The sequence below is a fragment of the Undibacterium sp. 5I1 genome, from assembly GCF_034314085.1.
Classification (GTDB): Bacteria; Pseudomonadota; Gammaproteobacteria; order Burkholderiales; family Burkholderiaceae_D; genus Undibacterium.
Genome location: NZ_JAVIWI010000001.1, coordinates 2,825,906 through 2,941,248 on the forward strand (window position 1 = coordinate 2,825,906; position 115,343 = coordinate 2,941,248).

The following is a 115,343-nucleotide window of genomic DNA, read 5'->3' on the forward strand; positions in this document are numbered from 1 at the left end:
ACATGGCGGCCATGTCGGCTTTGCAGTGGGCAAACCACCTGGCAGTTTGCATTGGCTGCCAGAAAAAATATTGCATTTCTTCGAACGGGGTCGTTAGAATTTTGAAGGTAGCTCATGGATGACATCGTCAAAGCCGCATTACAAAAATGGCCGAATGTACCGCATTGCTTCGGCTGGCTGGCATTGGATGCGCGTGGTCACTGGCGCATGCGGGATGAGCGCGCACAAGCGCAGCATTTGCCCGGCGATAAGATCGTTAACGTTGCCTTGCTCGGTTTTATCAATCGTAATTATCAGCATGATGAACAAGGTCGCTGGTATTTTCAAAACGGTCCGCAACGGGTCTATCTGGATTTGGAAGCAACGCCGTATATCGCCAGAGTAACGCCGCAAGGTTTGGTCTTGCACACCGGCGAGGCGCTGACTCATTTACAGCACGCCTATCTGAGTCAGCAAGGGACATTATTTTTACTAGCGGCAGATCAGCTGCTGGCGCAAGTTGATGACAGAGATATGGCAAGCTGTCTAGAATGGATCAGAGTGAACGGTCAACCAGTCAGTGATGAGTCGCTGATGACATGGCTGGATGAGGCTGGGAATGATATTGCGCCTGTACCAGCACTTGAATTACTAGTGCCAGGACAAGTTGCCATGCCGATCAAGCGAGGAAGTTTGTCCGGCTTGATGGCAGAATTCCACTATATCAGTTCGCCTATGGCTGACTGAGGACGATGGTTGGTTAGCATGCGCGAACATTTTTAATGTCTATTGAGACTTAGTTATAAAAATTCATCAGAGTAAGCAAATAGGAAACACGCAATGCCCACGGATACCGCTGCATTTGAACAGAATATCAACACTAATGAGCAAGGCAAGCACTTGGCTACAAAAGGCCAAACTACCCAGCTAAAAGACATACAGAAGACGAAGCCCTTGCGGGTTCTGAGTGAAGCCGACTGGCAGCATTGGGTGACCAAGGGTTACGTGATTATTCGTAAGGCGGTTCCACCGGAAAAGACTGCGGCAGTGGTCAATATGCTCTGGCAGTTTAGGGAAATGAACCCTGTTGATGATACGACCTGGTACCCGCCGCACCTGAGCGAACAGCAGGCAAGAGAACTGAGTAATTCAGGCATGGTGGAAGTGTATAACCACCAGTCTATGTGGGATACACGTCAGCATCCTCGTGTCTACGATGCGTTTGTTGATATTTGGGACAGAGAAGACTTATGGGTGACGATTGATCGCGCCAATGTGAATCTGCCTGACCGTGACACCAAAATATCGGGTCAAGTTGATGGATTTATCCATTTCGATGTGGATGTATCAAAGCGACCGTTGCCCATTTCTGTACAAGGCGTACTTTCGCTGCTAAAGCAGGATCTGGAGGTTGGCGGGTTCCAGTGCGTCCCCGGCATATTTGCACAAATCGATACCTGGTGGAACTTTCAACCAAAAGACAGCAATCCGTTCCAACCCGATACGACGAATTACGAAATCATTACCCCCGAGCTGGATGCAGGGGATCTGGTAATCTTTAACAGCTTGCTAGCTCATGGCGTTCGTCAGAATCGATCTGAGAACCGGGTTCGCATGGCGCAATATATAGCGATGTCGTCTGCAGATGTTGAGGATGCGCCTTTGCGGCAGGCTCGCATACATACTTGGTCTGAGCAAACCCATCCTACAGAAGATCCATTCCCCGGAGACCCCCGAGGATTTGAGAAAAAACACTTTGCGCGTGCTCAGTTAAATCCTTTGGGTCGCAAACTGCTTGGATTAGATGCCTGGTAAAAACCAGATGCTGTTTTGCATCAGGCATATCAACGATTAATCTAAGTAATCAATCTAAGCCTTTTTACCCAATGCTGCCAAAATCGCCTCTGCACGCATTGGTAAATGTCGCATTCTGACGCCAACTGCAGCAAAAATTGCATTGCCAATTGCAGGGCCAACGACAGTGGTTGGTGGCTCGCCCATGCCGGTTGCGGTCTCTGTGCTGCTGATAAATTCGAACTCCATCTCTGGCACATCCGCCATCCGCAAAGGTGTATAGGAATTTAAATTCGTGTCCCGGACTTCGCCATTTACAAACGTTGTACCCTCGTGCAATGCCATGCTCACGCCCCACAAAGCGCCGCCCTCGGCCTGTGCCAGCGCGCCATCTGGATGAATGATGGTGCCAGCGTCGATCACCATAACGAGTTTCTCCACCTTAACCACACCAGTTTTACGGTCTACTTTGACGCGTGCTACACACGCAGTCCAGGTCGGCATGTCGCGCTCTTGCCCAAAGGTGCTGGCAATGCCCATTCCAGTATCAGGCGGCATTGCCGATCCCCAGCCCGCCTTTTCGGCAGCACGTTTAAGTACATTGGCCAAGCGCGCTGCACCGCCAACGGCGTTCGGTGCGCTGCCCACGTTGATCCCTTTGGCGTCCAGCATCGATAATCTGAATGCTAGCGGATCGGCCTTGATCAGCTGCGCTGCCTCGTCCATAAAACTCTCTACCGCCCAGTTCGTCCAGCCAGGTCCCACTGATCGCAACCAGCCCGGACGAAACGTGCTGTTCGCCAGATCATTGGAAATCGCCCGTACCCGATGCGCGCCCACGGTGTACCAATGATCAGCACCAGAGATAGAAAATGGATCGTAAGGCTTGCCATCTTTTCCCTTGGCTAAAAATGCGGGAATCATCACCTGCGTCGGCCAACCAGCGCAGGCATGATGCTCCATCGCTGTCACGGCATTATTCTCGCCAAACGCCATTCGCACATGCTGAATCGATGCCGAGCGGGGCGAATCAAAACGTGCATCATCAGCGCGGGTACAAAGCATTTTGACGGGACGCCCCATCGCTTTGGCAGCCAGCGCAGCAGGAACGGCGTAGTCACCATTTAAGCGACGACCAAAACCGCCGCCTAACAAATAGGTATGCAATATGACCGAAGTTTCGGCCACACCGAGCGCCTTAGCTAGAGTTGGAAGTATCAGCGATTGCCACTGGTTGCCGGTATGAATATGCCAGACGCTATCTTTAAATAGAGCGACCGCGTTGACCGGTTCCAACTGAAAATGCAGCACGGTACTGGTGGTGTAATCTTGCTCCAGCGTTTGCTTGGCTTTAGAAAAAGCATCTTCAACACCGCCATCAGCAACGACCAGCGTACCAACTGCTTTATCGGCAATCAGCTTAGTGCCATGCGCGATAATGTCGTCTTCTGATACGGTGGCAGCGGCACCGGCGCTCCATTTAATATTGACTAATTCTGCCGCACGATTGGCAGCGCTAAAAGAATCAGCAAACACCATGACCCAGCCAGGCACGGTGTCTGACGGATCGTCTAATGCGATCGATTTGATATACCCTTTGATCGCTTTGGCGGCAGAATCATCTATCGATACGACCTTGGAGCCATTGCGCGTAGGCGGCAAACGTGGTCTGGCGTAGACCATGCCCTCGATCACAGCATCAATTCCGTACACTGCACTGCCATTGGTTTTGGCGGGGATATCGATTGCTTGCAATGTCAGATCAGCATGCCCAATCAAGCGCCGTTGCTCGGGCGTTTTGAGAACGATGGCTTTGAGTTGCTCTGGTGAATATTTGCGACTGAGATTGCCTTTGCGAATGATGTCGGCATACGATATCGTCTTGCTACCGGCACGCACAACACCGTCGCGTGCTTCACAGGCATCTACTGACGCGCCCATGAGTTTAGCGCCCTCTTCGATCAGCGCAATTCTACCAGCGGCACCGGCACGGCTGAGTGCCTCAAAACTTTGCCAGACCGACCAGCTACCACCGGTGACCATGGTGCCCCATTTAGGATCGCTGTCTACATAATGTAAGCGGATGGCATCCCAGCTGACTTCCAATTCATCGGCGACGATACGCGCTAATGCGGTACCGACATGCTGACCCATTTCTGCTTTGGCGATATTCACAGTGACCATACCATCACGATCCATCTCAAACCAGATGGTGGGATCAAACATCGGCAGAATAGATTTTTTACCGGTTGTAGCCGCCAAGTCAGTATCAGCAAATGACATGTCAGCCCGCAAAAACGCCAGCGTAAATCCAGCGCCTGCAGCGGTGATCATAAAGCTGCGACGCTGTAGAGATATTTTCTGATTGTCTGCTTGCGCTTTATTGGACAGAGCCTTGGGTAACTTATTAAGCATGGGTCTGCTCCTGTTTTGTTTCTTGCACGCCCGTACTTTGCGTACCTTCGGCAGCTAGCTTGATCGCTTTACGAATCCGCACATACGCCATGCAGCGACACAAATTACCGCTCATTACTGCATCAATATTGGCGTCGGTCGGGTGCGGATAATCTTTTAATAAAGTCGCCGCCTGCATAATTTGTCCTGACTGGCAATAACCGCACTGCGGTGCCTGAGTCGCTATCCATGCGATTTGCAGCGGATGCTGACCGTCTGCACCGGAGCCAGTGCTTCCACCTAAGCCCTTTCCACCCAAGCCTGCACCCAGCCCTTCTATCGTCGTGATCTGCGCATCCGCCACGGCGCTGACTGGTGTAATACAAGAGCGGACCGCACGGCCATCCAGATGCACCGTGCAGGCACCACACATGCCTATACCGCAACCAAACTTGGTACCTTTTAAACCGATTTCATCCCGGATTACCCAGAGCAAAGGCGTCGCTGGATCAACATCGACGGTGACGGATTTACCATTGACGGTCAATTTATTCATGCTGGTCTCGTTTCACGAAATAGGTTCGTTGTAAAAGCTGATTAACAATTTGCTGACTAAAGTTGATAGAAAACTCGCTAAGCAACATTTATTCGGATTTTGAAGATTTACGTAGCTTTGCTACCGTCACATCTACCGCAGGCCAAGGCGCAAGTTCGGTGCGGCTACGGCGTAAATAGCTTGCAATTTGCGCGATATCGTCATCGCTCATAGTTGCGGCAAAACCCGGCATGACCAGACTGGGTTGCGCCTCACGCTTAGCGATGCCATGCAAAATTACCTGTATCAGATTGGTCGGCTCCGCCGCAGTCAATGCACTATTCAGACCAAGCTCTGGCCGGATAGCGGATGGTTTGCCGTTGCTGTTAGAGTGACATGAGGCACAGGCGGCAAGATATAGATTAGCGCCATGGTCATTGTATTGACCGCCGACTTGCGAGGACTTTGACATGATTTTTGCCAGCGTAGCTTCCGATTTGATCGTATCAAGGCTCAGCAATTTAGACTGTTTGGCGTCGGGTGAACTGCCATTCATATCCGCAAAATAAATCGCCATCGCGCGGATGTCGCTGTCCGGCGCTTTGGCCAGACCGTCATAGATCACGCCCGCCATCGGACCTGATGCAGTGCCGTGCAAAGCAGTCATGCCGCTGCGCAAGTAGGTATAAATCTCATCCTCAGTCCAGGGTAAAGGCGCGGTATTGGCATCAGTTAAAGCAGGTGCAAACCATGCGTCAATATTGGCACCGAGGTAAGGTGAATTTTTTAGCTCCGCACCCAACTTGTTGCGTGGCGTATGGCAGGCAGCGCAATGAGCAACGCCCTCAGACAAGTAGCGGCCACGATTCCAATCGACGCTTTTACCGACCTCGGTTTCGTAACTGGCTTTTTTGAAATAAAGCAGCTTCCAGCCGGCTTGTAGCGGGCGCAAGCTGAGAGGGAATGGCACGGTATTGGCAATGGCCGGAGCGACAACCGGCGGGCGGGTCATCAAATACGCATACAGCGCAGTCACGTCTTCATCTGTGATCGTGGTGAAATGGGTATAGGGGAAAGCCGGGAACAAATGCGCGCCATCAGCACGCACGCCTTCGTGCATAGCACGCTTAAATGCCTCTTGCGACCAGGTACCGATGCCGGTCGCCGGGTCTGGCGTGATGTTGCTGGAATAAATTGTGCCGAATGGTGTTGCCAGGCCGTAACCACCCGCAAATGCTTTGCCGCCTTTGGCCGTATGGCAAGACGCACAATTACCCAGACCTGCCAGCACCGCACCTTTTTCTACTAACTGCGGAGAAAAGCTGTTGGCTGCGGGAACCGGAACAGCTGCCAATGAAGGCCGCCAGAATGCGCCATAAACACATAAAGCAGCGACAATCATGGTCGCTACCAGAGAAAGTAAAATTCGTCTTAGCAAGGCGGACTCCATTGATGTTGTGTTGAATTTGCGCTGAACATGAGCTGAACATGAGCTGAATATGAGCTGCACTACCATTACATCTGCACTAAGACTTGATTACCTGCGCAGAGGCAATATGTGATGTCGCTATAGCCATAAGAACTGATGATAAGAGTGGCGTAGCTACATGTATGTCTGCTACCGAACACAAAAGGGCTTAAGTTAGGACTTATCGGAACTTCTAAAAATCCAGTCGCGTTGCGCTCAGGTATCGTTTTTAAAAAAGCGCCCGGCAATAATGGTTGCGCCCATTGCTACGGGTTTTCACTTACTACTTTCTGACACACTGGGCAATAGTCGCTCAGCTATAATTGCCGCCTATCACTCTGGACAAGAATCTAGGGGATGCGAAGCGTAACTCTTCGCAGAGCGTTGATATAACAACTGAGTTAGTAGCCGGATTAATATCAAGCACGTTAGCTAATACAGTAACTTAGCCAGTCGCTCAAATAACAGTTGGCATACCGGTTTATCCTTTGCCAACAATAAAATAGTTTTACTCTTAAAGGGACAGCAAATGGAGACTGCAGCACCACGCCAATCGCAGCTCGGGATGGTTTTCCGCGTCACTAGCGGCAACTTTCTGGAGATGTTTGATTTCTTCCTGTTCGGCTTTTACGCCACCTATATTTCCAAGACGTTCTTCCCTGCGGCGGATGACTTCAGTTCGCTGATGTTTACCTTTATGACGTTTGGCGCGGGATTTTTAATGCGTCCGCTAGGCGCGATTATACTGGGCGCCTATGTCGACAGAATTGGTCGTCGCAAAGGTCTGATCACTACTCTCGCCATCATGGCGTCGGGTACGGTGTTAATTGCGTTTGTACCGGGCTACGCCACCATCGGCATACTCGCACCAATCCTGGTCTTGATCGGTCGCTTGCTGCAAGGCTTTTCCGCTGGTGTAGAACTGGGCGGCGTATCGGTCTACTTGTCAGAGATGGCTACCCCAGGACATAAGGGTTTTTATGTCAGCTGGCAATCCGCCAGCCAGCAAGTTGCCATTATCCTGGCAGCCGCGCTGGGCTATGGTTTAAACCATTGGCTGTCGCCAACGGAAGTGGCTGACTGGGGATGGCGTATTCCATTCGCGATTGGCTGCATGATCGTACCGTTTATCTTTTTGATCCGTCGCTCTTTGCAAGAGACGACAGAATTTCTGGCTCGCAAACATCGCCCGACGACAGCGCAGATTTTCCAATCCATGAAGAAAAACTGGGGCATCATCGTCGCAGGCATGATGCTGGTATCGATGACGACAGTATCGTTTTATCTGATCACGGTCTATACACCAACCTTTGGCAAAACTGTTCTGAAATTAACTACCAAAGATAGCTTGGTAGTGACCTTCTGTGTCGGCATTTCTAACTTCATCTGGCTGCCTATTATGGGCGCATTATCTGATCGGGTTGGTCGTCGTCCTCTACTGGTTTTTTTCACCGTATTAACTATCTTGACTGCCTATCCAACCATATATTGGCTGGTAGCTGCACCAAGTTTTGACCGCATGTTGATCGTTGAGTTATGGCTCTCCTTCTTATATGCCAGTTATAACGGCGCAATGGTAGTAGCCTTAACCGAAGTGATGCCAGTTGATGTGCGTACGGTCGGCTTCTCGTTTGCTTATAGTTTAGCGACCGCCATTTTTGGTGGATTTACACCCGCCATCGCCACTTGGGCGATTGAGGTCACTGGCGATAAAGCGGCACCTGGCTTGTGGATGACGTTTGCTGCCATTTGCGGTTTGGTTGCTACACTTGTGCTATACCGCCGTAAGAGTGCGGCGACTGCATAAAGCTTCAACCATCTGTCAGCAAGGCTGGCGAAATGCAATATCCTTAAAAGCCGTTCAGCACATCACTGAGCGGCTTTTTTTCGTAACAAATATTAAGTTTTTCAGATTTGGTAATGTGTCTGCAATATGATGAATCTTATTAATTTAAATAATTAAAAAAATTATGCAAAATGTCGTCGATCACATTCTTAACTTTAATGCCGGGCGGGATTCTGAACGTCTAACGATGAAGTATCGCAACATGCGGCAGGATGCTTTTGTTTTTTTGCGTGGCACCTGTCATCTGTTTTATGCCCGCTTGCCTAAACATAAGCTCTTGCAACAAGCGCCGCTGGCATGGTGTTGCGGCGATCTGCATCTGGAGAATTTTGGCAGTTATAAGGGCGACAATCGCCTCGCCTATTTTGATATCAATGACTTTGACGAAGCAGCACTGGCACCGCTAAGCTGGGATTTAATTCGCGTACTTGCAAGCATTTTAGTTGCTGCACCTACGCTCGGCCTGACGGGTACCAACGCCAATGCGCTATGCAAAATTTTTCTAGAATCCTATAGCTGCGCATTGGGCAATGGCAAGAGCTATTGGATAGAACGCGACAACACCACTGGCATGGTGCATCAGCTATTAGATAGTTTAAAACACAGGCAACGCGTAGACTTTTTAAACAAACGTAGTGTAGTCGTCGGAAAAAAGCGCCAACTGATTATTGATGGAGTGCATGCCTTAGCGCTCACACCAAAACAGCGCAAACGGATTACCGAATGGATGGCCGCTTTTGCAGAAAAACAGGCAGATAAAAAATTCTTTAAAGTGATTGATGTCGCCAAGCGCATCGCAGGTACAGGTAGCCTCGGCGTGGATCGTTACATCTTGCTGGTACAAGGCAAAGGCAACCCGGACAATAATTATTTACTCGACTTAAAACAATCATTACCATCTTCACTGGTTCCCTACCTTGGTAATTTCAGCAAACTACAACCCGCATGGAAAAGTGAAGCAGATCGTACCGTCACATTACAACGTCGCATGCAAGCAGTATCGATGGCGTTTTTACAGCCCGTCCATGTGGGCAAACAATCCTATATTCTGCGTGCCTTACTACCGACGGAAGACCGCGTCGCACTAGCTAAAGCTAAAACCTCAACGCAAGAATTACAAGATGTAATCAAAATTATGGCTGGCCTGCTAGCCTCAGCACACTTACGTAGTTCTAGCCGACAAGGTTCTGCCATCGCAGATGAATTGATCGCCTTTGGACAACAGAAAAAATGGGGAAAGCAAATGCTGACTCTAGCGCAAGGAGCTGCTGCACAAGTCAATCAAGATTGGCAGACTTATTGCAAAGCATATGATGCTGGTGATTTCGAGTGCTGATAATTAAGAATCGCAGCTGAGTTCCGAGACCCCAGCATTCGCAAAAAATATTACGACTTTTTTTCTGAGAAAAAAGCACCAACAAAACAAATAAGCATTCCGATTGGTACAGTGAAGAACGAGAATACAAACGCGGGCGTCGCGAACCCTATAAGCCAATCAAAACTAATGCCAAAAGCTGTACACCCACCTGCAGCCCCCCCGATCCACCAAGACTACAACCGGGCATCAACGACGAGAGACTGGCTGTAACAATAAAGGCTGCAGGGCATATAGCTGCGACGATTAGCCCAACTTTTAATGAGTTTCGTGACATTTTTTCGCTTAATTTGTTTTAATTTGTAGTAACCAAACGGTCAGCGTACTTTGAAAGCGTAGTGCATCTTTTGTTCAAGTGATTATAAACGGGTAAAGTTCAGCCAGCCATAACTGGTTGATAAAAGTAAATTGCCGCCGGTGGTCAATTTTAGGGAAATGAGGCTATCCTGCGAATGACTTTAAATGGCATATATCTAAATTGCGCGTTTGAATGTCAAAACGGGCGAAATAGCATGTCGCGCACTAAGCCCCTCCATAGCCACCAGTTCCCAGCCTTGCTGCCCCATGGAATTTAATTTATCTTCAACTACTTTCAAGTCAAACTGCCTCGTCCAAAAGTTACGTTTCGCATGTACCGAAACAATTTTGTATTCCCACTTGTTCATGATTCTCCTTAATAATTTTTTATTGTGAATGTGGTAAAAAATATCGCATTTCTGCTAAGGCGATATATGATTGCTTCTGCCTTTTTACCATCACAAAAAACTCCAACGAATCTGACAATCCTATTCATTTCAGGTCAGAGTCACTACAAATAACAAGCAGATTTAAATCGCATTGTAATTAACAACCTGCCCCTCAATAATGAACACTCATCATCGAGCTGGCGAATTTGATTTTAAATTTACTCTTCGTGACGAGTGATTGCAGCTTTTTCTTCTGCGCTTTTATCCAGCCATTTTTGATGCAACATTCTTTCTAATGGCCGGCCGATCAAAAACAGCATTAATACAATAATCATCGCTACACCGGCAATTTGCCATGATCCCATACCGCATACGATCCCCAGTGCGGCGGTTACCCAAATAGAGGCGGCGGTGGTCAGTCCGCGAACCTTGTCATTCCCTGCTTCATGAATGATCACGCCAGCGCCCAAAAAGCCAACGCCAGTAATTACACCCTGAATCACGCGGCTCACCGCGGATGGATCATATTTACCTTGCGACAGCGAAAAATCCATACTCGCCATGGTTAATAGCGAGGCGCCCAGCGCCACTAGACCTAGTGTTTTAATCCCGGTTGGCTTGCCATGTAAATTGCGATCTAGCCCGATGATGCAACCGACCAGCACAGCAGATAAGAGTCGAAATGTGATTTCACGATAATCAATCATAGAAATTTTTATTGTTAGAGTTAAGGGATATAAAGCTTAACAGTATGCGGCAGGATTGTGAGCCATACTGACGCTGTCGATAGATAAAATTTAGGCGCATCAAGCGGATGCGCCTAGCAACAATCTAAAAAAATAATCCTGTTTTTGGATTTCTTTGCAACTGACAAAACTAAGTACGCACCGCCAGACGACAATCTTCTATCCGCCTGAAGTTACCCTGAGATCAGTCTGAGATCAGCCGGGAATCAACTTTAGATTTGATCCGATCCGCTTCGTCGCCGCTGCCTGATTCGTATTTTTATGCGTCACAAACACACTGACCACGGCAGTTAAATGCTGCGCCTGCTCTTGCAAGGATTCGGTTGCTGCCGCTGCTTGTTCGACCAACGCTGCGTTCTGCTGGGTGACGTTATCCATCTGGCTAATTGCCTGACTGATTTGCTCTATCTCGGTATTTTGCTCATGATTGGTCGAGTTGATTGTGATCAAAACGTCGCTGACGCGTTTAACGCTCTCGACCACTTCTACCATCGTATTACCAGCCTGATTCACCAGCACAGCGCCCGCCTCTACCTTGCTGACAGAATCGTTAATCAAGGTTTTAATTTCTTTAGCAGCACTGGCAGAACGCTGCGCCAGATTGCGTACCTCGGAGGCGACCACCGCAAAGCCGCGTCCTTGCTCACCAGCTCTGGCGGCCTCTACTGCGGCATTTAAAGCGAGGATATTGGTTTGAAAAGCGATGCCATCAATGACCCCAATAATATCCACAATCTTTTTGGAAGACTCGTTAATCGACGCCATCATCTCGATCACCTGGCTGACTACGGATCCACCTTTGGAGGCGACTTCAGACGCGACAATTGCCATGCGACTAGCTTCACTCGCATTGCCGGCATTTTGTCGGACATTGGAAGTCAGTTCCTCCATAGAAGATGCTGTTTCTTCTATCGAGCCGGCCTGTGCCTCTGTTCGTGCAGATAAATCTAGATTACCGGTAGCGATTTCTGAGGATGCCTCATGAATAGCATCCGTACCGCCGCGCACCTCGTTGACGATATTCGACAGACTCTGGTTCATTTCTTTGAGGGACTTCATTAATAGACCAATTTCGTCCGTACCGTTGACGGTGATTTTTGATGTCAGATCACCCGATGCTGCGGTTTGCGCCATGTTGACTGCCTGAAGGAGTGGTCTGGTAATGCCACGGATCAGCCAATAAGTAATCGTGCCACCCAACACCAAGGCGAGCAAAATACCACTCCAGAGTAAGCGGGAAGAAAACTGATAACGTGCCTGAGCATCTTTTTCTGATTCTGCGACCAGGCTGTCCGCCTTCGCCAAAATAAAATCTACAATGCCATCAATTTTTTGGGTTGGCGGTCTGTCCATACCATTAACCAAGGTATCAACGATATGCGCACTATTTTGATCCGCCTGATCGTATTTTTTAAGTGCATCGAGGTATTTCCCCTGTAGTTCCTGGTGCGTAGTCAGCGCCTCATCCACCATCTTGGTATCTAAATCGAGTTGCGCGAATAGCTTCTTCAATTGCTGAAGATTGGTTTGTGTCACTTCACTTTGCTTTACAAAAGCTTCGGAATATTTGGTGAAGTTGGCGGGATCATTGCCGCGTAGTAGCAGATTTTTCCATTCTTGCACTTGCTTCTTAAATTCAACCTGAGCTTTTCTGGCGGTATTCACGGTTTGCGTCAGCACATTGTCTCTGTGCATGTTCGCAATATTGGTCGTACTGCTAAGGCTCAGTGCGCTTTGACCACCAATACCAATACTCACCACTGCCAAAAGAAGAATGCCAGACAAGGCACCCAACTTCACTCCGATTTTAATATTAGCGAGCTTCATTTGATTTCCTCTTTGCAAGAAAGAACATCGAACTACTTAAGTCAGGACTGATGCAAACTAGCATACAGCATGCCACGAAGCATCATATTTGAAGTCCGAATATATTTATCAAGCAGTTTGGTTTGTGCAATTGTTGTCGCACGGAAAATACAATTATGACTGAATTCAGAACCGAAACTTTAAGCGAAAGTTGGTCATGAAAAATAGCACTCTTTTGCAAAAAGTACATTGACGTAAGCCGCTACAGATTTGCATAAATGCACGGGGCGGCTATTCAGCAAGATATGTAAACAGGAGGTTGCAACGAGAAATCAGACTTTGCCATCAATATACTCGCCATGGGTATATTTAAATTATCCATACAATCATTGGACAATCAGGCATATTTAAGAAAAATAATGGGGAGTATATTTAACCGATATTTTCCATCAGGTGCGCCAACGGCGCACTAACGGTACTATCGGAGTGGCGGAACGATTGCCTCGGCAGACATAACGACAGGCTGTGCATCAGGATGTTTTGCTAAAAACCGGCGGATATTTAAGGCGTCTAAAAAGCGGGAAGAACTGGCTCTGGCGTTCAGCAACACTAAGGTCGCCTTTTTACCGGCAAGCTTAAAGCGCATGATCAGGCAATTGCCTGCCTCATTAGTAAAGCCGGTTTTAGACAAGAGAATATCCCAGCCTTTGCTGCCAACCAGACGATTGGTATTGTGGAAATTGACGTTACGTCCGTTGATCTTGATCAAATCAGATTGGTCTGTCGTAATATCGGCAATCTCAGGGTAACGGGAGGCGGCTACTGCCATTTTGATCAAATCTGCGGCAGTGGAAGTGTTGCCCGGCGAGAGTCCTGTAGGCTCATTAATCACCGTGTTGGTCATGCCTAAAACTTTAATTTTTGCTTTGACCGCCGCGGCAAATGCAGCAGTGCCGCCAGGATAAGTGCGGGCAAGCGATGCGGCGGCACGGTTATCGGACGACATCAGCGCTAGTTGTAAGACATCGCTTCTGGCAAGCTTGGCACCGACGGGCACATGAGAAGAACTGTGTTTAAGCATATCGACATCGGCCAGTTCTATGGAGATTTTCTCATCCATATTAGGCTTGCTGTCCAACACGACCATTGCCGTCATTAGCTTGGTTAAAGAGGCAATCGGGACGATATCTTTGGAATTTTTTTCCAGCAAAATCCGGCCAGTACCATCCTCCACCACGATCGCATGTTGCGAGCCAAATGGCAGGGTGCTGGCGTCTTTGCTATGAGAGTTTGCAGCGTTTGCAAAGCTAGCTAAGCTGGTGAACTGTACGGAGAAGAGAAGTACGAGAAAGGAAATGACGCGCAGCGAAATCAAATTATTCATTTAGGAGATTGTCATCTGAAGAATTACATCTGAAAAATTACTAAAGCTCTGGTCAGAGCCTAACCGGAAAACCTTTATACGATTTTCCGGTTAGTTTAATGCAGAAAGAGTTGTAAATTCAACTGTCGAACGTAGTGTTACAAATCACCAACTACTCACGACTTATTTTGCTGTGTAAACGATATCAGCACGGCGATTTTCTGCCCAGGATGCTTCATCATTACCAGTCGCTTTTGGCTTTTCTTTACCGTAGGATACTGCTTCCATTTGGGCTTCTGGCGTTCCCAGCAAAGCCATCGCTTTGCGAACTGCCTCTGCACGTTTTTGTCCCAGTGCGAGGTTGTATTCGCTGCCGCCGCGCTCATCGGTATTGCCCTGGATCAGAATTTTCCGGGTTTTACTGCTCGCAACATACTTGGAGTGTGCATCAACCACGCCGCTAAATTCTGGCTTGACTGTGTATTTATCAAAATCAAAATAGACGCTGCGTTTCGACAAAATATTGTTTGGATCGTTTAAAGGATCGACCGTCGGTGCGACGACCGTTGCTACTGTGCGCGTGTCTGGAGCGGTTGGTTTTGGTGTTGCGGCAACGGGTTCTGTAGGTTTGTCAGCGACTTTGACTGGTGAGCTGCACGCTGCTAAAAGAACAGCACCAGAGACGATAGTGGTGAAGGTGGCAATAGCGCGCATGTAAATTTCCTCTAAAAGTCAGTTTGAATTAATGGTGTTTGGATGAATTTAAAGTTTGAATACCTTGCTAAAGCGCCGATCTTTTGCGCCGTTGAACAACCGGTATCATCTTTAAAGACCGCCAATGATCCAATAAAAGACTTAGGCGAAACTTAAATGGACTCTGTTTTTTAAAAAAAATTATTGTTGATACGACGAGTAATCTCAGTCAGGCAATGCGGGAAAGTCGATCTGCACAGACAAACCACCAAGCTTAGAATCTGCCAAGCTGATCGTCGCTTTATGTCGGTCTGCAATCGTTTTAGCAATCGCTAATCCAAGTCCGCTACCGCTGGGTGAGGTACCCGGTACACGATAAAACCGATCGAAGATTCTCGTACGTTCTTCCGGTCGGATACCGTTGCCAGAGTCCTGGATAGTCAGTGTGATTTTATTCGCCGTGGCTAGGATATCAAGTTGTACTTGTCCAGATTCAGGAATATAGCGGATGGCATTGTCCAGCAGATTACAAATCATGATGCGCAAGCTATCGGCATTGCCCAAAATATCAATATCCGGTTCTGAGTTTGATCCCGAATCCATTAGCGTGCTGCTATCCAATTGGATATGGCGAGACAACGCGAAAGGGCCGAGGTCTGAGATCGCCTGCTCAACGCAAGAGGTCAATGCAATCCTGCTCAGCTCACCATTTTGAGAAGACGGATCTTGCCTTGCCAGCGCCAGCAATTGCTCTACCAATCGGGAGGCGCGATCAACGCCGCCCAGTAAGCGCCCCACTGCTTGCGAAATCGCAATATCATCTTTTGAACGTGACAGAGTTTGTACTTGTAAGCGCAGTGCCGTGATCGGCGAACGCAATTCATGCGCGGCATCTGCCACAAATCGCTGCTGCGATTGCAATGCCTGTAGCATGCGCGCCAGCAAAGAATTTAGTTCGGTTACTAGTAGGGATACTTCTTCTGGCACCCCGGTATCGGATACCGGCTCTATCGAATCGGCATTTCGGTTAGCCAACTCTAATCCGATCCGGTTCAGCGGCGCAAGTGCCGCTGTCACCAACCACCAAGCCGCGACAAACAATAACAGCGATACCGGAATAATCGGCCACAGCGAGCTGGTGACCAAGGACAAAGCACGGTTGCGACGCGCATCAATTTTTTGGGCGATTTGCACTACGTGATTATCGGCCTGTGCCGCGTAAATCCGCCATTCGCCATTTTCCAGATTGACCGTGGAATAGCCCAATGGCGCTTGCTTTGGCAGAAAACGATAGGTGTGCGATTGATAGACACGCACGCCTTTGTCGGACCAGACTTGTACGACAAAATCAAAACTATTACTTTCGATTCCAGGCATCGTATGCCACTGCGCCTCCTCAAAATCTCTGTCTTGTAAAGCCAGCGCCATTTGCTGCATGTGATAATCAAATAGTTTATTCGCCTGCCGCATCGCTGCCTGAAATGACGTCGCAAATTGCAGCGCCGCGGCTAGAAAAATCGCAACGCCAAATAACAAAATCAGACGGACCCTTAAGGACCGAAAGGTGCTAAATGACCGAAGCGAGCGGAATACGGACGACAAGCGCGTCACCTTGACAGGCTTACCAGGCTTGATCGGCGTCATTGGCTTTTCTCCAGCATATAGCCGACACCACGCACATTGACGATAAATTTTTGACCGAGTTTTTTGCGCAGGCCATGGATATACACTTCCACCGCATTGCTTTCTACCTCGCCCGACCAGCCAAATAAGCGTTCTTCCAACTGGCCGCGGGATAAAATCGCACCGGGTCTGGTGATCAGCGCATCGAGAATAGCCCACTCCCGCGAAGACAAAATCACTTGTCCCTGGCTATTGCTAACCTCTTTGGTAATCGCATTGATTAGCACATCGCCATGTTGGTAAAGAGGTTCAACCCGTCCGCGGGCACGGCGCACCAGCGCATGTAAGCGTGCGATCAGCTCATCCAGATCAAACGGCTTGACCAGATAATCATCGGCACCGTTATGCAAACCCAACACACGCTGCGGGACGGTATCTCGTGCTGTCATCACCAGCACAGGGATCGCGTCTCCGCGGGAACGTAGCTGGCGCAAAATGTCCATGCCGTCACGTGAGGGCAAGCTCAGATCGAGTAGCAAGGCATCGTAGGCGTGCTGATGTAAGGCATTTTCTGCGGCGGCACCATCGGTCAGCCAATCCACCAAAATCGCCTCACCTTCCAGCGCGATCTGGATATTTTCGCCAATCATAGGGTCGTCTTCGACTAACAGAACTTTCATATTTTCTTAAAATGTTTGCGGCAGATTAGGCAGCTAGTCAGATCGCTAGCAATGTGCGGATTGTAAGCGAATCGCAAAAACGAACGATGCATCGTCATTTTTTTCATGCCATTGTCGAGCAGCGTCTTTCGATTACCCCATCCCGTTGCTAGCTTGCGACTCATCGTTCGGCGGACACCGATGAGCATGCCAATCAATTACAAAAAAACAACAACATCCAAGTAATTGGCAAGAACCGCAAGCTAAGCCGAACGCCATCCGGCAAACAGTCTCATCGCCATCATTGATCCGATCAAAGTGCGCCATATTTCATATACTCCCCTTACTTTTTATAAAAATACCATCATTGTCCAATTAATATATGGACAATTTAAAATACTCCCATGCAGTATAAATTAATAGACTCTAGTAACGCGCTAGTTTGCTTGCATCTTTGTTCCTCAATTCTTCCCTGCCAGCATCAACTTCATTTGCGCCAGAGCATCCAAAGCTTGCTCCGAAGAACATCATTTTGTTCGATGAATCAATATATTAAAAGACGCTTGATAAACTCTTTTAGTTGCAATATATTTAACAAATTAAATGACTCAGTGAAGCATCGCTGGGATTTAAGGGTGGCAATTCTGGTTCCATGTGTTGTGGTTTGTGTCCTCCCGTTTTGGTTTCAACACACCTAAGCAGACTCATTTTTTCAATTGTTCTTTTCAATTTTTTGAGGAAAACGCATGAACACAGTGGACAACTCCCCCTCCCTTAAACGACGCACGCTGCTGAGCGCCGCGGTCAGTCTGTTATTTGTCTCGGGCAGAACATTCGCTGCCGATAGCAGTGCGGGCAAAGCCATGCTGGCGATGGCACCGATTGCAAAAAAAGAACCGGTTACCGATACCTATTGGGGCATGCAAATTGTTGATCCCTACCGCTGGATGGAGCAAAAGCCTGCAAGCGCTGAATGGACTACCTGGCTTAAGGAGCAGAATAATTACACCCGGGTCGCGCTAGAAGCCTTGCCAGCCAAAGCCTCATTCATGAAGTCGCTAGAGACCTATACCAAAGCAGTGGACACACTGGGCTTTATACAATCCGCCGGCGATAAATTATTTATCTCGAAGCGAGTCATTGGATCGCAAGTAATCGCGCTGTTTGTCAGAGATGGCGGAGGCAAAGAGCGTTTACTCTTTGATCCCTCAGCCGGTGTAGAAGCCGGAAAACCCACACGTACGATGGATTATGCGATGCCCTCGCCAAGCGGCGATTATGTGGCTTATGGCGTCTCCGAGGGCGGCTCAGAAATGACTGCTAGCTACATCCTCAACGTCAGTACGGGTGAAACAACAGAAGTGAGCCGTATCTTTTCACGCGGTACTGGCTGGACTGGTGACGGTAAAGGATTTTTTTATTACCGTCTGAGAGCTGATGCGGTTCCCGGTACCCTGGAATTTGGCAAAGGTGGCAGTTGCTGGCTGCATCGTATTGGTCAAGCCGGCAAGGATGTTGAGTTATTTCGCAGCGGCGAAGGGCCAGACTTTGAAGAAATTGAAGACGACCAGCCGCATCTGGCAAGTGCGCCACACAGCAAATGGGTTCTGGCTAGCCATGTTTGCAACGGCAATGAAATCGCCTCCCTCTATGTGTGCCGCTATGATGATTTGTTGAAGGGATCACCAGCATGGCGCAAAGTCGCCAACCGCAAAGATGGCGCACTACAAGCCAAACTTGTTGGCGACGATATCTATGTTCTCGCCAACGGACGGGCTGATCGCGGTGAGATTTACAAATTCACCGCCCAAAACGGTAAGATCGACGCTACGACTAAAGTGATCAGCCAAGGCAGCTTCGTCATCAACGAATTTGTCACTGCAAAAGATGGCGTCTATGTCCGCACCTTTGAACATGGTGTTAGTGGATTGATGCGGCTCTCAGCCAAGGGCAAACTCGATAAAATCAACATGCCGATGCAAGGTTCAGTATGGAGCATGGCAAGCAATCCTGATCATACCGGTCTCTGGTATCTGATCGACGATCTGACAACGCCTGCTACCTCCTATTATCTGGACGGAAAGATGCTCACATCTACCAGCGTGGAACTGGTCAAAGCGCCGCCCTACAGCACCAAGAATTTTCTCACCACCCGCACCTCGGTCAGCGTCAGAGATGGCACAAAAGTACCGGTGGAGATTTTATCGCGCAAAGATACGCAACGCGATGGTCACCGACCCGTGCTGTTGATCGCTTATGGTTCTTACGGCTCTATTCTGGATCCTGGCTATAACAGTTCGATGCTGTCTTTGTTAGATGCTGGCGGGCTCGTCGTATATGCCCATGTGCGCGGCGGTGGCGAGCTTGGTGATGATTGGCATCGCGCCGGACAAAAAGCGACCAAGCCTAATACCTGGCGGGATGCGATCGATGTCGCAGAATTTTTGATCAAAGAAAAATGGACCTCGAAACAACAGGTCGCTCTGTGGGGTACCTCGGCTGGTGGGATCATGGTGGGACGAGCAATGACGGAACGACCTGATCTCTTTGGCGCTGCCATCGGAGAAGTTGGCGCATTCAATACCTTACGGTTTGAACTGACCTCCAATGGTCCGGGCAATGACGCCGAGTTTGGCACTGTAAAAAAGGAAGACGAGTTCCACGCGCTACTCGCGATGGATTCGTATCATGCAGTACGCGATGGGGTCAAATATCCGGCCACTTTGTTACTCACGGGTGCAAATGATTTACGCGTAGAGCCATGGCAGATCGGTAAATTCGCAGCGCGTCTGCAAGAAGCCAACGCGGCCAGCACCCCTATTTTGCTCAGAGTAGACTATGACTCTGGCCATTTCGCCACGAGCCGTAAATATGCGATGGAAAAGTATGCAGATATTTTCAGTTTCGTTGTGAATTATTGCAATACTACCAGCGCCAGAAGCTAACCTCACCAACAACGATAGTAAGCAGAAATCAAAAGCCCAGGCATCTGTTGATAGACACCTGGGCTTTTTGTGTTTAATGCAAAAAGAACTTATAACTTAGCGATGGATACCTCAGTCGCCTTCACCAGCGCGACCACTTCCGTGCCGATGACCAAGCCCAAATCTTTGATTGAGCGTGTCGTGATGACAGAAGTCACGATCCCTGCCGGGGTTTCCACATCGACTTCAGAGACCACAGACCCCTCGATAATCGCTTTGATTTTGCCGCGAAATTGATTACGTACATTGATTGCCTGTATGCTCATCATAACTCCTGTGAAGATGAATAAGAGGATACTCCCCCATTAAATTACAAAAACCACCAGATTGTCCAGACAATACCTGGACAATTTAAAATACCCACTACCAGTATCTAAATCGCCCAACTCACCTGACTGACTGTGCGCAATAAAGAAACATCACCTAATGTATTGTCCCGCTCCCCATCTACTACAGGTGCCGGATGACGTAAAACCCGTTTTAAAATCCGTTCCTCCAATTCGGCAAACGCTGGATTACCGCGCGCCCGTGGCCTGGCAAAACTCACCCGTTCATCCAAGGTGATCTGACCGTCTTCAATCAAAATCACCCGATCAGCCAAGGCGATCGCCTCTTGCACATCATGTGTCACCAGCAAAGCGGTAAAGCCACGCTGCAACCATAATTCTTCAATCAGACTTTGCATCTCGATGCGGGTTAGTGCGTCCAGCGCGCCTAAGGGTTCGTCCAACAGCAACAACTCTAGCTCGTGTACCAAGGCGCGTGCCAAGGCAACGCGCTGACGCTGACCGCCAGACAACACGGATGGCCATTCTGTCGCACGTTCCGACAATGCGACTTTTTCCAGCGCGTTTTTTGCGGCTAGCGCACCCTTGTTTTTATCCAGACCCAGCGCGACGTTGTTAAGCACATTCTTCCAGGGGAGCAAGCGTGAATCCTGAAACATCACGCGGGTCTCCGGCTTTTTTTGACCCTGATTAAAACGGATCTCACCGCCATCAGCTTTTTCCAGACCAGCGACTAGCCTTAACAAGGTACTCTTACCGCAACCGCTCCGACCAATCACGGCAACAAATTCACCCGCTTTCACATCCAGACTCAGCGCTTTTAATACTTGTCTTTCGCCATAGACTTTTTGGATTGCGCGCAGCTGTATTGCAGCGCCTTTAGTTTTAGCTTCTTGCGGATTCGGTACGCCAGACGGCTCTGGCAAAGGCATTTCTTCAGGCCATTGAGCGGCAGCAGCGTCGGTCCAATCTGCATCAAGTTCTTTCTTCAGCGCCGTAATATTGTTGACACTATTCACAGTCAATCCATTGCTTGGCGGGCGATGTGCTAAGGCAGCATTTTCTATCACTCGTTTTGGTGTCAGTGCATGAGCAGTCATGAGGTTTTCCTTTGATAGCCGGGATGCCAGCGCAACCAGTAATGTTCTAATCCACGAGATAAGACATCTGCCAGCTTTCCCAGTAAGGCGTATAAGAGTATGCCGACCAATACCACATCCGTTTGTAAAAATTCACGCGCATTCATCGTCATATATCCAATCCCCGCCTGCGCTGAAATTGTCTCTGCCACGATTAATAAGACCCAGACCAGGCCAAGTGAAAACCGCACTCCGACCAAAATCGATGGCAACGCACCCGGCAAAATCACATCACGATACAGCGGCCAGCCTGACAGTCCATAGCTTTGCGCCATTTCAATCAAACCCTTGTCGACCGACCGAATGCCATGAAAAGTGTTCAGATAGACCGGGAAAAAGACCCCGATCGATACCAAAAATAACTTTGCACTCTCTTCAATTCCAAACCACAAAATAACCAATGGAATGAGTGCCAGAGCGGGAATATTGCGTATCATTTGCAAGCTCGTATCCAGCAAAGTCTCTGCAATTTTGAAGCTACCCGTGAGCAAACCGAGCAGCAAACCCAAGCCACCGCCGATGAAAAAGCCGGATGATGCGCGCCATAAACTGGTTTTCGTATGCAGCCATAAATCACCAGAAACCGCAAGCGTCCAGAAAGCCTTTGCGACCGCCCACGGCTCCGGCAAAATTCGACTGGACAACCAGCCAACCTGAGCCGCAAATTGCCATAGTCCGATTAACAGTACTGGGACTACCCACGGTAAAAATGAACGCAGTGAACTCCCCAGCAATGATTTGGCATGCCGGATCACTGTGTGGCTAAGCACACCAAATCCGTCTTCGGCTAGCGAACTAGAGGTCGGTGACTGCTGACGAAAACGGGACTGTACGCCGTTCGCAAAAACGACCTCATCGGACACTTCCGTGATGAAGGGCTCCATACATCCTCTCTAACTTTGTGAAACCTTGGGCTCAATACTATTGGCAATAATCTCGCCGAAAGGGCCTGTCATCGTACTGACTTGTCCCGCAGTTGCCTTACCAATCAGAGGGAATACCAGTTCAGCAAAACGGTAGGATTCTTCAAGATGCGGGTAGCCAGACATGATGAAGGTATCAATACCTAAATCAGCATATTCCTGCATGCGGGCGGCAACCGTCTCTGGGTCGCCCACCAATGCTGTGCCAGCACCGCCGCGCACCAGGCCAACGCCTGCCCACAAGTTCGGGGAAACTTCCAGCTTGTCGCGCTTACCGCCGTGCAAAGCCGTCATACGCTGCTGACCGACTGAATCCATTTTAGAAAATGCTGCCTGCGCGCGGGCAATGACTGCATCATCGACATGACTGATCAACTCTTCTGCGGCTTTCCATGCGGCATCGTTGGTCTCACGGACAATCACATGTAAGCGGATGCCAAATCGCAAGGTACGGCCATGTTTCGCAGCGCGGGCACGCATATCCCTAATTTTTTCTGCGACGGCAGCAGGAGGTTCGCCCCAGGTCAGATACACATCCACCTGCTCGGCTGCGAGTTCATGTGCAGCCTCAGATGAGCCACCGAAGTACAGTGGTGGATAAGGCTTTTGTACTGGCGGATACAAAGTCTTTGATCCCTTGACCTTGATATGTTTGCCTTCAAAATCAAAACCACCACTCGCACCATCAGCGCCCTCACCTGACAGAGAGGCACGCCAGACCCGCAAGAATTCGTCTGTGATTTCATAGCGTTCAGAATGGTCCGTCCATAAGCCATCGGCTTCCAGCTCCACTTGATCGCCGCCGGTCACGACGTTTATCAACAAACGACCGTTAGAGAGACGGTCAAAAGTCGACGCCATACGAACAGACAAACCAGGCGTGCTCAGACCTGGACGGATAGCGACCAAAAATTTAAGATTCTTTGTCGCGCCAATCAAGCTCGAGGCAACGACCCAGGCATCTTCGCAAGACCGTCCCGTCGGTAATAACACACCGTCATAACCTTGGGTATCGGCGGCCACTGCGACTTGGCGCAGATAGTCGTAGCTAATTTGGCGCGCACCCTTCATGGTACCTAAATAGCGGCTATCACCGTGGGTAGGGATAAACCAAAATACATTGAAACTCATGACAAATCCTCGAAAATAAGTACGACTTCAGTATGAAATATGAAATTTGGGATATTGAATTTTGTGATTTTATTGCGTCGGTGTATCTCACTTAGCCCCAGGCGGCAACCAGACAGCATCTCTAATATTGACGGACTTCGGTATCAACTTCTGCTGGTAAAAATTGTCGGCCACACGTTGCTGCTCATCGATAATATTCTGCGTTAAGTACACCACTGGAGAGCGCGGTCGGCGATCTAAATAGGTAGCGATGGTCGCTTTATCCAGGCCAGTACTGGCGGCAATTGCCGCAATTGCCTCCGGACGATTGCTATGTACAAAAGTGTCGCTCTTCGTCAACTCCTCAAACAATAGTTGAATGACTTTTGGATATTTTTCTGCAAAACTACGGCTAGATAAATAGTGCGATAAGTTATTCACCAATCCGTTACCCGTCACCAGCACACGCGGCTTGGCAGTTTGTTCAATCGCAGCCCAATAAGGATCCCAGATCGCCCAAGCATCAACGCTACCGCGCTCAAATGCGGCACGTGCATCAGCCGGCGCGAGATAAATTGGTGTGATATCGCTCCACTGCAAACCGCCTTGCTGAACCGCACGCAGCACGTGGTAATGCGCGCTGGAACCTTTTTGAAAAGCGATCTTTTTTCCTTTCAGATCACTCAGCGTTTTGATGGGAGAGTCTTGCTTTACCAAGATTGCACTGACTGACGGCTTTGCAGGTTCTGCGCCAACATACACCAGACTGCTACCTGCAGCCTGGGCAAAAATCGGCGGTGGTTCACCGGTCGTCGCAAAATCGATACTGCCGACGGATAGCGCCTCTAACATTTGAGGTCCGGCGGTAAATTCGAACCAGGTAATCTTGACGCCCCCTGGCTTTGCGCTCCCTAACAGCTGTTCTAACGATTGACGTTGCTTTAACAAAGTGAGGTTGACCGAACTCTTTTGAAATCCAATACGCAGTTCGGAAGGCAGGTCAGCTTTCGATAATGCCGCCATCGCAGAATGAGGCAGGATCATTATCGTAGTAGCTGCGACGACAAATTTCAGAAGCGATATCGCATGACGGAAGGGAGAACTCATCATCACTTCGCCACGTTAAATACAACATCTTTAATGCTGATTTTTTTAGGAATCAACTTAAGATCAAAAAAGACATCTGCAATACTCTGCTGCTCTTTAATGACTTGCTCTGAAATCGGCCTGACGCCAAAACTAAAACGCTTGGTCGCCAGATCAACGATGGAAGCGTCCAACCCTAATTGTGTCTGCAGTACGGTCGTGACTTCTTTCAGATTTTTACTGCCCCACTCATCAACCTTGGCAATTTCTTCTAGGACAGTGCGTAAAATATCCGGATGCTTTTGTGCATATGGACGGGCTGCCAGATAAAACTGGTGATTGCTGACGATCCCTCTACCGTCGATCAAAATACGCGCATCCAGTTGCTTTTGCGCTGCAGCTAAAAATGGATCCCAGATCACCCAGGCGTCGACGCTGCCGCGTTCAAAGGCAGCACGGGCATCGGCAGGTGCCAAATAAATCACTTCTATATCTTTGTAGGCAATGCCGGCTTTTTCCAGCACCTTGACCAGCAGATAATGCACATTCGAACCTTTATTCAGTACGATCTTTTTACCTTTCAGATCGGCTGCGGTTTTCAATGGGGAATTTTTCGGTACGATCACGGCCTCGCTAGACGGTGCTGGCGGTTCGTTACCGACATACAGCAAATCAGCGCCTGCAGCCTGAGCAAAAATCGGTGGCGCTTCGCCCACGGTACCAAAATCAATACTGCCGACATTCAAGCCTTCCAACAATTGCGGTCCTGCCGGAAATTCAGTCCATTTAACGTCGATGCCTTGTGCCGCCAAACGGGTATCCAATGCGCCAGTCCCTTTTAACAACGTTAGCGTGCCGTATTTTTGATAACCGATACGTAATATGGTTTTGGCTTGCGCCGAAGCTAATGTAGGAAATACGCTCAATGACCCGCCAACCATGACGCTAGCGATGGCAGCGGATAGTGTTGTCAAGGAACGGCGTTTTGCTCGCTGCTCCAAGGACAATTCTGATGCCGTTGAAAATAGCGAATGCGATTTTTTTTGGTTTTTGCTCATGATATGTTTCAGTCTGTCAGGTTTGAAATGGTGCTATCCCTACCGCGAGCTACAAGCGGTATAAGTCGGAACAAATAATCCAAGTGGAACGCTAAGAAAAATTCTTAGCCATCAACAAGCTAAGCCGTACAGGGCACTTTCTCAGCAGCTTGACTAAGACTCACGGACGTTACATCGACTGGCAAAGTAACTGAAACTGACGGTACTGAAGCAGACTTCAGGCGATTGAATTCGCTCAACGCCAATCCTTCATTCAGGTGATGTATCCCATTATGCAAACGCTTTTCGATCGCAGGATCAATTCGTAATCCATCTTGTTCGGACCACTCAATTTGAGCGTCTGTCGCATAAACGCTGGGCAGAATATGTCGGGCGTCTAAGGCCGCTAATACTGGACGTAAAGCATAATCCAGAGCGAGCATATGTGACTGGCTGCCCCCCGTTGCAATTGGCAGAACTAATTTGTCTTTCAATCCATCCTGGGGCAACATATCTAAAAATAATTTTAGTAAACCGCTGTAGGCAGCTTTATAGACTGGTGTCGCAACAACAACCGCATCGGCCTCGGCGATCTGCTGACGAATCGCTGCCAGCTCAGTATTTTTAAAGTCTGCATGCAATAAAGCCTGAGCCGGCAGATCACGCAATGAAATATGACTTACATCATGACCAAGCTCACTTAATTTATTGCCGACAAAGTGCAACAGACGACTCGACCGCGAAGGTGTTGAAGGGCTGCCAGATAATAATAGGATGGTCATGATGGAATACTCTTTTTTAGTTTGCCGATGCGAATTAAGAATCATCGCAAAACGATTTGGTAAAAGAAAAATTTAACCCTCTTCCCTCATTTTCATTTTGCGAAAATTCAATATCATTATTTCTTGCTTGGCTGATAGATCTGATCAAATACGCCGCCGTCAGCAAAGTGTGTTTTTTGTGCTTTGGTCCATCCACCAAAAGTGTCATCAATATTGAACAATTTGATCTTGGCAAAATTGCCCGCGTATTTTTGGGCAGCTTTTTCAGAGGTTGGACGATAGTAGTTTTTAGCAATAATTTCTTGTGCTTCTTCCGTGTACAAATAGTTCAGATAAGCTTCAGCGACTTTACGCGTACCGCGTTTATCGACAACCTTGTCAACAACGGCAACCGGTGGCTCTGCCAGGACACTGATGGAAGGAGTGATAATTTCAAATTTATCTGCGCCAAATTCTTTGAGCGCCAGATAAGCTTCGTTTTCCCAAGCCAGCAACACATCGCCAATACCGCGTTCTGCAAATGTGACGGTTGATCCACGCGCACCGGAATCCAGAACAGGAACATTTTTAAAGACTTTAGATACATAGTCTTTTGCTGTGGCTTCACTACCGCCCGGCTGTTTCAATGCATAGCCCCAAGCAGCTAAATAGCTCCAGCGAGCGCCGCCAGAGGTTTTAGGATTGGGTGTAATGACAGAGACACCAGGCTTGATGATGTCAGCCCAGTCTTTGATTCCTTTTGGATTGCCTTTGCGCACTAAAAAGACAATCGTTGAGGTGTACGGAGAACTATTATGTTGAAGGCGTTTCTGCCATGCTTTATCCAACAAACCTGTCGCAGCAATTGCATCGGTGTCATAGGCCAATGCTAGTGTCACGACATCGGCATCAAGACCATCAATTACCGCGCGAGCTTGCTTGCCAGAACCACCATGCGACTGCTTGATACTGACGTTGTCACCCGTTTTGGCTTTCCATTGCTTTGCAAATGCCTGATTTACCTCCTGATACAGCTCGCGAGTAGGATCGTAAGAGACATTGAGCAAGGTAACATCAGCGGCATGGGCAATACCGGAATGACCGCCAGCAGCGGCAACGATTGACAATGAACTTACTAAAATGAGCTTTTTAAGGGAATTGATGCGTGGCAGTTTCATCTACAGTCCTTGAACTAAATTATTTTTCGAGAAGTGAAGAGTAAAACGGCCAGAATGAAAGGAGAACGAATAGTTTCGCGTTTTAATATGACTTTTACGTATATGGAAAAAGTCGATTTGTTCTTGGGTCAATTACTTATCTGGTATGAAAAGATGACGCCAGAGATCATCGCCAACCAGCAACGCGTAACAGATACCTTCGCTCAATTGAAGCTGATTCCCAAAACCATCAAGGTCAATGATAAGGTATGGAACTGGAAGCCAGCGAAGTAAGACTCAAGACAAGCTTAAATATATGATTAAATAAAAGCTTAAATACAAACCTAAAAAGTCAGCCACTCGGTTAAGTATTAAAATTAGATATACTCCCCTATAAATTCAAAAAATATTACCTATTGACCAGACTTTATTTGGACAACTTAAATATACTTAATGGGAGTATATTAATTTAACCCCCTAAGAATAAGTCGTCTTTCTCATGAATTCAGTTTTTTTACGAAAGAAAATGTATGTCCATTCATCCAGCTAACAAACTCCCTTTTTCGCTATTTCACGCAACGGCGTTGAAACATACGATGCGTCCTTTGTTGGCGAGTGCCATGTTATTGGGATCGATCTTCATGGCAGCGCCTGCTGCCCACGCAGATACCGCATTGCTTAACGTCTCTTACGACGTCACACGCGAGCTGTTTAAGGATATCAACCCGGCATTTATCGCCGAGTGGAAAAAAACCACAGGCGAAACCATTACCGTCAACCAATCACACGGCGGCTCTAGCAAACAGGCGCGTTCGGTAGCCGATGGTCTGGAGGCGTCTGTCGTTACCATGAATCAGGCTAATGACATTGATTTCCTGGCCGACCAAGGTGTAGTTGCCGCTGATTGGGCAAAACGTTTTCCGAATAACGCAGCGCCGTTTTATTCCACCATGGTATATCTGGTGCGCAAAGGCAATCCTAAAAAAATTGCTGGTTGGGATGATTTGATCAAACCAGGTTTGAAAGTCATTATTCCTAATCCTAAAACCTCAGGCAATGGTCGTTATTCTTATCTGGCGGCTTGGGGTTCTGTGATTAAAAAAGGCGGTACCGAGGCGCAGGCGCGTGATTTTGTCTCCAAACTATTTAAAAACGTACCGGTACTCGATGGTGGCGGACGCGGCGCCACTACTACGTTCACCCAACGTGAAATCGGCGATGTGCTGGTGACATTTGAGAATGAAGTACAGCTAGTACGCAATGAGTTTGGCGATAATTTTGAAGTAGTCTATCCAAGCTCATCTATTCTGGCGGAATCGCCCGTTGCGGTTGTTGATAAAGTCGTGGACAAGAAAAATATCCGCAAGCAAGCAACGGCTTACCTGCAATTCTTATACTCGGAAGCAGGTCAAGATATTATCGCCAAGCATTTCTTGCGCCCTCGCTCGGCGATCGCCGCAAAAAAATATGCGACGTCGTTTAAACCAATTACCTTGTTTACCGTCGATGAAGTTTTCGGTGGCTGGAAAAATGCGCAGAAAAAGCATTTTGATGATGGTGGCGAATTCGACAAGATTTTTCAATCGCATCGGTAAACAGCTCATCTCAGGAAAGAATACCAATCGGACTTACGTCAAATTGTCGCATTTTGGTATCGAGAAGAGACCGCAACCATTCATTTAGAGCTTGTCACAGCAGACCACTCATCTTGCTGTGACAAAGTCCGCTAAACGCAATAAACTAAGCTGAGAGACAAACACTATAAGAAAATACCCCATGCGCATATTGCTCGCCGAAGATGACAGCGTACTTGCCGACGGACTGACCCGTTCGCTCAGACAGTCTGGCTATGCCACCGATTGTGTCGCCAATGGCGAAGAAGCGGATACGGCTTTAACGACCCAAGATTTTGATTTGCTGATACTGGATTTAGGTCTGCCACGACTCAGCGGGCTAGAAGTATTGCGACGTTTGCGTGCGCGTAATTCCCATTTGCCGGTGCTAATCTTAACGGCCGCGGACTCCATTGAACAACGCGTCAAAGGCTTGGATCTGGGTGCAGATGATTACATGGCGAAGCCCTTTGCCTTATCAGAACTGGAAGCCCGAGTAAGAGCATTAACCAGACGCGGCGCTGGTGGCGGCCCTACCGTGATCAAACACGGACCGTTGACTTATGATCAGGTCGGTAGAATTGCTTACATTCATGAGCAAATGCTGGATTTGTCTGCACGTGAGCTGGGTTTATTAGAAGTCTTATTGCAAAGAACAGGCAGATTAGTCTCTAAAGAACAGTTGGTGGATCACCTGTGCGAATGGGGCGAAGAAGTCAGTAATAATGCGATTGAAGTTTACGTCCACCGCTTAAGAAAAAAAATTGAAATCGATGGTGTGCGCATCGCCACAGTACGCGGCTTGGGATATTGTCTGGAGAAGTTTTTTGTCGCTGCCTCGACGAACACCACCACCACCACACCAAAAACGATCAAGCATGATGGATGACGAAGGCGCAAAAGTAGCGATGGCATCGCAAGCGCCGGAGCATCTTGCTCGCAAAGATAACAACACCAATAGTCACAGCCAACCGCCAGAAAAAATCCAGCGCTCGCTTTTTGGTGAAATTCTCGATTGGATGCTGGCACCGCTGTTATTGCTCTGGCCTATGAGCATCGCCATCACGTATCTGGTCGCCAAATCGATTGCCAATCAACCGTTTGACCGGGCGCTGGAAGACAATGTGCTGGTACTGTCACAGCAAGTCAAAGAAGTCGATGGTAAAGTCGTCACGCAATTATCGAACCCTGCCCGCGATATTTTGCGTGCAGATGATTTGGATAGTATTTACTTCCAGATCAAAAATAGCAAAGGCGATCTGATCGATGGTGATAAAGATTTGCCCATGCCAGCCGAAGATGACCGCCCTACCCCCGGCACTGTACAAATCAGAAATGAATACTTGCACGGTATCGACATTCGGGTCGCGTATAGCTACATCAATCTGAACAAAGTTAACAAAGAAATCAGTGCGAAAGTAGCCGCGAAACTAACTGGAAATTCAGTAGATCATTCGGCTGACAAATCTAGGCAAGCAGTGCTGTCTTCGAGCCAAGTACAAGAATCCCAACTAGTCTTAGTACAAGTTGCGGAGACCTTAGAAAAACGCGCCGTACTTGCAAATGAAATTATCAAAGGCGTAATCCTGCCACAATTTATTATTTTGCCGATAGCACTTGCCTTAGTCTGGTTTGCTTTGAGTCGCGGACTATCGCCGCTAGCCGAATTACAACACAGAATACGCGCCAGGCGGCCCGACGATCTTAGTCCGATAGACTCGCGCCACGTACCGGAAGAAATCACGCCTCTGGTGCGCTCACTCAATGAGATGTTAGAACGTTTAGCACAAACTATCGTCATCCAAAAACGCTTTATCGCTGATGCAGCACATCAGATGAAAACTCCACTGGCTGGTATGCGCATGCAATCTGAATTAGCCTTGCGCCAGACCGATCAGACAGAAATCCATCGTTCACTTTTGCAGCTAGCTAAAAGTTCGGAGGCGGCTACCCGCCTGATCAACCAACTGCTGACTTTAGCAAGGGCAGAAAATCAAACGCCAGCCACCAAACCCTTAGAGTCGATTGAGCTCTGTGAGCTGGTACGCAGCACCGTACATGACTGGATACAGACCTCGTTCTCTTATGAAATTGATCTGGGATTAGAGCAGCCAGATTTTCCTGTTTTTATATTTGGCAGTCCGCTGATGCTGCGCGAGTTATTAAGTAATCTGATTGATAACGCGATTCGCTATACACCAAAAGGGTTAAGCGTCACCGTCAGAATCCGGGTGAGTGAAGAGCAGGCGCTGGCAATATTGGAAGTGGAAGACAATGGACCCGGGATTCCAGTATCAGAACATGAGCATGTGTTTGAACGCTTCTATCGTATTCTGGATAACAATGTACAAGGCAGCGGATTAGGGCTTTCTATCGTGCGCGAAATTGCTCAGCAACATAATGCGCCTATCGACATTATGGCGAATCCACGCAATCAAAATCCGCATTATCCAGGCTGTATATTCCGGGTGTCATTTCAGATGAATCCCCATGCCAGTTTACGTGGGGATATTAGCTAGCTTAATGCTAAATAGCTTAATAGCTTAATAGCAGCTCAATTTTAGAATCCCTCAACAAATGTTATTTAGAGACCTAAAAACCTTGATATGGAAGCAGATAAAAGTATCAGTGCGCTGGATAAATCAAAAGCTACTGCAGCCACTCACTGGCGGCGCAGCAGATACCTGACTGCATTTTTACTGACGAGCTGGTTTTTTTTGACATTTGGCATTCTGTTTTTTGCCAGAGAATTATCTGCCTATACTTTTTTTGGATGGCCGTTTTCTTTTTATATGGCAGCGCAAGGATTGACCTTATTTTACGTGGCGCTGCTGGCTATTTTCTCACTGTGGATGCGTAAAATTGAAGACGCTTACCATACTGAAATTTCAGAAAAAAATCCTGATCTATCTCAAATAAAGGATAGTAACTTAAAGGATATCCGCTAATGGCACAGGCTGGATTCTCTAAACGACTAACGCGCTATTACGCCTGGTACACGCTGCTGTTCATCCTTTTTTTGATCAGCCTTGCGGTACTGGAAAAAGAAGGCGTACCCCGTGCCTGGATAGGTTATCTGTTCATGTTCTCTACCATCGTGATTTACGCTGGTATTGGCGTCATGAGCCGCACCTCGGATATTTCTGAATACTATGTCGCTGGCCGGCGTGTACCGGCTGTTTTTAATGGGATGGCAACGGCGGCAGACTGGATGTCGGCAGCCAGTTTTTTAAGTCTTGCGGGCGGCTTATATTTACAGGGCTTTGATGGTCTTGCCTACATCATTGGCTGGACCGGTGGTTTTTGTCTGGTTGCGTTGTTAATCGCACCGTATATACGCAAATTTGGGCAGTACAGTATTGCGGATTTTTTAGGCACCCGTTATGCCGGCGCGAATGGTAGCAATATCGTGCGCGTCCTAGCCGTGATTGCGACGATCTTTATTTCATTCACCTACGTCGTCGCCCAGATTTATGGTGTTGGTTTAATCACCTCGCGCTTTACCGGTGTGGATTTTTCTATCGGCATTTTTTTAGGCCTGGCAAGTATTCTGGTCTGCTCTTTTTTGGGTGGTATGCGGGCAGTGACATGGACCCAGGTTGCGCAATACATCATCATCATTATTGCGTACATGATCCCGGTCACATGGTTATCAGCAAAGCATGCCCAAACACAGACCCAGATGCCGATCCCGCAAATTGCCTACGGTTCCAAACTATCGCAATTAAGCGCTAAAGAAAAACTGTTTGCGAATGATCCGAAAGAACAAGAAGTCCGGGCTATTTTTAAACAACGCGCTGAGGTATTCCAGCAAAAAATCCAGCATCTGCCTGCCTCATGGGAAGAGGGGCGATTGGAATTACAGCACCAGCTAGATGAGCTTAAATCTGGTAATGCCTCACTGATAGAAATCAAAGCAGCAGCGCGGGTATTAAGCAATTATCCTAAAACACCGCAAGAGGCGCAGCTGCGATGGACTGACGCCAAGAGTGCCAATCTGGCACGCGCAGAACCCAGCGTCACTACTTACATGCCGTATGCCGCAAAAGATAAAAACGAATCTGACATCAAGCGTAATAATTTTTTGGCCTTAGTATTTTGTCTGATGATGGGTACTGCGGCCTTGCCCCATGTACTAATCCGTTACTACACTACGCCATCAGTGCGAGAGAGCCGTGAGTCGGTCTTCTGGTCACTATTTTTTATCATGCTGTTGTACATCACGATCCCCGCTCTGGCGATTTTAGTAAAGTACGATATTTATACCTCACTGGTCGGTACCGAATTTTCTAAATTGCCATCATGGGTCACCTATTGGGCCAGCATCGACAAACTTAATCCGCTGGTGAATATTACTGATATCAACCACGATGGCATTGTCCAGCTGGCAGAGATTGCGATTGATGGTGACATCGTCGTGCTCGCGACACCTGAGATTGCAGGTTTGCCTTATGTCATTTCCGGTCTGGTTGCCGCAGGTGGTCTGGCGGCAGCTTTATCGACTGCGGATGGTTTGCTGCTGACGATTTCCAATTCGCTGTCGCACGACATTTATTACAAAATTGTTGATCCCAGTGCTTCGACACAAAAACGGGTGACAATTTCTAAGCTACTGTTGTTAGTAGTAGCACTAGTTGCTGCCTATGTGGCATCGCTTAAACCTGCGGATATTTTATCGCTAGTCGGTGCGGCATTTTCACTGGCAGCATCTACCCTGTTCCCTGCACTGGTATTGGGCATCTTTTGGAAACGTGCGAACCAACAGGGTGCCATTGTGGGTATCATCATCGGTTTTATTGTGTGTGTTTATTACATGCTCAACACACATCCACTATTCGGTGGTAGTGTATTAAATCAATGGTGGCATATCGCTCCGATTTCCGCCGGGGTATTTGGTGTGCCGGCAGGGATCATCAGCATGCTACTGGTCAGCCTGATGACACCTGCACCAGATCCTCGCACAGTGGATTTGATCGACTATATTCGAGCCCCTGATGTTTGATCTAGGTTTGATATGGCTTTGATCCAAAGATGACGTAACGTGAAGTATGTTTTGCAATGCCAAAAATACACTGGCATAGTTCTTGATAGTAGAAACTGAAACTATAGTAAAAACTCAAATAACAGCGAAACCACATCATGGCAAAATTTTTTAATGAAATGGCTGCTGATGGCATAGAGTCAGCAAGCTCAGCAGCTGGCTCGGCAGCAAATATAGAAAATCACATCCGTGATCATTACCGCGAATTTAATACCTGGTTAAAGCAACAATCTCCAGAGACTATACAACGTAAGCGTGCAGAAGCTGATCTGACATTCCGTCGCGTCGGTATTACCTTTGCAGTGTATGGCGACGATGCCGGTACCGAACGCCTGATCCCCTTTGACATTATTCCCCGCATTATTCCTGCTAGCGAATGGTCACATTTACAGACTGGTCTAGTACAGCGCGTCAAAGCCTTGAATATGTTTATTCATGATATTTATCACGATCAAAACATCATCAAGGCGGGCATTATTCCCGCTGAACAAATTTATAAAAATGCGCAATACCGGCCAGAGATGCAAGGTATTTCGGTCGCCTCGGATATCTATGCCCATATCGCCGGTGTCGATATTGTGCGCGCCGGTGCCGGTGAGTTTTATGTGCTGGAAGATAATCTGCGGGTACCGTCTGGCGTGTCCTACATGCTGGAAGATCGCAAGATGATGATGCGACTTTTCCCGGAATTATTTGCCCGTAACAAAATTGCGCCGGTAGATCATTACCCTGATATGTTGCTGGACAATTTACGCTCGGTTGCACCGGTCGGCGTGAATGACCCGACGATCGTCGTGATGACACCAGGGATGTATAACTCCGCCTATTTTGAACATGCATTTTTAGCGCAGCAGATGGGCGTGGAACTGGTAGAAGGTAAAGATTTATTCGTCAACGATAACGCAGTATTTATGCGCACCACACGCGGACCTAAACGCGTCGATGTGATTTATCGCCGGGTGGATGATGACTTCCTCGATCCGCTGGCCTTCCGTCCGGATTCGTCGCTTGGTGTGCCTGGTTTGTTGTCGGTGTATCGCGCTGGTCGCGTGACCCTAGCAAACGCAATCGGCACCGGTGTGGCAGATGATAAATCGATTTATCCGTTTGTACCGGACATGATTAAGTTCTATCTGACTGAGCAACCGATCCTGAATAATGTCCCGACTTACCAATGCCGCAAACCCGAAGATTTAGCCTATACCTTAGCGCATTTACCTGAGCTGGTTGTTAAAGAAGTACATGGCGCGGGTGGCTACGGTATGTTGGTAGGACCTGCATCGACCAAAGCGCAAATTGAAGATTTCCGCCAGCGTCTGCTCGCCAAACCTGACGGCTATATCGCACAACCGACGCTGGCATTATCGGCTTGTCCGACTTATGTTGAGAGTGGCATCGCGCCGCGCCATATTGATTTACGTCCATTTGTGTTGTCCGGCAAAACCATCTCGATGGTACCTGGTGGTTTGACCCGTGTGGCCTTACAAGAAGGTTCGCTGGTGGTTAATTCATCGCAGGGTGGCGGGACAAAAGATACCTGGATACTAGAAAAATAGTTTCCTCATTCGTTTGCTGATATCAGACCGGATCAAGTCCGATCGAATGCCCAAATAACTTGCCGCGCTGGAGAAAATTTATGCTGAGCCGCACCGCTGATCACTTATTCTGGATGGCACGCTATACAGAACGCGCCGAAAATACTGCCCGTATGCTGGATGTAAATATTCAAACATCGATGCTCCCGCAATCAATTGAGAGTGCAGAGCAAGGCTGGCGTGCGATGCTGGGTATTTCGGAATTGCAGTCCGCATTTGATAAAAAATACGGTGTACTCAATGCGAAAGACGTACTCGATTTTATGTTGCGTGACCCGGACAATCCATCGTCCATCGCAGCCTGCCTGACCGAAGCGCGCGAAAACGCCCGCGCCGTTCGTGGCACGCTAACCACCGAGGTATGGGAGACCCAAAACGCAACCTGGCTGGATATGCAGCAACATCTGAACAGCGGCGTACTGGAAAACGATCCTAGCCAGTTTTTTGAATGGGTCAAATACCGCTCACATTTGTCCCGTGGTGTGACGCTGGGTACGATGCTGAAAGATGAAGCTATCCACTTCATCCGTCTGGGTACTTTTTTAGAACGTGCCGATAACACTGCGCGTATTTTAGATGTGAAGTTCCATGGCGCCAAAGAAGCAGGCATTAGTGAAAAAGCTACTCAAAGAGATTTCTATTATTGGGCAGCTTTATTACGCTCAGTCTCCGGTTTTGAAATTTATCGTAAGGTATATCGCGACGTTATAACACCAGAGCGCGTGGCAGAGCTGCTGATATTGCGCGGCGACATGCCACGTTCTTTACTGGCCTGCATGGACGAGGTGGTACAAAACCTGAAGCAAGTCAGCAATGATGTCTCGGCCGATACTGAACGCTTTGCCGGCAAGCTACATGCAGAACTGCAATTTGCCTGCATTGAAGATATTCTGGAAGCTGGCTTGCATGAAACACTGACGGAATTTTTGCAAAGAATCTTTGAACTGGGCAATCGTGTCAGCCGTAACTTCCTGGTGCCGCTTGCGGCATAAATCACAAAACAATAAAGAAATAAAAAATATACTCCCCTCCAGTAATTTTAGATCGCCCATAGAATATTTGGACAATTGACCGATTATTTGAAAAATAAATGGGAGTATATTAAATGGGAGTATATTAATTCGTATGAAACTCTCAATCAGACACGAGACCATCTACCGGTATACCGCGCCTTTGGCTTACACCATACAGCAACTTCGTCTGACACCAAGGGAAGAGTTACAACAGCACGCATTGTCCTGGCACATCACTACTTCGGGTCAGCGTCACGCCTACACCGATGCGTATGGCAACCTGTCGCATATGCTAACTATCACTGGTCAGCATGATGCTTTGTCCATCGTCGCACAGGGTTTGGTCGAAACAATCTACCCATACCAAGGTCGTTTGAACGCAATCGAAACCTTGTCGCCGCTAATTTTTTCTGTCGCCACACGCTTGACCGAACCGACACCACAAATTATGGATTTCGCCGCCAGTAGTTTTGCGAGAAATTTTGCAGGGAAAACATTCAACACGCACGGGAAAACTAAAACCCCGGAAGCACTCAAATTAGCTGAGCTTATTTTTGGTGCAATCGAGTATCAAAGCGGTGCAACACAAGTGACGACCAGCGCAGACGATGCGCTAAGTCTGGGTCGCGGCGTTTGTCAGGATCATGCACATCTGTTTTTAGCCTGCTGCCATGCTCACAGTATTCCGGCGCGCTACGTTTCTGGCTATATTGATCCCGGTACCACTAGCCATGCAGAAAGTCATGCCTGGGTAGATGTTTGGGTGGAAGACAGTGATTTCTCGGGTTGGGTCAGTATTGATGTAACACATGCACGTTTGATGACCGATGCTTATTGCCGTCTGGCAGTCGGACGCGATTATGATTCCGCTGCGCCTATCCGTGGCGTGCGACGCGGCGGTGGAGAAGAAATGTTGGACGTCAATGTACAAGTCATGCCAGTTCAACAATAAGTACCATTTATAGTACTTGCATCTTCGAGGCGGTTTTGCGTAAGTCCTAAGAAACCGTTGGCAATTCACAAACGGATTACACACTATCTGACAATCAAGCGACATTCCACAGGCACTTAAGAGCCCTAAATCAGCTAAACCATTTTGCCTTAAGGTAAAATATGGCTTTAGTTTATTGGCTTGTAACAATGACATATTGTGTTGGCATGCGCCTGGACGCTGGGCTAGTTTTTCTCTCTGACTCTCGTACTAATGCGGGTGTGGATCAAGTTGGTACGTTCCGTAAAATGAGCGTATTTGAAAATCCGGGCGACCGTATGATGGTCTTGATGACCGCAGGCAATCTCTCTATTTCCCAATCGATACGCCAATTAGTCGCAGAACACGTGTGCTTTGATGGCAGCACGATCTGGAATGCGCCCAACATGTACGAAGCTGCCCGTATCGTCGGTGAAGCGGTGCGTACAGTACATAAACGCGACGCACAATCTCTGTCAGAATTCGGTATCGATTTTAATGTGAGCCTGATCTTTGGTGGACAAATTAAAGGCGAACGTTGCCGCTTGTTTCAGATTTATTCAGCCGGTAATTTTATTGAATCGCATAATGAAAATACCTATTTCCAGATCGGTGAAGCCAAGTACGGCAAGCCGATTATTGATCGGGTAGTCAATCCATTGACACCGCTGGACGAAGCCGCAAAATGTGCGCTGATCTCGATGGATTCTACCTTGCGTTCCAATGTATCCGTCGGCTTGCCATTAGATATGCTGGTGTACGAAACCGATCGTCTGGCCGTCACCCGTTTCGTCACGATTGATGAGAAAAATCAATACTTCCAGATGATACGCAGTACTTGGGGCGAGCAACTCAAACACGTATTTGAAGGCATCGACGATCCGATCTGGGACGCAGCACCGGACGCCACCATGAACGTGCTGTCCTCTACCAATATGAATAGCAAACCAGTGCGTATCGCCCTGCCGCCGACAATTGCTCCCGTTGTTTTGGATGTCGCGCCTTTACAATCGCTGGCGCAAGAGTTCAACCAGACTCAGCATTGATCTACTTATTTATACAAGCTAAGGCGCACTCAAGCGCAACATACGATCAAAAGATCGATCAACAGATCGACTAACAGATAGCCTAACAAAAAGGCCAGCAAAAGCTGGCCTTTTTATTGGCTTATTATTTTGTGCGCCAATCGCAATCAGAAGCGTGATCTTGCACCATACCAATGGCTTGCATGTAGGCATAAATAATCGTCGAGCCAACAAATTTAAAACCACGCTTAATTAAATCTTTTGATATCTGGTCAGACAGTTCGGTTTTAATAATGCGTTCACCGCTATTACGAATCGGCTTGCCATTCACATGCGCCCACAAATAGCCATCTAAACTGCCGAACTCATCGCACAAACTCAGATAGGCATTAGCATTGGTAATCGCCGCAGCCACCTTCAGGCGATTACGTACTATCCCCGCATTTGCCAGCAAACTCGCTACTTTATCCGCATCATATACAGCGATTTTTTTTGCATCCCAATCATCAAAGGCAAGCCGGTAATTCTCACGCTTGTTGAGGATAGTTTCCCAACTCAGCCCCGCCTGCGCCCCTTCCAGATTCAACATTTCAAATAAACGCCGCTCATCATGACAAGGCACGCCCCACTCCTGATCGTGGTACGCCAGATAAAGAGGATTAGCTGGATTAGCCCAAGAGCAGCGTTGATGAGTTACAGAATTCATGGCGATCATTTTTTACTTTAAGTAGAGTCACTATTTTTGCATGATGTCCCGGATTATTTTAGAAATTGTTGTAAGATTTATTGCCCAGAACCGACACAATCACTAAGCAGATATTAGACCGTGACTAAACGCCTTACCTGGACAGGTACCTGTGTATTCCAAAAAAACTGAAAGAAAAGCTTAATGATGAACAGAAGAAAATTTATTCACACAGCCACACTGAGCAGTGTCGCCATCAGCAGCTCTTCGCTGTTTGCCCAAGAGAAAAAGGAAGCTGTGACTTTTACGATGCAAAGCACGGACATCAATGGCAAACCCTTAAAATTAACCGATTTTATAGGACTAACAGTGCTGGTAAGCTTTTTTACCAGCGGCTGCAATCTCTGCACTCGCGACCTTAAATTGATGCGTGAATTTTATGTAGGTAATGCGAACCGGAAATTTGTTCTGCTGGCGATTAATATAGACCAGGATAAAAGAGATTTTGATACCTATAATCAACTAGTTTCGCTCGCCATCCCAAAAGAGCAACGCTTCCCGACGGTGTGGCGTAATGCACCCGGCCACAAAGACAATTTTGGAACCATCGTCAAACAACCTACCCACTTTGTTCTGAATGCCCAAAACCAGTTTATCTTTAAGCGGGAAGGTACTTTTTTGCCAGACGACTGGGACAATCTCTGGCTTTCATTAAGCTAAAGAGCTTGTGAGCAAACTAATTTAAATAGTTTGCGCAGCATCCGGTGCTACATCGACTGATGCCATAAGCTCACGCTCGGCTTTCGCCCGTAATACTGCAAACCGCCAGCGTAGCAAACCGATTGCATATCCAATGTAATAGCTGGCAAGCAGTCCGAATACTGCCAATGTCAGCGGACTTCCCGCAAAATTCCCCATATCATGCGAGTCCAAGGGATTTAGCACATACACATCAAGCATACGATACACAATACGGCAAAAAAACAGCAGCGACAAAGCAATACCCAAATGCGCGTTTGGCGTATAAAACAAACCTTGTGGCGTTGGCTCAAATACTGTTTTTTTGAGCCCATAGACAGCAAGACCCGATCCGATAATCAAACCTCCCGCCATATACATCAGCCTGTCAAGATGCGAAGAAGAGAGAAACGCCAGCAAGACTAACAAGCTAGGAAAAATAACCAAAGTAATCCACGGCCGTATTTTTGATAATCGTTGACGACCAACCAATTTACGCACACGCGAATACATGCGCCATGCGATTAGCGGCAATACGACAAGTAATGTAATCGTGGAGGAATTGGGAGCTTGCATAGTAAATCCTCGATAAAAATAAGCAAATCAACACAGCACAATCAACACACATTATCTCTGAACTCATGCATCTCACCTTAGATTTGCTTGTATCTAAATGTGTCTCTACTACGCATTGAAATTAAGGGCGTACAAACTCAAATTTATTGCGAAACGTGGTCGTACCGTCTGCACTCACCTCATCTTTAAACAACTTAAAAGCGCCGGCAGATAGCTCTAACCGGTAACGATCCAGCTTATCGCCGTCCTTACGTTCAAACAGAATTTGTCGGCCATTGCTGTCAACACTATTGGACGTAATTCGTCCAATGGATACCGCTTTTTCGGCAGAGCCTGAAGCCCAGGCGATTTCGTTTTTAAGCAAATCAAAGTTCATCCGCTCATACGAAAATACCGTCTTGGACGGACCATCATCAAACACATAATGCAGCACCAGCTCATTGGGCGCACCCAAAGCAATAAACAAGCGCGTCGGCAATGTCACCAACCGATCTGGCTTGCTGTAATCACGATAAGTCAGAGCACCTTTCCACTCACCCTGCACCGCTGACAAAGCAGCATCTGGCTTTGGATCATACAAAGCAAAAGCAGGTGCGGCAAATAGACAAACTAATAATGCAAGCGTTGTACGACGTTTCATAATGATGGCCCCGGAGAAATCTACAGCTTCAACACTTGCTGTATATCAGAAATTTATAGGTGAACAAAGTTCGATCAGCGATCCTTCTTTGGAGCGAACATATGCAACAATTTGCCCCCAAGGTTTTTGCGCCGGCTCTTTTATCGCCAGTGCGCCAGCGCTGACTGCCTTTGCATATGCAGCGGCCACATCCTCAGTTACGAATGCGAATTCCACACCGAAAGGTGGGACATTAGGATCGGCTCTTTGATAATGCCCATCCAAGTTAATCTCGCCCATCGCATGCGATGCGAATGCTAGAACAGTATCACCGGTTTCCAGTTCGCCATATTCACCAGACTCATGCAAATAGCGTGTCTCAAAACCAAATGCTTGGTGGTAAAAATTGAGCGTATCCGAAACAGACTCGACGTACACAATGGTGTAAGCAAATTTCATAAGATATTTTCCAAAAGTAATTTTTATATTTATCTGAGATGGCAAAAGAACATACAAAGTGCTTTACCATTGATTTTAATTAAGCTTAACGATACTGTATTTTTGATCAGTATTCAAGAAAGGATTAGCGTCCTTTTAACTGCGATCAGCAACAGAAGAAATCTTCATATCGGATCAATTAATGACCGTGAACAGAAGTCGAAAAGAACTTAAAAACAAGCCGGCATCCCAAAGTCAAATTTGCACAAAACCTCACTCTGTGTTCTAATTTGCAACCAAGTTGCACTAACTGCATACTTACTGCATACCATTGTCTGATTCGAGGCTTAAAATTCACTCCACGTTGTTATCCATTCTTTTTGCCACCACCATCGCTGGCGTACTAAGCATTACTGCTGCGGCAATTTTTTCTTTCTCGCTATTGTCCAAAGTCGTTGAGCGTATGGTTAGTTTGTCGGTTGGCATCATGCTCTCTACCTCCTTATTGCATGCCTTGCCAGAAGCGTTTGAATCTGGTGCAGATCCACGCACTTTGTTTGCGTGCTTACTCGGAGGTTTACTCGCATTTTTTTGCTCGAAAAATTGGCTATTCTGCGTCACTCGCATCATCACGAAGGCGATGGCCATCATCATGAGCATGGTCATGATGCGCACGAAGCAGGCAAAGCGGGCTGGATGATTCTGGTCGGTGATGGCTTGCATAATTTTACTGATGGGATATTGATCGCTGCCGCTTTTTTAGCAGATCCCAAACTGGGTTTGGTGACAGGTCTGGCGATCATTGCGCATGAGATACCGCAAGAGATCGGCGATTTTATCGTGTTGCTCAATGCCGGTTTTTCACGCGCACGCGCTTACATGTACAACTTAATTTGTAGCTTGATGGCAGTAATTGGCGGTGTACTCGGCTTTTACACCTTAGGTAGCGCCAGCAACTTGATTCCGTACGTGCTTGTGTTTGCTTCTTCTGGTTTTATCTACATTGCATTAAGTGATTTAATGCCGCAAATGCAGCGCCGTGCCAGCGTGCACGAAACAATTCCGCAAATTATTCTGATTGCGCTGGGCGTGGTGCTGGTGCTATTTGTGACGCAGCACCGGGCGTAAGTCCTCTTAATCCTTTTCGATATCATGAGTAGCGTTGTAGACTAATGCTTCAGACGATCATGGTAAAAAAAGGAATAACATGGCACAAAAAATTGCAGGCTATGGCTGGTTGCCCGACTTGCCAGATCATCGTGATCACTCATTTGATCTTCCCCCGAATTACCTACATCAACTCCCCACCAAAATTGATCTGCGTCCTCACTGTCCCAGTGTATTTAATCAAGGTGACAGAATAGGCAGTTGTACCGCCAATGCTGTCTGCAATGCCTTCCGTTTTAATCTGATGAAACAGGGTATGCAGCGCCCTTTTATGCCGTCACGTTTGTTTGTGCATTACAACGCACGTGTGATGATCGGCACCGAGCGGCAAAACCATGGCGCGCAAATCCGTGATGCCATTAAAAGTGTTGCCAAGCAGGGAATCTGTCGTGAAAGTAACTGGCCATATATCGCCAAAAAATATGCGCTGAAACCACCAAAAGCTGCGTATGACGAGGCGCTGCAACATCAGGCGATCTGTTATCAGCGCCTGCAACAAAAACTCGATCATTTAAAAGTTTGTCTGGCAACCGGGCATCCGTTTGTGTTCGGTATCACACTGTACGATGAGTTTGAATCTGAGAAAATGACGCAGCACGGGGTGTTAGCGATGCCCAAAAAAAATGAAGGTTTGGTAGGCGGTCATTCAGTACTGGCAGTCGGTTATGACGATAAAACCGAGCGCTTTATCGTGATGAACTCCTGGGGCGATGCATGGGGCAAAAAGGGATTTTTTACCGTGCCTTATGCGTATTTACTAGAACCCAACCTGGCGGCAGATTTTTGGACGATACGTGCAGTAGAGGGATAATTTTGGCTTAAATTAATATACTCCTTATGAGTATTTTTTAATAATCCAATTATTATCTGACTTTCAAGACAATTTAATTCAACATGAAAGGGAGTATATGGCGTTCCGTTTTACTCTCTTCAGCGGATCTTTGAGTAATTTATATGAAAACTTTTCACTGTGATAAATGTAGCCAGCAAGTTTTTTTCGAGAACACGTTGTGTGGTGCTTGCGGGAGCATGCTGGGTTATCAGCCCGAGATTCGGGCGGTAAGCAGCTTTGAGCCATCGGATAACGGTTATTGGCGCAGTTTAAATCCCGTCAATGCGGGACGTGTTTTTAAGCAATGCAGTAATTATGCGAATCAACATGTCTGTAACTGGATGCTGGATCTGGACGATGCCCATGATTTGTGTGCGTCGTGCCAATTAACGGTTGTGATACCGACATTGTCGAGCGAAAAAAATCACTTGTTTTGGCAGCGACTGGAGTCCGCCAAACGTCGACTTTTATACTCGCTCTGGTTTCTCGGTTTAAAACCGGTATCTAAAGAAGAAAATGAGGAAACCGGCCTGGCATTCCAATTTTTGGAAGACGAGAGTGGTAGCGAAAAAGTCCTGACCGGGCACGACGACGGCTTAATTACTTTAAATATTGCAGAAGCAGACCCCGCCAAACGTGAGGGAACGCGCGAGCAAATGCATGAGCGTTACCGCACTCTGCTTGGTCATTTTCGGCATGAGAGTGGGCATTATTATTTTGACCGGCTGATCGCTGACGGTCCTTGGGTTGAGGGATACCGCCAACTTTTTGGCGACGAGCGGCAGGATTATAGCGAATGCCTGAAATCGCATTACGCCAACGGCGCGCCCGTCAATTGGGAGCAATCTTTTATTAGTAGTTATGCCGCATCGCATCCCTGGGAAGATTGGGCAGAAACCTGGGCGCATTATCTGCACATGATCGATACGCTAGAGACCGCACATGCTTGTGGACTATCACTCAATCCACACAATGTCGCAGAGCCGGGCATGGTGATCAGCGCATCACCGATGAAGATCGATACTTTTGAGGAAATTATCAAGGACTGGTTTGCACTCACCTATGTGCTCAACAGCCTTAACCGCAGTGTCGGCATGCCAGATTCTTACCCCTTCACCTTACCAGCACCCGTCCAGGAAAAGCTGCATTTTATCCATCGTGTGGTGTTGGGTTATGCAGAACCAGAGCGCCAGGGAATGACGCAGCAGCAAACCCAATCGCAATCGCAATCGCAATCGCAATCGCAATCGCAAATGATAGGAGTTACGTAAAAACGGAACACTATTTGTGCCCATTCACATGCAATCAGATGGCTGGATGTAAAACATTAAGACCGCTCAACACAGAGACCGAGGAACAACAAATATAGAGGAAATCAAGAGCGCAACGAAATTCTGCCTTTCTCCCTCCTTGTTCTTTCTCTGTGCCTATCTGGAGTAGGGATCTTGGTTGTTTGCGCAAACCCCAAATAACATACTCCCAATATGTATATTTAATCTGTCCAAGTAATATCTGGACAGCAGGCCGATTTTAAATAAATTAAAGGGGAGTATATTTCGCAATACTGGTTTGCATACCGTTTTTGTGCAGCTTGTTTGCTTGGATCTACCCATCAGCCTGACTTATTCACCATCACCAATAACATATGGGCGCGCAGGCTCTGCACACCACTCGCTCCACGATCCCGGATATAAAGCAGCGCCCGGCAAACCCGCGATTTCCAAAGCTAACAAATTGTGGCAGGCCGTCACGCCTGATCCACATTGCATAATCGCCTTGCTGGCATCTGGCACAATTGCACTCCATTCTGCCTGTAATTCTTGCGGTGATTTGAAGCACCCATCCGCTTGCAGATTATCTTTAAAAAAACGATTTTTTGCGCCGGGAATATGGCCGCCAATCGGGTCCATAGTTTCGTTCTCACCGCGAAAACGGTCTGCCGCGCGGGCATCCACCAGCGTGCGCGAAGCCGTAGCAAGGTTAACCAGCACGTCACCGACGTTGACGCTGCTGACCAGACTAGCGCCTAAGCTAATGCTGCCACGCGCTGGCTCTGGCGCTTTGTCTGTGGTTGGCAAGCCTTGCGCCTGCCATGCAGGCAAGCCGCCATCCAATACCGCAACCGCTTTATGCCCAACCCAGCGCAACATCCACCAGAGACGGGCGGCAAACATGCCGCCGTGTGCATCATAGGCAATGACTTGCGTAGAATTAACAACTCCCCAGGCACGCAGGATTCGGATGAAATCTTCTTTTTCCGGCAATGGATGCCGCCCATGAAAAACGCCATTGGAAGATAATTTAGGGCCCGACAATTGGTTGTCCAGGCTGGCGAATTTAGCACGCGGGATATGCGCCGCATCATAGGCTTTTTTACCCGCGCTGACATCTAGCAAATCATGCCGGCAATCTAAAATGACCCAATGTGGATTGTCAATCTGAGCCGATAACTCCGTGGCAGAAATCAGTGTGGTATGCATGCGTACTCCTTTTATTCAGTCGCGATAGGGTCGATGGCGATTACTGGTTTGTTTCTGGCATTATAGAACGTCGCAATCAATCCACTACTTAAGATCACGGCAATGCCTAACCAGCTCATCGGGCTTAAGGCATCGTTCCACAATAACAGATCCCAAATGCTGGAAAATACGATGCCAACATATTGTAAATTGGCGGTGACCAAAGCATTGCCAAGGCGATAGGCGCGTGTCATCGCAAATTGGGCTGAAGCCGCAGTCAAGCCTATGGTCATCAGCAACAACAAGCCTTTGAACTGATGCGCATGCCAGCCAGCCGTAAGCGAATGTGCAGCTAAGTTGCTACTGCCAGCATCCTGACCAAGCCCGTAGTCCAGCCCGTAAGTCAGTCCATTAATCATTGTGCCGAACAAACCGGCAATGGCGCAGGTGAGTGAAAAATAAAATACCACACGATATTCTGGCTCGCCCATCAAACCCATCTGACGCACTTGCATGTAAGCCAGCGCAGCGAGCATGCCAGAGATGAGCGCCACGATCCCACCGACCATCTGATCTGCATGCATGCTGGGACGCAGCAACAATAAAACGCCGATAAATCCCAAAGCAATGGCTGCAAGCAAACCCCATTCAATCCGCTGTTTTCCTTTTAACCATGCCCCACCAAACAAGATCGCAGCGATCCAGATCGGTGACATGTAATTGAGCGTCACCGCCATCGCTAACGACAAACGGCTGATCGAATAAAACCATAACCACAAAGCGATCACGCCTACCGTGCCGCGCCACAAATGATGACCTGCCATGCGAGTGCGCAAACTATAGCCTTGCATCCTCACTAGCAAATAAATCATCACCATCCCGACCAGGCCACGATAAGCAACGATTTCAGAAGTTGAATATGTATCCGAGGCGAGCTTGACGCATACGCCCATGATGGAGAATAAAAAGCTGGCTACCAGCATCCACAAAGACTGCATTTATTTGACCCCGGTTCTTTTTCACTCTTTTAATCGGTCTGATAATTGATGTAGTAATCGACAGGCTAAAAAGGAGTAACAAAAAATTAAGGGGAAGCTGCGGCTTCCCCTTAATTTTTTTAAAACTGTATTTTGCGTCGATACCACTCATGAAAATGCTGCATGCCATCTTCCATCGGTGATTGATAAGGACCAACTTCGCTGACACCACGGTCTAGCAAAATTTTGCGCCCCGCATCCATGCGCAAAGCAATCTCATCGTCCTCAATACAGGTTTCCATATAAGCAGCGCGTTCAGCCTCGATAAATTCACGCTCAAACAGGACGATCTCTTCGGGATAATAGAATTCCACTACATTGCGTGTCTTGCCAGTCGCGGTCGGCCATAAAGTCGATACCACCAGCACATGCGGATACCATTCGACCATGATATTCGGGTATAGCGTTAACCAGATCGCACCGTATTTAGGTGTTTCACCGTTACGGAACTTGAGGATTTGCTCTTGCCACGCTTGGTATTTAGCAGAACCGGATTTGAGTAAGCCATTATTCACGCCGACCGTTTGTACGCTGTAATCCTCGCCAAACTCCCAGCTTAAATCATCGCAAGTGACAAAACTGCCCAAGCCCGGATGAAATGGTTCTACATGATAATCTTCCAGATAAACTTCAATAAAAGTCTTCCAGTTGTAATCACATTCATGCACTTCCACATGGTCTAGCATGTAGTCGCTGAAATTGAGGTCTTTGGTGACGCTGAGCTGTTCCATTTTTTCCATCACGTTATAGCCGTTTTGCTCGAACAATAAACCGTTCCAGTTTTGTAGCGGCGTGCGTGACAGATTAAGGCAAGGCGTGTCCTCAAAATGCGGTGCGCCAATCAGCTCACCTTTTAAGTCATAGGTCCAGCGGTGTAAAGGGCACACGATGTTGCTGCTATTACCGCGTCCATTAAACATCAGTGCTTGCCGATGGCGGCAGACATTGGACATCAGCTCAATTCCGTTAGCGCCGTCGGCATGACGCACCAGCATGCGGCCTTCATTCTCAGCGACGAGCGTAGCAAAATCGCCGACATTGGGCACCATCAATTCATGACCGACATAGCGTGGGCCAGACTGGAAGAGTTGTTTGATCTCGCGTTGCAACAGCGATTGATCAAAATACACATGAACAGGAAGTTGCGCGTCGGAGCGCGCGAGTTTGGAAAAAGAAGCCAGATCGGACATCCCTACCCCCCAAATTAATTTGCACCAACCTAAAGGAGAAAGAATCCACAAAAACCTGCTTTTAACTGCTGATCGTGAATAAGAAAACGACGATCTCCAGCGAAAAGCTCACACAAAAAGAATGAAGAGGAAATTTTGGACAAGACCGAGGATTATACCTGAATCGGCTTTATCGGGGTGCTCTGCGGCAAATTAGACTTTTTTTGATTTCAAAATAAACAAAAAGAAATCAAAAAGTCAGCGTTGTTTGTTGTGACAAACCGACGTTGCAAGCAACAAAACGACGGATAAATCAACTTTAGTGACAATCTTCTAATTTTTACTTATCGGCAAGATAGTCAGGTTTAAAACCTAGCTTAAGCAAATAGGCGTAAACAAAAACACCAGCCATCGCCCTACATTTTTAGTCGCAAAGTGCCTAAAACCGATCCAGCAAGCATCAATAAGCTTTCATTCGCCATCGATTAATTCATCTCATCAATGTCCAATCAAAAATGGGCTGACTTCATTAAATCTGTATTTCAGCACGATTTTTATGCTGCGCTGCGCCTTGCTTATTGATTAGGCAAAACCTAGTCTGAAAATCCCATTTTTTAAAAGGAGCGACAGTAAAGGACAAATGACATTGTCCGGTTTCATTTTGGCTATTTGAAAAAAATAATTTAAGAGACAAAAAAATGAACAAAAAAGGTATGAAAAAAATCGGGGCATTACTAGTTGGATTGGCTATGCTTCCTACAACATCATGGGCCTCTGGTTACACAGAAACAAAATATCCCATCGTGCTGGCACATGGTTTGTTTGGCTTCGATAACATCGGCCCTGTGGAATATTGGTATGGCATTCCATCCGCTTTACGCTCTGACGGCGCCAAAGTGTATGCAACCCAAGTCTCCGCTGCGAATAGTACCGAAGTACGGGGCGAGCAATTACTGACTCAGGTCAAACAAATCATTGCGGTCACTGGCACCGGCAAAGTCAACCTGATTGGACATAGCCACGGCGGCCCGACCGCACGTTATGTGGCATCCGTCCGACCTGATCTGGTGGCATCGGTGACCACCGTAGGCGGCGTCAATCGCGGCTCCAAAGTGGCTGATCTGCTGCTGGGAATCGCACCTGACGGCTCGCTATCAAACGCAGTGGTTGTGTCGATCACCAACGGCCTGGCAAGCATCATTAACTTCCTCTCTGGCGGCAAAGGATTAACTCAGGATTCATTGGCAGCAGCAAAATCATTGAGTACGGCAGGATCACTCAAGTTCAATGCCTCCCATCCAGAGGGCGTACCAACCAGCGCCTGCGGTGAAGGTGCCTACCAAGTCAACGGCGTGTCGTATTTCTCCTGGAGCGGTGCCAAGGCCTATACCAATGTACTCGATCCAATCGATCCGGCATTAGCCTTAACTTCGCTGGCCTTTACGGGCGCAAAAAATGACGGATTGGTCGCAAGCTGCTCCGCGCATTTAGGCAAAGTGATCCGTGACGATTACGCGATGAACCATCTGGATGAAGTGAACCAAACAGTCGGCCTGGTGAATATTTTTGAGACCAATCCGGTGACGCTGTATCGACAACACGCCAATCGCTTAAAAAATTTAGGGCTATAAAATTAACTAAATTCTATTGCGTCTACAATTTTAAACATCTAAGACGGATAGCGTGCATCAAATACGACCATGAGTTGTTATTTGATGTACGCAACTTGTTAGCCGCTAATTGACTTATCCATCTCCGTAATTTTTACGGAAGCAGGAATGACCACATCAGAATGTTGATCGAGATAATGAGAATACAAAAAAGCTACGCCACCATCACTATCGCATCCATCGTCATCGCTATATTCACGATGCTGCAACTACGTACCGACCCGACTACAAAAACGCACTCAGAGCAGGTATTGAGCGATAAAGATTCGTTCGCATTTGTGCGCTCTATGGATGGCACTCAGGTTGACGGTCAGTTACAACAAGCAAGCACCGATATCTTAATTGTCGATGCCGGATTGCGCCACATGTTCGACTATTACTTAGCGGCGACAGGCGAAAAAACTTTGCCGGAAATCCGTGCGGAAATAGAAAAAGAACTAAGTAAAAAGTTAGGCCCCAAAGCGGCAGCACAAGCTAAAGATCTGCTAAGTCGCTACCTGGATTACAAACTAGCACTGGCAGAAATAGAGAAAAATCCTCAACTAGTGAATCCTACAAATGCCGGCTATGACAGCAATAAAATGACATCTGCAATCAAAGCACGGCTAGCAGGCATGCAAACTTTAAGGCAGCGTTATTTCAATCAAAACGAAAATACTGCATTCTTTGGCTTTGACGATGCCTACGACACCGACGCGATTACGCGACTGGAAATCGCACAAGATAAAAATCTGAACAACGTACAAAAGCAACAAAAACTACAAGCGCTGGACGCGGCCATGCCAGCAGCACTGCGGGCAGAAAAAGAAGCGCCTTATCAAATCATACGTATGGAAGAAAACGTCGCAAAAATGCGCGCGCAAGGTGCAAGCGACGACGATATTTATCGTATGCGAGCAGCAGCAACCACACCAGAAGCCGCCGCACGATTGGCTGATCTGGATAGAGAAGATACAGATTGGAAAAACCGGATTGCTACTTATCAGGCGGAGCGAAATAAAATCATCAGCAATGGAAAAAACGACACGGAACAAATGACGGCATTACAGCAAATTCGTAATCAGTTATTTGATACGAATGAGCAGAAACGTTTGGGGGCTTATGAGTGAACGAGTAGGCGATTCATATCGCATATCGCCAATTTAATCCATGACTCAAAATGGTTGGCCCATAAACAAAATGCAGTACTCGCCTTTTACTTTCGCCTGATGCTTTTGATGATGCATGCAATAGAAGAGGACTCATTATTAAAGCCCCGCCTTTCTCAACGGGGCAAATAACTTCTCCCATGCGATCACGTGTCTCTATAGCGGCCTGGTTGGATAACCGACCATTTTTATGTGACATCGGAACAACGCGCAAGGGGCCGTCAGTTAGGTCGCATTCATCGATATGCAAACGTACGGCAACCAATTGACGCAACATTTCATTAGTAGGCTGTACAAAGACCAATCCTTCTTTTTCAGACCAAACCGTTAAATCGGGATGAGTTATTCTCTTCTTGACTGGGATACTAAGATCTTGATGTAAAGGGACTAGCCAATTTTGGTCTTTGGACTTTTCAAAGTAAGTACATTGCACTGCGATAGCGTCCAATGGCAAGAATGGTCTAACCAAAGAGTGTTGGCGAATACGCAGAGCTAAATCGGAGCACCAACGGAAATCGAGCAGATGGCGAGTTCCAACGCTATTCACGAGTAGTTCATTTAGTTCAAATTCGAGATGACTAAAGGTGTCGGAGTCGAACAAAGCTTGAGTGATCAAAAAACCTTGATCGGCAAACACTTCCTTATCTGCAATTAGAGAAATTTGTCGCAATTTTCACAGACCCAAAAACCTAGTTTGTCGACTCAATCTCTTGTTCAGCATGCTCTTCTAATGCCTCACTTAAAGCGCGATCAACCAATTTATCGAGCATCAGAATTTCCGCACGTTGCTCACGGAAAGTCTGCTCTAATTCTTTTACCGCTAAAGAGAAGGATTTTTCTTTTTGACTAGTAGTAAAAATATACAAGCTACGCATAGGACTGACCCAAGCAAGCCGAGCTTTGTGACTATCACCATTTTTCTTGGTAAATTGTAGCCAGATCCCTCGTTCCAGATTTGCTACAACGTCGGCTGTTTCATCCGCCGCAACATCCACGTAGTCATCTTCTGCATGCTGCTTCTCTAGCTCTTGCGCCTCAGCTTGAGCACGTTTTTCCAAACGACGCTCAGCGGCTATCTGGGCGGCTTCTACAGCAATTTCTAACTGCTTTTCTGGCGATAATTCAAGGGGGGAACGGACGATAGATGCATGACACTCAGCAAGATCAGCAAAAAACTGGATGCGGTCTGCATCTTCCCATTTAATCAGGCTCAGCCACTTATTCAGTCTTGCCAAAATCGCTGGCAGACGGTTCAATAATTCTTGCCGTTGTGGCAAAGTAATCTTAGGCTTAACACTCCAGATTAAGTCATCCATCGTTTTGATCGCGTCCGTCACAGCATGCGGTTTGTCTTCTTGCACGCTGTACGCCAGTGTTAGTACTTTAGTCCAACGGTTTTCTAAAAAGCTTTCAACAAAAGCGACTACCTCGCCAGTACCGACTCGCAATGCAACTTCATTATTGGCAACGATATTGGCCTGTTTGAACTTTTCTTTTTGCAAGGCGCGTTTAATCGGCTCCTGCAACGCTTGGGTATTCGATTCATCTTCTTTGGCGACAAAGTTTTCCAGATCAGAGACGACTTCATCGAACAGACTCATCTGTTGGTCGAACTCGTTTTGGACGCGACTAACATTGCGCTGCATCGCCTGGAACAACGGATCTGCATGTCCCTTACTTTGATCCCAGGCGACACTCTGCTGCGTAAGCAGATCTATCATGCGACGTGCCGGATGGGTATCTTGAAAGAAAAATTCTTTATCGATCAATGCTGCTTTGAGCACAGGGATTTGCAGTACTCCAATCAATTCTTTGATTTGACTAGGAATCGATGGATTATGGAAAACTGTATCAAATATCTTAGAGAGTAAATCGAGAGTAGTTTTTTCTACGCTATTACCACTTGCCAATTCTGGCATTTGCTCGCGCATTTGCGATAGCCGTATCACATCTTGCGCACCAGCCACTAACTGGTGTATCGCCATCGTTTTTTGCAGATTCTCCAGATAATGGAAAAGCCGAGTATCGGTTTCTTGCTGCTTAGATTGTCCGCTGGCAGAGAATTGCTGGTCATGTTGCTGCTGATCCCTCTGCCTGCCTGTCTGACAAATCTTTTGCTGATCATTGGCATCGTTACTCGATGTTTCTGATGGAGTTTTTTCTGAGAAAATTTGCTTCAGCTTTTGACTAAAATCTTTTTTACCGAATTGACTAGAGCCTGGATTTTCTGTCTTTTTTATCCGATAGGATTCATGTAAATCAGGCAAGATCCCTTGGTACACCAAAAATTCATTTAATGCCTGAAAAATAGGCGACAGATCAAACAAAATATCTCCGCGTAGCAAAGGCAGAATCAGCGGATGGGTATTCGTATCAGGATTAAATTTGCACCATGATGCATGCACCACACGTAAAAAAAATTCTGGCCTGAATGGATTTTGCGTAATGCTCAGACTATCAATGCCAATGATGCAAGCCAGACGCATACTTAAAGCGGCCAATTGCTCTGCACTGGACAACTCCAGGGAGCGACTCGCACGCCCAAAAGCCAGTTTTTTGTCCATCTCCTCATATGACACCAGCGTCAAGGCAATGTCTTGTTGCTCGACACGCTCTGATTGAGGCTTAGTTGGTAATGAATTTGCTGATGATATTGATGACAAAGCCTGGATTTCTTTACGAAATGCCGCCTGGATATCAGCAGAACATAAATAGTAGAAAGCGTAACCGTTGTTCTTTAGTAACTGACCAGAATTAAAATTTAAATTCGCTTCCCGTGCGTCACCAACTTGCTCCGATGCGGCAAAAAATGCATTCGCTAAGCGTGCTGCAAAGGCATCCAGTTGCGCCACCACCAAGTGCGTCGCATGTGGAATCAGAGCACGCAAAATATCTGCACGCGCTAAAGGTGCTTTCTGGGACTGCCGATGATCGGGCGATTGTGCTGACATGACAGTTGTGTTTAAGGAAAGTTATTAGCAAAGTTTGTCAAACGAATATAGTGTAATCCCTTGTCGGAAGTCTTCGCACTGACTTCCACGATCGCCCAAATCATACTTATCAAGCCTTGCGCAACAGAATTTGACTTTATCTGAATTGTTTTAACTTGGTTTAACTTGGTTTGACTTGGTTTGATTTGGTTTGATTTGACTATATACGAATAATTTCCACATGGAAATGTTTGAATCGCAATTTCAGCTGCTTTTTTAAGCAAATTCTCTTTTTTACGATATCAAAAAAATAAAATCCATAAGAACATAAAAGTGAATAATGCCGAGATAGAAAGGATAGCTCTAAAAAAGCTGCTAATTATGCCAACTAAGCTGATTATCAACTGGGTTTGCACTAAAATGCAGGGTTAGACTCAATTTGCTCTTCAAGACTACCTATGCCAAAAAAATTACCCTCCATCGGACAACTCGGTCAGAACGATCAGCCAACTTCTTTCGAAGCAGCGATGTCGGAATTATTAGAACTGGTCGCCCAGATGGAAGCTGGTGAGCTGCCTTTAGAAGCCTCTGTCACGGCTTATCAACGTGGGGCCGAATTGATTAAATACTGTGCAGGCCAACTCGACAAAGTAGAACAGCAGGTCAAAGTACTGGAAGCTGGCATGCTGAAACCTTTCGTTGCAGATAATTCTGGCGAGGCCGATGCATGAGCGCGCATTTTCAGGATTGGATGAAATCCACTCAGCAGCAATTTGAAGTCTTATTAGCTAGTTTCTTACCAGATAGCGATGTGGTACCAGCAAAACTACATCAGGCAATGCGTTACGCCGCTTTAGATGGCGGCAAACGCGTGCGTCCTTTGTTAGTGTATGCCGCCGGTTTTATGTTTGATGCGCCAGCGGATTTATTGGCGCGTGCCGCCGCCGCATTAGAAATGATTCACGCTTATTCATTAGTGCATGACGACATGCCCTGTATGGATGATGACGCTTTGCGTAGAGGCAAACCTACTGTGCATGTCAAATATGATGAGGCAACTGCCCTGTTGGTTGGTGATGCGCTGCAAGCACAAGCTTTTTTGGTCTTGGCAGAAGCAGAGAGTGAATCTTTACGGCAAGTTGCCATGCTGCGTTTGCTGGCACAAGCCGCTGGGTCAACCGGTATGTGCGGCGGTCAGGCGATTGATTTAGCCAGCGTCGGTGTCGCCTTAACAGTAGATCAGCTTGAACAAATGCACCGTTTAAAAACAGGTGCATTGCTGCGTGGCTCAGTCATCATGGGCGCGATGTGTGGCAAGACTTTATCCGCGGCGGAAGTCGCTGCGCTTGATGCATACGCCAGCGCAATTGGACTGGCATTTCAGGTAGTGGATGATGTCCTGGATGCCACCGCAGATTCTGTCACCCTAGGTAAAACTGCTGGCAAAGATGCAGCAGATAACAAGCCGACCTACGTATCCTTGCTGGGTCTGGAAGCGTCACAAGCGCTGGCAAAAAAACTATGCGACGACGCCCATGCTGCGTTGTTGCCCTTTGGAGAAAAAGCACACATCCTGCGCAACCTGGCAGATTTGATTGTGCAGAGGAAGGCGTAATTTATGACCACAACTAATAATACAAACACTCTGTTAGACAGCATTAATTCTCCAGCCGATTTACGCAAGCTAACACGTGCCCAATTAAAACCGCTGGCCGACGAGTTACGTCATTTTGTGATTGATTCTGTGTCTAAAACGGGCGGTCATTTATCGTCTAATTTAGGCACTGTTGAACTCACCATCGCGCTGCACTATGTATTTCAGACACCGGAAGATCGTCTGGTCTGGGATGTGGGTCATCAAACGTATCCGCATAAAATTCTGACGGGTCGTCGTGATCGCATGCATACCTTGCGTCAGTTGAATGGTATCTCCGGTTTCCCGCGCCGGGTTGAGAGCGAATACGACACGTTTGGTACGGCGCATTCATCGACATCGATTTCTGCTGCATTAGGGATGGCTTTGGCGGCAAAAACCAAAGGCGAGGATCGACATTCCGTTGCCATCATTGGCGATGGCTCAATGACAGCCGGCATGGCGTTTGAGGCCTTGAATAATGCGGGCGTCTACGACGATATTAACTTACTGGTGATTCTGAACGACAACGATATGTCGATCTCGCCACCGGTCGGTGCGCTCAACCGTTATCTGGCGCGTCTGATGTCTGGCAAATTTTATGCCGCAGCACGCAATGTCGGCAAATCCGTACTGCCAACGCCGGTATTAGAACTCGCCAAACGGTTTGAGGAACACGCAAAAGGCATGATCGTACCAGCGACGATGTTTGAAGAATTTGGTTTTAATTATATTGGCCCGATTGACGGTCATGATCTGGACTCTCTGGTACCAACCCTACAGAATTTAAAAAATCTGAAAGGTCCGCAATTCCTGCACGTGGTCACCAAAAAAGGCCAGGGCTATAAATTAGCAGAAGCCGATCCAATTCTTTATCACGGCCCTGGCAAATTCAATCCTGCTGAAGGCATTAAGCCCTCTACTACGCCTGCCAAACAAACTTACACGCAAGTCTTTGGTAATTGGTTATGCGATATGGCTGCCGCTGATCAACGCTTGATTGGCATTACGCCAGCGATGCGCGAAGGTTCTGGCATGGTGGAATTTGAGCAAAAATTCCCTGACCGTTATTACGATGTTGGCATTGCAGAACAGCATTCTGTTACGTTTGCCGGTGGCATGGCATGCGAGGGGCTCAAACCTGTCGTTGCGATTTACTCCACTTTTTTACAACGTGCTTATGATCAGTTAATTCACGATATCGCGTTGCAAAATCTGGATGTTACTTTCGCCCTGGACCGAGCGGGACTGGTCGGTGCTGATGGTGCAACCCATGCCGGCAATTATGATCTGGCTTATCTGCGCTGTATCCCTAATATGGTCGTGATGGCCGCCTCGGATGAGAATGAATGCCGTCAAATGTTGTCGACTGGCTTCCATTATCCAGGCCCGGCAGCTATCCGCTATCCACGCGGCGCCGGGATTGGTGCAGCGATCAATTTAGAACTCAGCACCCTGCCGATTGGCAAAGGCGAAATCAAACGTAAAGGCAAGAGCATCGCCATTTTGGCATTTGGCTCCATGGTGCAGCCGGGATTAAAAGCTGCGGAAAATCTGGATGCCACACTGGCGAATATGCGCTTTGTCAAACCGCTAGATACGGCATTACTGGCAGAACTGGCCAACACTCATGATTTGTTAGTCACGGTAGAAGAAGGCACTGTGATAGGTGGCGCAGGCTCCGCAGTCGCAGAAGCAATGGCAGCAGCAGGAATTACAAAACCATTGCTGATACTCGGCTTACCAGATCAATTTATCGATCATGGTGATCCGGCTTTACTACTTGCTAGTTGTGGTCTGGATGCAGCAGGAATTGAGGCCTCGATCAAAAAACGCTTTGGAACAGAAGCACTGAAGCTAGTAGCAAATAATCAGTAAGGAAATGAAAAAAGCGAAGCCAACAAGCTTCGCTTTTTTCATTTCTGATGGAAGAAACTCTGTCGCCTGACACTATTCGGTTTTAATTCAGTCCACATGAGTCAAACAAAAGCTCAACAATTTTTTGCGTATTAAATAACGGGGATTACTTTATGACGAAGAAAAATATGTATTCATTGAAGCTCAGTGCGGTAGCCGTTGCTGGCTTCAGTTTCTTGATCTCGAATGGTACTGCAATTGCTGCTGATAAAACGGCACCACCAACACGTATCGCTGAAGTGACTGATACCTATGGGGATATCACCGTCAAAGATCCCTACCGCTGGCTAGAAAAACAAAGTGATCCTGCTGTACATCAGTGGAGCGTGGCACAGGACAAACGCACACGACAATATTTCGATAGCCTGACATTCCGCAAACCCATATTTGATAATCTGATGGCGCAAATTTCTGCTTCATCCAGTTCTTACTATGATTTGCATACCGCTGGTGACAAAGTTTTTGCGATGTATAACCAGCCACCAAAACAGCAGCCAATGATTGCGGTGCTGACAAATGCAGCTGATCCTGCACTAGCCAAAATCGTTCTTGATCCAAATCTCATCAATTCAAAAGGTACGACGGCAATCGACTGGTTTGTTCCATCACATGACGGATCTAAAGTCGCTGTGTCAATGTCGGACAATGGAAGCGAAGATGGCTCAGTACACATCATTGACGTTAGCACAGGCAAACAAATCGACAAACTGATTCCATTGGTACAGTATCCAACTGGCGGTGGTAGCGTTGCATGGAAAGCGGACGGTACAGGTTTCTGGTACACCCGCTACCCAGGGAAAGATCAGCCAGCGAATCGTCAACATTTTTATCAACAGATTTACTTCCATAAAATTGGCACTGATCCATCAAAAGATGTTTATGTCCTAGGAAAAGACTTTCCTAAAGTTGCAGAAATCGCGCTTGATAGTCATCAAAATCCTAACTATGTGGTCGCCTCAGTTGCCAATGGTGATGGTGGCGAATTCGCACATTACGTGATCAGCCAGGACGGGAAAATCAAGCAAGTCAGCCGTTTTGAAGACAAGATTGTCGCGGCCACGATTGGCTCGGACAACGCCATGTATTTGGTCTCACGTAAAGATGCTCCGCGCGGAAAACTCTTAAAACTAGCGCTGAATGATTTAGAGCTTGCACATGCAAAAGTTGTCATACCTGAGTCTGATGCGGTGATACAACCTGGTGGAGAATTCGGTGGCTCGCCAGTCATCGTTACAAAAAATGCTTTATACGTGCGTGAAATTATCGGTGGGCCATCACGCGTAGCCATCTATGACCATGACGGTAAATCACTTGGCAACCTTCCACTGCCGGATGTCGCTACCGTGGATGAAATTGACACGCTGAGCGACGGCTCCTTGCTCTATGCAGTTAAAACTTTCCTGACACCGCCTTACTACTCTCGTTACGACGAAAAATCGGGCAAGTCAGAAACCACGAAACTGGCGCAAACCAGCGCAACCTCCTTTGACGACACGGAAGTTGTGAGGGAATTTGCAACCTCCAAAGATGGAACAAAAATCCCCTTAAATATTGTCCGCCGTAAAGGGACGAAATTGGATGGGACTAATCCCGTTTTACTGAACGGTTACGGTGGCTACAGCGTCAATCAGACACCTCGCTTTTTAAGCCCGGCAACGCGTTTATGGCTGAATGCGGGTGGTGTATTTGTGATTGCTAATCTGCGCGGCGGCGGTGAGTTTGGCGAGGAATGGCACAGCAAGGGCGCGCTGACGAATAAGCAAAATGTGTTTGACGATTTCACGGCAGCGGCACAATACCTGATCGCACAAAAGTATACTTCTAGCGAACATATGGCCAGCATCGGTGGCAGCAACGGAGGCTTACTAATGGGAGCTGTCTTTACCCAACATCCTGATTTATTTAAAGCAGTGGTATCACAAGTTGGCATCTACGATATGTTGCGGGTAGAGCTAGATCCGAACGGCGCCTTCAATACCACCGAATTTGGCAGTGTAAAAAATCCGGATCAACTAAAGGCTTTGTATGCCTATTCGCCTTATCACCATGTTCAGGATGGCACGACCTACCCGGCGATTTTCATGGCAACGGGCGAGACCGACGGCCGCGTCAATCCGATGCATTCCCGCAAAATGATCGCTCGTTTACAAGCAGCGACTGCTGGCAAGCCGGTCTATCTCAGCATCAACTCACATGCAGGTCATGGCATCGGCAGCTCTCTCTCGATCAAAGCCAACCAGACTGCCGACGTGTATGCATTTTTGTTTGACCAACTGGGTATGACTTTCCCGGCGAAATAAATTGTCTGACGTATGTAAGAAAAAAGCCACGTAAGCCGAAAGGCAACGTGGCTTTTTTCTCTTCAGCATCAAGTAAAACAATATACTCCCATTATGTATATATTCATTGTCCATATAAATAATGGAGAATAAGGTATATTTTATTATTTTATAGGGGAGTATATTGATTTAAAGCGGAAATAGAAAAATCAATCGCCGACTAAATCAACGTTCGCGTTCTTTTTCCCACAGCACATCGGTGCCGCCTGCATAACGATTTAATACCCGCGACAAAACGAACATCAGATCAGACAGGCGATTCATATATTGCCTTGGCTGGTCATTGATCGTTTCTGCCTTACCAACGCTAACAATGGCTCTCTCCGCGCGGCGACATACGGTACGGCAAACATGTGCGACTGCTGCGGCACGCGAACCACCGGGTAAAATAAAATCCTTTAACGGCTCCAGATCGGCATTGTAGTGCGCCAATAAGGTATCCAGGCGAGCCACTTGCGTATCAGTGATCATGGTGTAACCGGGAATACATAGCTCTCCTCCCATATCAAACAGATCGTGCTGAATCGACACCAATTCGCGCTGCATTTGTGGCGGAATATCTTCACATAACAAGACACCAATCTGCGAGTTAAGCTCGTCCACGTCGCCCATCGCATGCACGCGTAGAGCGTCCTTATCAACACGGCTACCATCGCCCAAACCTGTAGTGCCTGCGTCACCCGTGCGGGTGGCAATTTTTGAAAGTCGATTACCCATAGCAAGAAATTTATTAAGTGAATGATGTCAGGAGGATACGGCAAAAAATCAAAGAACGCATCATAATGAAGTAAAGCAAGCGCATCTCCTCGGGTATGAAAATTTCTGAACCAGTCAATGCATTCAACACGGAAAAACAATGGCAACAAGATTACCTCCAGTACATGCTCTATCTGCATTTGAGTCAGCTGCACGCCACGCCTCATTTGCAGTGGCCGCAGAAGAACTCTGCATTACTCCTTCGGCTTTATCACACCGCATTCGCTTGCTGGAAGAACATTTATGTGAACGTGTTTTTGTACGCGAGGGACGCAGTGTCACGTTGACCGAATTTGGCCGGCGTTATCTGGACGTCGTGCGGGTCGCTTTACGTACTTTGTCCGACTTCCCTTTGCCGAATAAGACGACGCAAAATCAGTTACGCGTCAAAATCACCTTACCTCCGACATTCGCGCGCTACATGTTTATGCCGCGCTTAGCCAGCTTCACTAAATTACATCCTGAAATTGAAATCGAGATTTTTTTATTTGTGCCTCTGTATGATTTGAGCTTGTCTGAGAGTGATGTTGAAATTCGGTTTGGTGCGGGGGAATACCCAAATCTCGTGACCAAAAAATTATTCGTCGAGCCCTCATTTGCGGTCGCTAGCCCCGCTTATCTACAAACGCTACCTCCGCTCTTACAACCCAGCGATTTAAGACATGCAACTTTATTACGCTCCGCATTAGAGCCTTGGCAACCATGGTTTGAAGTAGCCAAATTAGATTGGGCCGAACCTACCACGGGCTTACGTATTGACGATCTTGGCTTGCTATTGGAAGCGATTAAACACGGTCATGGCGTCGGCCTGACCCGGCAACATTTTGCCCAAGAATTAATCGACCAAGGAGAAGTGGTACGACTGTTCGATACCCAGCTAGCAACGCCACCACATGCGTATTACTTGGTGCATGAAGCGCAGGCGATTATGCGGCCAGAAGTGCAAGTATTTATCGACTGGATGCAAAAGACCTATTTGAGTACGATATAGCAACTGACGTCGAAACACGAAGACCGAAACCAGCTTACCGCTTAAGCGCTCTATCGCCCCATAATCGCCGATACCTTACAGGCACCTAGCGTAGATTCTGTACGCTCTGTGTAGACTGCGCTTTTTCGTCCTGCTGTTTGAGCCAAGTCTCAATCGGCAATGGTCGACAATAAAAAAATCCCTGCAAACTTGAACAACCGCTCGAAATTAAGAAATCTGCTTGCTCTTGAGTTTCTACGCCTTCAGCAACCACACGCAAACCCAAGTGGTTTGCCATCGATAAAATTGCCTGCACGATCGCGGTGTCATTCGGGTCGGCAGGCATATCTTGTACAAAGCTACGATCAATTTTCAATTCATACAAAGGCATTTTTTTAAGATAAGCGAGACTAGAATATCCGGTACCGAAGTCATCAATAGAAAAACGAATGCCCATCTTGGTCAGTGCATGCATACGCTCTATCGTTTCCTGCATGTTATTAATCAACAAGCCTTCAGTCACCTCCAAAATTAAGCGAGAAGCCGGCGCACCGGTTTGCATCAAAACTGCGGCAACCTTATCAACAAAATTAGCCTGACGAAATTGTTTTGGGCTGACGTTAACCGATAGTGAAAGCGGCCACCCAGCTTGCTCTAAGCGGATTAAGGCAAGGCAACCTTGGCGCAAGGCCCAATCACCTAATTGCACAATCATGCCGCACTCTTCTGCGACAGGAATAAACACCGCTGGCGAAATAGGGCCACGCTGTGGATGGGTCCAACGCATCAGCAATTCTGCACCTTCTGGCTGCCCCTCATGATTCACCTGTGCCTGCATCACCATCTGAAACTGTCCATCGTTCAACGCGAGCACCAGATCGTGCTCCAGAATTAAACGTTGTTCCACTTCTGCTTGCATCGTCGATTCAAAAAAAACGATCTGATTACGTCCAGCGGCTTTCGCACGATGCATCGCGGTATCTGCCTCTCTCAACAAATCATTAGTGTCCTGATCTGGCTTTGGAAGTAGTGTCACACCAATACTGCAACTAGAATTGTAAGCTTGTCCATCGATCTCAAACGGCAAAGCAACCGCACTACGAATTTTCTCGGCGACGGCCAAGGCAGATAATGCACCCACATTAATATCGTTAGAGATATTCGAAATGAGGACGACAAATTCATCACCACCGATACGGGCAACAGTATCTACCTCGCGTAATAATGTTTTAAGACGTTGTGTCACATGTAGCAACAACGAGTCCCCAATAGCATGTCCGCGTGCATCGTTAATATTTTTAAAATGGTCAAGATCAATAAATAGCACAGCACTGTTTAACCCGGTGCGACGCGCCGTTGCCAGCAAAATATCCAGACGGTCTATCAGTAAGCGACGATTTGGCAGACCAGTTAATACGTCAAAATACGCGAGGCGGTGAATGTGTTCGTCGGCATTTTTTCGATCCGTAATATCGCGCTCAACGACAACCCAGTGGCTTATTTTTCCGCTTTCATCAGCCATAGGAACAATATCGGTCTCGACCCAAAACTCCTCGCCCGATTTGGTGTAATTGATCAGTTCAGTATGCACAGCCTCGCCACGATCAAGCGCTTCGGCAATACGATTGATTTCATCCAATTGTGTCTTTGCACCATGCATCGACTGTCTAGTCTTTCCAACAATCTCGGCGAGCCGGTAGCCCGTTTTGCGCTCAAAGGCGTCATTCACAAAAACGATCTGATTCTCGCTACTAGAGTCAGTATCCGCTTTCAGTATCAACACCATGTCATTGAGTCGCGCCAGGGCAACGGTATTCAACCTTAACGCCGCATTCGCATCGCGCAAATTGGACTGTTCGTCTTTGAGGGAGGTCGCTACCGCCAATTGCTGTGCTAGCGATTGCTCTAACCGCTGCAAAAGTACGCCGCATGACACAGTGAGGATAGAGCTGATAAAAGTAAAATTGAGTGTAATGATCATCCATTGCACCAACGGCTGATCACTGAGATGATCGACATGAATGCTGGCTTGCGCCAGATAGCCAATTCCGAGCAAGGTCACAGCATTGACTATCAAAGCGACGACGGCGGGACGAAAGCCAATCAAGAGTGCCGTCATGACAGGGAATGCCATCAGATAAATCTGGCTGACTGGCCCGACTTTGATCAAAAACCATATACCTAAAAAATACAGCAGTACCACCAAATTCCATGCGCGGAATTTAAATGACAATTGTGGCAACCGCCACAAACAAGCAATCCATGCTAAGGCTATCACATCAATCGCTACCACCGACCATAGGCCTTGTTTAATTGCAAGAGCAATGCTGGGAATCGCAGTGATGAGGCCCAAACCAAATCCCACAAACACGATCGCAGACAGAACATCCGTCCGCCATTGCTGCAAATCGGCCTGCCCCCGCTTAGGCATTAGGATGATATGGCGCAACCATTGAAAGAAAGTCGTCAAACTGCCCATCCGTTAAAAAAGGGTAAGCTTTAGAAAACTTATTAAATATTTACTATTTATACACTTAAAAACTGAATACGACCATCTCCAAATAAGCTATTTCTTAATCAACGTTTTTACCCGCAGATGCACACCACACAGAAAACCATTGCTCGCGGCTTAAATTGATACTACAAGCAGCAACAGCTTCACGCACGGCGGTAATACGTCCCGTGCCAGTTAGTACAACAGGCTTAGACGGATGTCGCAAAATCCAGGCAATTGCGACAGTAGACATCGATACACCTAACTGATCTGCGATGACTTTCAATGCAGCGCTTACCCTCAAACCACGCTCGCTATCATCTTGCAATAAACGACCTCCCGCTAGTGCCGACCAGATCATCGGCGCAATCCCTAAGCGCTGACACTGGTCCAGCGTGCCATCGTGTAATGGCGGCAAATGCAGGGCCGACAACTCCACTTGGTTAGTCACCAGCGGAAAACGGGATGCCAGCAATTCAAATTGCGATGGCGTGAAGTTGGACACACCAAAATATTTGACCTTACCACTGTGCTGCAATTGCTGAAACGCTTCTGCTATTTCATCCGCATTCATCAAAGGATCGGGTCTGTGTATCAGCAGCAAATCCAGATAATCAATCCGCATGTTACGTAAGGAATTCTCGGCCGACGCAATGATGTGCTCACGGCTGGTGTCGTAATGCTGAAGTTGATGCGCAGGTCGCTGATCAGACACCAGCTTGATGCCGCACTTGCTGACGATCTCGATTTTGTGACGTAACTGCGGTGCCAAGGCCAGCGCCTCACCGAATAATTGCTCGCATTGGTAATTGCCATAAATATCGGCATGGTCAGTGGTGGTAATTCCTGATTCCAGAGCCTGCTCAATAAAACTGAGTCTTTGCTGCGGCGTCATCGCCCAATCTGCCAGACGCCATAAACCTAGTGCAATGCGAGAGAACTCTGGGCCTGAAGAGGCAAGACGAATACGTGGTGTGGACATAAAATCTTTAAAAAATAAAAGGGAAGGGAGAACTTTATTCAACCACAAAAACTAGGTCATTCATCGGCGCAAAGAATCTATTATTTCAGAAACGCAAAGAACGTAACAATGACGTTCTTTGCCAGCGTGAACTCGCTTTGATACTGCGCTTATGCTTCTACACCATCATCGCGAAACATCGTCTTCAGACCACGTAAAGCCTGGCGAATCCGCGCTTCGTTTTCGATCAAGGCAAAGCGTACATATTCGTCGCCATACTCGCCAAAACCGATACCGGGTGACACGCAAAGTTTGGCCTTTTCAAGAACCTGCTTAGCAAATTCAAGTGAGCCCAGTTGACGATAAGCCGGCGGAATATGTGCCCAGATATACATTGACGCTTTCGGAATATCGACCATCCAGCCCAGCTCGTGTAAGCCTTTTACCAAGACATCACGACGACGCTGATACTTGTCGCGAATCTCGCTGACGCAAGTTTGATCGCCTTCCAGCGCTGCAATCGCCGCTACTTGTACCGGCGTAAAACTACCGTAATCGTGGTAGCTTTTTATCCTTGCCAAAGCCGATACCAGCTCTTTATTGCCAACCATAAATCCGATCCGCCAGCCTGCCATGTTATAGCTTTTAGATAGCGTAAAAAATTCGACAGCGACATCACGCGCACCCGGCACCTGCATGATTGAGGGCGCTTTCCATCCATCAAAAACGATGTCGGCATACGCCAGATCATGGACCACCAAGATGTTATGTTTTTTCGCCAGTTTGACGACGCGCTCAAAAAATTCCAACTCTACGCATTGCGCTGTCGGGTTGGAAGGGAAGCCGAAGATCATCATTTTCGGTTTTGGATAACTCTCGCGGATAGCGCGTTCCAGTTCGGCAAAAAAATCCACGCCCGGACTCATGCGTATTGAACGGATATCGGCACCAGCAATCACCGCGCCATAAATGTGAATCGGGTAGCTGGGATTGGGTACTAGCACAGTGTCGCCCTTATCCAAAGTCGCCAGCATCAGATGGGCAAGACCTTCTTTAGAACCGATGGTGACGATCGCCTCGGTGTCAGGATTTAGGTCAACGTCATAGCGGGATTTATACCAATGTGCAATCGCGCGACGTAAGCGTGGAATACCTTTGGAAGCGGAATAGCCATGCGTATCAGGTCGTTGTGCGACCTCAACCAATTTGGCAACGATGTGGGGTGGAGTAGCGCCATCAGGATTGCCCATCGACATATCGATAATATCCTCGCCACGACGGCGCGCCGCCATTTTTAGCTCGGCAGTAATATTGAAGACATACGGTGGAAGGCGATTAATGCGGGAGAAAGTATAACTGCGGCTTGGTGTCGTATCACCCCGGCCCGGCGGAGTAGTGCTATCAATAATGGTCATGATGTATTTTCACGTAAGCGCCCGGATCCGTCCGAGCGACGTTGAAGCGTGTGCTTCATGGACGATCATAACCAGCGCCTCTGAATCGCGCAATGATTTTTATTCGATCAGAAAAAGTGGGGGGAATGGCTAGCGCAAAATGTCTCATTTCGAATTTATCCGCACGTAACAAATAAATATACTCCCCATATGTATATTTTATTGTCCATATAATACTTGGACAATAAGGCATTTTTTATAAAAAATAGGGGGAGTATATGCAATTTGGCAGTGCAAAAGTCTAAGCGATTACGCTAAGCGGGATATAAAGCGCCAAGAATCCGCAAACCTTTTGCGCCAGTTACTTCGGGCAAATTACCCGCCGAGCGATCAACAAATTGTTGTGCCAGCCAGGCAAAGGCCAGGGCTTCAACATGATGTGGCGAAACTCCCAGATCCTCAGTGCTTGCGACGGTTGACTGCGATCCCTTGCGACGCAATGTCGACTCAATATGTTGCATCAGACATTGGTTATAAGCCCCGCCACCGCAGATATAGATGCCAGCAACATCGGGTGCATAATTTAAGATAGCGTCAACCAGAGTCGTCGCAGTGAACGCACACAGCGTCGTCTGTACGTCTACTGCAGAGATATCCGCAAACGCTGACAACTGTAATTTTTGATTCAACCAATCGGGACGGAATAAATCACGCCCCGTACTTTTTGGTGGAGCCGTCTGTAAAAATGCCTCATCGCACAATGCAGCCAACAATCCGGTATGTACTTGCCCCTGCGCCGCCCAGGCACCATTTTCATCATAGGATTTAGCATGATGCTGCGCGATCCAGGCATCCATTAACACGTTACCAGGACCCGTATCGAAACCGGTAGTCGAGCCATCTGCCCGCAATATACTGATATTGCTGATACCGCCGATATTGGCGACGACCCTACATACGCCAACCTGACCAAAAATCGCGCGATGAAATGCTGGCACCAGCGGTGCGCCCTGCCCTCCCGCCGCGACATCACGGCTACGAAAATCAGCGATCACATCGATGCCAGACAATTCTGCCAGCAAAGCAGGATTATTGGTCTGGCGCGTATAGCCTAGCTCTGGACGATGTCGTATGGTCTGGCCATGCACACCAATAGCACGCACACTATGCTGATCAAATGACGCCACTTTTTCAAGCAAGGCATTAACGCAAGCGGCGTATTGTCTGACCAGCATATTAGCGGCCAAAGCCTCTCGATGAATCTCATCTGCACCTGATTGCTGCAATGCCATTACATCAGCCCGTAAGGTATCTGCAAACGGAATATAAGCACTCGCCAGCAATCGCATGGTGTTGGCTTGCGCAGGGTCTGAGTGATCTGGTAATGCAACCAGAACGCCATCTACGCCGTCCAGACTGGTGCCTGACATTAAACCGATATACAAGTTATTAGTGAGATTTTTCATGGCGGGGGGGGCAAAGTTAAATTCAGGCATCGTCACCGACGCCTTAAAGCAGATTATTTATCAGGCTAAAAAAAAGGCTGAACATGGAGTTCAGCCTTCTATTGTACTTGTAGATCTGCTCGCAACTTCCTGGAGAATTACTTCGATGCGAGTCTCATCGTTGCTGGTGATCCTTGTGGACGCAACAAGGCAAAGCGATGCGCCATATCGTCCGCCACAGATTTAAAACGCGGCAAGTCGTTTCCGGCGAGTGGCGGTGCGTTGGGCACACTGACCGACATAGGATCACGTGCTTCATTATTCACCCGGAATTCATAGTGCAAATGCGGACCAGTTGACCAGCCAGTGGTGCCAACATACCCAATCACTTCACCCTGGCTGACTTTACTACCTTTATGGATGCCCGCTGCAAAACGGCTCATGTGTGCATACGCCGTGCTGTAATTAGACCAGTGCTTAATGACGACCAGATTGCCGTAACCACCGCTCATGCCTGCGGTCTCCACTACGCCGTCACCGGATGCACGGACAGGTGTCCCGACCACAGCGGCAAAGTCCACGCCTTTATGCGCTTTCCATTGACCGGAAATAGGATGCAAGCGCATCGCAAAGCCAGAAGAAATACGAGTGAATTCCAACGGTGATTTTAAGAATGCTTTCTTGAGGGATTTACCATCAAAACTGTAGTAACCGCCTGCGCCACCCGCCTCATCAAACCAGACGGATTGGAATAACTTACCGGAGTTGCTGAATTCGCCAGCTAATACGCGACCAGTTCGGATGAACTCACCATTCTGCCAAAAGCTTTCATACACAACGTTAAAATGGTCGCCGCGTTGCAGATAACGGAAATCTACATTGGTCTCAAACATACTGACGATTTGGGTCGCAATATTGTCAGGGATTTGTGCATCATCGGTGGCGGCGAACAAGGTCGAGCGGATATCGCCAGAGCGCATCTCTACTCGTTTTTCTAACTTGGCAGTCGCATCGATAGAGATCAATTTACCCGCTGCATCGCGGGTGATGGTGATGTTGTGAACTGGCTTATCGTTGCTGTCGACCATGGTCGCTTGCAGCCACTCCAGCTCGCCTTCGTCATTGGTCTGAGCACGAATAGATTTACCAGTACGCAGCTGCATCACAGAACGGGCAACCGCGTCAGTTTTAATGAATTTAGTCGCCTCATCATCCTCAACGCCTAAGCGCAATAACAAAGAACCCAAACTATCACCACGTAAGACTTTTTCTTCGCGGATAAAATGCTGTTCGTTCTCTTCTAGGGCAGCAACTTGCTCATCTAATTTAGGCAAATCTAATTGCTGAGTGATTTTCTTGACTGGCAAATCGGAGGCATCCGGTGCCATCGGTGCAACACCGACTGCGCCAAAAGCACACACTGCAAAAAACAAACCGCAAAACGAAACAATTCGCGAAGTACGCGTAGTTCCGAATAACAACCTGCTGCCAGAAGTTAATTGATGGAATTTATCTGATAGACGCATGCAATAAGTTAAAATTAATATATTGAGTAATAAATTGATATAAAGAATTGAGTGCAGGAACGATAAAACGTTCAATGCAGAACGATATAAAAAGTAATTCCTAATACCAATTACTGACTATCGTTCCATCTCATTTTCATACCATTTTCGTATAGTGCCCGAGGCTGAATGCACGAAAAAATCTCGCTGGATTATAGCAAAGCTACCTTGCAAAAAAAACTGATTATGGGTGCAGACCACTCGATCGGCTAGCGGTGTTACAAAAAACTGATGTAGATAAAATCATAATGACCTCCATACAAACTCCCTCTCTTTCTTCAAAATCTGCAGCATCATCCACGGTCTTACCACTATCAGATGCCGTACAACATGCGCTGGCAGTTGCTAAACGCGGTGCGGATGAACTGTTAATCGAATCCGAATTTGCGCAAAAATTAGCTCGTAGTGAACAAACTGGCAAGCCTTTACGCATCAAACTTGGTCTTGACCCAACCGCACCAGATTTGCACCTGGGACATACTGTTGTATTGAACAAGATGCGGCAGTTGCAAGATTTAGGCCACACCGTCATATTTTTGATCGGCGATTTTACGTCGATGATCGGCGACCCTTCTGGACGCAATGCGACGCGCCCACCGCTGACCCGTGAACAGATAGCAGCAAACGCCCAGACTTACTTTAAGCAAGCCAGTCTCGTGCTGGATGCGAGCAAAACAGAGATCCGTTACAACTCTGAATGGTCAGATCCGCTAGGCGCACGTGGCATGATTGAATTGTCATCAAAATACACCGTAGCGCGGATGATGGAACGTGACGATTTCACAAAACGTTTTAAAGCAGGAACGCCCATTTCGGTGCATGAATTTTTATACCCGCTGATGCAGGGTTATGATTCTGTGGCGTTGCGCTCCGATTTGGAACTTGGTGGCACTGACCAAAAATTCAACTTATTAGTTGGTCGTGAATTGCAAAAAGATTATGGACAAGAGCAGCAATGTATTTTGACCATGCCTCTATTGGAGGGTTTGGATGGCATAGAAAAAATGTCGAAATCCAAAAATAATTACATCGCCATCACCGAACCTGCCAACACGATGTTCGCCAAAATCATGAGCATTTCGGACATCATGATGTGGCGCTATTACGAATTATTATCGTTCTGCTCAATGGAGCAAATTACAGCCCATAAAAAAGCAGTCGCCGAGGGACAAAATCCACGGGATATTAAAGTCGCCATTGCGCAAGAAATTGTCACGCGCTTCCATAATAAGCAGGCCGCAGACGACGCGCTGACGGACTTCGTCAACCGCTCCAAAGGTGGCATTCCCGACGATGTGCCAGAAATCGCACTCAGTGGCGCGCCGATTGCGATCGCACAACTATTGAAGCAAACCAATCTCTGCCCCTCCACCTCCGATGCGATGCGTATGATAGATCAAGGCGGCGTGCGTTTGGATGGCGCAGTTGTCAGCGACAAAGCCGTCAAAATTGAGGCGGGTACCTTTGTACTGCAAGTGGGTAAACGTAAATTTGCCAAAATCACTTTGTCGGCATGATCTGCGGTATGGATTACGTCCGGCATCTGCACCGCATCTATCAAAAAACGACAACATGATCGCACTACTACAACGCGTTAGTCATGCCAGTGTTGTCGTTGATAGCAACACCATAGGCTCGATTGGCACAGGTTTGCTGGTGTTGTTGTGCGCAGAACGCGGTGACAGCGAAGTACAAGCCGATGCCTTGCTTAAAAAATTACTGGCCTACCGTGTGTTTTCAGATAACGCTGGCAAGATGAATTTAAGCTTGACCGATACCGCAGGGGACTTGCTGCTGGTGCCACAATTTACATTAGCGGCCGATACCAATTCTGGTACGCGCCCCTCGTTTACTCCGGCCGCATCGCCAGAAGATGGTCGCAGATTATTTGACTACTTTGTCACTCAAGCCAGCACCAAACATAGCCAGATTGCCAAAGTCGCTACCGGACAGTTCGGCGCCGATATGAAGGTCTCGCTGACCAACGATGGGCCTGTCACTTTCTGGCTGCAAACCAAGAAGCCCGCTGTATAGTCAACATTCAGAAGCGTTATTTATGACCGATATTCTCTTGATCCGCCACGGCGAAACCGCTTGGAATGCGATCCGCAAACTACAAGGCCACTTAGACGTTCCGCTCAATGCAGAGGGCACGCGGCAGGCAAAAGCTCTTGCTGCGGCATTACAAAATGAAAAACTGGATGCCATTATTTCCAGCGATCTGCAACGTGCAGTACAAACCGCCGGAGAAATCGCTCGTCTGCAAGGTCTCAGTACGCGTATTGATGCTGGTCTGCGCGAACGCTGCTTTGGCGGCTTTGAAGGTTTGTTGTACAGCGATCTGCCACTGCGCTTTCCGGAGGCTTACGCAGTCTGGCAAGCACGTGATCCTGATGCACCGTTTCCACCCGGAGAAAATCAGGGCGAAACCATACGTCAGTTCCACACGCGGGTCATGACACATATCCTGCATTATGCGAAACAATTTGAAGGACAAAAAATCGCTTTGGTGGCGCATGGCGGCGTACTCGAATGCGCCTATCGCGCCGCTAACAATCTGGCACTAGATGCGCCGCGCGAAGTCACTTTATATAATGCCAGTATTAACCGCTTTCGGTACGACCCGACGCTGGCAAACGGTTTGCAATTGATCTCATGGGGCGAGATTGAACATCTGAATCATGATCTCACTGACGAAATTTAACGAGATTGCATCAGAGTCGCAGCTTGAATTGAGGCTTGAAAAATTCAGAATCGGCTTAAGATACTCAATGCAATTTATGTGCATTGCGAATGCTTAGTCACTAAGGAAGCTCCATGGGCCTAGATTTACTCAATTTAAAACAAGCGTCCAATGATTTTGAGAAATCGATGGAGCGTTTGATTGATCAAAATGTAGCTCCCTTAGTTGAGCGCTCGATACAGCAAGTGAGTACGGAATTATCCCAAGTTATTCAGCAAGCCGGCGCGCAGATTGATCGCAATATTGCTGTACTGTCAGAAGAAATTCACAACCAGCGCAGCATGACCAAGGACGATATTAAAGCCTTGATTGATTATTCAACCGAACAAATCGGTGCCGCATTAGATCAGCGCATTCTCGCTATCAAGCATGAGACTTCCACCTTGATCAATGAAAAAGTGGAGATGCTAAAAGCAGAGCTGGAAGATGCTGCAATCACCAGCCGTAAGACCATGTATGTGAACGTAGCGATCTCCATCGGTGCTGCGATTTGCATGGCAATCATCGGTTTAATCTATAAAAAAATCTCGCTGGGCGAACTCAATTTGCTAAACGTGTTCCGCGTCACTTTGCTGTCGTGTGCAACATTTACGTTAGTGCTGTCCGGCTTAAAAGGCTTGCAGCGCTGGCGCGGCATGAGGCGCGCAAAAAAAAGCGTGGCGACGGTGGCGATTTCTTATCTTGGTGTGCTGCGACCAAATGGCGCAATGGGATTATTTTTGCTCAGCGTGGCGTTGTTAGCCGGGTGGTGGCGCTATATCACTTTGCGAAGTGAACAGAACCTCCGAATTTGAACGTCCAATGATTATGTGGCCTCCGGACCAATATCGTGCCAGAAGCTGCAGAATGAATGGGCGTTGAAAATAAAATCAGTTAGCTCCTCTCCGTTAATATCCAATCTAACGGTACGTCATGCGAGCCAACTACAAATTCTGTGCTTGCTAGCGAGTAGGCAATTCCGATTGTTTTTGGCCTTGGTGTTAGCGCCAAAGTTCGGTCATAAAATCCACCGCCATAACCAAGCCGAAAATGCTGACTATTAAATCCGACACAAGGGATTACCAATACTTGCGGCTGCAAGAATTGCCAGGGTTTTTCTGGGATGGCGATACCGTAATCATCTTGCCCCATTGCATCTCCTGGCTGCCAGGCCGCAAATGATAGCGGCTTATATTTGGCAACTACAACGGGCAAAGCAAGCTGAATACCTAAATTGTGCAATTGGGCATAACAAGCGCGTAAATCTGGCTCTGCCTGAATCGGCCAGTAAACACCTAGGCTAGCGGGTTGATATGTACTGCACCATGCCAAAACTTGCTGAGACAAATGTAAATCCCATCGCTGCCTGTCATCCAGACTGGCAGAGCGGCGTTGATCTAGCAAGCGTTTGCGCAAACCACTGCGCGATTCGCCATGAAATTGATCAACCATGACCAGTCAATCCTGTTTTAGAGTTTTGTAATCGAAGGCTTGCGAGCTGAGTGGGCTGTGTCATACTGTCTTAAACGTCAAGATGGAAGCTGTAGAAAATGGATTTGCTCAATAAAATTTTATATAACAAAATAGCAGGTAGCAAAATTACTGCTAAAAATACTGGCATTAATATTCCTGCAATTAACTTCAAAATTGGCGCTAAAAATTGCCTGAAAATCTGTCTGTCGTTGGCAACAATGGTAGCAGTTTTATCTCCGTACACCAACGCAGAAGCGGCAAAACCGAGTAAAACCTTTGTCAATGATGATGATCGTTTTATGGCGCTGCGTGACGCTGCAATGCATGACGATGCCGCCCAGGCAGATGAGTATGCGGCCGCACTGGCGCAATACACTATTCCGTCGTACGTTGATTACTATCGTCTAAAAACTCGCTTGCGCACGGCCTCTGCGGACGAGTTTAAAAATTTCTTATCTAAATATGAAGGTAGTGCAATTGCCGACCGTCTGCGCAACGATTGGCTGCTACTCCTCGGCCAACGTGGTGAATGGGATACGTTTGATGTGCAATATCCGCAATTTGTCGTGGCTGATGATACTCAAGTTAAATGCTATGCCCTGCTCTCTAAAGCCACTAAACAGCAAAAAGTAGCGACCGAAGCACGTGCGCTGTTAACTGCGCCCCGCGACTACGGTGCCGGTTGCTACTCGCTAGTCACGTATTTATCGGCGAGTGGTCAATTCAGTGACAACGATCTTTGGGCCCAAATGCGTATAGCGGCGGAAAATGGCGCGCAGCCTTTGGCGCAACGCTTGGCACGGCTATTAGAGATTGGCGACAAACGGATTACCCAAGTATTTGAGAAGCCAGCTTTGATGCTAAAAAAAGCCCCTGAATCTGACAAAGTAGCGCATGAGCTGTACATCCTCGCATTAGGCAGGCAAGCAAAAGCCGACCCTCAGGATGCGGCCGATACTTTATCCCGTTTTAGCGCTAAGTTTTCTGAAAGCGAACGCGCCCAGGCTTGGGCGCAAATTGCCTTGCAAGCTGCGTTGAAGCTACAGCCAGAAGCACTAGGCTATTGGCAACGGACTGAAGGCGCAACGCTATCGTTGGAAGGCTATCAATGGCGCGTCCGCACCGCACTCAGAGAAGGTGATTGGAAGCTAGTAAAAAGCGCGATTGCCGCCATGCCAGCGAGTCTAAAATCTGATCCAGCATGGGTATATTGGCTAGCACGCGCACTCATGACCGAGGGAAAGACTGAAGAGGCACAAGTAATGTTTGCCAGTATTGGTGATCAATTACAATTTTACGGCCAGTTAGCGCTGGAAGAACGTGGTCAAAAAATTGGCGTGCCACTGACAATTAAACCAGTAACGGCAGAAGAACTCGCACCGATACAAGCGAACCCAGGCTTACAAAGAGCGCTGAAATTTTATGCCATGAATTTGCGTTTTGAAGGCACCCGTGAATGGAATTGGGAGCTGCGCAAAATGAGCGAGCGCCAACACATTGCCGCAGCAGAATTTGCACGTCAAAACGAGTTGTTAGACCGCATGGTAAATACCTCTGACCGTACTAAAGGCGAGCTGGACTTTAGCCAGCGTTATCCGACACCGTTTAATGACAGTATGTATAAGACGACGCAAGCTTTGGGCTTGGACATGGCATGGGTATATGGCTTAATACGACAAGAATCCCGTTTCGTAATGAAGGCAAAATCGAATGTAGGCGCATCAGGTTTAATGCAAATTATGCCGGCCACTGCCCGCTATGTTGCCAAAAAAATTGGCCTTGGTAATTTCTTGCCTGAGCAAGTTAATGATGTCGATACCAACATCGCACTTGGCACCAATTATTTGAATATGGTCTTGACAGATTTAGGCGGCTCGCAAGCGCTGGCATCAGCTGCCTATAACGCGGGGCCAGGTCGTCCGCGTGCTTGGCGTGCCAGTTTGACGCGCCCTGTAGAAGGCGCTATTTTTGCAGAGACAATTCCGTTTTCAGAGACGCGTGGCTACGTGAAAAATGTCTTATCTAATGCTACTTACTATGCTGCGCTGTTCGAAAAAAAACCACAATCACTTAAAGCTCGCTTAGGCGTAGTCGTTCCAAAGGGTATGTCTGCGACTGACTCTGATTTACCTTGATTTTTAAAAAAAATATTCGATATTCAACCTGCTTTATACCTCACTCTTTGACCAAACTATGCAAGATACTGAACTAGAGACAACACTCGCTGCCATCTTCTCTGGGGATAAAAAAATACCCGTGCAACTAGTCATTGGTAATAAAAATTATTCGTCCTGGTCGATGCGTCCTTGGGTGGCGATGAAAGCATTTGGCATTCCGTTTGAAGAGATTCGTATTTTGCTGGATATGCCGGACACGACTGCGCAAATCTCAGAATACTCACTAGCAGGTCGTGTCCCTGTGTTATTGGCGAAAGATATTACGGTATGGGACTCTCTGGCTATTTGTGAGTTTCTGGCCGAGCAGTTTCCACTTCTGAATTTGTGGCCTGAGGACGTCGCAGCACGAGCAATGGCACGCAGCGTTTGTGCAGAAATGCACTCTGGCTTTAGTGCTTTACGTAAAGAAATGCCGATGAATATTAAAGCGTTTGCGCCAGGCGCGGGACGCACTGCAGGGTCGCAGGCAGATATTGGTCGCATCTCTGAAATTTGGGAAGACTGCCTCGCAAAATACGGCGCGCATGCGTATCTGTTTGGAGATTTTTCGATAGCAGATGCCTACTTTGCGCCGGTAGTGATGCGTTTTAAAACTTACGTAGTATCGCTGGCACCGGCTTTGCAAGCTTATGCAGAACGGATAGAAGCACATCCCGCAGTAGCACAATGGATGCAAGAAGCGCTGACGGAAGCAGAAGAAATTCGTTCTGATGAACCCAAGCCCAACAAGCCTGAAGAGTAAGCAAGTTTAAATAAATTTGCTGAAGCCAGCCGGATAAGTATCAATTATCAAGTACCGGTTAATTTTTCTTAAATTGATTCTGCACTCCTTAAATCTGCAATCATTGTATGAAATCCTATATCGTCGGCGGCGCAGTTAGAGATCGCTTACTAGGCTTGCCAGTGCAAGATCGCGACTATGTTGTGGTAGGTGCTACGCCAGCCGATATGCTGGCGCAAGGCTACACGCCAGTTGGAAAAGATTTTCCTGTTTTTTTACACCCCAAAACCCACGACGAATACGCCCTCGCACGTACCGAGCGCAAGACTGCGCCTGGTTATAAAGGCTTTGTATTCCACACCGATGCCAACGTGACGCTGGACGAGGATTTAATCCGGCGCGACCTGACCATTAATGCCATGGCTCAGGACGAAGCAGGCAATATTATTGACCCCTTTAACGGACAAACCGATTTACAACAACGCATATTCCGGCATGTGTCCGCCGCATTTGCAGAGGACCCGGTACGCATCTTGCGCTTGGCGCGTTTTGCGGCGAGGTTCTCGGTTGATCCGAATGCCTTTAGCGTCGCGCCAGAGACCATGTTGTTGATGCAGCAGATGGTAGCTGCTGGCGAAGTGGATGCCTTAGTACAGGAACGGGTATGGCAAGAACTATCACGTGGTTTGATGGAGGAGCGTCCCTCACGCATGTTTGAAGTGCTGCGCGAATGCGGCGCCTTGGCGCGGATTCTGCCTGAATTAAATGCTCTCTGGGGCGTGCCACAGCTACCCAAACATCATCCAGAAATTGATACCGGTGTGCATGTAATGACGGTAGTTGATTATGCTGCTAGCGAGTCGTACTCCTTACCGGTTCGCTTTGCCGCGCTGATGCATGATTTGGGTAAAGGCACCACGCTACCAGATCAGTGGCCACGTCATTATGGACATGAACAACGCGGTGTTGATCTGGTAGAAGCCGTTTGTCAGAGATTGAAAATACCGACTGATTGTCGCGATCTGGCCATCATGGCAGCACGGGATCACGGTAATATTGGGCGTGCTTTTGAATTACGCCACGACGCTATCATCAGCTTATTAGAACGTAGCGACGCGTTCCGCAAGCCACAACGTTTTCTGGACTTATTAAGCGCGGCAAAATCTGACTGTTTTGGTCGGGCTGATTTGCCTGATATCCGCTTTCCGCAAGCAGAATATCTGGCACAGGCACTGGCGGCAGCACAGCAAGTGCAGTCCGGCGCGATTGCGCAACAAGTCACGGCAAAAAATCTGCCCGGACAATCTCAGCAAATTGCGCTGGCAATACGGCTAGCCAGGGTTGACGCTGTACGTCAGTTTAAAGAGCAATTTCAGGCCAAAAATCCTAACGATATCGCTCACTAATCCCTTTAATAACAATATATCATCTGCTAAGCATAACACCCATTGCGCGATAACAGGCTCTGGCTATGCTGCTTAGCACAGTATAAATACTCTACTGCCTGCGATTTTCTGGAATAAACTTTAATCCTCACCTACAATTAAGCAATTATTGTGCGCCGCACAAATTTGTTTGTAGAAGGACAACCATGAACGCCTCTGATATTTTCCCTGCAAACAAAGAAGGCAATCCTCCGTCGCCTAAACCAGTAGCTAAATCTAGCGTTTTTGTGAAAGAGTTATCCGAGAAAGACAGACGCCGCATATTGCGACACTTTCTTGCGTTAAAAGAGAGCGATCGCCTGCTGAGATTTGGTACCTATTTGCCAGACGAAATGATTACAAAATATGTTCAGGGCATCGATTTTTCACGAGACAAGGTATTTGGCGTTGTCAGCGCACATTTTCGCTTAGTCGGCGTGGGTCATTTGGCTTTTGCACCCCGCGAGAAAGAGGACGAAGTAAGCAACAAAGATAAAGTCGCAGAATTTGGCGTCTCTGTATCTGAAAATGCTCGCGGCAAAAGCGTTGGTGTCAAATTATTTGAACGTGGCGCGATTCATTGCCGCAATGCCGATGTCGACACCTTATACATGCATTGCCTGTCGTCCAACCAGACGATGATTCATATCGCAAAAAAAGCGGGTATGGAAATTCACAGAGAATACGGCGAAGCAGATGCCTATTTAAAACTACTGCCGGCGGATGCATCCAGTATGTTTAAAGAAGCGCTACAAGAACAGGTAGCGTCATTAGATTACACACTCAAGGCCAATACGAGAGCGGCGGTGAAATGGTTGGGGAGTTTACCGAGAAGGAAGAATGAGAGATAGGTACAGCGGCAGCGTAGCCAGTGCGGTGTCATGTGATAAGGAAGGGGTATTGTTTGAATCGTCTAAAAAGACGAAGGCGAAAGCAAAGACAAAAAAAGGCAAAATTCTAAAAAGGCAAAAGCCCTTAACTCGGATGGAGTTAAGGGCTTTGCGGAATAAAAGCCTGACGATGACCTACTTTCACACTGGTTGCAGCACTATCATTGGCGCGGAGTCGTTTCACGGTCCTGTTCGGGATGGGAAGGGGTGGTACCGACTTGCTATGGTCATCAGGCATAACTTGTTGATCTGTTAAGTCACGCTATTCTGTGAGGGTCAACAAATCCAATTGGGAAGAAGCGCAGTAGAGTGTACGGGTTGAATCGCACTAATCAATGTTTTTTTCACAGCACGCCAGACCATGGCATGCTGTGGTGGTTGTGACTGTTGTCGAACAACTTACTGACGTAAGGTTCAGGCAAACACTTCACAAATACTTGTAACAGATAACCTGCTAAGGTTATAGGGACAAGCCTTACGGGCAATTAGTACTGGTTAGCTTAATGCATTACTGCACTTCCACACCCAGCCTATCAACGTCCTGGTCTCGAACGACCCTTTAAAGAGATCTAGTCTCTGGGAAGTCTCATCTTAAGGCGAGTTTCCCGCTTAGATGCTTTCAGCGGTTATCTCTTCCGAACATAGCTACTCGGCAATGCCACTGGCGTGACAACCGATACACCAGAGGTTCGTCCACTCCGGTCCTCTCGTACTAGGAGCAGCCCCCTTCAAACTTCCAACGCCCACGGCAGATAGGGACCAAACTGTCTCACGACGTTTTAAACCCAGCTCACGTACCACTTTAAATGGCGAACAGCCATACCCTTGGGACCGGCTACAGCCCCAGGATGTGATGAGCCGACATCGAGGTGCCAAACTCCCCCGTCGATATGAACTCTTGGGAGGAATCAGCCTGTTATCCCCAGAGTACCTTTTATCCGTTGAGCGATGGCCCTTCCATACAGAACCACCGGATCACTATGTCCTACTTTCGTACCTGCTCGACTTGTCAGTCTCGCAGTTAAGCACGCTTATGCCATTGCACTATCGTCACGATGTCCGACCGTAACTAGCGTACCTTCGAACTCCTCCGTTACACTTTGGGAGGAGACCGCCCCAGTCAAACTGCCTACCATGCACTGTCCCCGACCCGGATAACGGGCCAAGGTTAGAACCTCAAACAAACCAGGGTGGTATTTCAAGGTTGGCTCCACGAGAACTGGCGTCCCCGCTTCAAAGCCTCCCACCTATCCTACACAGATTGGTTCAAAGTCCAATGCAAAGCTACAGTAAAGGTTCATGGGGTCTTTCCGTCTAGCCGCGGGTAGATTGCATCATCACAAACATTTCAACTTCGCTGAGTCTCGGGAGGAGACAGTGTGGCCATCGTTACGCCATTCGTGCAGGTCGGAACTTACCCGACAAGGAATTTCGCTACCTTAGGACCGTTATAGTTACGGCCGCCGTTTACTGGGACTTCAATCAAGAGCTTGCACCCCATCATTTAATCTTCCAGCACCGGGCAGGCGTCACACCCTATACGTCCACTTTCGTGTTTGCAGAGTGCTGTGTTTTTATTAAACAGTCGCAGCCACCAGTTTATTGCAACCCTTTCATCCTTCCCCCGCAGGGGGGTCAAACTACAAGGGCGTACCTTATCCCGAAGTTACGGTACCAATTTGCCGAGTTCCTTCTCCCGAGTTCTCTCAAGCGCCTTAGAATACTCATCTCGCCCACCTGTGTCGGTTTGCGGTACGGTCTCGTATGACTGAAGCTTAGAGGCTTTTCTTGGAACCACTTCCGATCGCTTCATGAATTAATTCACTCGTCTCAACCCCTTGAATTACGCACCCGGATTTGCCTAAGTGCCTTCTACAAGTCAAGAACAGGCTCTTCCAACCGCCTGACGACCTTCTGTGATCCGTCCCCCCATCGCATCATACGACGGTGCAGGAATATTAACCTGCTTCCCATCAGCTACGCATCTCTGCCTCGCCTTAGGGGCCGACTCACCCTGCTCCGATGAACGTTGAACAGGAAACCTTGGGCTTACGGCGTGGAGGCTTTTCACCCCCATTATCGCTACTCATGTCAGCATTCGCACTTCTGATACCTCCAGCATCCTTTACAAGACACCTTCGCAGGCTTACAGAACGCTCTCCTACCATATATCCTAAGATATATCCGCAGCTTCGGTGTATCGCTTAGCCCCGTTACATCTTCCGCGCAGGACGACTCGATCAGTGAGCTATTACGCTTTCTTTAAAGGGTGGCTGCTTCTAAGCCAACCTCCTGACTGTTTTAGCCTTCCCACTTCGTTTTCCACTTAGCGATACTTTGGGACCTTAGCTGGCGGTCTGGGTTGTTTCCCTCTTGACGCCGGACGTTAGCACCCGACGTCTGTCTCCCAAGCTCGCACTCATCGGTATTCGGAGTTTGCAATGGGTTGGTAAGTCGCGATGACCCCCTAGCCATAACAGTGCTCTACCCCCGATGGTGATACTTGAGGCACTACCTAAATAGTTTTCGGAGAGAACCAGCTATTTCCAAGTTTGTTTAGCCTTTCACCCCTACCCACAGCTCATCCCCTAATTTTTCAACATTAGTGGGTTCGGTCCTCCAGTGCGTGTTACCGCACCTTCAACCTGGCCATGAGTAGATCACTTGGTTTCGGGTCTACACCCAGCGACTAATTTCGCCCTATTCGGACTCGATTTCTCTACGGCTTCCCTATGCGGTTAACCTTGCCACTGAATGTAAGTCGCTGACCCATTATACAAAAGGTACGCAGTCACGGAACAAGTCCGCTCCTACTGTTTGTATGCACACGGTTTCAGGATCTATTTCACTCCCCTTCCGGGGTTCTTTTCGCCTTTCCCTCACGGTACTGGTTCACTATCGGTCGATATCGAGTATTTAGCCTTGGAGGATGGTCCCCCCATGTTCAGACAGGATTTCTCGTGTCCCGCCCTACTTGTTGCAAGCCTAGTACCACAGATATGATTTCGTATAAGGGGCTATCACCCTCTATGGCCGGACTTTCCATTCCGTTCTACTATCAAGTCTGCTATCACTTGCGGCTGTTCCCATTTCGCTCGCCACTACTTTGGGAATCTCGGTTGATTTCTTTTCCTGTAGCTACTTAGATGTTTCAGTTCGCCACGTTCGCTTTGCAACACTATGTATTCATGTTGCAATGACCTTACGGCCGGGTTTCCCCATTCGGAAATCTGCGGATCAAAGCGTGTTTGCTCGCTCCCCGCAGCTTATCGCAAGCTACTACGTCCTTCATCGCCTGATATCGCCAAGGCATCCACCATGTGCACTTAGTCACTTGTCCCTATAACGTTAGCTTCTAGTGTCTGTGTTCATTACTGAACCCAGGTTCATCACTAAAAACCGGTTATAGTTCTTATTACTTATGAGTATTTCTTTAGCGTTTGCCGTATCTCAAGGAATTTGATTTTTTCTAAAACTCTGCTTTGCAGCAGTGCTTTTCAAACTCTTTGTAATACTATGTTTGTTCGATACAATCACAACCCTTCCATAATTTCCATTAACAACTGTCGTTGCTAACTTCTCTTTACAGAAATAATTTTGATTATTTCTACTTTACTTCTTCTCAATTGTTAAAGAACGGTAATACTGTCTTGCTTAATCTCTGTTGAAAGATCAAACCTAAATCGCTTGCCGCTATCGCTGTTGAGCGCGCTGCTTGACTTAGGTTTGTACTTTGCTTCAATGTTTCAATCTTGGTGGAGGTTAACGGGATCGAACCGTTCACCCCCTGCTTGCAAAGCAGGTGCTCTACCAGATGAGCTAAACCCCCGAAACTTGGATGTCTTCCTGCACTCACTTGCCTGCAACCTGCTCCACCAGTTTGGTGGGTCTGGTTGGGCTCGAACCAACGACCCCCGCGTTATCAACACGGTGCTCTAACCAACTGAGCTACAGACCCAGGTGCTTGCTCGATTCTCACGTGAGTGAGTTATACAGCTTGTCGCCAGTTTCCTGGCAACTTACCTTGTTCTTTACAGTAACAGTCAATAAGTGTGGACACTTAACTTTCAGCACAACTCTAGAAAGGAGGTGATCCAGCCGCACCTTCCGATACGGCTACCTTGTTACGACTTCACCCCAGTCACGAACCCTGCCGTGGTAATCGCCCTCCTTGCGGTTAAGCTAACTACTTCTGGCAGAACCCGCTCCCATGGTGTGACGGGCGGTGTGTACAAGACCCGGGAACGTATTCACCGCGACATGCTGATCCGCGATTACTAGCGATTCCAACTTCATGTAGTCGAGTTGCAGACTACAATCCGGACTACGATACACTTTCTGGGATTAGCTCCCCCTCGCGGGTTGGCGGCCCTCTGTATGTACCATTGTATGACGTGTGAAGCCCTACCCATAAGGGCCATGAGGACTTGACGTCATCCCCACCTTCCTCCGGTTTGTCACCGGCAGTCTCATTAGAGTGCCCTTTCGTAGCAACTAATGACAAGGGTTGCGCTCGTTGCGGGACTTAACCCAACATCTCACGACACGAGCTGACGACAGCCATGCAGCACCTGTGTAAAGGTTCTCTTTCGAGCACTCCCAAATCTCTTCGGGATTCCTTCCATGTCAAGGGTAGGTAAGGTTTTTCGCGTTGCATCGAATTAATCCACATCATCCACCGCTTGTGCGGGTCCCCGTCAATTCCTTTGAGTTTTAATCTTGCGACCGTACTCCCCAGGCGGTCTACTTCACGCGTTAGCTGCGTTACCAAGACAATTAAGTCCCGACAACTAGTAGACATCGTTTAGGGCGTGGACTACCAGGGTATCTAATCCTGTTTGCTCCCCACGCTTTCGTGCATGAGCGTCAGTGTTATCCCAGGGGGCTGCCTTCGCCATCGGTATTCCTCCACATATCTACGCATTTCACTGCTACACGTGGAATTCTACCCCCCTCTGACACACTCTAGCCATACAGTCTCAAATGCAGTTCCCAGGTTGAGCCCGGGGATTTCACATCTGACTTATATAACCGCCTGCGCACGCTTTACGCCCAGTAATTCCGATTAACGCTTGCACCCTACGTATTACCGCGGCTGCTGGCACGTAGTTAGCCGGTGCTTATTCTTCAGGTACCGTCATTAGTAGTCCGTATTAGGAACTACCGTTTCTTCCCTGACAAAAGAGCTTTACAACCCGAAGGCCTTCTTCACTCACGCGGCATTGCTGGATCAGGCTTGCGCCCATTGTCCAAAATTCCCCACTGCTGCCTCCCGTAGGAGTCTGGACCGTGTCTCAGTTCCAGTGTGGCTGGTCGTCCTCTCAGACCAGCTACTGATCGTCGCCTTGGTAGGCTTTTACCCTACCAACTAGCTAATCAGATATCGGCCACTCCATGAGCATGAGGTCTTGCGATCCCCCACTTTCAACCTGAGTTCGTATGCGGTATTAGCGTAACTTTCGCTACGTTATCCCCCACTCTAGGGTATGTTCCGATATATTACTCACCCGTTCGCCACTCGTCGCCAGGTTGCCCCGCGTTACCGTTCGACTTGCATGTGTAAGGCATGCCGCCAGCGTTCAATCTGAGCCAGGATCAAACTCTTCAGTTTAATCTCTGTTTTTGTTCATTGCTGAACTCTGTTCTTTCGAACAGTGTCGCTCACTCAAATAACTGACAGGCTATCTCTTGCGAGATATCCTATTTATTACTTTTGCGAACATTTGATATTTTTTAAGTATCATGATCTAATAAATTAAATCACGGTGCCTTCTATCAAGTGCCCACATTTATTGACTGTTAATTGTTAAAGATCTGTATTCTGTGTCGCTTTAAAAAGACTAGGATTCTTGCGAATCAACCACTCTTTTCTCTCTACTTTCTGACAAAGCGTTTTGTTTGTCAGCAGCAAAGAAGCGAGATTATGAACCACTTACCGCTTTCCGTCAATACCTATTTTGAAGCTTCCTTTTAAATCCCATCCGGTTTCTTCTACCTGATCTTGTTCAATTCTCTGCCTTCAAACTACCGTACTCACTTCTCGTGTTTCACTGTCTTTCTACCTCTATTTCCCCGCCTCTCGACGGGAGCCGAACTATAGCAAACTACACCTCCCTTTGGCAAGCGCTTTCCATTCATATTTTATAAATCGTTTGAATTAATAGAATAGCTTACTGATTCTTAAAGTTGGCTGGACGCTTTTCTATAAAAGCTTTCATTCCTTCTTTCTGGTCCTCCGTACCGAAGCTACTATGAAACAAACGGCGCTCATATTGCACACCTTCTGCCAGCGTTGTTTCATAAGCGCGATTGACGGAATCCTTTACCATCATCACGATCGGCAAAGACATTGAGGCGATCACAGTTGCCGCTGCTAATGCCTCCTCTAGCAATTTATCCAACGGCACAACTCGAGAGACCAAGCCCGCACGTTCCGCTTCAGCCGCATCCATCATCCGCGCAGTCAAGCACATGTCCATCGCTTTAGATTTGGAAATCGCCCGTGGCAGTCTCTGGGTTCCACCAGCTCCAGGCAAAGTCCCCAACTTAATTTCCGGCTGACCGAATTTGGCATTTTCTGCAGCGATAATAAAATCGCACATCATTGCTAACTCACAGCCACCGCCCAAGGCATAACCTGCTACGGCAGCAATCACCGGTTTGCGAATTTGACGTATTTGCTCCCAATTGCGCGTAATGTAATCGTTCTTATAAGCATCCATATAAGAGTAATTCGCCATCGCACCGATATCAGCACCCGCAGCGAACGCTTTCTCACTACCAGTAATGACGATACAACCGATGGTCTCGTCTTTATCAAACGCTTTTAAAGCAAAGCCCAACTCATCCATTAATTGGTCATTTAAAGCATTCAGTGCCTTGGGCCGATTTAAAGTAATGACACCGACTTTATCCTTGGTCTCAACGATGATATTTTGGTATTCCATATAATCTCCTGATTTATTTAAAAAAATTAGTTCACTGACTTAGGCAATAGCAACCACAGCATACCGCGCTGCTTCATGCGACCGGCTAGCTCACCTGCCTCGTTACCAAAACCCCAAAAAAAATCTGCCCGCACAGCGCCACGAATCGCACCGCCAGTATCTTGTGCCATCACTAGCTTCTGAAGAATCTTGCTGCTATTCGGCTGAGTCGTGGATAAGAATACCGGTGCGCCAAGCGGTAAAAATTGCGCATCGACCGCAATAGATCGCCGCCCAATCAAAGGAACACCTAAAGCACCTTTAGGTCCGATACTAGGATCAGCAATTTTTTCCTCTTTGAAAAACACCACGCTCGGATTGGCGTTCAACAATTCATCTTGTCGAGCCGGATTTTTTATTAACCATTCTTTAATCCCTTGGGCTGAAGCCTGCTCTAACTTTAGTTCACCCTTATCGACTAAATAACGCCCTATCGACTTATAAGGGTAGCCATTCTGGTCGGCATAAGCGAGGCGAATAGTCTCGTTGTTATCCTCTAAAACTACTCTACCAGAACCTTGGATTTGCAAAAAGAAGGCGTCAATTGCATCGTCAACCCAAACCAATTCTTTGCCAGTCAACGCCGGTAGGCTGTCAGCACGGGACGCATAAGGCACCACTTTGCTCCCGACCAAGCGCCCACGCAGACGCATATTTTTAAGCTCTGGGTATACGCTAGACAAATCTATCGTCAGCAAGTCCGGCGGAGTACGATATAACGGGGTTTGATAGACGCCGCCACGTTTTCGAGAACCACGCAATAAAGGTTCGTAATACCCCGTCACTAGACCTTCATTCGTACCATCTGGATTAAACACTTGATGCGGCGTGAAAAATGCTTCGAAGAATACCCGTACAGCACCGTTATCTTTTCCATCAACATCTTTAGCGATCGTGCAAGGCTCTTTCCATTCCGGTTTATGGCGTAACGCTGAACATGAACTTAAAAAAGCTGGCCAGGCTTCGGCCAGATTGTCTTGCTGCCACCCCGGCACATCATTAAAACTGACTGGCTTAAATAAGTCGCTAGGCTTGGTCGCAATAGGCGGGATAACAACGGTAGTAGCGCTACCGGGTGGTGTAGTCACCGCCGGTACAGGTACTTTTTTGATCGGTGTCGAGTTGCACGCTGCCAGCAGTACAGCGACAGCGGTCAGGGGTAGAATGGCGGAAAGTTTGAACATGAGGAAAACAAAATGTGGTTATTAGGATTAGAAGCTTGTCTGGCGATGTGTTTATTAATTTTTATTGTGTGGTGGACGATGTTCCAAGGGCAAAGACCTCGTGTACCGCCGACTAAGGTCGAACAAAAATCAGAGCTAGAACCAGAATCAATAACGGCATCAGAGCCAGAATCAAAAAAATAAAGTCAATGCAAGGTGCGTGGCAAAGATAAGACAAATTCAGGAATCGCTACCTCGAATTGATGCGCATCTTCTGCTACGCAAAAATAACTCCCCTTCATACTCCCCTGCGGCGTCTTTAACTGACTGCCGCTACTGTATTCAAAACTTTGTCCCGGCTGCAAAAATGGTTGATGGCCAACAACGCCTAGCCCTTTCACCTCTTCAATATAATCATTGGCATCGGTAATAATCCAATGGCGCGCGATCACTTGCGCTGCCACGGTACCAATATTTTTGATCGTCAGCTTATAAGCAAAGACAAAACTGTTGTGATCGGGATTCGATTGCTCAGCAACATATTCTGTGACGACGGAAACACTCATTTCGTAAGCGGACATAGTTTTCTTTAAATAATTTTCGATTGGTTGATTTTCAGGCGATCAGCTTACACGTTCTCATCAGTTTTCATCCGGCTGGTCTAATAAACCTGACGCAAGTTCGCATCTTACAAAATCGCGAGAGCCATCAGAGTAAAATAGCGCATCCCAACTGCATGCTTATTGATGACACTCACGCCATGACTATTTATCGTATCGCCCCCAGCATCCTCTCAGCCGATTTTGCCCGTTTGGGTGAAGAAGTCCGTAATGTTGTCGCCGCTGGCGCCGACATGATTCATTTTGACGTTATGGACAATCATTATGTGCCAAATCTCACGATAGGGCCTTTAGTCTGCGAAGCAATTCGCCCTCATGTGCAAGTACCAATTGATGTGCACCTGATGGTAAAACCTGTTGACCGCATTATTCCTGATTTTGCCAAAGCGGGTGCAAATCTGATCAGCTTTCATCCTGAAGGTTCAGAACATATCGACCGCAGCCTGCAATTAATCCGTGATTGTGGCTGTAAAGCAGGTTTGGTCTTTAATCCCGCCACACCCTTGCAAGTCTTAGAAAATGTCATGGACAAGCTGGATCTGATTTTGTTGATGTCCGTCAACCCCGGCTTTGGCGGCCAGTCTTTTATTCCACACACATTGAAAAAGATCGCTGCCGTCAGAAGGCTGATTGATGAATCGGGCCGCAATATTTTGTTGCAAGTAGATGGTGGCGTCAAAATCGACAATATCGCCGAAATCGCCAGAGCGGGAGCCGACACCTTCGTTGCGGGCTCTGCAATTTTCGGCAAACCCGATTACACCGCAGTCATCAATGCCATGCGCGCCGAATTGGCGACTGTGTAAATATTTATAAAACATAGTGTCCAATCATTCTGCGGCTCCCAGACCAATATCGGGCTGGAAGCCCCAGAATTATTGGACGTCTTATTTCATTATTTTATGCTGAAAAATATCAAAGCCGTCATCATCGATCTCGATGGCACCATGATCGATACCGCGCCAGATTTTCTGCTTGCGATTAACCGGATGCGCGCCGAACTATCGCTATCGCCTTTAGACATCACCACCATTACCAATTTTGTCGGAAAAGGATCGGAGAATCTGATCCATAGAGTGCTGGCGGTCGACTTTGATCAGGAGAAAATCGCCACTCATTTTGACGCAGCAATGGCTGCTTATCAGCGCCATTATCTTGCCATTAACGGCGACTACAGCAAGCTCTATCCCAACGTAATTGAAGGATTAGAAGCCATGCGCAGCCTTGGATTACGCATGGCTTGCGTCACTAATAAACCCGTCAACTTCACCACGCCGCTGCTATTAAAGAAAGGTTTAGCCAGCTATTTTGAGATCGTCTATGGCGGCGACTCTTTCCCGCGCAAAAAACCCGATCCGATGGCGCTGCTACAAGTGTGTGCTGATTTTGATTTACCGCCTGCGCAAGTTCTGGCTATTGGCGACTCCTCAAACGACGCCCAGGCCGCTCGTGCAGCAGGTTGCCCGGTGTTGCATGTACCCTACGGCTACAACCATGGCGAAGCTATACAAAATATTGACACTGATGGTATAGTCCAAAACTTATTGGAAGCAGCTAAGCTAATTTCTACATAAGATTCAGTAAAGATTCGCCCCAAATTCAACTAACGTTCAACCACCTAAGAATGTTCCTTACTATAAAACGTTTCGCAATCACACTAGGCTCGTTTGAGGCCTGGCTATGGCGACGCTGGCAATCTACCTGATTCCGCGCAGGCGTCTGCTCGCCCTATCCTTGAGCATGTGCCTAAAACCGTTTTTTTCATCTAGTCTTATCCGCCTTCATCCTCGAATTGCATAGAGGCGGCTGAAAGCACATCATGACCGAACTCGAATTTAAATCGTTGGCCGCGCAAGGCTACAACCGTATTCCTATGATCGCGGAAGCATTTGCGGATCTGGAAACGCCCTTAACGCTATACCTGAAACTGGCACAAACCCAGAACACAGGTAAGAACACCTTCCTGCTGGAATCAGTGATGGGAGGTGAACGCTTTGGACGTTATTCCTTCATCGGTCTGCCGGCCAACACCTTGATGCGTAGCTACGGCAACCGCAGCGAAGTCGTCAAAGACGGTAAAGTAATCGAAACCGTAGAGGGAAATCCGCTCGAATTCATCGCCGAATTCCAATCCCGCTTCAAGGTCGCACTGCGCCCCGGTTTGCCTCGCTTCTGCGGCGGTCTGGCAGGCTATTTTGGCTACGACGCTGTCCGCTATGTCGAAAAGCGCTTACAACACAGCACCCCAAAAGATGATCTTGGCTTACCTGATATTCAATTATTGGTGACTGAAAAGCTCGCCGTCATCGACAATCTCTCTGGCAAATTATATTTGATCGTCTATGCCGACCCGACTCAACCCGAAGCCTGGTCCAAAGCCCGACAGCGTCTGCGCGATTTACGCGCGATGTTGCGCCGTAGTGTTGATGCTCCCGTCACATCCGCATCGGTCCGAACAGAATCGATACGTGATTTTGCCAAAGCTGATTACCTCAAAGCCGTCGAAAAAGCCAAAGAATACGTCATGGCTGGCGATCTGATGCAAGTACAAATCGGTCAACGCATCCGCAAGCCTTATGTCGATTCGCCGCTGTCACTGTATCGCGCATTGCGCTCGCTGAATCCATCGCCGTACATGTATTTCTACAATTTTGGCGATATGCAAATCATCGGTGCGTCACCAGAAATCTTAGTACGTAACGAACAACTCAGTGACAGCAATAAAAAAGTCACAATACGCCCGCTGGCAGGTACACGACCACGCGGAAATACGCCGGAGCTTGACGCACAACTCGCCAAAGAGTTACTAGCAGATCCGAAAGAAATCGCCGAGCACGTCATGCTAATCGACCTCGCACGCAACGACGTGGGCCGCATCGCCAAAACCGGCAGCGTCAAAGTGACCGATCAGATGGTGATCGAAAAATACTCCCACGTACAGCACATCGTCTCGAATGTCGAAGGCATTCTGCAAGATGGCTTATCCAATCTTGATGTGCTAAAAGCGACCTTTCCTGCCGGCACTTTATCTGGTGCGCCCAAGGTCAGAGCCATGGAACTCATCGATCAGCTAGAGCCTACCAAGCGTGGCATTTACGGTGGTGCTTGTGGCTATTTATCCTTCGGCGGCGAAATGGATTTGGCCATTGCTATACGTACTGGTGTTTTAAAGGATGGCATGCTGCATGTGCAGGCGGCTGCGGGGATCGTCGCCGACTCCGTGCCAGAAATGGAATGGCAAGAAACCGAAAATAAAGCACGCGCTGTTTTACGCGCGGCAGAACAAGTGCAAGATGGCCTAGACGGGGAGATATAAATGTTACTCATGATCGACAACTACGATTCCTTCACCTACAACCTGGTGCAATATTTTGCCGAGTTGGGCGAAGAGGTCCGCACCTATCGCAATGATGAAATCACGCTAGATGAAATCACCGCGATGAAACCCGATCGTATCTGTATTTCTCCCGGCCCTTGCACACCGCATGAGGCTGGCATCTCGGTGCCTTTGATCGAACGCTTTTCCGGTCAACTTCCGATCCTTGGGGTGTGCCTTGGGCATCAAAGTATAGGTGCCGCTTTTGGAGGCAAGATCATCCGCGCTAAACAAGTGATGCATGGTAAAACCTCTCCGATTGCACATACTGGTGTTGGTGTGTTCAGCGACTTGCCTAGTCCTTACACCATCACGCGCTATCACTCACTGGCAATTGAGCGTTCAAGCTTACCCGCTTGTCTGGAAGTCACCGCTTGGACCGGGGACGGCGAAATCATGGGTGTGCGCCATAAGGAATTTGATTTACAGGGTGTGCAATTCCATCCTGAATCGATCTTGTCTGAGCATGGTTACGCGCTGTTGAAAAACTTTTTGATCGGAAAATAAGATGACCATCTCCCAACAAGAAGCGTTGACCCGGCTGATCGAACACCGTGAAATTTTTCACGACGAAATGCTGTATCTGTTCCGCAAAATCATGGGTGGCGAAATGTCTCCTGTGATGATCACCGCACTGACCATGGGTCTGCGGGTGAAAAAAGAAAGCATAGGAGAAATCACCGCAGCAGCGCAGGTTATGCGTGAGTTCTCGACCAAAGTCCCGCTGGCAAATACCACGAACATGATCGACATCGTCGGTACAGGTGGGGACGGCGCTCACACTTTTAACATCTCTACCGCATCGATGTTTGTGACTGCCGCAGCGGGTGCGCGTGTCGCCAAACATGGTGGTCGCAGCGTATCGTCATCCTCCGGTAGTGCAGACGTATTGGAATCTCTGGGCGTAAATATCAATTTGAAGCCAGAACAAATTGCTCAATCCATCGCACAGACTGGTATCGGCTTTATGTTCGCACCGAATCATCATGCCGCGATGAAGCATGCCGCTCCCGTACGTAAAGAACTTGGCGTGCGAACGATATTTAATATTCTTGGACCACTGACTAATCCGGCTGGCGCACCCAATATTTTGATGGGCGTATTCCATCCCGATCTGGTCGGTATTCAAGTCCGCGTATTACAACGTCTCGGTGCACAACATGCGCTGGTGGTGTGGGGACGCGACAATATGGATGAAGTTTCGCTCGGCGCCCCCACTATGGTTGGCGAACTGGTGAATGGCGAAATCCGCGAATACGATATTCATCCAGAAGATTTTGGTCTGAACATGGTCTCCAATCGTCAGCTCAGAGTATCTGGTGCGGAAGAATCTAAAGCTAAAATTATGGAAGTCATGCACAACGTACCTGGGGCTGCGACTGATATCGTGAGTTTGAATGCCGGTGCCGCACTGTACGGCGCGGGCATCGCCGACTCCATCGCCGATGGCGTCAAAAAAGCACAGGCAGCTATCGCCTCCGGCGCCGCTCTCGCCAAGCTAGAGCAATTGGTGCAGGTCACACAGCAACTAGGTAAAGGGACGTAATCGTGTCAGATATTCTGAATAAAATTCTGGCAGTCAAAGTCGATGAAGTAGCTGCTGCTAAAAAATACCAATCGTATGCCAGCCTGCGTGGCGAAGTCGAAAGCGATACCGAAGCACGTGCAACGTTGCGCGGATTTGAAGCCAGTTTGCGGAATAAAATCAGCGCTGGTCAGGCAGGTGTGATTGCTGAAATCAAAAAAGCTTCACCGTCCAAAGGCATACTTCGCGCCGACTTTAAACCTGCTGATATCGCGCTCAGTTACGCAGACCACGGTGCAGCTTGCTTGTCTGTGTTGACTGATGAACAGTTCTTCCAGGGGGCGCCCGATTATTTAAAACAAGCGCGGGCGGCTTGCAGCATTCCCGCTCTGCGCAAAGACTTCCTGATTGATCCTTATCAGGTCTATCAAGCTCGCAGTTGGGGCGCGGACTGTATTCTATTGATTGTATCGGCACTCGATCACGGCCTGATGGCAGAACTCGAAGCCTGCGCGCATGAGCTAGGCATGGATGTACTGGTAGAAGTGCATGACGGTGAAGAACTCGACGCCGCATTAAAACTAAACACTAATTTATTAGGGATCAACAACCGTAACTTGCGCACCTTTGATGTGACGTTGGATACGACGATCGGTTTATTGCCACGCATCTCGTCAGACAAATTAGTCATCACCGAATCGGGCATCATGAGCAGCGCCGACGTCAAACGCATGCGTGATGCCAACGTCCACGGCTTCTTGGTCGGAGAGGCATTTATGCGGGCAGAAAATCCGGGACTGGAATTGCAGAAGTTGTTCTTCTAAAGTATGTAATTTGATTGTCCAATGATAATGCGGCTTCTGGCGTGTGTTTGGCCTGCGAGGCGCATAATCATTGGAGGGCTCATTTAAGAAAAGAGCTTCTAAAAAATGGCGTTAGTTCTCCGCTACTTACCTCATTTACCACTTACAGCCTTTACCACTAACCGCACTCACCGCTAAAGGAATCGCCGTTAGCAAGCCAACAAACCTAACATTACCTAAGGCTTGACCATCTGGGTGCGCCACCATGCAGTCTTCGAGGTGAGCATCATTAATGTCGGCTGCCAATTTCGACTCCAGCGTCATTGTTTGTTGAGTCATCGGTATTTGCGCTATGACATTATAATTGCGCTTCTTTTCACTTCGCTGAAAATTACTGCGTACAGCTTCCAAATCCAAGCCAGGTACTATCGCGGGGTGAGCATCCTCCAGAGAGAACTTCTCCATCACTTGTTGATCTAAGCCGCTTGTTATTGAGGACGTTTTACTATTTTTTTGTACAAAATAAACTTTATTGATTGACGCTGCTGTCGCTGTTAATGTTATTTTCTCAGCCAATCGTTCTGCTACTGGCCCTGGCATCACTACTTTGACCTGAGCCGGATTAATCAAATCAATAGAGGTTCTTGCAAAACGAAACACCGGAGAGTAATTTTATTGCGAGAAGCGCAAAATAGATGAGAAAGGAGCGGCCATTTCTGGCAAGATGAAAGTGACTAAACAACCATCTGCGCTCCGCTATGAATCCTACACAACGCCTGCTGATAATGCAACGCTGGAATTTACTGCAACACGATTTGCTACCGGAGATAAAACAGCAATGCGGGTCACTGACGCCGAAGCTGGAAAAATTGATTCATGTACTAGACTGGGTGCGCATCGAAGAATTTGTGTCGGACCAATGGCAAGGGATAGGACGCAAACCGCATGACCGTGGTGCATTGGCCAGCGCCTTCATCGCCAAAGCTGTGTTGGGGCTCAATACAACAGCGGCCTTAATAGAACGATTGACGATGGATCGCAGTTTAAAACGGCTGTGCGGCTTTGAGATGTGGAAAGAAGTTCCGAATGAAGCCACTTTTTCGCGCGCCTTTGGCGAATTTGCCCAAGCCAAATTAGCGGAGAAAGTGCACGAAGCGCTGATCAAGAGTTATTTAGGCGACAGCCTCATTGGACACATCAGCCGTGACGGCACGGCGATTGCGGCGCGCGAGAAGCCGAAGAAACACATGAAAGTTGTTTCCGTAGAAAAGGCCCAAAAGCAGCGCCGTGGACGGCCAAAGAAAGGCGAGATAAGGCCGCCAAAGGAAGAGAAAGTGACCAAGATAGGCTGGCAGTTGACGCAAACTTTACCGAGCATCGTCAATGCTTTACCCAAAGAGTGTGACCGCGGCACTAAATGCAATGCGCAAGGTTATAAAGTGAGTTGGAACGGCTACAAGCTGCATATCGACACCGCTGACTGCGGCGTTGCCATCAGTGCGCTATTGACCAGCGCCTCGGTGCACGATAGTCAAACGGCGGTGCCGTTAGCAACGATGACGGCCGCACGAGTAACGAATTTGTACGATTTGATGGATGCAGCGTATTGCAGTGAAGAGTTAAGGGCACACAGCAAAAGTCTTGGCCACGTGCCATTAATTGATCACAACGCACGCGGCGGGGAGAAGAAACCGTTCGCCCCGCATGAACAACAGCGTTATAAAGAACGCACGCAAGCTGAACGTACCAATGGCAGGCTGAAAGACGAATTTGGTGGCACGACAGTACGGGTGCGTGGTAGCGAAAAAGTGATGTCGCATTTGATGTTTGGTTTATTGGTATTGACCGCAGATCAGTTGATGCGTTTATTTACGTAACAGCTTTGCTTTTAAAGAGTCGAAAAAAACAACGTTTCCCAACGTTCATAGGGGCAGTGATGGTCACATAGGGATTGACACGCCATAAAACGATAATCCGGCACAAATTCATGTCACATGTGCCGCTTCAAACAAGAAAACCAATCGCAACAGTGGCCACACCCATGCTCGACTTTACTGGTTTGGGTATTTTGCAAGAAGCTCAATATACTTAACATTTTTTTCTGCTAGTGCGTAGCCAATTGGCCGATCAAGCAATACCAGCAGCAATCCCATATGCAATAGCAAGATCGGAATTAGAACTAAACAGCGCTGTTGGTTGTCTATATTGGGTAGCAGCATAGCGAGACCTTGAAGAGGGTAAGCCTATGATGCGGATTTGCTTAAAAAGTTTCTAAATAAATATTTGCCTACTAATGAGACTCTTTAGAGTTTTTACACGGTAGCTGAACTCTAGTCTAAAAGGAAGTATCTATAACATAACGGAAAAAGCTCGGCGGATTCAAGTACGAAGAGCAACGTTGAATAAAAAGTCAAAGGGTCAGATGCGATAGCATTCATGCCTTTTGACCAGCCAGTCGAAAGTTGCCGAATATGCGCTACACACACCTAACCCAAGACGAACGATACCAAATTTACGCACTGCGGTTAGAAAAAAAGACAGTCAGCGAGATTGCTGCCGCACTCCATCGTCATAAGTCCAGCATCCACAGGGAACTCAAGCGCAATACCGGAGGAGGCGGATGGCGCCCCTTACAAGCGAAAAAATAGCCGACGAACGACAAAAGAATAGTCGTAACGCACGACGTATTGATGACAACGACTGGCTCGCCGTCTCGACCTACCTGCGCATGGACTTATCGCCGCAGCAAGCAATCGAACGGTTAAGCCTGGAACGGCAGGAAAAAATGAAGAGCAGTCATGAAACCGTCTATCTGCGCATCTACGCTGACCGCAGAGCGGGCGGCACTCTCTTCAAGCATCTGCGGGGTCAGAAGCCCTACCGCAAACGCTACGGTAGTGGTCAACAGCGCCGGGGCATGCTCAAGAACCGTATCAGCATTGACCAACGACCCGCGATCGTGGATCAAAAAATCTGCTTAGGCGACTGGGAGGGCGATACGATCATTGGCAAGAAACAGCAAGGTATCGTCATTACGCGGGTCGATCGTGTCTCTCGTTTTACCTTAGCCCGGCAACATCATAGCAAACACGCGCAAGGAGTTGCTGCCAGCATCGAGCAACTGCTCACGCCACATCAGCAGCACTGCCATACCATCACGTTCGATAATGGCAGGGAGTTTGCAGGGTATGAGTCCATCGCAGCACATCTGCAAGCCCAAGTGTACTTCGCTCATCCGTATCATTCCTGGGAGCGGGGGCTCAACGAGAACACGAACGGCTTATTACGATACTACTTTCCAAAGAACACCAACTTCAAGGAAATCACTCAAGCCCAGTTGCAACGGGCAGTCAATCAACTCAATCATCGCCCTAGGAAATGCCTCGGCTATCGAACGCCGTTTGAGGTTTTTTATAATTTGGATATACTCCCCCTAAAACTTACCTCCCGTTGCTCTTCGTAACTGAATCCGCCCTCCAAATAAATATTGGTCTTTTTCCTTATCAAGCATGTACTACCACCCAGTATATAATTTAATAGCAAGCATTACGCCCTAACTACGCGCTGATAGCTAGGTCGTTTTATCTGCAATACAGCTTTGCTGTGCTCTTGCAAAGCCAGTGCTAAGGCTGGTACATCATCTGACTGCAACTTAGCCTGGACCAGCATTAGCTCGTCACGGCGGAATACATGTAATTGCACGATGTCGCCAACTGTGTAGCGACTCAGTGCATTCGTCAGACCATCTGAGGCATCGGCGGCGCTGACCCGCAAACCGTTGATGGCGATCAGCACATCTCCTGCGGACAATCCTGCACGGTGTGCAGCGCGACCTTCATACACATTAACTAGTTTGCAGTCATTGCCATCTTTGCCGGTACGTACACCCAGCACCGGTTTGACTATTTTTGCAGACTTGCTGCCATCGTTCAGGACGATCCCAAAATCTTCAAATAATTTAGATAGCGGCAAATCTTCCGTACCGCGCACGTAACGATCTAAGAAGCGCTTGGCATTGACGCCAGTTGCTTGTTGTATGATCGCCTCGATCTCGTTTTCGCCCAGACCTTGTTGCCGACTTAACGCTGTATTTTGATAGAAATCACGTCCAAATTTTTGCCATAGCGCGCGCATCAAATCGTCCAACGATTTTTTCCCCGCAGTCTCGGTACGGATTGTCAGATCGAGTGCCAACCCGACCAGAGAACCTTTGGTGTAATAGCTGACAATCGCGTTAGGTGAATTCTCATCTTGGCGATAATATTTGGTCCAGGCGTCAAAACTGGATTCAGCCACGCTTTGTTTTTTACGACCCGATCCTCGCAGGACCATGTTGATGGTTTTCGAAACCAGCTTAAAGTAACTAGCCTCGCTGATTAAACCAGAACGTACCAACATCAGATCATCGTAATAGCTGGTAAAACCCTCAAACAGCCATAGCAGGCTGGTATAATTTTCTTGCCGTAAATCGTAGTGGGCAAATGCTGCGGGCTTAATACGTTTGACATTCCAGGTATGGAAATATTCGTGGCTGCACAGACCCAAAAAATTTTGATAGCCATCAGTTATTTCGATCTGGTGTTTAGCTGGCAAATCGCTACGATTGCAAATCAGCGCAGTCGATGCGCGATGCTCAAGACCGCCATAACCGTCACCAACAGCCATGGTCATAAACACATAGCGATCCATCGGTGCACGTTTGGTCTTGGGCTCAAAAAAAACAATTTGAGTTTCGCAGATTTTTTTTAAGTCTACGGTGATGCGTTGCAAATCGATATTGGGTACGGTGCCTGTCACGACAAAATCATGCGGCACACCATGCGCCTCAAAACTTGCCAAAGCAAAATTGCCCATCTCTACCGGATGATCAATCAGCTCGTCATAGTTGGCGGCGATATAAGTACCAAAGCCGTAGCGTTTTGCTGTTAATTCAGGGAGCGATGTGGCAACGCGCCAGGTCTTGCAAGCGGCATCATCAGCTCGCTGGATGTCCACAATATGCGGCGACATCTCTTGTCCCAGCACCTGCAAAAATACGCTAGTGCCGTTGTAAAAACCATGTTGCTGATCCAGATGCGCTGCACGGACCGACAAATCCCATGCATAGACCTCGTACTCCAAGGTCAAGACGCCATCACACGCGGCGGCTTGCCAAGTATGTTTATCGAGCTTTTTGACTGCGATTTTTTTACCTGCGCTATTTGCTTGCAGTTGCACAATATTGCGCGAGAATTCACGCACCATATAGCTACCGGGTATCCAGGCGGGTAACATCACAATCTGCCCCGCAGGATCAGGCTGACTGATTTGCAGGCTGACTTGGTATAGATGACCAGCTAAATCTTTGGGGACAATGCTGTACTTGATTGCGCTTGCTGATGTGGATTCTTTATTCTTCACAACGATCCTATTTTTAATTATATTTCTTATTGGCATTATCTTCCTGACATCGCTACTGGTTTTGTCGCTACTTATTTTTTCAGCGTATATTTGCCGCAATAAAAGTAAAAGCAAGTGCGGCAATCACAACACCTGTTAATTTTAAGCGTAATGCGATAAACCATGTGGGTAGCTCATAACGAAGATAGAGCTGCTTGTCGAACTGATAGGCGACCACAAAACCAATAATTTGGACTAAAAAACCAACGCCAACATTTACCATAGAACACCAGGCAATCATGGAAGGGATAACGCCCCACAACAAGGCTTTGCGGGTATCGACAGGATTTAAATTTTTCGACATTAAAGCAATGCCCCAGTGCAAACCGCCCAAAAAAGACAAAATCGCAACGCCATACGATAGCTGAGCTTTGATGAAATAACCTAACCAGTCGGGATGCACAATCCAGCATGCCAAGCTCAACAAACAAAAGGGAATGAGGCCAGCGAAACCCAGTTTGTTCACAAGCTGCTTGTTTGGAATATCCATTTTTTTTGCGTTCTTCTTTAGTTTTTTTGTCACCATTTATCAATGCTGCTGTTTCGGCAATACTCGGATTACCCATCAATTACCGTTAGCCAATATTTTATGAGGAATCGCCGACATTAGATATATTTGGTCATAAGCATAAGAAAGAAATTAGTCCAATTTTTTTAAAAACAACTAATTCAATCTTAAAAATACCGAATGTCGTCCTTTTTAGGTATATTGATGATCCGATCAGCGAGAAAAATATCCCATTAAATAATCTCTGCGGTCTTAGCTCAGACTGTCTAATTCTAGGCAAAAATGGCCCTACTCAACAATCCCGACATGCTCCACACGCGCTGTGAAAGTGTATGGCAAACGAGGCTCGTCACATCCTGGACGGCAAAATTTATACTGTATTTTATTTTTTTTGCGCTGCACTCACATCACACTGAGGCAGCTGAAGTCAACCAAAGCATGGTGTTCACTTTAGGCAAATACGCCCATCTTAATGCCAAGATTGACAGCTTGCCAAGTCTAAAAAATCTCCGGTCAACCCCACTATTCTCGGCTCAAAATTCCATTACTAACGCGACCAAACCAAGCACTAATAGCGTGGATAGTGCCTTAATTAGTAGCAATTCTAGCCACCACAAAATCCCATCAATTACGGAGCCGGCACCACTTTTTTTCAGCATCACAGTGCCGTTAATAGTTGGCTTTTTAGTGATGCTTATTTTGCTTCTATTTGTGCTGCAAACTAAAAAACGCAGCCAACGAGAACTACAAAAAAGTGAACGCAATTATCGTGAGCTATTCAACTTTAGTAGTGAGGCGATTGTTGTCCGAGAGATGGAAACCGGTAAGTTAATTGATGTCAACCACCGCTTTACTGAGCTATATGGATTTGCAGCAGAAGACGTAGCCGCGCTCAACATCAAAAATACCAGTTCTGATGTCGCACCATATACAGAAGCAGAAGCGGTCTACTGGTTAGCAAAAGCGATTAATGAAGGTCCACAATTATTTGAATGGCATGCCAAACATGCTGATGGTCATCTGTTTTGGGTAGAGGTGTCATTACACATAGAAGAGCTGGAAGGAAAGCAGCGATCAGTGGCTTCCGCCAGAGATATCACGGAGCGCAAACTCGCTGTCGCCCGCGCTAACGCAATAGAACAACAAATGCAGCGGACCTATAAAAATCTGCCGATTGCCTTATTCACTATTGACAAAAACCATAAAGTGACGCAATGGAACACCTTGCTGGAGCAAATGACGAATACCAACGCGACCGAGATTGTCGGATCAGATCACACATGGCGAGGATTTTATGTGGAACCACGGCCATGTCTGGCTGACTTTGTGCTGAATAATGCGACGATGGCTGAGATCCAAACACATTATAAGAACCCAGTTTTACACAGCAAAGTCGTGATCGGTGGCATCGAAACGGAAGCTTTTTTAAAGCTGATTGACGTTGTTGGTGATACTGGAAAATGGCTACAGTTCACTGCGGTGCCTTTGTTGGATGAAGATGGTCAGATGATTGGCGCCTTAGAAACACTAACCGATATGACCGAGCGCAAACTAGCTGAAATCGCCTTGCGTAATAGCGAGGCGACGTACAGAACCCTGATAGATCACGCGCCGGAGGCGATGCTGGTTTTAGACGCTGACAAGAATCGCTTTATCGATGTCAATCGTAATGCGTTACAACTTTTTCGCTACCAGCACTCAGATTTGCTAAAGCTTAGCCCGATCAAACTCGTCTCGACTAAAGATAATGATGGAAAGGATATGACGAGTACGATCGTTGGTTATTTTAATGAATCGTTGATTGGACCAGACCTTCGTTTTGAATGGAAGTGCGTGCGCTCTGATGGTACAAAATTCCCATGTGAGCTACATCTGGTGAGGCTGCCAAGTCCGCAAAATACTCGACTCATCCGTTGCAATATCACCGATATCACAGAACGTAAAGCCGCCGAAGAAGCGATTTTAAAAGAGAGAAATTTTCTCGAAGCCTTATTAGACGCAATGCCGATCCCTATTTTCTACAAAAATAAAGATGGTATCTATCTGGGTTGTAATGACGCGTTCATCACGATGACGGGACTCACCCGGGAAAAAATTATTAATAAAAAAATGACTGACTGGCTAGAGCCTAACCGAGTCAAGCTGTATGAGGAGAAAGATCAAGAGCTATACAAGAAGTATGAAAAACAAGTTTTTCAATTAAACATTGACAACTATTTTAACGAACCAAAACATGTGATCTTTCACCGTGCAGTATATAAAAACCAATTTGGTATTGTTGATGGAATGATCGGTGCGATTTTAGATATTACCGAACTAGAAAAAACCAAAATCGCATTAGAACAATTAAACCTTGCGCTAGAGAGTCGAGTACTAGAACGTACCGAAGAATTACAGCAAGCGATGAAGCATTTAATCCAATCTGAAAAGCTCGCGGCACTGGGGAATCTGGTTGCGGGCATTGCTCATGAACTGAATACACCGATCGGCAATATCGTCACAATCGCATCCACGCTCAAAGACGAAACCAGTAGCTTTTTAGATAAACTCAATGGCGGCGGATTACGAAAAAGTGAGGCAATACAGTCCGCCACGCACATGCATGAAGCGGGCAAGATGATAGAGCACAATGCAATTCGCAGCGCCAAGCTAATTTCTGATTTTAAACAAGTCGCAGTGGATCAATCGAGTGCCCGGCGCCGTTCGTTTGATCTGGAATCAACCGTACAAGAGGTAATGACAACGCTGCTGCCGATGCTAAAACGCACGAGTCATGTTGTCGATATCGATATCCCGGAAAAAATTCAACTTGATAGTTACCCTGGCCCGATAGAACAGATCATTACTAATTTGATTTCCAACTCTTTACTGCATGGATTTGAGCATATAGAAAAAGGACATATTTTTATTAAAGCGCAATTGCTGAATGAAGAAGTTATAGTGGATTATCACGATAACGGACAAGGCATGACGGCAGAAACTCAGGTGCATTTGTTTGACCCTTTTTTTACGACCAAACTAGGGCAAGGCGGCAGTGGACTGGGGCTTTATATCGTGTACAACCTGGTAACAGGTGTGCTGGGTGGACGCATCAGCATCCATAGCAGCTTGGACACGGGTGCACACTTCACGCTGTGCTTGCCGCAAAAAGCACCGTAAATTAGTTTGGTGCAGAAACGGGGAGTATATTTATTTTTGAAACATAAGCAGCATCAAGATCTAGTTGCGCTACTCTAATACCCTAAGCTTGTTGGCGCGCACTCAATATTGACCAGCTGCGCGCATTGAATATTGACCAGGCGCTTAGTTGCTGAGCATACAAGTTTGTTTCAGGTTTGTCGATCAATTATGTGTGCATTGTTTTCTCCATTTGTTGAACTCAATTTAGCCACTTAAGCACTAAAACTCCTGCCCAGAGACTTCACCAGGTTCTGCTGATATCTCAGTCTCAGGCTTGTTTAATTCCCGGCTTCTTTCTCTTGATTTAATCCGCATTTTTGCTGTGGCACTGCTATGTTTGAAACGATAGGAATCATTACCTGTTTCAATAATATGGCAATGGTGTGTCAGTCGGTCCAGTAACGCAGTCGTCAGTTTTGCATCGCCAAAGACGTTGCTCCACTCAGAGAATGTCAGGTTGGTCGTGATGACGACGCTGGTTCGTTCGTAGAGTTTAGACAGTAAATGGAACAGTAACGCACCACCCACCTGTGAGAATGGCAGGTAACCTAACTCATCTAAGATCACCAAATCCATCTGCATAAGGCTTAGGGCCATGCGTCCTTGTTTGCCTGCTGCCTTTTCTAATTCCAAGGCATTCACCAGTTCAATCGTTGAGAAGAAGCGCACTCGCTTTCCATGTTGCGTAATACCGGAGACCGCCAGTGCTGTTGCCAGATGGCTTTTACCTGTGCCAGTGCCACCAATCAGCACCACGTTGTGCGCAGCCTCTGTGAAGGCTAACGTGGCCAACTGTTCGATCAGCTTTTGGTCTACTTTGGATTGGCTAAAATCGAAATCAGCTAGGTGGCGATGAATCGGAAATTTGGCAACGTGCAACTGATAACGGATCGAACGCATCGCTCGATCCGTCGATTCCGCTTCTAACAAGTGTTGAATGAGCCATTCCGATGTACTCACGGACGCGGTACTCTGTGCTGTTAAATCGGTATAGGCAGTTGCCATTCCATATAACTTGAGTGATTTAAGTTCACTGATGATGTTAAACATGCTGATTCTCCTGATGTAAGCTGTCGTAGCGACTTGCATCGGCTACCGGCTCTTCGATTAATTGCAAGCTTGTGGCGACGGGGTCAGGACGATCGCCCTGACTTAATCGCACCAATACGTTAGTGATGTGTTCAACACTGGTTGCACCGGACTCCAGCACTAGTTCTACTGCCACAATGACGGTATCAAGGCCATGGTGCGGGATAGCCGCTAACACTTGAGCCATGACGCGATCACCACCGGCACGGCGTAGCAAGGTGGTTTGCAATTTGATTAAAGGCGCCGGCATCAATGCAAAGGGTGCACCGTTTCGTAAGACACCGGGCTTTCTTTCTGCCAGAAGGATGTAATGCTGCCAGTCATAGCTGGTCTGATCACGTCCAAATAGTCGTAGATGACATGCAACCCTCTCATTCTCAGCGTAGACGGCAATCTGTTCTGAATACAGATGAACACTGACCATGTGATTGGCCAAATAGCACGGTACTGAATAACGATTACGGTGGACATGAACTAAGCAAGTAGAAGAAACCCGTGCTACGAGTTCGACATAGCCATCGAAGGGTGTTGGCATCGGCATGAGTTGGGCTTGCTCATGTTCCAGCACGTCGGCGACGGTCAACTCAGGGTAATCCGGATGGCGGCATTCACTCCAGAGTAACTTGCAGCGTACCGCCAGCCATGCATTGAGTTCCGCAAAGCTGCCGAAGCGTTCCTGTCTGGCGTCGTTCCAGATACGACGGCGACTATCCTGGACGTTCTTCTCAACAATACCTTTCTCCCAGCCAGACGCCACATTGCAGAAGTCGGGGTCAAACAAGTAATGGGCTGTCATTGCAAAGAAGCGTGCATTGACGATACGACCTTTGCCTTTCATGACTTTATCGACAGCGGTCTTCATGTTGTCATAGATACCGCGCCGTGCAATACCACCCATGGCAGTAAAGGCGCGAGTATGGGCATCGAAGAGCATTTCGTGGCTTTGCGTCGGATAAGCCACCAGCCAAAAGGCACGGCTGGCGCACAGCTTAGTGTGTGCTACAAGGATTTTGCGATGAATGCCACCAATGACAAGCAGCTCCTCACTCCAGTCAAACTGGAATGCTTCGCCGAGTTGAAACTTCAGTGGAACGAAGGCAGATTTACCAGTGACTTTGGCAGCTTGGTCACGCCAGGCGTAAATGTAACGGTTGACACCCGAGTAGCTACCGGTGAACCCTGCTTGCTGGAGTTCCTTAAATAGCATAAGCGCAGTACGACGTTCTTTTTTAGGTCGATGGCTGTCGGTTTGTAGCGCTAACTGAATGAGGGATGCAAAGGGAGCTATTTTACTGACAGTCGGAGGCCGGGCATACTTCGGCTCAGTCCCTTCGGCTTCTTTAAGCCACTTCTTGATGGTATTGCGCGACAGGCTGGTTCGTCGCTGAATTTCGCTAATGGATAGCCGTTCTCGGTAGAACAGCCGCCTGACCTTAGAGTACATTCCCATGGTAATCACCTTGAATTCCCTCGCAGTCAAAACTGCAAGGATAGGTTAATTTACCTGGTCAATATTCAGTGCGTATAACTGCGTTTATCTGGTCAATATTGAGTGCGCGCCAACACCTAAGCTCTACTTACGCTAGATTTATATCGGTTTCGCCAAGTCCTCTGGCACATCAATATCACGCAATATGCCCGGATCATCTACCGCGATCTCTGTCACCAGATGTTGCTGCAATAATTTGCGAGCACCTTGATCGCCACTTAAAGCTAATAGCTGGTCTAAATATTTTCTGGAGAATCCAACCGGATTACCGCGTTGACCTTGATAAACCAAGATGCCCATATCGACACCTGCTTGCATTGCCTGCAGTAATTTTTTGATTGAATCTGGCTTGACATACGGCATATCGGCCAAGGCGATAATCCAGCCAGCATAATCTGCACTTTGCTGCAATCCATGTACTAATGACGCAGCCATTCCCTGCTCTGCATTAGCACAGACAGTCAGCATACAGCCGGTTTTTTGTAAGGTAGAAGAGAGTAACTCTAGGGTGTTGATAGAACTGGTTGCGCAGAGTATCGCTAAACTATCGGGTAATACGGCGAGTAAATTGCGTGCACTGTTTTCGGCAACGAGTTGGCCGTTAGCGGTAATTTGCAAGAGCTTGTTCTGGTTGCCAGCGGGATCAAAACGACTCCCTTTGCCGGCAGCGAGCAACAAGCCACGCCAGTCTTGTGCGCGGCTTGCAATGCTAGTCATTGTTGATTTTTTTGATAAGTTATTTAATGCTGGCGAATTTTGCTTCCAGACCTTTGGCATCAACTGCACCAGGGATGCGGGTGCCATCGCTAAAGATAATAGTGGGTGTGCCAGTGACGCGCATTTTTTTACCGAGCTCAAGAATTTTTTCGTTTGGCGTCATGCAGTTTTCAGCCGCTGCTGGGGCTGCTTTGCCATTTAACATCCACTCATCCCAGGCTTTGTTGCGATCGGCAGAGCACCAGATGTTTTTGGATTTGACGCTAGAATCTTCGGACAAAATGTTATACATAAAAGTATAAACCGTCACATTATTCACACCTTGCAAAGTCTGGCGGAAGCGTTTGCAATAACCACAGTTCGGATCTTCAAAGATAGCAATTACACGTTTGCCATCACCTTTAACCATCTTGGCAGCAGATTCCAATGGCAGATCCGAAAACTTCACGCGGCTTAAATCTTCTACCCGCGCTTTGGTGTAATTGTTGGAGGTACGGGCATCTACAACATCACCAAAAAACAAATATTCGGCTTTTTGATCAGTGTAAATAATATCGCTACCAATACGTACTTCAAACAAACCTGCATAGGGGGTTTTGGTAACAGAATCTACTTTGGCGCCAAGCCCTAAACGCGGCACAACCAATTTTCTGACTGCAAGCTCGTCCTTGGTTTCTGCAAGCGCGAAGGCTATCGGCATTAACAATAAAGCAGCAACTATTTTTTTCATACTTATCTTCATACGTAACATATTAAATATCAATCTATAAAAAAGGCGCGCGACAATTAACGCCCCATTGCGTGGGAAATTAGTTTTCTTTTCAAGACAGGCAAACGGTCCAGCAAGTTCATTCCCAAGTTGCGCGCAATCCGCAGCGGTGTCACATTGGTGGCGAATAAACGGGACAAATTGTCCGTCATTAATTGCATCATCAAGACCTCTTCCCTTCGCGCACGCTGATAAGCTCGCAAGACACGAGTGTCACCGCAATCAAAAGGCAAATCACGACCACAATCTGACTGCGCCAACAACTTGACCAAAGCAGCGACATCACCAAAACCTAAATTCATACCTTGACCCGCCATCGGATGCACCACATGAGCGGCATCACCAATCAATGCCAGCCTCGGCGCGATCATACAATGTGGCCGTACCAAACTTAACGGAAATGCCTTGCAATTTTGTGGCTCAAGCGGCGTTAATTTACCAAGCAGAGAACCACAAAATGGCGCCAACCTATCGGCCAATGCAGCTAAGGGCTCACTTAAAATTTGCGCAGCCAAACTATCAGGAGCGGACCACACGAGCGAAACTCGATGTCCGGGCAACGGCAACAAGGCAATAATACCAAGCTCTTCTAAAAACCATTGATGTGCAACGCCTCTGTGCGGTTTTTCACAAGCAAAATTTGTAACCACACCTTGTTGCCCATAGGGGCGATAGCCCAGCCCGATTTCCGCTTGCCCTCGTACCCAAGATTGCGCACCATCGGCACCGATCAGCAAGGATGTGGTTAACTGCCTACCATTTTCTAACTCGATTGAGGCGAAGTTTTCAGTCACGTTAACCCTAGAAGCCCGCCCCACTATCTGCGTTAGATTTTGTGCAAATTTCATGGCATTATCGAGTGCCTGATTGAGATTTTTATCCTCAACAATCCACGCCAATTCATCAACATGAGCGCCATAAGCGTCAAACCCCAGCTTGCCATCCGCAACAGTACTACCACCAAAAATCTGCATGGCATCAACCTGCACCACACGCTCTTGATCAAACGCAGCCCAAACTTTTAAGCCGTCAAGCAAGTCATGGGCAACATGGTTTAACGCATAAACCCGCACATCCCAACGATCAAAAATATCCGCAGAATCTGATTTTACAATCGCCTTAGGCGGCACGGAAGATTCAGCTTGAGCGGACAGCAAACTGACTCGCAACCCTATCTGAGACAAGCCCAAAGCCGCCGCTTTGCCTACAGCACCGTTACCGATAATGCAAACATCACTGTGATTTGATTCTATGGACATAGCTGTTTTACACCTTACAACCAAGGAAAATAATCACCCCATTATACGGCAGGCTAAGTTGAGAGTTGATTGACGCAACGAAAGCCAAACCGCCGAAGACAGGCAATGTTTTTCATAAAAAGCTTGCGTAATGCCAGACAGGTCACTATAATTCTTCGTCTTGGCCTGGTAGCTCAGTCGGTAGAGCAGAGGATTGAAAATCCTTGTGTCGGTGGTTCGATTCCGCCCCGGGCCACCAAGATTATAAGTTGTTGATCTGATTGAGGTTTTTGACCTTTAAAATATCAGGTGTTCCAAACAGGTGTTCCACCTCACATTGAGGTGATACCAATGAAATTAGCTTCACACCTACGCCGTTCTCGACACGGCGTTTTTTATTTCCGAATCGTTTTTCCACAAATTCTCGCTGCCATTCTTGGTCAGCCAGAACTCAATCGTTCCCTGCTTACCCGTTGTCCCAAAACTGCAAGGCTTACGGGCTACCAACTTTCTGGCACAATGTTGCCATTGATTACCAGATTGGCGCGACTTATGACGATTGATCCCGATAGCCTCGATCCAAACAGCATTAAAAAACTAATCGTTGAAGGACTTACCATTGGAAAAGATGGCAGTATTTCTGCTGCCCGTATTCAAACAAACGATAATCCACAGATCGCCCAAGAAGAACTGAAAAATTTCGCTCTCTTCTTGCATGCCAGTCGTGGTGAGCAACCAGCTTCGCCGCCAACTGAAGCACTAAAAATAGAAGCGCAGAAATTAAAAGCAGAAATTACTCAATTTGCGCCAGCACTTCCAACCAAACCAAGCACGTTGAAAGATGCCTTTGATTCCTATTTGCTGTCCAAAAAAGGCATTGCTGCTGCCACCAAAAAATCCTATACCGAAAGTCTAGAATTATTTGGCATTCTGATGGGTGGTAATCATCGGATGGTGCATGAACTCACTCGCCGTGAATGTATGGACTTCAATGAGGCGCTATCACATATTCCACTGCATGCAAAAAAACGCAATATTAAAATTGGCACGGCATCTGAAATACTACTCAACCCACCTACCGTTCTTGATGAAAATGGCAACGCCACTGCTCCTGATACTATTTCAGCCAGAACATGCAATGACCACTTAACCAATGTATCTGGATTTTTTTCATGGGCAATTAAAGCGGGACGTTGTTTTGAGCCAAATCCATTTGAAGATTCAGTCCGTCACTCTGATGGCGAAATTGATGGTGGTGCAGAAGCGTTCCAGCAAGAAGAACTGATTAAGATTTTTGACAGTGCGAACTTCATGAAGGCGAAACGACCACATCAGTTTTGGGGACCTTTACTGCTCTTATTTACGGGTGCTCGCGCAAACGAAATTGCCTGCCTTGATTTGGATGACATCATCATTGAAAACGGTATTCGCTGCATTTCCATTAAACACCGCCCCAAAAAGAAGCCCGATACGATTGAGCACAGGATAGAAACAAAGCGACTCAAAAATGCGCAATCAAAAAGAACCATACCGCTGCACCCAAGATTATGGGAAATTGGTTTTGATGATTATCTGGCAGATATAAAATCACTGGGTGCGACTCGACTTTTCCCGAACCTGCCTATGGATTCCAGAGAAAAGCGAGAACGTAATTTATCTAGGGACGTGAATAATTATCTTGAAAAAATTGGTGTACATGTTCCACGCACTAAAGTCCTGCATAGCTTCCGTGACACGGTAGCCGACGCACTTGGCACAAGTGATCTTGACGCTGTTCGTGCCGACCAATGGACAGGACATGCGCCTGTCGGCATTAAGGCAAAACATTATCGTAGTAAGGCATCAGCCGATGTCCAGGCAAGGGATGCATTCACAGCATTGAATTTTCCATTCATCCGTTTTGATACGTTGAAATATCAAAAAGGCTGGTGGAATGAATGGCTGGTAAAAAATATGGTTCCTTAGAACGATATATCTGTCGCCAAAGAACACTAATGCCATTACATTGTTGCTTACCGCTTTGACGGTAAGCACATTTGAACTCACTATGACGCCACTCGAATTTTTACTCAAGCTCAAGCAATTATCGCCAGATACTCAGCTCAGTATGGCTCACCTGGGCGCAACTTTCGAGATGTTATCCCCAGTAGTGATACGGAAATCTTCTCCAAATTCCTCAACTTCACTATCTGCACGACTAACAAACGAAACAGCATTGGCAGATTGGTTAAGCGAACCAGTGGCAACGATTAAACAGTGGCGAATTCAAGGCTCACACCCTACTTCCATAAAATATCATTTGGGTACTGTGTCCGAATGGATTATTGCCCATATCGTGCCTATGTTTTCTGCACCTGTCATGGCTGAGAAAAATTCTGATGTTCAATTTGACGACATTTCCGAAATATGGAAAATGCAAATTCCAGTCATGAAGGTGGACGATCAATTAGTTGGTTTTTTCAGATCAGTTGCTGAAGAATGTGTGCCATCAGATTATGTCTTGATTGATATGCCCACTTTGTCATTTCTCCCTTCGGAAATGACAACAGAAGCGATTTCAACGATCAATGAATCACTTATGGCACATGCCAAGTTTAGCGTTGTGGTTGCTAAGTCCATTCCCGAAGCAAGAGCAATTTATGAAAAATGGAAAGAAATTGCAACGCCAGAAGTACGGCTGCAATTTTTTAGGTCAGCACTTTTGCATAATGAAGAATTAGCCAAAGAAATCGCTGATGAACTAGACGCTGAACTGATTCGTAAGGGTTTCAATATCACCCAATGGTTTTGGCAGCAGATCGTAGAAAATGAATTTTGTTCACTCAAGGAAAATGCTCTGATTTATGCATTTTTACTTGCTGATGAATTTGGGGTTAATTTAAATCAGGCAACTCATATTCTTGACGATCACGGGCAAGAAATTTTTAATGGAAACATCTCCCATTTACTGGCGGATACCCAAGGTGATATTTTTCACCTTCGCCCACTCGATTATTGCGCTGCAAGCTACGATAGGTTGCTGAATTGCGCACTTGATCTCGGATTTCAAATTGACAAACCAAATAATCAGGGATTATCTGCGCTTGGTATTGCGCTTGCTGTTGAAGAAAAATACGGTGAGGGAAAAAGCATTTTCAATAATTTCGTCAGAAAATATAAGCTCAATTCACGACTAAATACAAACAGTGTAGCGAAGAAATTCGTGTCAAGAAAGCCGACATTTTAATTTCACTCCCGTTATTTTTTGTTCTAAAAGGTTCAGCAACCGCTTGGACTGGATGGGCAGTCCAAGCGGTTTTGGCTATATACCCGAAGCATTCGTGCATGTCCAGGTTGTGCCGTTAAAATCAAATTCGTATAAATCTCCACCCATTTCACAATCCCGCGCATACTTTTCATAATCAATATAAGCACGCACTGATTCCGGTACGTCGTTTAAGTAGAATTCATCAAACAGATTTTCTGCTACGTCCTTCAAATTCCCCTCAGATAAATTCACGTCTTCCAGTTTATCCAAAGCATTTTCCAAGTTATAGCTTGAAACACTGCGCAAGTAATACAAGGCTGTTTTTTCATGTTCAACTAAATCTGCAATAGTTTCAAACCATAGGTTTAAATTGGCTTGATTGATACCACACGCTGAAAATAACTCGCAGTCGTCACCATCTATGAATTGAATTTCAAACTCCTCTACAGGGTTGCCAAAAGTGTCCAGCAGGCTTTCTGATTTCTCGGTGTATGCCTCCAAGGTATCAAAGTAAAAACCGACTGCATCCAAGCTATAAGGCTGTGCGAAAAATGTGCTCATGGTGTTCTCTGCTTTCGTATCGTTTTTAGGCTGGTTGAGCCTGAAGTTGATTGAAGACTTGCTCTGTTTTTGCAGACTTCACAACTCGTTTATCTGCATCATTTTTGAGTCGTTTCGCCTAAGCCACGAATGGCATGGCTGGACAAGAAGCAATGCAAGCAATTTGTCAAAATCGCAGTCGCAACGAAGAGAGAACCGATTGCAGAAAATCCCGAAGGGGAATGTTTGTTTTGATTCGCAGACGTGCAAATCTTGGCATTTTTAGCGAGACGGGGAAAAGGTGTTGCAGATAGATTGACTTGCAAAAACAGAGATGCCGTGGAATTGCCTTGGGGGTGCTGCTGTTGTAGATTTTATTGCAGAGATTTAAGAATTAACTTGGACAGCATGGACGAGCTGGACAATTGCTTAGGTTTGTACTTCTATCAAAAAGAGCAGAACCTTGAAAGCCATATATCTCCATGGTTTTTATATAAAAACAGGTTCTGCTCAAACATTCTTCAGTACAGAACTGCGCAACCAACTTTACTGGAAAACTGCGCGTGTAAGCTCATTAGGTAGCCTTGCAAGCCCTGCCAAGAACTCTCCTTAAAGAATTTCTAGTTGCTTAGTTCGTTTGATTTAAAATTTGAAAAATTTATCACTTTCTGAAAGTTCCAGAACTACAGAACTTTTTAGAAAATCTTTAAATCTTTCATCAGAAATCTTGTCACTCAACAATGCAACTATATATTGCCCATTAATTTGATTCGCTTGTTGAAAAATGTCAAAAACCTGATTGACGTCAACATCTTCAATACTGTCATGAACAACAAATGTTGGTCGTTTTAATTTACTTTCATTAACAAAGGAAATATACGCTAAATCAAATGCACTCAATTCACCCTTTTTCTTACCGCCTGTAGAATTTGGTGTTATACACGCTATTTCATATCGACATTTTTCAATCTCTGTATCAAACCTAAGATCAAATATATAGCGTTCATCATAAAAATATTTACTTAACTCACCAAAATAGACATTAAATTTTTCAACATTGCCGTCTAATTCGTCAGTACTATTTGAAATTTCTTTTATGATTTTTGCTCTAGAATTGCGCAATGATTCAATTTCAGATTTAGTGTTTTCAATTTTATCCAGTAATGCTGTGACACTTCCAATTTGTCGTCTAATGTTTGATAAATCATTGTAAATCTGACCTATAGACTTTAATGTGTCGGGTTCTTTTATATTTTTAAAAATGCTCGCTTCATCTTCGTGAAGATCATCAATTTGTTTTTTAAGCCCTAACGAAATCTCCTTACTTTTTTCAATATCCTTATTAATTAAATTGATTTTATTTGATACCACTGCGTTATGAAAAATCAACAAATCTTCATAGGATTTTTTGAGATTCCCGCTTATTGCAATTCCTGCTTCTTCGTAAATTTCAGAAAGTTCACGACCATCAACTTTAGCCGTATTACTTTTGAGGTTTGAAATTGACCTATTTAAATAGTCAATACGAGACATGACTTTCGAGTATTCAATTGTTATATCTGAAATTTTACTTTGAGTAGTAACCAAAATTTTGACACTTGATTCTTGGCTGTCTTTAAAATTAAATTCGCTAATTTTTTTCTCAAAAATATTTTCTTCCGCTTTTAACGGCTTAATCATTCGTTGCAACGCGCTTTCATGATAAGGATCTCTATATGCTGCTAAATGCTTGGTTTTTGTTGCGATGTTATTTGTCAATATTGCTTTATTACGTAACAAATCCAAACCATTAAATCCAAATAAAAAGAGATACAACTGATCATAAACGTCTGGTTTAGATGAGCCATGCAAAAATCTTGTGGTGTTCTGCATTTTTTCATTTGTATTTCTAATAAATTTATGAGAAACGACGCGTAATGATGGTTTTTCAGAATTTAGGCCAAAAATTTGAGAAGAAACTAAATCTGTATATGATTTTTTATCGGTCAGATTGCTATTTATATAGTAATCAAATGTTTTTGAATCGGTAGATAGATTTCTTCCGATTAAATAATGTCGATTATCGTATCCAGTAAAACTTAGCTCTACGATAATTTTATTAGTATTAATAAATTCAAAAACTTCGGGAATATTTTTTTTAAACTCGGCTTCTATATAAATATCTTTCCCGTCAGAAAGGAAAATGTAATCCAGTAATCTTGACGGAGTAGACTTTCCTACACTGTTGCCCGTTTTTTCTAAGCCGGAAGTGGAATTGATTATTAAGTTCAAACCAAGTTTGAATTCAACTTGACGCAATATTTCTGAATTTTTATATACAGTTAACTTATGCAGAAACATATTCAATTTTGCCTTCTTCATTTAAGTTAATTGCACCTGCAATAAAAAGCCAATCCAGCGTATACACAAAAACTTCATAGGATGCATTAAACTCAGTTTTTATATTTTCATACAGCCATTCAATATCAATCGCGGTGTAATTACTACTAGCCATACAATTTAAGATCGCAGCGCCAATGTTTATTGGGTTCAGTTTAGGATCAGAATCAATTGTGATCATTTGGGTTTTCCAAAACGATGCATTCAATAATTGAGTAACTAACAATCAACGCGATACCATGATCAATGTCTTCTACGAAATATCCATCCTTTAAATTATTTGATGCAGTAACGAATTTTTTTGCCAATGCAATAACCTCTTTAATAACATTATCTGAGTTGATTTTTAATTTATTCAGATCGAATGGTTTTGTTCCAATAGAGTACTTAGCTAGTGCTTCCAGATAAAAATGCTTCATCTGTCGCTTCAATTTTGTGCTGCCATTGAGAATTATTTGATTTAGTGAGGTCATTGAGCCATCTACCAACAATGAATTCGAAATATATTCGTCGACTACCCAACGATAGAAGATTAAATCATTAAATTTGATTTTATTTTCAATTTCAGCTGGAATTCGAGCCAAATTCATTGGCTCATGTTCGCCAGAAGCAATGATTTCAATAAGTACCCCAAGGATTGTTGCGCGGGGAATAGACGCCTCGTTAAGGATATTTATTGCACCAGAATTGTGGTTAAAATTGATATCTTGAGACATTTCTTAGCCTCGATTATCAATATTGATACTGCCCTTGTTCTCTTGAAAATATTGCGATTTTGGACCTTGCTGGACGTGATTTTGATTTACTGTCTCAGAAAGATTATTCGAATTTTGTAAGGAATTATCGATCTGCACTTTTAATTTTTGTAAATCAGTAAGTGCTCTGGATTTACCGATTGATTGCCAAATCGCAATAAATCCAGAAATCACTGTCAGTATATAACCCAGCAAAGATACTAGAGGGTCTGCAAGGAATGCCGTTATCTCAGCCATAAAAAACCTTATTCAAAAATAAATGATTTGCAACAGTGTCATATTGACAAATATTCGCGCAATTATACTAAATTTAACGCTGCAAAATATCGCCAAGGAATTTCTCCACGACTTTTCTATCCTTGGCATTCAGCTTACCCATAGCCAATGCAACCTTCCCGAATAAATCCAGCAAGATAGTTTGCTGGCCTTCGCTCAAATCCTCCATGCGATTCATTAGTGCCAA

Annotated in this window: 99 protein-coding genes, 3 tRNA genes, 3 rRNA genes and 2 pseudogenes (2 of these 107 running past the window's edge); 50 read left to right on the forward strand and 57 right to left on the reverse strand. The window is 47.0% G+C overall.

The window, feature by feature from the left end; translation table 11 throughout:
- The 3 genes from RGU72_RS12435 to RGU72_RS12445 form a co-directional block, all read left to right on the forward strand.
- A protein-coding gene (locus tag RGU72_RS12435) for a YheT family hydrolase (RefSeq protein WP_322120031.1) crosses the window boundary here: on the forward strand, window positions 1–97 show its end. It extends 860 nt beyond the left edge of the window; the window shows 97 of its 957 coding nt (coding positions 861–957); its start codon lies off the left edge, out of view; the stop codon is at window positions 95–97.
- A 17-nt stretch (window positions 98–114) separates the two neighbouring features.
- Window positions 115–726, forward strand: a complete 612-nt coding sequence (locus RGU72_RS12440; RefSeq protein ID WP_322120032.1) for a DUF2946 family protein — start codon at window positions 115–117, stop codon at window positions 724–726.
- 93 nt (window positions 727–819) lie between these two features.
- The gene (locus tag RGU72_RS12445; RefSeq protein ID WP_322120033.1) at window positions 820–1,794 is read left to right on the forward strand and encodes a phytanoyl-CoA dioxygenase family protein; all 975 of its coding nucleotides are present in this window, start codon (window positions 820–822) and stop codon (window positions 1,792–1,794) included.
- A 54-nt stretch (window positions 1,795–1,848) separates the two neighbouring features.
- On the opposite strand, the gene RGU72_RS12450 is transcribed toward RGU72_RS12445, so the two are convergent.
- The 3 genes from RGU72_RS12450 to RGU72_RS12460 form a co-directional block, all read right to left on the reverse strand.
- Window positions 1,849–4,188 carry a xanthine dehydrogenase family protein molybdopterin-binding subunit gene (locus tag RGU72_RS12450; RefSeq protein WP_322120034.1) on the reverse strand — a complete coding sequence of 780 codons (2,340 nt, stop codon included), beginning with the start codon at window positions 4,186–4,188 and terminating at the stop codon, window positions 1,849–1,851.
- Window positions 4,181–4,723, reverse strand: a complete 543-nt coding sequence (locus RGU72_RS12455; RefSeq protein WP_322120035.1) for a (2Fe-2S)-binding protein — start codon at window positions 4,721–4,723, stop codon at window positions 4,181–4,183. Before RGU72_RS12455 ends, RGU72_RS12450 begins: the two co-directional genes overlap by 8 nt.
- Window positions 4,724–4,811: 88 nt before the next feature.
- Window positions 4,812–6,140: a cytochrome c gene (locus RGU72_RS12460; RefSeq protein WP_322120036.1), complete on the reverse strand. Its 1,329-nt coding sequence runs from the start codon at window positions 6,138–6,140 to the stop codon at window positions 4,812–4,814.
- A 559-nt stretch (window positions 6,141–6,699) separates the two neighbouring features.
- On the opposite strand from RGU72_RS12460, the gene RGU72_RS12465 reads away from it, so the two are divergent.
- A complete protein-coding gene (locus RGU72_RS12465) occupies window positions 6,700–7,977 on the forward strand; it encodes an MFS transporter (RefSeq protein ID WP_322120037.1) in 1,278 nt (425 codons plus the stop codon).
- 163 nt (window positions 7,978–8,140) lie between these two features.
- Window positions 8,141–9,352 carry a DUF2252 domain-containing protein gene (locus RGU72_RS12470; protein WP_322120038.1) on the forward strand — a complete coding sequence of 404 codons (1,212 nt, stop codon included), beginning with the start codon at window positions 8,141–8,143 and terminating at the stop codon, window positions 9,350–9,352.
- A gap of 512 nt (window positions 9,353–9,864) precedes the next feature.
- Here RGU72_RS12470 and RGU72_RS12475 read toward each other — a convergent pair.
- The 7 genes from RGU72_RS12475 to RGU72_RS12505 all read right to left on the reverse strand — a co-directional run bounded on the left by RGU72_RS12475 (window position 9,865) and on the right by RGU72_RS12505 (window position 16,988).
- Window positions 9,865–10,056, reverse strand: coding sequence for a DUF4177 domain-containing protein (locus RGU72_RS12475; protein ID WP_322120039.1), 192 nt, complete (start codon window positions 10,054–10,056; stop codon window positions 9,865–9,867).
- Between the two features lie 239 nt (window positions 10,057–10,295).
- Window positions 10,296–10,784 carry an MgtC/SapB family protein gene (locus RGU72_RS12480; protein ID WP_322120040.1) on the reverse strand — a complete coding sequence of 163 codons (489 nt, stop codon included), beginning with the start codon at window positions 10,782–10,784 and terminating at the stop codon, window positions 10,296–10,298.
- 234 nt (window positions 10,785–11,018) lie between these two features.
- Window positions 11,019–12,650 carry a methyl-accepting chemotaxis protein gene (locus RGU72_RS12485; RefSeq protein ID WP_322120041.1) on the reverse strand — a complete coding sequence of 544 codons (1,632 nt, stop codon included), beginning with the start codon at window positions 12,648–12,650 and terminating at the stop codon, window positions 11,019–11,021.
- A gap of 457 nt (window positions 12,651–13,107) precedes the next feature.
- Entirely contained in the window at window positions 13,108–14,013 is a 906-nt protein-coding gene (locus RGU72_RS12490; RefSeq protein ID WP_322120042.1) for a serine hydrolase, read from the reverse strand.
- A gap of 162 nt (window positions 14,014–14,175) precedes the next feature.
- Window positions 14,176–14,706, reverse strand: coding sequence for a peptidoglycan-associated lipoprotein Pal (pal, locus tag RGU72_RS12495; protein ID WP_322120043.1), 531 nt, complete (start codon window positions 14,704–14,706; stop codon window positions 14,176–14,178).
- A 204-nt stretch (window positions 14,707–14,910) separates the two neighbouring features.
- Window positions 14,911–16,329, reverse strand: a complete 1,419-nt coding sequence (locus RGU72_RS12500; protein ID WP_322120044.1) for an ATP-binding protein — start codon at window positions 16,327–16,329, stop codon at window positions 14,911–14,913.
- Window positions 16,326–16,988, reverse strand: coding sequence for a response regulator transcription factor (locus RGU72_RS12505; protein ID WP_322120045.1), 663 nt, complete (start codon window positions 16,986–16,988; stop codon window positions 16,326–16,328). The genes RGU72_RS12500 and RGU72_RS12505 overlap by 4 nt, the downstream gene beginning before the upstream one ends.
- Window positions 16,989–17,713: 725 nt before the next feature.
- Here RGU72_RS12505 and RGU72_RS12510 point away from each other — a divergent pair.
- Window positions 17,714–19,912: a prolyl oligopeptidase family serine peptidase gene (locus RGU72_RS12510; protein WP_322120046.1), complete on the forward strand. Its 2,199-nt coding sequence runs from the start codon at window positions 17,714–17,716 to the stop codon at window positions 19,910–19,912.
- A gap of 89 nt (window positions 19,913–20,001) precedes the next feature.
- Here RGU72_RS12510 and RGU72_RS12515 read toward each other — a convergent pair whose 3' ends face one another.
- From RGU72_RS12515 to RGU72_RS12550, 8 genes are all read right to left on the reverse strand, one after another.
- Window positions 20,002–20,217: a TOBE domain-containing protein gene (locus RGU72_RS12515; protein WP_322120047.1), complete on the reverse strand. Its 216-nt coding sequence runs from the start codon at window positions 20,215–20,217 to the stop codon at window positions 20,002–20,004.
- Between the two features lie 107 nt (window positions 20,218–20,324).
- Window positions 20,325–21,170: an ATP-binding cassette domain-containing protein gene (locus tag RGU72_RS12520; RefSeq protein ID WP_322121633.1), complete on the reverse strand. Its 846-nt coding sequence runs from the start codon at window positions 21,168–21,170 to the stop codon at window positions 20,325–20,327.
- 164 nt (window positions 21,171–21,334) lie between these two features.
- Window positions 21,335–22,261 carry an aliphatic sulfonate ABC transporter permease SsuC gene (gene ssuC / locus RGU72_RS12525; protein WP_322120048.1) on the reverse strand — a complete coding sequence of 309 codons (927 nt, stop codon included), beginning with the start codon at window positions 22,259–22,261 and terminating at the stop codon, window positions 21,335–21,337.
- A 9-nt stretch (window positions 22,262–22,270) separates the two neighbouring features.
- The gene (gene ssuD, locus RGU72_RS12530; RefSeq protein WP_322120049.1) at window positions 22,271–23,431 is read right to left on the reverse strand and encodes an FMNH2-dependent alkanesulfonate monooxygenase; all 1,161 of its coding nucleotides are present in this window, start codon (window positions 23,429–23,431) and stop codon (window positions 22,271–22,273) included.
- Between the two features lie 87 nt (window positions 23,432–23,518).
- On the reverse strand, window positions 23,519–24,520 hold the full coding sequence (locus RGU72_RS12535; protein ID WP_322120050.1) for a sulfonate ABC transporter substrate-binding protein: 1,002 nt from the start codon (window positions 24,518–24,520) through the stop codon (window positions 23,519–23,521).
- A complete protein-coding gene (locus RGU72_RS12540) occupies window positions 24,520–25,437 on the reverse strand; it encodes a sulfonate ABC transporter substrate-binding protein (protein ID WP_322121634.1) in 918 nt (305 codons plus the stop codon). The genes RGU72_RS12535 and RGU72_RS12540 overlap by 1 nt, the downstream gene beginning before the upstream one ends.
- Window positions 25,438–25,673: 236 nt before the next feature.
- Window positions 25,674–26,315, reverse strand: a complete 642-nt coding sequence (gene ssuE / locus RGU72_RS12545) for an NADPH-dependent FMN reductase (RefSeq protein ID WP_322120051.1) — start codon at window positions 26,313–26,315, stop codon at window positions 25,674–25,676.
- 116 nt (window positions 26,316–26,431) lie between these two features.
- Complete coding sequence (locus RGU72_RS12550) at window positions 26,432–27,472, reverse strand: sulfate ABC transporter substrate-binding protein (protein ID WP_322120052.1); 1,041 nt, start codon at window positions 27,470–27,472, stop codon at window positions 26,432–26,434.
- Window positions 27,473–27,559: 87 nt separating this feature from the next.
- Between RGU72_RS12550 and RGU72_RS12555 the strand changes: the two genes are divergently transcribed.
- The 10 genes from RGU72_RS12555 to RGU72_RS12600 all read left to right on the forward strand — a co-directional run bounded on the left by RGU72_RS12555 (window position 27,560) and on the right by RGU72_RS12600 (window position 38,729).
- On the forward strand, window positions 27,560–27,745 hold the full coding sequence (locus RGU72_RS12555) for a hypothetical protein (RefSeq protein ID WP_322120053.1): 186 nt from the start codon (window positions 27,560–27,562) through the stop codon (window positions 27,743–27,745).
- Between the two features lie 326 nt (window positions 27,746–28,071).
- A complete protein-coding gene (locus RGU72_RS12560; RefSeq protein WP_322121635.1) occupies window positions 28,072–29,046 on the forward strand; it encodes a sulfate ABC transporter substrate-binding protein in 975 nt (324 codons plus the stop codon).
- Window positions 29,047–29,227: 181 nt separating this feature from the next.
- On the forward strand, window positions 29,228–29,953 hold the full coding sequence (locus RGU72_RS12565) for a response regulator transcription factor (protein WP_322120054.1): 726 nt from the start codon (window positions 29,228–29,230) through the stop codon (window positions 29,951–29,953).
- On the forward strand, window positions 29,943–31,583 hold the full coding sequence (locus RGU72_RS12570) for a sensor histidine kinase N-terminal domain-containing protein (protein WP_416200123.1): 1,641 nt from the start codon (window positions 29,943–29,945) through the stop codon (window positions 31,581–31,583). Before RGU72_RS12565 ends, RGU72_RS12570 begins: the two co-directional genes overlap by 11 nt.
- A gap of 87 nt (window positions 31,584–31,670) precedes the next feature.
- Complete coding sequence (locus RGU72_RS12575; RefSeq protein WP_322120055.1) at window positions 31,671–32,012, forward strand: DUF4212 domain-containing protein; 342 nt, start codon at window positions 31,671–31,673, stop codon at window positions 32,010–32,012.
- Window positions 32,012–34,066, forward strand: coding sequence for a sodium:solute symporter family protein (locus RGU72_RS12580; RefSeq protein ID WP_322120056.1), 2,055 nt, complete (start codon window positions 32,012–32,014; stop codon window positions 34,064–34,066). The genes RGU72_RS12575 and RGU72_RS12580 overlap by 1 nt, the downstream gene beginning before the upstream one ends.
- Before the next feature lie 137 nt (window positions 34,067–34,203).
- On the forward strand, window positions 34,204–35,661 hold the full coding sequence (locus RGU72_RS12585; RefSeq protein ID WP_322120057.1) for a circularly permuted type 2 ATP-grasp protein: 1,458 nt from the start codon (window positions 34,204–34,206) through the stop codon (window positions 35,659–35,661).
- 80 nt (window positions 35,662–35,741) lie between these two features.
- On the forward strand, window positions 35,742–36,692 hold the full coding sequence (locus RGU72_RS12590) for an alpha-E domain-containing protein (RefSeq protein ID WP_322120058.1): 951 nt from the start codon (window positions 35,742–35,744) through the stop codon (window positions 36,690–36,692).
- A gap of 133 nt (window positions 36,693–36,825) precedes the next feature.
- Complete coding sequence (locus RGU72_RS12595) at window positions 36,826–37,665, forward strand: transglutaminase family protein (RefSeq protein WP_322120059.1); 840 nt, start codon at window positions 36,826–36,828, stop codon at window positions 37,663–37,665.
- 188 nt (window positions 37,666–37,853) lie between these two features.
- A complete protein-coding gene (locus RGU72_RS12600; RefSeq protein ID WP_322120060.1) occupies window positions 37,854–38,729 on the forward strand; it encodes a peptidase in 876 nt (291 codons plus the stop codon).
- Window positions 38,730–38,853: 124 nt separating this feature from the next.
- Here RGU72_RS12600 and RGU72_RS12605 read toward each other — a convergent pair whose 3' ends face one another.
- Entirely contained in the window at window positions 38,854–39,414 is a 561-nt protein-coding gene (locus RGU72_RS12605; RefSeq protein ID WP_322120061.1) for a DNA-3-methyladenine glycosylase I, read from the reverse strand.
- Between the two features lie 183 nt (window positions 39,415–39,597).
- Between RGU72_RS12605 and RGU72_RS12610 the strand changes: the two genes are divergently transcribed.
- Window positions 39,598–40,113 (forward strand): redoxin domain-containing protein, encoded by a 516-nt coding sequence (locus tag RGU72_RS12610; RefSeq protein WP_322120062.1) that lies wholly within the window; start codon window positions 39,598–39,600, stop codon window positions 40,111–40,113.
- Between the two features lie 21 nt (window positions 40,114–40,134).
- On the opposite strand, the gene RGU72_RS12615 is transcribed toward RGU72_RS12610, so the two are convergent.
- The 3 genes from RGU72_RS12615 to RGU72_RS12625 all read right to left on the reverse strand — a co-directional run bounded on the left by RGU72_RS12615 (window position 40,135) and on the right by RGU72_RS12625 (window position 41,785).
- Entirely contained in the window at window positions 40,135–40,707 is a 573-nt protein-coding gene (locus RGU72_RS12615; RefSeq protein ID WP_322120063.1) for a hypothetical protein, read from the reverse strand.
- Between the two features lie 121 nt (window positions 40,708–40,828).
- Window positions 40,829–41,347 carry a hypothetical protein gene (locus tag RGU72_RS12620; protein WP_322120064.1) on the reverse strand — a complete coding sequence of 173 codons (519 nt, stop codon included), beginning with the start codon at window positions 41,345–41,347 and terminating at the stop codon, window positions 40,829–40,831.
- Window positions 41,348–41,392: 45 nt separating this feature from the next.
- Window positions 41,393–41,785 (reverse strand): VOC family protein, encoded by a 393-nt coding sequence (locus RGU72_RS12625; protein ID WP_322120065.1) that lies wholly within the window; start codon window positions 41,783–41,785, stop codon window positions 41,393–41,395.
- Window positions 41,786–42,188: 403 nt separating this feature from the next.
- Here RGU72_RS12625 and RGU72_RS12630 point away from each other — a divergent pair.
- The 3 genes and pseudogenes from RGU72_RS12630 (at window position 42,189) to RGU72_RS12640 (ending at window position 45,034) form a co-directional block, all read left to right on the forward strand.
- A pseudogene (locus RGU72_RS12630) lies at window positions 42,189–42,892 on the forward strand (ZIP family metal transporter).
- Between the two features lie 79 nt (window positions 42,893–42,971).
- Window positions 42,972–43,742 (forward strand): C1 family peptidase, encoded by a 771-nt coding sequence (locus tag RGU72_RS12635; RefSeq protein WP_322120066.1) that lies wholly within the window; start codon window positions 42,972–42,974, stop codon window positions 43,740–43,742.
- Between the two features lie 143 nt (window positions 43,743–43,885).
- Window positions 43,886–45,034, forward strand: a complete 1,149-nt coding sequence (locus tag RGU72_RS12640; RefSeq protein ID WP_322120067.1) for a putative zinc-binding peptidase — start codon at window positions 43,886–43,888, stop codon at window positions 45,032–45,034.
- A 351-nt stretch (window positions 45,035–45,385) separates the two neighbouring features.
- Here RGU72_RS12640 and RGU72_RS12645 read toward each other — a convergent pair whose 3' ends face one another.
- The 3 genes from RGU72_RS12645 to RGU72_RS12655 form a co-directional block, all read right to left on the reverse strand.
- Window positions 45,386–46,243 (reverse strand): sulfurtransferase, encoded by an 858-nt coding sequence (locus tag RGU72_RS12645; protein ID WP_322120068.1) that lies wholly within the window; start codon window positions 46,241–46,243, stop codon window positions 45,386–45,388.
- Window positions 46,244–46,254: 11 nt separating this feature from the next.
- A complete protein-coding gene (locus RGU72_RS12650) occupies window positions 46,255–47,220 on the reverse strand; it encodes a DMT family transporter (RefSeq protein ID WP_322120069.1) in 966 nt (321 codons plus the stop codon).
- A 119-nt stretch (window positions 47,221–47,339) separates the two neighbouring features.
- A complete protein-coding gene (locus RGU72_RS12655; RefSeq protein ID WP_322120070.1) occupies window positions 47,340–48,449 on the reverse strand; it encodes an aromatic ring-hydroxylating dioxygenase subunit alpha in 1,110 nt (369 codons plus the stop codon).
- A gap of 677 nt (window positions 48,450–49,126) precedes the next feature.
- On the opposite strand from RGU72_RS12655, the gene RGU72_RS12660 reads away from it, so the two are divergent.
- Together RGU72_RS12660 and RGU72_RS12665 are read left to right on the forward strand one after the other, a co-directional pair.
- Entirely contained in the window at window positions 49,127–50,059 is a 933-nt protein-coding gene (locus RGU72_RS12660) for a triacylglycerol lipase (RefSeq protein ID WP_322120071.1), read from the forward strand.
- 176 nt (window positions 50,060–50,235) lie between these two features.
- Window positions 50,236–51,207, forward strand: a complete 972-nt coding sequence (locus tag RGU72_RS12665) for a lipase secretion chaperone (protein ID WP_322120072.1) — start codon at window positions 50,236–50,238, stop codon at window positions 51,205–51,207.
- Window positions 51,208–51,220: 13 nt separating this feature from the next.
- Here RGU72_RS12665 and RGU72_RS12670 read toward each other — a convergent pair whose 3' ends face one another.
- Both RGU72_RS12670 and RGU72_RS12675 read right to left on the reverse strand, forming a co-directional pair.
- Window positions 51,221–51,916, reverse strand: a complete 696-nt coding sequence (locus RGU72_RS12670; RefSeq protein ID WP_322120073.1) for a phytanoyl-CoA dioxygenase family protein — start codon at window positions 51,914–51,916, stop codon at window positions 51,221–51,223.
- Window positions 51,917–51,935: 19 nt separating this feature from the next.
- A complete protein-coding gene (locus tag RGU72_RS12675; protein WP_322120074.1) occupies window positions 51,936–54,197 on the reverse strand; it encodes a DUF1631 family protein in 2,262 nt (753 codons plus the stop codon).
- 437 nt (window positions 54,198–54,634) lie between these two features.
- On the opposite strand from RGU72_RS12675, the gene RGU72_RS12680 reads away from it, so the two are divergent.
- The 4 genes from RGU72_RS12680 to RGU72_RS12695 all read left to right on the forward strand — a co-directional run bounded on the left by RGU72_RS12680 (window position 54,635) and on the right by RGU72_RS12695 (window position 60,026).
- Window positions 54,635–54,907 carry an exodeoxyribonuclease VII small subunit gene (locus tag RGU72_RS12680; protein ID WP_322120075.1) on the forward strand — a complete coding sequence of 91 codons (273 nt, stop codon included), beginning with the start codon at window positions 54,635–54,637 and terminating at the stop codon, window positions 54,905–54,907.
- Complete coding sequence (locus RGU72_RS12685; RefSeq protein ID WP_322120076.1) at window positions 54,904–55,791, forward strand: farnesyl diphosphate synthase; 888 nt, start codon at window positions 54,904–54,906, stop codon at window positions 55,789–55,791. The genes RGU72_RS12680 and RGU72_RS12685 overlap by 4 nt, the downstream gene beginning before the upstream one ends.
- Before the next feature lie 3 nt (window positions 55,792–55,794).
- Complete coding sequence (dxs, locus tag RGU72_RS12690; RefSeq protein ID WP_322120077.1) at window positions 55,795–57,687, forward strand: 1-deoxy-D-xylulose-5-phosphate synthase; 1,893 nt, start codon at window positions 55,795–55,797, stop codon at window positions 57,685–57,687.
- Between the two features lie 152 nt (window positions 57,688–57,839).
- On the forward strand, window positions 57,840–60,026 hold the full coding sequence (locus tag RGU72_RS12695; RefSeq protein ID WP_322120078.1) for a prolyl oligopeptidase family serine peptidase: 2,187 nt from the start codon (window positions 57,840–57,842) through the stop codon (window positions 60,024–60,026).
- Window positions 60,027–60,230: 204 nt separating this feature from the next.
- On the opposite strand, the gene RGU72_RS12700 is transcribed toward RGU72_RS12695, so the two are convergent.
- Window positions 60,231–60,782, reverse strand: a complete 552-nt coding sequence (locus RGU72_RS12700; protein ID WP_322120079.1) for a cob(I)yrinic acid a,c-diamide adenosyltransferase — start codon at window positions 60,780–60,782, stop codon at window positions 60,231–60,233.
- Window positions 60,783–60,921: 139 nt separating this feature from the next.
- Here RGU72_RS12700 and RGU72_RS12705 point away from each other — a divergent pair, with 139 nt between their 5' ends.
- Entirely contained in the window at window positions 60,922–61,812 is an 891-nt protein-coding gene (locus RGU72_RS12705) for a LysR substrate-binding domain-containing protein (protein ID WP_322120080.1), read from the forward strand.
- Window positions 61,813–61,897: 85 nt separating this feature from the next.
- Here RGU72_RS12705 and RGU72_RS12710 read toward each other — a convergent pair whose 3' ends face one another.
- The 5 genes from RGU72_RS12710 to RGU72_RS12730 form a co-directional block, all read right to left on the reverse strand.
- Window positions 61,898–64,261 carry a putative bifunctional diguanylate cyclase/phosphodiesterase gene (locus RGU72_RS12710; RefSeq protein ID WP_322120081.1) on the reverse strand — a complete coding sequence of 788 codons (2,364 nt, stop codon included), beginning with the start codon at window positions 64,259–64,261 and terminating at the stop codon, window positions 61,898–61,900.
- A gap of 103 nt (window positions 64,262–64,364) precedes the next feature.
- Complete coding sequence (locus RGU72_RS12715; RefSeq protein WP_322120082.1) at window positions 64,365–65,267, reverse strand: aldo/keto reductase; 903 nt, start codon at window positions 65,265–65,267, stop codon at window positions 64,365–64,367.
- 149 nt (window positions 65,268–65,416) lie between these two features.
- The gene (gene alaC / locus RGU72_RS12720; RefSeq protein WP_322120083.1) at window positions 65,417–66,661 is read right to left on the reverse strand and encodes an alanine transaminase; all 1,245 of its coding nucleotides are present in this window, start codon (window positions 66,659–66,661) and stop codon (window positions 65,417–65,419) included.
- A 293-nt stretch (window positions 66,662–66,954) separates the two neighbouring features.
- On the reverse strand, window positions 66,955–68,106 hold the full coding sequence (locus RGU72_RS12725; RefSeq protein ID WP_322120084.1) for an anhydro-N-acetylmuramic acid kinase: 1,152 nt from the start codon (window positions 68,104–68,106) through the stop codon (window positions 66,955–66,957).
- A 137-nt stretch (window positions 68,107–68,243) separates the two neighbouring features.
- Window positions 68,244–69,611: a M23 family metallopeptidase gene (locus tag RGU72_RS12730; protein ID WP_322120085.1), complete on the reverse strand. Its 1,368-nt coding sequence runs from the start codon at window positions 69,609–69,611 to the stop codon at window positions 68,244–68,246.
- A 287-nt stretch (window positions 69,612–69,898) separates the two neighbouring features.
- Here RGU72_RS12730 and tyrS point away from each other — a divergent pair, with 287 nt between their 5' ends.
- From tyrS to RGU72_RS12750, 4 genes are all read left to right on the forward strand, one after another.
- Window positions 69,899–71,167, forward strand: a complete 1,269-nt coding sequence (gene tyrS, locus RGU72_RS12735; protein ID WP_322120086.1) for a tyrosine--tRNA ligase — start codon at window positions 69,899–69,901, stop codon at window positions 71,165–71,167.
- A 55-nt stretch (window positions 71,168–71,222) separates the two neighbouring features.
- Window positions 71,223–71,684, forward strand: a complete 462-nt coding sequence (gene dtd, locus RGU72_RS12740) for a D-aminoacyl-tRNA deacylase (RefSeq protein WP_322120087.1) — start codon at window positions 71,223–71,225, stop codon at window positions 71,682–71,684.
- Window positions 71,685–71,706: 22 nt separating this feature from the next.
- Window positions 71,707–72,354 carry a histidine phosphatase family protein gene (locus RGU72_RS12745; protein ID WP_322120088.1) on the forward strand — a complete coding sequence of 216 codons (648 nt, stop codon included), beginning with the start codon at window positions 71,707–71,709 and terminating at the stop codon, window positions 72,352–72,354.
- A 113-nt stretch (window positions 72,355–72,467) separates the two neighbouring features.
- A complete protein-coding gene (locus RGU72_RS12750; RefSeq protein WP_322120089.1) occupies window positions 72,468–73,187 on the forward strand; it encodes a hypothetical protein in 720 nt (239 codons plus the stop codon).
- Window positions 73,188–73,266: 79 nt separating this feature from the next.
- On the opposite strand, the gene RGU72_RS12755 is transcribed toward RGU72_RS12750, so the two are convergent.
- A complete protein-coding gene (locus RGU72_RS12755) occupies window positions 73,267–73,824 on the reverse strand; it encodes a 5-formyltetrahydrofolate cyclo-ligase (RefSeq protein ID WP_322120090.1) in 558 nt (185 codons plus the stop codon).
- Between the two features lie 239 nt (window positions 73,825–74,063).
- On the opposite strand from RGU72_RS12755, the gene RGU72_RS12760 reads away from it, so the two are divergent.
- From RGU72_RS12760 to RGU72_RS12775, 4 genes are all read left to right on the forward strand, one after another.
- Window positions 74,064–75,980: a transglycosylase SLT domain-containing protein gene (locus RGU72_RS12760; protein ID WP_416200165.1), complete on the forward strand. Its 1,917-nt coding sequence runs from the start codon at window positions 74,064–74,066 to the stop codon at window positions 75,978–75,980.
- A 58-nt stretch (window positions 75,981–76,038) separates the two neighbouring features.
- Window positions 76,039–76,764, forward strand: a complete 726-nt coding sequence (locus RGU72_RS12765; RefSeq protein WP_322120092.1) for a glutathione S-transferase family protein — start codon at window positions 76,039–76,041, stop codon at window positions 76,762–76,764.
- 107 nt (window positions 76,765–76,871) lie between these two features.
- On the forward strand, window positions 76,872–78,149 hold the full coding sequence (locus RGU72_RS12770; RefSeq protein WP_322120093.1) for a multifunctional CCA addition/repair protein: 1,278 nt from the start codon (window positions 76,872–76,874) through the stop codon (window positions 78,147–78,149).
- 185 nt (window positions 78,150–78,334) lie between these two features.
- Window positions 78,335–79,018: a GNAT family N-acetyltransferase gene (locus RGU72_RS12775; protein ID WP_322120094.1), complete on the forward strand. Its 684-nt coding sequence runs from the start codon at window positions 78,335–78,337 to the stop codon at window positions 79,016–79,018.
- 161 nt (window positions 79,019–79,179) lie between these two features.
- On the opposite strand, the gene rrf is transcribed toward RGU72_RS12775, so the two are convergent.
- The 7 genes from rrf to RGU72_RS12810 all read right to left on the reverse strand — a co-directional run bounded on the left by rrf (window position 79,180) and on the right by RGU72_RS12810 (window position 87,227).
- Window positions 79,180–79,292, reverse strand: a 5S ribosomal RNA gene (rrf, locus tag RGU72_RS12780).
- A gap of 229 nt (window positions 79,293–79,521) precedes the next feature.
- A 23S ribosomal RNA gene (locus RGU72_RS12785) occupies window positions 79,522–82,397 on the reverse strand.
- 413 nt (window positions 82,398–82,810) lie between these two features.
- A tRNA-Ala gene (locus RGU72_RS12790) sits at window positions 82,811–82,886 on the reverse strand.
- 52 nt (window positions 82,887–82,938) lie between these two features.
- Window positions 82,939–83,015: transfer RNA gene (locus tag RGU72_RS12795), tRNA-Ile, on the reverse strand.
- A gap of 124 nt (window positions 83,016–83,139) precedes the next feature.
- Window positions 83,140–84,668 (reverse strand): 16S ribosomal RNA (locus tag RGU72_RS12800).
- The 16S, 23S and 5S rRNA genes sit together here with 2 tRNA genes alongside, the layout of an rRNA operon.
- A 559-nt stretch (window positions 84,669–85,227) precedes the next feature.
- On the reverse strand, window positions 85,228–86,004 hold the full coding sequence (locus tag RGU72_RS12805; RefSeq protein WP_322120095.1) for an enoyl-CoA hydratase: 777 nt from the start codon (window positions 86,002–86,004) through the stop codon (window positions 85,228–85,230).
- A 26-nt stretch (window positions 86,005–86,030) separates the two neighbouring features.
- Entirely contained in the window at window positions 86,031–87,227 is a 1,197-nt protein-coding gene (locus RGU72_RS12810) for a murein transglycosylase A (RefSeq protein WP_322120096.1), read from the reverse strand.
- 12 nt (window positions 87,228–87,239) lie between these two features.
- On the opposite strand from RGU72_RS12810, the gene RGU72_RS12815 reads away from it, so the two are divergent.
- Entirely contained in the window at window positions 87,240–87,410 is a 171-nt protein-coding gene (locus tag RGU72_RS12815) for a hypothetical protein (protein ID WP_322120097.1), read from the forward strand.
- Window positions 87,411–87,412: 2 nt separating this feature from the next.
- Here RGU72_RS12815 and apaG read toward each other — a convergent pair whose 3' ends face one another.
- Complete coding sequence (apaG, locus tag RGU72_RS12820) at window positions 87,413–87,787, reverse strand: Co2+/Mg2+ efflux protein ApaG (RefSeq protein WP_322120098.1); 375 nt, start codon at window positions 87,785–87,787, stop codon at window positions 87,413–87,415.
- A 179-nt stretch (window positions 87,788–87,966) separates the two neighbouring features.
- Here apaG and rpe point away from each other — a divergent pair, with 179 nt between their 5' ends.
- The 6 genes from rpe to trpC all read left to right on the forward strand — a co-directional run bounded on the left by rpe (window position 87,967) and on the right by trpC (window position 93,551).
- Complete coding sequence (rpe, locus tag RGU72_RS12825) at window positions 87,967–88,632, forward strand: ribulose-phosphate 3-epimerase (protein ID WP_322120099.1); 666 nt, start codon at window positions 87,967–87,969, stop codon at window positions 88,630–88,632.
- 96 nt (window positions 88,633–88,728) lie between these two features.
- Window positions 88,729–89,400 carry a phosphoglycolate phosphatase gene (locus tag RGU72_RS12830; RefSeq protein ID WP_322120100.1) on the forward strand — a complete coding sequence of 224 codons (672 nt, stop codon included), beginning with the start codon at window positions 88,729–88,731 and terminating at the stop codon, window positions 89,398–89,400.
- Window positions 89,401–89,645: 245 nt separating this feature from the next.
- Window positions 89,646–91,142, forward strand: a complete 1,497-nt coding sequence (trpE, locus tag RGU72_RS12835) for an anthranilate synthase component I (RefSeq protein WP_322120101.1) — start codon at window positions 89,646–89,648, stop codon at window positions 91,140–91,142.
- Window positions 91,143–91,709: an aminodeoxychorismate/anthranilate synthase component II gene (locus tag RGU72_RS12840; RefSeq protein ID WP_322120102.1), complete on the forward strand. Its 567-nt coding sequence runs from the start codon at window positions 91,143–91,145 to the stop codon at window positions 91,707–91,709.
- Window position 91,710: 1 nt separating this feature from the next.
- Window positions 91,711–92,748: an anthranilate phosphoribosyltransferase gene (trpD, locus tag RGU72_RS12845; RefSeq protein WP_322120103.1), complete on the forward strand. Its 1,038-nt coding sequence runs from the start codon at window positions 91,711–91,713 to the stop codon at window positions 92,746–92,748.
- Between the two features lie 2 nt (window positions 92,749–92,750).
- Window positions 92,751–93,551, forward strand: coding sequence for an indole-3-glycerol phosphate synthase TrpC (trpC, locus tag RGU72_RS12850; protein WP_322120104.1), 801 nt, complete (start codon window positions 92,751–92,753; stop codon window positions 93,549–93,551).
- A gap of 135 nt (window positions 93,552–93,686) precedes the next feature.
- On the opposite strand, the gene RGU72_RS12855 is transcribed toward trpC, so the two are convergent.
- Entirely contained in the window at window positions 93,687–94,190 is a 504-nt protein-coding gene (locus RGU72_RS12855) for a hypothetical protein (RefSeq protein ID WP_322120105.1), read from the reverse strand.
- A gap of 98 nt (window positions 94,191–94,288) precedes the next feature.
- Between RGU72_RS12855 and RGU72_RS12860 the strand changes: the two genes are divergently transcribed.
- From RGU72_RS12860 to RGU72_RS12870, 3 genes are all read left to right on the forward strand, one after another.
- Window positions 94,289–95,407, forward strand: coding sequence for a transposase (locus RGU72_RS12860; RefSeq protein WP_322117783.1), 1,119 nt, complete (start codon window positions 94,289–94,291; stop codon window positions 95,405–95,407).
- A 594-nt stretch (window positions 95,408–96,001) separates the two neighbouring features.
- Window positions 96,002–96,178, forward strand: a complete 177-nt coding sequence (locus RGU72_RS12865) for a helix-turn-helix domain-containing protein (protein ID WP_322120106.1) — start codon at window positions 96,002–96,004, stop codon at window positions 96,176–96,178.
- Window positions 96,151–96,993: an IS30 family transposase gene (locus tag RGU72_RS12870; RefSeq protein ID WP_322120107.1), complete on the forward strand. Its 843-nt coding sequence runs from the start codon at window positions 96,151–96,153 to the stop codon at window positions 96,991–96,993. Before RGU72_RS12865 ends, RGU72_RS12870 begins: the two co-directional genes overlap by 28 nt.
- Window positions 96,994–97,076: 83 nt before the next feature.
- Here RGU72_RS12870 and RGU72_RS12875 read toward each other — a convergent pair whose 3' ends face one another.
- The 3 genes from RGU72_RS12875 to RGU72_RS12885 form a co-directional block, all read right to left on the reverse strand.
- Entirely contained in the window at window positions 97,077–98,966 is a 1,890-nt protein-coding gene (locus RGU72_RS12875; protein WP_416200124.1) for a M61 family metallopeptidase, read from the reverse strand.
- A gap of 43 nt (window positions 98,967–99,009) precedes the next feature.
- Complete coding sequence (locus tag RGU72_RS12880; RefSeq protein WP_322120109.1) at window positions 99,010–99,459, reverse strand: DUF3429 domain-containing protein; 450 nt, start codon at window positions 99,457–99,459, stop codon at window positions 99,010–99,012.
- 551 nt (window positions 99,460–100,010) lie between these two features.
- Window positions 100,011–100,136 (reverse strand): hypothetical protein, encoded by a 126-nt coding sequence (locus RGU72_RS12885; protein ID WP_322120110.1) that lies wholly within the window; start codon window positions 100,134–100,136, stop codon window positions 100,011–100,013.
- Between the two features lie 31 nt (window positions 100,137–100,167).
- Here RGU72_RS12885 and RGU72_RS12890 point away from each other — a divergent pair, with 31 nt between their 5' ends.
- Window positions 100,168–102,636 (forward strand): PAS domain S-box protein, encoded by a 2,469-nt coding sequence (locus RGU72_RS12890; RefSeq protein WP_322120111.1) that lies wholly within the window; start codon window positions 100,168–100,170, stop codon window positions 102,634–102,636.
- Between the two features lie 240 nt (window positions 102,637–102,876).
- Here RGU72_RS12890 and istB read toward each other — a convergent pair whose 3' ends face one another.
- The 5 genes from istB to RGU72_RS12915 form a co-directional block, all read right to left on the reverse strand.
- On the reverse strand, window positions 102,877–103,707 hold the full coding sequence (gene istB / locus RGU72_RS12895) for an IS21-like element helper ATPase IstB (protein WP_322118259.1): 831 nt from the start codon (window positions 103,705–103,707) through the stop codon (window positions 102,877–102,879).
- The gene (gene istA, locus RGU72_RS12900; RefSeq protein WP_322118258.1) at window positions 103,700–105,196 is read right to left on the reverse strand and encodes an IS21 family transposase; all 1,497 of its coding nucleotides are present in this window, start codon (window positions 105,194–105,196) and stop codon (window positions 103,700–103,702) included. Before istA ends, istB begins: the two co-directional genes overlap by 8 nt.
- Before the next feature lie 138 nt (window positions 105,197–105,334).
- The gene (locus RGU72_RS12905) at window positions 105,335–105,952 is read right to left on the reverse strand and encodes a nucleotidyltransferase family protein (RefSeq protein WP_322120112.1); all 618 of its coding nucleotides are present in this window, start codon (window positions 105,950–105,952) and stop codon (window positions 105,335–105,337) included.
- Between the two features lie 19 nt (window positions 105,953–105,971).
- Window positions 105,972–106,682: a DsbC family protein gene (locus tag RGU72_RS12910; RefSeq protein ID WP_322120113.1), complete on the reverse strand. Its 711-nt coding sequence runs from the start codon at window positions 106,680–106,682 to the stop codon at window positions 105,972–105,974.
- A 56-nt stretch (window positions 106,683–106,738) separates the two neighbouring features.
- Window positions 106,739–107,980, reverse strand: coding sequence for an FAD-dependent monooxygenase (locus RGU72_RS12915; RefSeq protein WP_322120114.1), 1,242 nt, complete (start codon window positions 107,978–107,980; stop codon window positions 106,739–106,741).
- Window positions 107,981–108,142: 162 nt separating this feature from the next.
- Here RGU72_RS12915 and RGU72_RS12920 point away from each other — a divergent pair.
- The 4 genes and pseudogenes from RGU72_RS12920 (at window position 108,143) to RGU72_RS12930 (ending at window position 111,185) form a co-directional block, all read left to right on the forward strand.
- Window positions 108,143–108,218 (forward strand) — tRNA-Phe (locus RGU72_RS12920).
- A gap of 92 nt (window positions 108,219–108,310) precedes the next feature.
- Window positions 108,311–108,457, forward strand: a pseudogene (locus tag RGU72_RS21435) (DUF6538 domain-containing protein); the annotation flags it as partial.
- A 54-nt stretch (window positions 108,458–108,511) separates the two neighbouring features.
- On the forward strand, window positions 108,512–109,924 hold the full coding sequence (locus RGU72_RS12925) for a site-specific integrase (RefSeq protein WP_322120115.1): 1,413 nt from the start codon (window positions 108,512–108,514) through the stop codon (window positions 109,922–109,924).
- Window positions 109,925–110,006: 82 nt separating this feature from the next.
- The gene (locus RGU72_RS12930; RefSeq protein WP_322120116.1) at window positions 110,007–111,185 is read left to right on the forward strand and encodes a hypothetical protein; all 1,179 of its coding nucleotides are present in this window, start codon (window positions 110,007–110,009) and stop codon (window positions 111,183–111,185) included.
- Window positions 111,186–111,260: 75 nt separating this feature from the next.
- Here the strand turns inward: RGU72_RS12930 and RGU72_RS12935 are convergent, their stop codons facing one another.
- The 6 genes from RGU72_RS12935 to RGU72_RS12960 form a co-directional block, all read right to left on the reverse strand.
- The gene (locus RGU72_RS12935) at window positions 111,261–111,767 is read right to left on the reverse strand and encodes an antirestriction protein ArdA (protein ID WP_322120117.1); all 507 of its coding nucleotides are present in this window, start codon (window positions 111,765–111,767) and stop codon (window positions 111,261–111,263) included.
- Window positions 111,768–112,388: 621 nt separating this feature from the next.
- Window positions 112,389–114,086 carry a DUF2326 domain-containing protein gene (locus RGU72_RS12940; RefSeq protein WP_322121637.1) on the reverse strand — a complete coding sequence of 566 codons (1,698 nt, stop codon included), beginning with the start codon at window positions 114,084–114,086 and terminating at the stop codon, window positions 112,389–112,391.
- Window positions 114,073–114,306 (reverse strand): ABC-three component system middle component 6, encoded by a 234-nt coding sequence (locus RGU72_RS12945; RefSeq protein ID WP_322120118.1) that lies wholly within the window; start codon window positions 114,304–114,306, stop codon window positions 114,073–114,075. The genes RGU72_RS12940 and RGU72_RS12945 overlap by 14 nt, the downstream gene beginning before the upstream one ends.
- The gene (locus RGU72_RS12950) at window positions 114,293–114,841 is read right to left on the reverse strand and encodes a hypothetical protein (RefSeq protein ID WP_322120119.1); all 549 of its coding nucleotides are present in this window, start codon (window positions 114,839–114,841) and stop codon (window positions 114,293–114,295) included. Before RGU72_RS12950 ends, RGU72_RS12945 begins: the two co-directional genes overlap by 14 nt.
- 3 nt (window positions 114,842–114,844) lie before the next feature.
- Window positions 114,845–115,117: a hypothetical protein gene (locus RGU72_RS12955; protein ID WP_322120120.1), complete on the reverse strand. Its 273-nt coding sequence runs from the start codon at window positions 115,115–115,117 to the stop codon at window positions 114,845–114,847.
- Window positions 115,118–115,190: 73 nt separating this feature from the next.
- On the reverse strand, window positions 115,191–115,343 hold the 3' portion of the coding sequence (locus RGU72_RS12960; RefSeq protein ID WP_322120121.1) for a helix-turn-helix transcriptional regulator. The gene runs 258 nt beyond the window's last position; 153 of the gene's 411 nt are visible here — the last part of the coding sequence; its start codon lies beyond the right edge, outside the window; its stop codon occupies window positions 115,191–115,193.

Bases quoted from the DNA above. Each gene is read 5' to 3' on its own strand.
- RGU72_RS12440 (WP_322120032.1), top strand. From the start codon at position 115: ATGGATGACATCGTCAAAGCCGCATTACAAAAATGGCCGAATGTACCG.
- RGU72_RS12445 (WP_322120033.1), top strand. From the start codon at position 820: ATGCCCACGGATACCGCTGCATTTGAACAGAATATCAACACTAATGAG.
- RGU72_RS12450 (WP_322120034.1), bottom strand. From the start codon at position 4,188: ATGCTTAATAAGTTACCCAAGGCTCTGTCCAATAAAGCGCAAGCAGAC.
- RGU72_RS12455 (WP_322120035.1), bottom strand. From the start codon at position 4,723: ATGAATAAATTGACCGTCAATGGTAAATCCGTCACCGTCGATGTTGAT.
- RGU72_RS12465 (WP_322120037.1), top strand. From the start codon at position 6,700: ATGGAGACTGCAGCACCACGCCAATCGCAGCTCGGGATGGTTTTCCGC.
- RGU72_RS12470 (WP_322120038.1), top strand. From the start codon at position 8,141: ATGCAAAATGTCGTCGATCACATTCTTAACTTTAATGCCGGGCGGGAT.
- RGU72_RS12475 (WP_322120039.1), bottom strand. From the start codon at position 10,056: ATGAACAAGTGGGAATACAAAATTGTTTCGGTACATGCGAAACGTAAC.
- RGU72_RS12480 (WP_322120040.1), bottom strand. From the start codon at position 10,784: ATGATTGATTATCGTGAAATCACATTTCGACTCTTATCTGCTGTGCTG.
- RGU72_RS12485 (WP_322120041.1), bottom strand. From the start codon at position 12,650: ATGAAGCTCGCTAATATTAAAATCGGAGTGAAGTTGGGTGCCTTGTCT.
- RGU72_RS12490 (WP_322120042.1), bottom strand. From the start codon at position 14,013: ATGAATAATTTGATTTCGCTGCGCGTCATTTCCTTTCTCGTACTTCTC.
- pal (WP_322120043.1), bottom strand. From the start codon at position 14,706: ATGCGCGCTATTGCCACCTTCACCACTATCGTCTCTGGTGCTGTTCTT.
- RGU72_RS12500 (WP_322120044.1), bottom strand. From the start codon at position 16,329: ATGACGCCGATCAAGCCTGGTAAGCCTGTCAAGGTGACGCGCTTGTCG.
- RGU72_RS12505 (WP_322120045.1), bottom strand. From the start codon at position 16,988: ATGAAAGTTCTGTTAGTCGAAGACGACCCTATGATTGGCGAAAATATC.
- RGU72_RS12510 (WP_322120046.1), top strand. From the start codon at position 17,714: ATGAACACAGTGGACAACTCCCCCTCCCTTAAACGACGCACGCTGCTG.
- RGU72_RS12515 (WP_322120047.1), bottom strand. From the start codon at position 20,217: ATGAGCATACAGGCAATCAATGTACGTAATCAATTTCGCGGCAAAATC.
- RGU72_RS12520 (WP_322121633.1), bottom strand. From the start codon at position 21,170: ATGCCTTTGCCAGAGCCGTCTGGCGTACCGAATCCGCAAGAAGCTAAA.
- ssuC (WP_322120048.1), bottom strand. From the start codon at position 22,261: ATGGAGCCCTTCATCACGGAAGTGTCCGATGAGGTCGTTTTTGCGAAC.
- ssuD (WP_322120049.1), bottom strand. From the start codon at position 23,431: ATGAGTTTCAATGTATTTTGGTTTATCCCTACCCACGGTGATAGCCGC.
- RGU72_RS12535 (WP_322120050.1), bottom strand. From the start codon at position 24,520: ATGATGAGTTCTCCCTTCCGTCATGCGATATCGCTTCTGAAATTTGTC.
- RGU72_RS12540 (WP_322121634.1), bottom strand. From the start codon at position 25,437: ATGGTTGGCGGGTCATTGAGCGTATTTCCTACATTAGCTTCGGCGCAA.
- ssuE (WP_322120051.1), bottom strand. From the start codon at position 26,315: ATGACCATCCTATTATTATCTGGCAGCCCTTCAACACCTTCGCGGTCG.
- RGU72_RS12550 (WP_322120052.1), bottom strand. From the start codon at position 27,472: ATGAAACTGCCACGCATCAATTCCCTTAAAAAGCTCATTTTAGTAAGT.
- RGU72_RS12555 (WP_322120053.1), top strand. From the start codon at position 27,560: ATGACTTTTACGTATATGGAAAAAGTCGATTTGTTCTTGGGTCAATTA.
- RGU72_RS12560 (WP_322121635.1), top strand. From the start codon at position 28,072: ATGTTATTGGGATCGATCTTCATGGCAGCGCCTGCTGCCCACGCAGAT.
- RGU72_RS12565 (WP_322120054.1), top strand. From the start codon at position 29,228: ATGCGCATATTGCTCGCCGAAGATGACAGCGTACTTGCCGACGGACTG.
- RGU72_RS12570 (WP_416200123.1), top strand. From the start codon at position 29,943: ATGATGGATGACGAAGGCGCAAAAGTAGCGATGGCATCGCAAGCGCCG.
- RGU72_RS12575 (WP_322120055.1), top strand. From the start codon at position 31,671: ATGGAAGCAGATAAAAGTATCAGTGCGCTGGATAAATCAAAAGCTACT.
- RGU72_RS12580 (WP_322120056.1), top strand. From the start codon at position 32,012: ATGGCACAGGCTGGATTCTCTAAACGACTAACGCGCTATTACGCCTGG.
- RGU72_RS12585 (WP_322120057.1), top strand. From the start codon at position 34,204: ATGGCAAAATTTTTTAATGAAATGGCTGCTGATGGCATAGAGTCAGCA.
- RGU72_RS12590 (WP_322120058.1), top strand. From the start codon at position 35,742: ATGCTGAGCCGCACCGCTGATCACTTATTCTGGATGGCACGCTATACA.
- RGU72_RS12595 (WP_322120059.1), top strand. From the start codon at position 36,826: ATGAAACTCTCAATCAGACACGAGACCATCTACCGGTATACCGCGCCT.
- RGU72_RS12600 (WP_322120060.1), top strand. From the start codon at position 37,854: ATGACATATTGTGTTGGCATGCGCCTGGACGCTGGGCTAGTTTTTCTC.
- RGU72_RS12605 (WP_322120061.1), bottom strand. From the start codon at position 39,414: ATGAATTCTGTAACTCATCAACGCTGCTCTTGGGCTAATCCAGCTAAT.
- RGU72_RS12610 (WP_322120062.1), top strand. From the start codon at position 39,598: ATGATGAACAGAAGAAAATTTATTCACACAGCCACACTGAGCAGTGTC.
- RGU72_RS12615 (WP_322120063.1), bottom strand. From the start codon at position 40,707: ATGCAAGCTCCCAATTCCTCCACGATTACATTACTTGTCGTATTGCCG.
- RGU72_RS12620 (WP_322120064.1), bottom strand. From the start codon at position 41,347: ATGAAACGTCGTACAACGCTTGCATTATTAGTTTGTCTATTTGCCGCA.
- RGU72_RS12625 (WP_322120065.1), bottom strand. From the start codon at position 41,785: ATGAAATTTGCTTACACCATTGTGTACGTCGAGTCTGTTTCGGATACG.
- RGU72_RS12635 (WP_322120066.1), top strand. From the start codon at position 42,972: ATGGCACAAAAAATTGCAGGCTATGGCTGGTTGCCCGACTTGCCAGAT.
- RGU72_RS12640 (WP_322120067.1), top strand. From the start codon at position 43,886: ATGAAAACTTTTCACTGTGATAAATGTAGCCAGCAAGTTTTTTTCGAG.
- RGU72_RS12645 (WP_322120068.1), bottom strand. From the start codon at position 46,243: ATGCATACCACACTGATTTCTGCCACGGAGTTATCGGCTCAGATTGAC.
- RGU72_RS12650 (WP_322120069.1), bottom strand. From the start codon at position 47,220: ATGCAGTCTTTGTGGATGCTGGTAGCCAGCTTTTTATTCTCCATCATG.
- RGU72_RS12655 (WP_322120070.1), bottom strand. From the start codon at position 48,449: ATGTCCGATCTGGCTTCTTTTTCCAAACTCGCGCGCTCCGACGCGCAA.
- RGU72_RS12660 (WP_322120071.1), top strand. From the start codon at position 49,127: ATGAACAAAAAAGGTATGAAAAAAATCGGGGCATTACTAGTTGGATTG.
- RGU72_RS12665 (WP_322120072.1), top strand. From the start codon at position 50,236: ATGAGAATACAAAAAAGCTACGCCACCATCACTATCGCATCCATCGTC.
- RGU72_RS12675 (WP_322120074.1), bottom strand. From the start codon at position 54,197: ATGTCAGCACAATCGCCCGATCATCGGCAGTCCCAGAAAGCACCTTTA.
- RGU72_RS12680 (WP_322120075.1), top strand. From the start codon at position 54,635: ATGCCAAAAAAATTACCCTCCATCGGACAACTCGGTCAGAACGATCAG.
- RGU72_RS12685 (WP_322120076.1), top strand. From the start codon at position 54,904: ATGAGCGCGCATTTTCAGGATTGGATGAAATCCACTCAGCAGCAATTT.
- dxs (WP_322120077.1), top strand. From the start codon at position 55,795: ATGACCACAACTAATAATACAAACACTCTGTTAGACAGCATTAATTCT.
- RGU72_RS12695 (WP_322120078.1), top strand. From the start codon at position 57,840: ATGACGAAGAAAAATATGTATTCATTGAAGCTCAGTGCGGTAGCCGTT.
- RGU72_RS12700 (WP_322120079.1), bottom strand. From the start codon at position 60,782: ATGGGTAATCGACTTTCAAAAATTGCCACCCGCACGGGTGACGCAGGC.
- RGU72_RS12705 (WP_322120080.1), top strand. From the start codon at position 60,922: ATGGCAACAAGATTACCTCCAGTACATGCTCTATCTGCATTTGAGTCA.
- RGU72_RS12715 (WP_322120082.1), bottom strand. From the start codon at position 65,267: ATGTCCACACCACGTATTCGTCTTGCCTCTTCAGGCCCAGAGTTCTCT.
- alaC (WP_322120083.1), bottom strand. From the start codon at position 66,661: ATGACCATTATTGATAGCACTACTCCGCCGGGCCGGGGTGATACGACA.
- RGU72_RS12725 (WP_322120084.1), bottom strand. From the start codon at position 68,106: ATGAAAAATCTCACTAATAACTTGTATATCGGTTTAATGTCAGGCACC.
- RGU72_RS12730 (WP_322120085.1), bottom strand. From the start codon at position 69,611: ATGCGTCTATCAGATAAATTCCATCAATTAACTTCTGGCAGCAGGTTG.
- tyrS (WP_322120086.1), top strand. From the start codon at position 69,899: ATGACCTCCATACAAACTCCCTCTCTTTCTTCAAAATCTGCAGCATCA.
- dtd (WP_322120087.1), top strand. From the start codon at position 71,223: ATGATCGCACTACTACAACGCGTTAGTCATGCCAGTGTTGTCGTTGAT.
- RGU72_RS12745 (WP_322120088.1), top strand. From the start codon at position 71,707: ATGACCGATATTCTCTTGATCCGCCACGGCGAAACCGCTTGGAATGCG.
- RGU72_RS12750 (WP_322120089.1), top strand. From the start codon at position 72,468: ATGGGCCTAGATTTACTCAATTTAAAACAAGCGTCCAATGATTTTGAG.
- RGU72_RS12755 (WP_322120090.1), bottom strand. From the start codon at position 73,824: ATGGTTGATCAATTTCATGGCGAATCGCGCAGTGGTTTGCGCAAACGC.
- RGU72_RS12760 (WP_416200165.1), top strand. From the start codon at position 74,064: ATGGTAGCAGTTTTATCTCCGTACACCAACGCAGAAGCGGCAAAACCG.
- RGU72_RS12765 (WP_322120092.1), top strand. From the start codon at position 76,039: ATGCAAGATACTGAACTAGAGACAACACTCGCTGCCATCTTCTCTGGG.
- RGU72_RS12770 (WP_322120093.1), top strand. From the start codon at position 76,872: ATGAAATCCTATATCGTCGGCGGCGCAGTTAGAGATCGCTTACTAGGC.
- RGU72_RS12775 (WP_322120094.1), top strand. From the start codon at position 78,335: ATGAACGCCTCTGATATTTTCCCTGCAAACAAAGAAGGCAATCCTCCG.
- RGU72_RS12805 (WP_322120095.1), bottom strand. From the start codon at position 86,004: ATGGAATACCAAAATATCATCGTTGAGACCAAGGATAAAGTCGGTGTC.
- RGU72_RS12810 (WP_322120096.1), bottom strand. From the start codon at position 87,227: ATGTTCAAACTTTCCGCCATTCTACCCCTGACCGCTGTCGCTGTACTG.
- RGU72_RS12815 (WP_322120097.1), top strand. From the start codon at position 87,240: ATGTGGTTATTAGGATTAGAAGCTTGTCTGGCGATGTGTTTATTAATT.
- apaG (WP_322120098.1), bottom strand. From the start codon at position 87,787: ATGTCCGCTTACGAAATGAGTGTTTCCGTCGTCACAGAATATGTTGCT.
- rpe (WP_322120099.1), top strand. From the start codon at position 87,967: ATGACTATTTATCGTATCGCCCCCAGCATCCTCTCAGCCGATTTTGCC.
- RGU72_RS12830 (WP_322120100.1), top strand. From the start codon at position 88,729: ATGCTGAAAAATATCAAAGCCGTCATCATCGATCTCGATGGCACCATG.
- trpE (WP_322120101.1), top strand. From the start codon at position 89,646: ATGACCGAACTCGAATTTAAATCGTTGGCCGCGCAAGGCTACAACCGT.
- RGU72_RS12840 (WP_322120102.1), top strand. From the start codon at position 91,143: ATGTTACTCATGATCGACAACTACGATTCCTTCACCTACAACCTGGTG.
- trpD (WP_322120103.1), top strand. From the start codon at position 91,711: ATGACCATCTCCCAACAAGAAGCGTTGACCCGGCTGATCGAACACCGT.
- RGU72_RS12860 (WP_322117783.1), top strand. From the start codon at position 94,289: ATGAATCCTACACAACGCCTGCTGATAATGCAACGCTGGAATTTACTG.
- RGU72_RS12865 (WP_322120106.1), top strand. From the start codon at position 96,002: ATGCGCTACACACACCTAACCCAAGACGAACGATACCAAATTTACGCA.
- RGU72_RS12870 (WP_322120107.1), top strand. From the start codon at position 96,151: ATGGCGCCCCTTACAAGCGAAAAAATAGCCGACGAACGACAAAAGAAT.
- RGU72_RS12875 (WP_416200124.1), bottom strand. From the start codon at position 98,966: ATGCCAATAAGAAATATAATTAAAAATAGGATCGTTGTGAAGAATAAA.
- RGU72_RS12880 (WP_322120109.1), bottom strand. From the start codon at position 99,459: ATGGATATTCCAAACAAGCAGCTTGTGAACAAACTGGGTTTCGCTGGC.
- RGU72_RS12885 (WP_322120110.1), bottom strand. From the start codon at position 100,136: ATGCTGAAAAAAAGTGGTGCCGGCTCCGTAATTGATGGGATTTTGTGG.
- RGU72_RS12890 (WP_322120111.1), top strand. From the start codon at position 100,168: ATGCTTATTTTGCTTCTATTTGTGCTGCAAACTAAAAAACGCAGCCAA.
- istB (WP_322118259.1), bottom strand. From the start codon at position 103,707: ATGTTTAACATCATCAGTGAACTTAAATCACTCAAGTTATATGGAATG.
- istA (WP_322118258.1), bottom strand. From the start codon at position 105,196: ATGGGAATGTACTCTAAGGTCAGGCGGCTGTTCTACCGAGAACGGCTA.
- RGU72_RS12905 (WP_322120112.1), bottom strand. From the start codon at position 105,952: ATGACTAGCATTGCAAGCCGCGCACAAGACTGGCGTGGCTTGTTGCTC.
- RGU72_RS12910 (WP_322120113.1), bottom strand. From the start codon at position 106,682: ATGAAAAAAATAGTTGCTGCTTTATTGTTAATGCCGATAGCCTTCGCG.
- RGU72_RS12915 (WP_322120114.1), bottom strand. From the start codon at position 107,980: ATGTCCATAGAATCAAATCACAGTGATGTTTGCATTATCGGTAACGGT.
- RGU72_RS12925 (WP_322120115.1), top strand. From the start codon at position 108,512: ATGACGATTGATCCCGATAGCCTCGATCCAAACAGCATTAAAAAACTA.
- RGU72_RS12930 (WP_322120116.1), top strand. From the start codon at position 110,007: ATGACGCCACTCGAATTTTTACTCAAGCTCAAGCAATTATCGCCAGAT.
- RGU72_RS12935 (WP_322120117.1), bottom strand. From the start codon at position 111,767: ATGAGCACATTTTTCGCACAGCCTTATAGCTTGGATGCAGTCGGTTTT.
- RGU72_RS12940 (WP_322121637.1), bottom strand. From the start codon at position 114,086: ATGTTTCTGCATAAGTTAACTGTATATAAAAATTCAGAAATATTGCGT.
- RGU72_RS12945 (WP_322120118.1), bottom strand. From the start codon at position 114,306: ATGATCACAATTGATTCTGATCCTAAACTGAACCCAATAAACATTGGC.
- RGU72_RS12950 (WP_322120119.1), bottom strand. From the start codon at position 114,841: ATGTCTCAAGATATCAATTTTAACCACAATTCTGGTGCAATAAATATC.
- RGU72_RS12955 (WP_322120120.1), bottom strand. From the start codon at position 115,117: ATGGCTGAGATAACGGCATTCCTTGCAGACCCTCTAGTATCTTTGCTG.